The sequence below is a fragment of the Corynebacterium kozikiae genome (genome assembly GCF_024580965.1).
GTDB lineage: Bacteria > Actinomycetota > Actinomycetes > Mycobacteriales > Mycobacteriaceae > Corynebacterium > Corynebacterium kozikiae.
On record NZ_JANIKJ010000003.1, the window covers coordinates 1 to 115,343 of the forward strand.

Annotated in this window: 97 protein-coding genes, 1 tRNA gene, 3 pseudogenes and 1 other annotated feature (1 of these 102 running past the window's edge); of the genes and pseudogenes, 70 read left to right on the plus strand and 31 right to left on the minus strand. The window is 61.6% G+C overall.

What is annotated here, in order from left to right; genetic code table 11:
• Both NQ018_RS03135 and NQ018_RS03140 read right to left on the minus strand, forming a co-directional pair.
• Nucleotides 1–246 (minus strand): annotated as a pseudogene (locus tag NQ018_RS03135) (IS3 family transposase); the annotation flags it as partial.
• Nucleotides 65–196 (minus strand) — a sequence feature (AL1L pseudoknot). It overlaps the preceding pseudogene by 132 nt.
• A gap of 30 nt (nucleotides 247–276) precedes the next feature.
• Nucleotides 277–486: pseudogene (locus NQ018_RS03140) on the minus strand (transposase); the annotation flags it as partial.
• 298 nt (nucleotides 487–784) lie between these two features.
• Between NQ018_RS03140 and NQ018_RS03145 the strand changes: the two are divergent.
• The gene (locus NQ018_RS03145) at nucleotides 785–3,442 is read left to right on the plus strand and encodes a YhgE/Pip family protein (protein ID WP_257058340.1); all 2,658 of its coding nucleotides are present in this window, start codon (nucleotides 785–787) and stop codon (nucleotides 3,440–3,442) included.
• The gene (locus tag NQ018_RS03150) at nucleotides 3,442–5,766 is read left to right on the plus strand and encodes a YhgE/Pip domain-containing protein (protein WP_257058343.1); all 2,325 of its coding nucleotides are present in this window, start codon (nucleotides 3,442–3,444) and stop codon (nucleotides 5,764–5,766) included. The genes NQ018_RS03145 and NQ018_RS03150 overlap by 1 nt, the downstream gene beginning before the upstream one ends.
• Nucleotides 5,767–5,836: 70 nt before the next feature.
• On the opposite strand, the gene NQ018_RS03155 is transcribed toward NQ018_RS03150, so the two are convergent.
• The 3 genes from NQ018_RS03155 to ypfJ form a co-directional block, all read right to left on the minus strand.
• Complete coding sequence (locus NQ018_RS03155) at nucleotides 5,837–6,808, minus strand: GNAT family N-acetyltransferase (protein ID WP_306428896.1); 972 nt, start codon at nucleotides 6,806–6,808, stop codon at nucleotides 5,837–5,839.
• Between the two features lie 265 nt (nucleotides 6,809–7,073).
• Nucleotides 7,074–7,307, minus strand: coding sequence for a hypothetical protein (locus tag NQ018_RS11490; RefSeq protein ID WP_306428369.1), 234 nt, complete (start codon nucleotides 7,305–7,307; stop codon nucleotides 7,074–7,076).
• 128 nt (nucleotides 7,308–7,435) lie between these two features.
• Nucleotides 7,436–8,326, minus strand: coding sequence for a KPN_02809 family neutral zinc metallopeptidase (gene ypfJ / locus NQ018_RS03160; RefSeq protein ID WP_257038728.1), 891 nt, complete (start codon nucleotides 8,324–8,326; stop codon nucleotides 7,436–7,438).
• 371 nt (nucleotides 8,327–8,697) lie between these two features.
• On the opposite strand from ypfJ, the gene NQ018_RS03165 reads away from it, so the two are divergent.
• The 18 genes and pseudogenes from NQ018_RS03165 to nusB all read left to right on the plus strand — a co-directional run.
• Nucleotides 8,698–9,225 carry a GNAT family N-acetyltransferase gene (locus tag NQ018_RS03165; RefSeq protein ID WP_257058344.1) on the plus strand — a complete coding sequence of 176 codons (528 nt, stop codon included), beginning with the start codon at nucleotides 8,698–8,700 and terminating at the stop codon, nucleotides 9,223–9,225.
• A gap of 196 nt (nucleotides 9,226–9,421) precedes the next feature.
• Nucleotides 9,422–11,308 (plus strand): bifunctional metallophosphatase/5'-nucleotidase, encoded by a 1,887-nt coding sequence (locus NQ018_RS03170; protein ID WP_257058346.1) that lies wholly within the window; start codon nucleotides 9,422–9,424, stop codon nucleotides 11,306–11,308.
• Nucleotides 11,298–11,507, plus strand: a complete 210-nt coding sequence (locus tag NQ018_RS03175; RefSeq protein ID WP_257058349.1) for a hypothetical protein — start codon at nucleotides 11,298–11,300, stop codon at nucleotides 11,505–11,507. Before NQ018_RS03170 ends, NQ018_RS03175 begins: the two co-directional genes overlap by 11 nt.
• 292 nt (nucleotides 11,508–11,799) lie before the next feature.
• Nucleotides 11,800–13,611, plus strand: a complete 1,812-nt coding sequence (aspS, locus tag NQ018_RS03180) for an aspartate--tRNA ligase (RefSeq protein WP_257058351.1) — start codon at nucleotides 11,800–11,802, stop codon at nucleotides 13,609–13,611.
• A 354-nt stretch (nucleotides 13,612–13,965) separates the two neighbouring features.
• Nucleotides 13,966–15,306, plus strand: a complete 1,341-nt coding sequence (locus NQ018_RS03185) for a phosphotransferase (RefSeq protein WP_257058354.1) — start codon at nucleotides 13,966–13,968, stop codon at nucleotides 15,304–15,306.
• Nucleotides 15,307–15,425: 119 nt separating this feature from the next.
• Entirely contained in the window at nucleotides 15,426–16,739 is a 1,314-nt protein-coding gene (locus tag NQ018_RS03190) for a replication-associated recombination protein A (RefSeq protein ID WP_257058616.1), read from the plus strand.
• Between the two features lie 52 nt (nucleotides 16,740–16,791).
• Complete coding sequence (gene alaS, locus NQ018_RS03195; protein ID WP_257058357.1) at nucleotides 16,792–19,458, plus strand: alanine--tRNA ligase; 2,667 nt, start codon at nucleotides 16,792–16,794, stop codon at nucleotides 19,456–19,458.
• Nucleotides 19,459–19,541: 83 nt separating this feature from the next.
• Complete coding sequence (gene ruvX, locus NQ018_RS03200; RefSeq protein ID WP_257058359.1) at nucleotides 19,542–20,132, plus strand: Holliday junction resolvase RuvX; 591 nt, start codon at nucleotides 19,542–19,544, stop codon at nucleotides 20,130–20,132.
• A gap of 294 nt (nucleotides 20,133–20,426) precedes the next feature.
• On the plus strand, nucleotides 20,427–21,575 hold the full coding sequence (gene mltG, locus NQ018_RS03205) for an endolytic transglycosylase MltG (protein ID WP_257058362.1): 1,149 nt from the start codon (nucleotides 20,427–20,429) through the stop codon (nucleotides 21,573–21,575).
• Nucleotides 21,576–21,637: 62 nt separating this feature from the next.
• A complete protein-coding gene (locus NQ018_RS03210) occupies nucleotides 21,638–22,480 on the plus strand; it encodes a shikimate dehydrogenase (protein WP_257058377.1) in 843 nt (280 codons plus the stop codon).
• Between the two features lie 137 nt (nucleotides 22,481–22,617).
• Entirely contained in the window at nucleotides 22,618–23,046 is a 429-nt protein-coding gene (locus NQ018_RS03215; RefSeq protein ID WP_257058380.1) for a prepilin peptidase, read from the plus strand.
• A gap of 28 nt (nucleotides 23,047–23,074) precedes the next feature.
• A complete protein-coding gene (gene aroC / locus NQ018_RS03220) occupies nucleotides 23,075–24,304 on the plus strand; it encodes a chorismate synthase (RefSeq protein WP_257058383.1) in 1,230 nt (409 codons plus the stop codon).
• A gap of 297 nt (nucleotides 24,305–24,601) precedes the next feature.
• Nucleotides 24,602–25,168 (plus strand): shikimate kinase, encoded by a 567-nt coding sequence (locus NQ018_RS03225; RefSeq protein WP_373566888.1) that lies wholly within the window; start codon nucleotides 24,602–24,604, stop codon nucleotides 25,166–25,168.
• Nucleotides 25,169–25,228: 60 nt separating this feature from the next.
• Nucleotides 25,229–26,320 carry a 3-dehydroquinate synthase gene (gene aroB / locus NQ018_RS03230; protein ID WP_257058385.1) on the plus strand — a complete coding sequence of 364 codons (1,092 nt, stop codon included), beginning with the start codon at nucleotides 25,229–25,231 and terminating at the stop codon, nucleotides 26,318–26,320.
• Nucleotides 26,301–26,765, plus strand: coding sequence for a type II 3-dehydroquinate dehydratase (gene aroQ, locus NQ018_RS03235; RefSeq protein ID WP_257038739.1), 465 nt, complete (start codon nucleotides 26,301–26,303; stop codon nucleotides 26,763–26,765). The genes aroB and aroQ overlap by 20 nt, the downstream gene beginning before the upstream one ends.
• A gap of 253 nt (nucleotides 26,766–27,018) precedes the next feature.
• Nucleotides 27,019–28,113 carry an aminopeptidase P family protein gene (locus NQ018_RS03240; protein ID WP_257058388.1) on the plus strand — a complete coding sequence of 365 codons (1,095 nt, stop codon included), beginning with the start codon at nucleotides 27,019–27,021 and terminating at the stop codon, nucleotides 28,111–28,113.
• A gap of 169 nt (nucleotides 28,114–28,282) precedes the next feature.
• A complete protein-coding gene (gene efp, locus NQ018_RS03245; protein WP_257038741.1) occupies nucleotides 28,283–28,846 on the plus strand; it encodes an elongation factor P in 564 nt (187 codons plus the stop codon).
• Between the two features lie 149 nt (nucleotides 28,847–28,995).
• A pseudogene (gene nusB / locus NQ018_RS03250) lies at nucleotides 28,996–29,523 on the plus strand (transcription antitermination factor NusB); the annotation flags it as partial.
• Between the two features lie 273 nt (nucleotides 29,524–29,796).
• On the opposite strand, the gene NQ018_RS03255 reads toward nusB, so the two are convergent.
• Genes NQ018_RS03255 through NQ018_RS03265 form a run of 3 tightly spaced genes read right to left on the minus strand, consistent with a single transcriptional unit; the run spans nucleotide 29,797 to nucleotide 32,249 of the window.
• Complete coding sequence (locus tag NQ018_RS03255; RefSeq protein ID WP_257058390.1) at nucleotides 29,797–30,231, minus strand: hypothetical protein; 435 nt, start codon at nucleotides 30,229–30,231, stop codon at nucleotides 29,797–29,799.
• The gene (locus NQ018_RS03260; RefSeq protein WP_257058392.1) at nucleotides 30,228–30,755 is read right to left on the minus strand and encodes a YbjN domain-containing protein; all 528 of its coding nucleotides are present in this window, start codon (nucleotides 30,753–30,755) and stop codon (nucleotides 30,228–30,230) included. The genes NQ018_RS03255 and NQ018_RS03260 overlap by 4 nt, the downstream gene beginning before the upstream one ends.
• Nucleotides 30,756–30,767: 12 nt before the next feature.
• A complete protein-coding gene (locus NQ018_RS03265; RefSeq protein ID WP_257058393.1) occupies nucleotides 30,768–32,249 on the minus strand; it encodes a TIGR01777 family oxidoreductase in 1,482 nt (493 codons plus the stop codon).
• A 414-nt stretch (nucleotides 32,250–32,663) separates the two neighbouring features.
• Between NQ018_RS03265 and pyrR the strand changes: the two genes are divergently transcribed.
• From pyrR to NQ018_RS03400, 27 genes are all read left to right on the plus strand, one after another.
• Complete coding sequence (pyrR, locus tag NQ018_RS03270) at nucleotides 32,664–33,254, plus strand: bifunctional pyr operon transcriptional regulator/uracil phosphoribosyltransferase PyrR (protein ID WP_257038746.1); 591 nt, start codon at nucleotides 32,664–32,666, stop codon at nucleotides 33,252–33,254.
• Nucleotides 33,255–33,257: 3 nt separating this feature from the next.
• The gene (locus NQ018_RS03275) at nucleotides 33,258–34,199 is read left to right on the plus strand and encodes an aspartate carbamoyltransferase catalytic subunit (RefSeq protein WP_257058395.1); all 942 of its coding nucleotides are present in this window, start codon (nucleotides 33,258–33,260) and stop codon (nucleotides 34,197–34,199) included.
• 28 nt (nucleotides 34,200–34,227) lie between these two features.
• Complete coding sequence (locus NQ018_RS03280) at nucleotides 34,228–35,625, plus strand: dihydroorotase (RefSeq protein ID WP_257058397.1); 1,398 nt, start codon at nucleotides 34,228–34,230, stop codon at nucleotides 35,623–35,625.
• Between the two features lie 39 nt (nucleotides 35,626–35,664).
• Nucleotides 35,665–36,834: a glutamine-hydrolyzing carbamoyl-phosphate synthase small subunit gene (carA, locus tag NQ018_RS03285; protein WP_373566886.1), complete on the plus strand. Its 1,170-nt coding sequence runs from the start codon at nucleotides 35,665–35,667 to the stop codon at nucleotides 36,832–36,834.
• A gap of 26 nt (nucleotides 36,835–36,860) precedes the next feature.
• Nucleotides 36,861–40,214, plus strand: coding sequence for a carbamoyl-phosphate synthase large subunit (gene carB, locus NQ018_RS03290; protein WP_257058403.1), 3,354 nt, complete (start codon nucleotides 36,861–36,863; stop codon nucleotides 40,212–40,214).
• Between the two features lie 5 nt (nucleotides 40,215–40,219).
• Complete coding sequence (pyrF, locus tag NQ018_RS03295; protein WP_257058405.1) at nucleotides 40,220–41,071, plus strand: orotidine-5'-phosphate decarboxylase; 852 nt, start codon at nucleotides 40,220–40,222, stop codon at nucleotides 41,069–41,071.
• 572 nt (nucleotides 41,072–41,643) lie between these two features.
• The gene (gene mihF, locus NQ018_RS03300) at nucleotides 41,644–41,967 is read left to right on the plus strand and encodes an integration host factor, actinobacterial type (protein WP_257038752.1); all 324 of its coding nucleotides are present in this window, start codon (nucleotides 41,644–41,646) and stop codon (nucleotides 41,965–41,967) included.
• A gap of 3 nt (nucleotides 41,968–41,970) precedes the next feature.
• Nucleotides 41,971–42,549 (plus strand): guanylate kinase, encoded by a 579-nt coding sequence (gene gmk, locus NQ018_RS03305; protein ID WP_257038753.1) that lies wholly within the window; start codon nucleotides 41,971–41,973, stop codon nucleotides 42,547–42,549.
• Between the two features lie 67 nt (nucleotides 42,550–42,616).
• A complete protein-coding gene (gene rpoZ, locus NQ018_RS03310) occupies nucleotides 42,617–42,895 on the plus strand; it encodes a DNA-directed RNA polymerase subunit omega (protein ID WP_257038755.1) in 279 nt (92 codons plus the stop codon).
• Nucleotides 42,896–43,026: 131 nt separating this feature from the next.
• Nucleotides 43,027–44,283, plus strand: coding sequence for a bifunctional phosphopantothenoylcysteine decarboxylase/phosphopantothenate--cysteine ligase CoaBC (gene coaBC / locus NQ018_RS03315; RefSeq protein ID WP_257038756.1), 1,257 nt, complete (start codon nucleotides 43,027–43,029; stop codon nucleotides 44,281–44,283).
• 69 nt (nucleotides 44,284–44,352) lie between these two features.
• Complete coding sequence (gene metK / locus NQ018_RS03320; protein WP_257061370.1) at nucleotides 44,353–45,579, plus strand: methionine adenosyltransferase; 1,227 nt, start codon at nucleotides 44,353–44,355, stop codon at nucleotides 45,577–45,579.
• A 96-nt stretch (nucleotides 45,580–45,675) separates the two neighbouring features.
• Nucleotides 45,676–46,281, plus strand: a complete 606-nt coding sequence (locus NQ018_RS03325; protein ID WP_257058622.1) for a riboflavin synthase — start codon at nucleotides 45,676–45,678, stop codon at nucleotides 46,279–46,281.
• Nucleotides 46,282–46,346: 65 nt separating this feature from the next.
• Nucleotides 46,347–48,410 (plus strand): primosomal protein N', encoded by a 2,064-nt coding sequence (locus NQ018_RS03330; RefSeq protein ID WP_257058407.1) that lies wholly within the window; start codon nucleotides 46,347–46,349, stop codon nucleotides 48,408–48,410.
• A gap of 112 nt (nucleotides 48,411–48,522) precedes the next feature.
• Nucleotides 48,523–49,041, plus strand: a complete 519-nt coding sequence (gene def, locus NQ018_RS03335; protein ID WP_257058409.1) for a peptide deformylase — start codon at nucleotides 48,523–48,525, stop codon at nucleotides 49,039–49,041.
• A gap of 28 nt (nucleotides 49,042–49,069) precedes the next feature.
• A complete protein-coding gene (gene fmt / locus NQ018_RS03340) occupies nucleotides 49,070–50,002 on the plus strand; it encodes a methionyl-tRNA formyltransferase (protein ID WP_257058412.1) in 933 nt (310 codons plus the stop codon).
• Complete coding sequence (locus tag NQ018_RS03345) at nucleotides 49,999–51,540, plus strand: RsmB/NOP family class I SAM-dependent RNA methyltransferase (RefSeq protein WP_257058414.1); 1,542 nt, start codon at nucleotides 49,999–50,001, stop codon at nucleotides 51,538–51,540. Before fmt ends, NQ018_RS03345 begins: the two co-directional genes overlap by 4 nt.
• Before the next feature lie 96 nt (nucleotides 51,541–51,636).
• Nucleotides 51,637–52,296 (plus strand): ribulose-phosphate 3-epimerase, encoded by a 660-nt coding sequence (gene rpe / locus NQ018_RS03350; protein ID WP_257058417.1) that lies wholly within the window; start codon nucleotides 51,637–51,639, stop codon nucleotides 52,294–52,296.
• A gap of 154 nt (nucleotides 52,297–52,450) precedes the next feature.
• On the plus strand, nucleotides 52,451–53,026 hold the full coding sequence (locus NQ018_RS03355) for a PH domain-containing protein (RefSeq protein WP_257058419.1): 576 nt from the start codon (nucleotides 52,451–52,453) through the stop codon (nucleotides 53,024–53,026).
• Nucleotides 53,027–53,092: 66 nt separating this feature from the next.
• Nucleotides 53,093–55,144, plus strand: coding sequence for an excinuclease ABC subunit UvrC (gene uvrC, locus NQ018_RS03360; RefSeq protein ID WP_257058422.1), 2,052 nt, complete (start codon nucleotides 53,093–53,095; stop codon nucleotides 55,142–55,144).
• Nucleotides 55,145–55,217: 73 nt separating this feature from the next.
• Nucleotides 55,218–56,129, plus strand: a complete 912-nt coding sequence (rapZ, locus tag NQ018_RS03365; RefSeq protein ID WP_257058425.1) for an RNase adapter RapZ — start codon at nucleotides 55,218–55,220, stop codon at nucleotides 56,127–56,129.
• 13 nt (nucleotides 56,130–56,142) lie between these two features.
• Entirely contained in the window at nucleotides 56,143–57,141 is a 999-nt protein-coding gene (locus tag NQ018_RS03370) for a gluconeogenesis factor YvcK family protein (RefSeq protein WP_257058428.1), read from the plus strand.
• Between the two features lie 126 nt (nucleotides 57,142–57,267).
• Nucleotides 57,268–58,254: a DNA-binding protein WhiA gene (gene whiA / locus NQ018_RS03375; RefSeq protein WP_257038768.1), complete on the plus strand. Its 987-nt coding sequence runs from the start codon at nucleotides 57,268–57,270 to the stop codon at nucleotides 58,252–58,254.
• Nucleotides 58,255–58,648: 394 nt separating this feature from the next.
• Nucleotides 58,649–59,653: a type I glyceraldehyde-3-phosphate dehydrogenase gene (gap, locus tag NQ018_RS03380; protein ID WP_257038769.1), complete on the plus strand. Its 1,005-nt coding sequence runs from the start codon at nucleotides 58,649–58,651 to the stop codon at nucleotides 59,651–59,653.
• A gap of 150 nt (nucleotides 59,654–59,803) precedes the next feature.
• The gene (locus NQ018_RS03385; RefSeq protein WP_257058430.1) at nucleotides 59,804–61,018 is read left to right on the plus strand and encodes a phosphoglycerate kinase; all 1,215 of its coding nucleotides are present in this window, start codon (nucleotides 59,804–59,806) and stop codon (nucleotides 61,016–61,018) included.
• 36 nt (nucleotides 61,019–61,054) lie between these two features.
• A complete protein-coding gene (tpiA, locus tag NQ018_RS03390) occupies nucleotides 61,055–61,828 on the plus strand; it encodes a triose-phosphate isomerase (protein WP_257058434.1) in 774 nt (257 codons plus the stop codon).
• An 88-nt stretch (nucleotides 61,829–61,916) separates the two neighbouring features.
• On the plus strand, nucleotides 61,917–62,150 hold the full coding sequence (gene secG / locus NQ018_RS03395; RefSeq protein WP_257038772.1) for a preprotein translocase subunit SecG: 234 nt from the start codon (nucleotides 61,917–61,919) through the stop codon (nucleotides 62,148–62,150).
• Entirely contained in the window at nucleotides 62,111–63,280 is a 1,170-nt protein-coding gene (locus NQ018_RS03400; RefSeq protein WP_306428897.1) for an IS110 family RNA-guided transposase, read from the plus strand. Before secG ends, NQ018_RS03400 begins: the two co-directional genes overlap by 40 nt.
• A 162-nt stretch (nucleotides 63,281–63,442) precedes the next feature.
• Here the strand turns inward: NQ018_RS03400 and NQ018_RS03405 are convergent, their stop codons facing one another.
• Together NQ018_RS03405 and NQ018_RS03410 are read right to left on the minus strand one after the other, a co-directional pair.
• Nucleotides 63,443–64,294, minus strand: coding sequence for a trypsin-like serine protease (locus tag NQ018_RS03405; RefSeq protein WP_049147424.1), 852 nt, complete (start codon nucleotides 64,292–64,294; stop codon nucleotides 63,443–63,445).
• Nucleotides 64,275–65,114: an acetyltransferase domain-containing protein gene (locus NQ018_RS03410; RefSeq protein ID WP_257058435.1), complete on the minus strand. Its 840-nt coding sequence runs from the start codon at nucleotides 65,112–65,114 to the stop codon at nucleotides 64,275–64,277. Before NQ018_RS03410 ends, NQ018_RS03405 begins: the two co-directional genes overlap by 20 nt.
• Nucleotides 65,115–65,191: 77 nt before the next feature.
• Here NQ018_RS03410 and NQ018_RS03415 point away from each other — a divergent pair, with 77 nt between their 5' ends.
• Entirely contained in the window at nucleotides 65,192–65,866 is a 675-nt protein-coding gene (locus NQ018_RS03415; RefSeq protein ID WP_049147420.1) for a response regulator transcription factor, read from the plus strand.
• Nucleotides 65,863–66,894 carry a sensor histidine kinase gene (locus NQ018_RS03420; protein ID WP_046095285.1) on the plus strand — a complete coding sequence of 344 codons (1,032 nt, stop codon included), beginning with the start codon at nucleotides 65,863–65,865 and terminating at the stop codon, nucleotides 66,892–66,894. The genes NQ018_RS03415 and NQ018_RS03420 overlap by 4 nt, the downstream gene beginning before the upstream one ends.
• Here NQ018_RS03420 and aac(3)-XI read toward each other — a convergent pair.
• The 6 genes from aac(3)-XI to tkt form a co-directional block, all read right to left on the minus strand.
• Nucleotides 66,891–67,337, minus strand: coding sequence for an aminoglycoside N-acetyltransferase AAC(3)-XI (gene aac(3)-XI / locus NQ018_RS03425; protein ID WP_046095284.1), 447 nt, complete (start codon nucleotides 67,335–67,337; stop codon nucleotides 66,891–66,893). The two genes, NQ018_RS03420 and aac(3)-XI, sit on opposite strands and share 4 nt — an antisense overlap.
• A 16-nt stretch (nucleotides 67,338–67,353) precedes the next feature.
• Nucleotides 67,354–68,010: a 6-phosphogluconolactonase gene (pgl, locus tag NQ018_RS03430; RefSeq protein ID WP_257038060.1), complete on the minus strand. Its 657-nt coding sequence runs from the start codon at nucleotides 68,008–68,010 to the stop codon at nucleotides 67,354–67,356.
• Nucleotides 68,011–68,020: 10 nt separating this feature from the next.
• The gene (locus tag NQ018_RS03435; RefSeq protein WP_257052047.1) at nucleotides 68,021–68,980 is read right to left on the minus strand and encodes a glucose-6-phosphate dehydrogenase assembly protein OpcA; all 960 of its coding nucleotides are present in this window, start codon (nucleotides 68,978–68,980) and stop codon (nucleotides 68,021–68,023) included.
• A 27-nt stretch (nucleotides 68,981–69,007) separates the two neighbouring features.
• A complete protein-coding gene (gene zwf, locus NQ018_RS03440) occupies nucleotides 69,008–70,558 on the minus strand; it encodes a glucose-6-phosphate dehydrogenase (protein WP_257058437.1) in 1,551 nt (516 codons plus the stop codon).
• Between the two features lie 129 nt (nucleotides 70,559–70,687).
• Entirely contained in the window at nucleotides 70,688–71,779 is a 1,092-nt protein-coding gene (gene tal, locus NQ018_RS03445; RefSeq protein ID WP_257058440.1) for a transaldolase, read from the minus strand.
• 24 nt (nucleotides 71,780–71,803) lie between these two features.
• Entirely contained in the window at nucleotides 71,804–73,894 is a 2,091-nt protein-coding gene (gene tkt, locus NQ018_RS03450; RefSeq protein WP_257058442.1) for a transketolase, read from the minus strand.
• 299 nt (nucleotides 73,895–74,193) lie between these two features.
• On the opposite strand from tkt, the gene NQ018_RS03455 reads away from it, so the two are divergent.
• The 3 genes from NQ018_RS03455 to NQ018_RS03465 all read left to right on the plus strand — a co-directional run bounded on the left by NQ018_RS03455 (nucleotide 74,194) and on the right by NQ018_RS03465 (nucleotide 77,169).
• Nucleotides 74,194–75,117 (plus strand): heme o synthase, encoded by a 924-nt coding sequence (locus NQ018_RS03455; RefSeq protein ID WP_257052099.1) that lies wholly within the window; start codon nucleotides 74,194–74,196, stop codon nucleotides 75,115–75,117.
• Between the two features lie 2 nt (nucleotides 75,118–75,119).
• The gene (locus NQ018_RS03460) at nucleotides 75,120–76,058 is read left to right on the plus strand and encodes a hypothetical protein (RefSeq protein ID WP_257058444.1); all 939 of its coding nucleotides are present in this window, start codon (nucleotides 75,120–75,122) and stop codon (nucleotides 76,056–76,058) included.
• Between the two features lie 250 nt (nucleotides 76,059–76,308).
• On the plus strand, nucleotides 76,309–77,169 hold the full coding sequence (locus NQ018_RS03465; protein ID WP_257058447.1) for a hypothetical protein: 861 nt from the start codon (nucleotides 76,309–76,311) through the stop codon (nucleotides 77,167–77,169).
• Between the two features lie 154 nt (nucleotides 77,170–77,323).
• Here NQ018_RS03465 and NQ018_RS03470 read toward each other — a convergent pair whose 3' ends face one another.
• From NQ018_RS03470 to mptB, 4 genes are all read right to left on the minus strand, one after another.
• On the minus strand, nucleotides 77,324–78,286 hold the full coding sequence (locus NQ018_RS03470) for a COX15/CtaA family protein (RefSeq protein WP_257058449.1): 963 nt from the start codon (nucleotides 78,284–78,286) through the stop codon (nucleotides 77,324–77,326).
• A gap of 41 nt (nucleotides 78,287–78,327) precedes the next feature.
• Nucleotides 78,328–79,017, minus strand: coding sequence for an ABC transporter permease (locus NQ018_RS03475; RefSeq protein WP_257058629.1), 690 nt, complete (start codon nucleotides 79,015–79,017; stop codon nucleotides 78,328–78,330).
• A 65-nt stretch (nucleotides 79,018–79,082) separates the two neighbouring features.
• Nucleotides 79,083–79,988: an ABC transporter ATP-binding protein gene (locus NQ018_RS03480; RefSeq protein WP_257058452.1), complete on the minus strand. Its 906-nt coding sequence runs from the start codon at nucleotides 79,986–79,988 to the stop codon at nucleotides 79,083–79,085.
• Between the two features lie 36 nt (nucleotides 79,989–80,024).
• The gene (mptB, locus tag NQ018_RS03485) at nucleotides 80,025–81,728 is read right to left on the minus strand and encodes a polyprenol phosphomannose-dependent alpha 1,6 mannosyltransferase MptB (protein ID WP_257058454.1); all 1,704 of its coding nucleotides are present in this window, start codon (nucleotides 81,726–81,728) and stop codon (nucleotides 80,025–80,027) included.
• Nucleotides 81,729–81,905: 177 nt separating this feature from the next.
• Between mptB and NQ018_RS03490 the strand changes: the two genes are divergently transcribed.
• Genes NQ018_RS03490 through NQ018_RS03520 form a run of 7 tightly spaced genes read left to right on the plus strand, consistent with a single transcriptional unit; the run spans nucleotide 81,906 to nucleotide 87,899 of the window.
• A complete protein-coding gene (locus NQ018_RS03490; RefSeq protein ID WP_373566889.1) occupies nucleotides 81,906–82,541 on the plus strand; it encodes a helix-turn-helix transcriptional regulator in 636 nt (211 codons plus the stop codon).
• Nucleotides 82,534–83,952 carry a Fe-S cluster assembly protein SufB gene (gene sufB, locus NQ018_RS03495; protein WP_257058456.1) on the plus strand — a complete coding sequence of 473 codons (1,419 nt, stop codon included), beginning with the start codon at nucleotides 82,534–82,536 and terminating at the stop codon, nucleotides 83,950–83,952. Before NQ018_RS03490 ends, sufB begins: the two co-directional genes overlap by 8 nt.
• Nucleotides 83,953–85,092, plus strand: coding sequence for a Fe-S cluster assembly protein SufD (sufD, locus tag NQ018_RS03500; RefSeq protein ID WP_257058459.1), 1,140 nt, complete (start codon nucleotides 83,953–83,955; stop codon nucleotides 85,090–85,092). It begins immediately after the preceding gene.
• Nucleotides 85,093–85,103: 11 nt separating this feature from the next.
• A complete protein-coding gene (gene sufC / locus NQ018_RS03505; protein ID WP_257038072.1) occupies nucleotides 85,104–85,865 on the plus strand; it encodes a Fe-S cluster assembly ATPase SufC in 762 nt (253 codons plus the stop codon).
• Nucleotides 85,862–87,097, plus strand: coding sequence for a cysteine desulfurase (locus NQ018_RS03510; protein ID WP_257038073.1), 1,236 nt, complete (start codon nucleotides 85,862–85,864; stop codon nucleotides 87,095–87,097). Before sufC ends, NQ018_RS03510 begins: the two co-directional genes overlap by 4 nt.
• On the plus strand, nucleotides 87,094–87,540 hold the full coding sequence (gene sufU, locus NQ018_RS03515) for a Fe-S cluster assembly sulfur transfer protein SufU (protein ID WP_257038074.1): 447 nt from the start codon (nucleotides 87,094–87,096) through the stop codon (nucleotides 87,538–87,540). The genes NQ018_RS03510 and sufU overlap by 4 nt, the downstream gene beginning before the upstream one ends.
• A complete protein-coding gene (locus tag NQ018_RS03520) occupies nucleotides 87,537–87,899 on the plus strand; it encodes a metal-sulfur cluster assembly factor (RefSeq protein WP_257038075.1) in 363 nt (120 codons plus the stop codon). Before sufU ends, NQ018_RS03520 begins: the two co-directional genes overlap by 4 nt.
• Here the strand turns inward: NQ018_RS03520 and NQ018_RS03525 are convergent.
• Nucleotides 87,882–89,003 (minus strand): HNH endonuclease signature motif containing protein, encoded by a 1,122-nt coding sequence (locus tag NQ018_RS03525; protein ID WP_257058461.1) that lies wholly within the window; start codon nucleotides 89,001–89,003, stop codon nucleotides 87,882–87,884. The two genes, NQ018_RS03520 and NQ018_RS03525, sit on opposite strands and share 18 nt — an antisense overlap.
• A 140-nt stretch (nucleotides 89,004–89,143) precedes the next feature.
• Between NQ018_RS03525 and NQ018_RS03530 the strand changes: the two genes are divergently transcribed.
• Nucleotides 89,144–90,775 carry an ABC-F family ATP-binding cassette domain-containing protein gene (locus tag NQ018_RS03530; RefSeq protein WP_257052055.1) on the plus strand — a complete coding sequence of 544 codons (1,632 nt, stop codon included), beginning with the start codon at nucleotides 89,144–89,146 and terminating at the stop codon, nucleotides 90,773–90,775.
• Here the strand turns inward: NQ018_RS03530 and NQ018_RS03535 are convergent.
• The 5 genes from NQ018_RS03535 to can are packed head-to-tail and all read right to left on the minus strand — an operon-like array spanning nucleotide 90,772 to nucleotide 96,573.
• Nucleotides 90,772–92,136: a PFL family protein gene (locus NQ018_RS03535; protein WP_257058464.1), complete on the minus strand. Its 1,365-nt coding sequence runs from the start codon at nucleotides 92,134–92,136 to the stop codon at nucleotides 90,772–90,774. The two genes, NQ018_RS03530 and NQ018_RS03535, sit on opposite strands and share 4 nt — an antisense overlap.
• Nucleotides 92,136–92,405: an ACT domain-containing protein gene (locus tag NQ018_RS03540; RefSeq protein ID WP_257038079.1), complete on the minus strand. Its 270-nt coding sequence runs from the start codon at nucleotides 92,403–92,405 to the stop codon at nucleotides 92,136–92,138. Before NQ018_RS03540 ends, NQ018_RS03535 begins: the two co-directional genes overlap by 1 nt.
• 10 nt (nucleotides 92,406–92,415) lie before the next feature.
• Nucleotides 92,416–93,126: a glutamine amidotransferase gene (locus NQ018_RS03545; RefSeq protein ID WP_257038080.1), complete on the minus strand. Its 711-nt coding sequence runs from the start codon at nucleotides 93,124–93,126 to the stop codon at nucleotides 92,416–92,418.
• Between the two features lie 6 nt (nucleotides 93,127–93,132).
• Nucleotides 93,133–93,705 (minus strand): TetR/AcrR family transcriptional regulator, encoded by a 573-nt coding sequence (locus NQ018_RS03550; protein WP_257058466.1) that lies wholly within the window; start codon nucleotides 93,703–93,705, stop codon nucleotides 93,133–93,135.
• A 54-nt stretch (nucleotides 93,706–93,759) separates the two neighbouring features.
• A complete protein-coding gene (gene can / locus NQ018_RS03555) occupies nucleotides 93,760–96,573 on the minus strand; it encodes an aconitate hydratase (protein ID WP_257058468.1) in 2,814 nt (937 codons plus the stop codon).
• Between the two features lie 804 nt (nucleotides 96,574–97,377).
• Here can and NQ018_RS03560 point away from each other — a divergent pair.
• Nucleotides 97,378–99,012 carry a DIP1281 family NlpC/P60 protein gene (locus NQ018_RS03560; RefSeq protein ID WP_306428912.1) on the plus strand — a complete coding sequence of 545 codons (1,635 nt, stop codon included), beginning with the start codon at nucleotides 97,378–97,380 and terminating at the stop codon, nucleotides 99,010–99,012.
• 121 nt (nucleotides 99,013–99,133) lie between these two features.
• Entirely contained in the window at nucleotides 99,134–100,264 is a 1,131-nt protein-coding gene (locus tag NQ018_RS03565) for a ferrochelatase (RefSeq protein ID WP_257058473.1), read from the plus strand.
• On the opposite strand, the gene NQ018_RS03570 is transcribed toward NQ018_RS03565, so the two are convergent.
• Entirely contained in the window at nucleotides 100,228–100,995 is a 768-nt protein-coding gene (locus NQ018_RS03570; protein ID WP_257058475.1) for an Rv1486c family protein, read from the minus strand. The genes NQ018_RS03565 and NQ018_RS03570 overlap by 37 nt on opposite strands.
• 34 nt (nucleotides 100,996–101,029) lie before the next feature.
• Between NQ018_RS03570 and NQ018_RS03575 the strand changes: the two genes are divergently transcribed.
• The 3 genes from NQ018_RS03575 to NQ018_RS03585 are packed head-to-tail and all read left to right on the plus strand — an operon-like array spanning nucleotide 101,030 to nucleotide 103,620.
• Nucleotides 101,030–101,869 (plus strand): DUF3097 domain-containing protein, encoded by an 840-nt coding sequence (locus NQ018_RS03575; RefSeq protein WP_373566887.1) that lies wholly within the window; start codon nucleotides 101,030–101,032, stop codon nucleotides 101,867–101,869.
• Nucleotides 101,870–101,892: 23 nt separating this feature from the next.
• A complete protein-coding gene (locus NQ018_RS03580; protein ID WP_257058480.1) occupies nucleotides 101,893–102,318 on the plus strand; it encodes an NfeD family protein in 426 nt (141 codons plus the stop codon).
• Nucleotides 102,319–102,327: 9 nt separating this feature from the next.
• Entirely contained in the window at nucleotides 102,328–103,620 is a 1,293-nt protein-coding gene (locus NQ018_RS03585) for an SPFH domain-containing protein (protein WP_444861397.1), read from the plus strand.
• On the opposite strand, the gene NQ018_RS03590 is transcribed toward NQ018_RS03585, so the two are convergent.
• Nucleotides 103,617–104,219, minus strand: coding sequence for a MarR family transcriptional regulator (locus tag NQ018_RS03590; RefSeq protein ID WP_257038088.1), 603 nt, complete (start codon nucleotides 104,217–104,219; stop codon nucleotides 103,617–103,619). The genes NQ018_RS03585 and NQ018_RS03590 overlap by 4 nt on opposite strands.
• 28 nt (nucleotides 104,220–104,247) lie before the next feature.
• Nucleotides 104,248–104,943 (minus strand): TVP38/TMEM64 family protein, encoded by a 696-nt coding sequence (locus NQ018_RS03595; RefSeq protein WP_257058483.1) that lies wholly within the window; start codon nucleotides 104,941–104,943, stop codon nucleotides 104,248–104,250.
• Nucleotides 104,944–105,192: 249 nt separating this feature from the next.
• On the opposite strand from NQ018_RS03595, the gene NQ018_RS03600 reads away from it, so the two are divergent.
• The 3 genes from NQ018_RS03600 (at nucleotide 105,193) to meaB (ending at nucleotide 110,419) form a co-directional block, all read left to right on the plus strand.
• Nucleotides 105,193–107,004 carry a methylmalonyl-CoA mutase family protein gene (locus tag NQ018_RS03600; protein ID WP_257058486.1) on the plus strand — a complete coding sequence of 604 codons (1,812 nt, stop codon included), beginning with the start codon at nucleotides 105,193–105,195 and terminating at the stop codon, nucleotides 107,002–107,004.
• A gap of 6 nt (nucleotides 107,005–107,010) precedes the next feature.
• On the plus strand, nucleotides 107,011–109,209 hold the full coding sequence (scpA, locus tag NQ018_RS03605) for a methylmalonyl-CoA mutase (protein WP_257038091.1): 2,199 nt from the start codon (nucleotides 107,011–107,013) through the stop codon (nucleotides 109,207–109,209).
• 100 nt (nucleotides 109,210–109,309) lie between these two features.
• On the plus strand, nucleotides 109,310–110,419 hold the full coding sequence (gene meaB / locus NQ018_RS03610) for a methylmalonyl Co-A mutase-associated GTPase MeaB (RefSeq protein ID WP_257058488.1): 1,110 nt from the start codon (nucleotides 109,310–109,312) through the stop codon (nucleotides 110,417–110,419).
• On the opposite strand, the gene NQ018_RS03615 is transcribed toward meaB, so the two are convergent.
• Nucleotides 110,391–111,836: an SDR family NAD(P)-dependent oxidoreductase gene (locus NQ018_RS03615; RefSeq protein WP_257058489.1), complete on the minus strand. Its 1,446-nt coding sequence runs from the start codon at nucleotides 111,834–111,836 to the stop codon at nucleotides 110,391–110,393. The two genes, meaB and NQ018_RS03615, sit on opposite strands and share 29 nt — an antisense overlap.
• Nucleotides 111,837–111,918: 82 nt before the next feature.
• Nucleotides 111,919–112,004 (minus strand) — tRNA-Leu (locus NQ018_RS03620).
• A gap of 436 nt (nucleotides 112,005–112,440) precedes the next feature.
• Between NQ018_RS03620 and NQ018_RS11495 the strand changes: the two genes are divergently transcribed.
• Both NQ018_RS11495 and NQ018_RS03635 read left to right on the plus strand, forming a co-directional pair.
• Nucleotides 112,441–114,033: an ABC transporter transmembrane domain-containing protein gene (locus NQ018_RS11495; RefSeq protein ID WP_306428898.1), complete on the plus strand. Its 1,593-nt coding sequence runs from the start codon at nucleotides 112,441–112,443 to the stop codon at nucleotides 114,031–114,033.
• A protein-coding gene (locus NQ018_RS03635) for an ABC transporter ATP-binding protein (RefSeq protein ID WP_257058492.1) crosses the window boundary here: on the plus strand, nucleotides 114,030–115,343 show its 5' portion. The gene runs 510 nt beyond the window's last position; the window shows 1,314 of its 1,824 coding nt (coding positions 1–1,314); the start codon lies at nucleotides 114,030–114,032; the stop codon falls past the right edge of the window. The genes NQ018_RS11495 and NQ018_RS03635 overlap by 4 nt, the downstream gene beginning before the upstream one ends.

Genomic DNA, 115,343 nt, shown 5'->3' on the forward strand with positions numbered 1-115,343 from the left:
ACGCTTCGTCGAGTTCTGTGCTCGAGGGACCAAAGCCGCGGGACTGATGGGCGTAAAAGGTGCTCGGGGCAATCGCGATCCCGTGGGCGGTGAGTGTGTCGCAGATTGGCTCGACCCCGAAGCGGTGTCGGTAGGTGCGGATGAAGTCCACAATCACCGAAGTTTGCGGTCGAGCTCCGCCTGGGCGAAAAAAGCCGACGCCGTCTTCAAGATCTCATTGGCCCGACGCAGCTTGGCCACTTCCTTGGCCTGCTCGTCGTAAGCAGCCTGGAGCTGCTGGTAGGACAGGGAACCGGGTCCAGGTACCTGTTCTCGTTGTTCGTGCTTGCGGATCCAGTTGCGCAGCGTGGACTCCTTCACGCCGAGCAGCTCGCCGATCTCCCGGCGGGCGCCGGCTTTGGAGATGTCGCCTTCCTCGAGGCGCTCGAAGTACATGCGCACCGCGCGCTCCTGCGTGGCTGCGTCGTACTGACTGGGTCGTGCCATGCTGATCGTCCTCCTAGGGTAAAACCTAGTCTCCGACCAACCCAGGCCGCTTCAATTCGCAAACTTGCACATCAAGCCCGTAGTGGAAAAGTTTCTGGCTCTTTGGCTGCAGCGTCCCCTCCGCCGAGCGGTGACGAATTGTGGACAAAACCACAGCTAAGGCAGGTAAAACTCTTCATGCCTAGGGGAAACCCATTTTTTTGTTAGGCAAATTAACAAGGTTAAGCAACGGCTTTCAAGACCTCTACCTGTAGTTATCTTGTTGGCCTTTGTGTTAAGGCGAGGTTAGAATCGCGGGGTGAAAACTAGCTGGCGTGTCTTTGTCCGTGATGCCAAACGTATTTTGGCGGTGCCTAAGGCATTCATCATTGTCATTGGCATCCTCATCACCCCTGCGTTATACGCATGGCTGAATATCGCTGCGTTTTGGGATCCCTACAACAACACCGAAGCGATTCCGATCGCGGTGGTCAACGAAGATAAGGGGGCCACCTCCGATCTCACCGGTGAGATTAAGGTAGGGGACCAAATGGTTGATCAATTGCGGCAGAATGACCAGCTAGGGTGGGAATTCCTCTCAGCTGACGAGGCTGATGAAAAGATCCATCGGGGCGAGGTGTACGCCTCCTTTGTCATCCCCGAAGAGTTCAGCCAGCAGCTCGTGGACATCTTCAGTGGCAGCCGCGCCCAGCCGACCATCGAATACTCCGTCAATGAGAAAAAGGGTGCCATCGCGCCGAAGATTACCGACGCGGGATCCAACTCCCTTGACATTAAGATCACCTCCGCCTTCCGCGAGCAGCTCGGCAAGGCGGTGTCGGAGACCTTGCGGGATCGTGGCGTTGACTTTTCTTCGAGCATCCAAGACACGCAATCGACAACGACCCAGACATTGCAAGACTTGGAAGCCCAGCTTGGCACCACACGGGACAACGTGCAAGATATCGCCAATCAGCTCGCCGGCTCCGGCCAGACCGCAAGCGACGTCAAGGGCATGCTGGCGGCGGCCGACCCGGCGCTGGGAGATGTCGCCGCCTCCTTGACCAACATTCAGACCATCTTGGATACCGTCATCACCGACGCGCAGGTTTTTGCACAGTCCACCGGTGATGCCAGCGCGAAGGCACAAGAAGCACTGGGCGTGTCCACCGCCAATGCCCGAAGTGCGCTCACCTCCACCTCGGCGATGCTGGGCGAGGTGGGCACGCAAATCCAAGGCGGTACGGACAGATTCAGCCAGGGCATTACCGCCGCCGAGAATTCTCTGACCGCCGCCGAGGCGACGTTGGGTGCTGTTTCGCAGCCTTTGGCCGGCGATACCCTCGCGGGGGTTCGCACCCAGCTCGATCAAGCCCAGGCGGTGGTGGATCAGCTCAATCAGGTAGCCTCCACGGCCACCGAGACCTCTCGGCAATTAGACGCCCTCGGCAACGACTTCGCGACATTGATCGACCGGGTCCAAGACAGCAGCGGTGCGCTGCGATCGACTTCCAATGAGGCGGTCAATTCGCTGACTACACGGGTGACCGCCCTGTCCGCGCGCGCCGGCCTGCTGGCCGGTCAGGCAGCGCAGGCGCAAAGCTCCTTGGGGCAGATCACCGCCTTGGTCGATGGCTTGGAAGACCAGCTGCAGTCCACGCGGGACATCCTGGTGGCAAGCGACGGCAACCTGGCCGATCTCCAGGACTTCGCCCGCAATTCCGAGGCCGATGTCGCAGCGCTTGCGGCCGCGCTGCAGTCGGGTACGCTGCAGACCGTCACCGGACTCGATGCCGACAACATCGGAACCTACCTGGCTTCACCAGTGGAATTTGAAAAGCAAGCACTGTTCCCGGTTGCTTCCTATGGTTCTGCGATGTCGCCGATGTTCGTCAACCTCTCGCTGTGGATCGGCGCCTTCATCCTGATCATCATCTTCCGCGTGGAGGTGGACAAGGAAGGCTTCCGCGCGTTGGCCCTGCGGCACGCCTACTTCGGCCGCTTCCTGCTGCTCAGCGTCCTCGCGATCGCGCAGGCAATCATCGTCAGCGTAGGTACCTTGCTCATCGGCGTGCAGACCGTCAACGCCTTCGCCTTCGTTGCAACGGCAGTCGTGATTGGCCTTAGCTATTTAGCCATTATCTATGCACTCGCGGCAGCTTTCGGCCACGTAGGCCGGGCCATAGCTGTGGTGTTGGTGGTGCTGCAGATTCCCGGCGCATCCGGGCTCTACCCGATCGAGTTGATGCCGGGATTCTTCCGTGCCATTTACCCGGTCTTGCCGTTCTCCTACAGCATCAAGGCCATGCGAGAGACCGTGGGTGGCTTCTATGGCAACCAATATCTGCACTACATGGCGATCGTGTGCGCGATGGGGCTCATCGCACTGATCGTCGGCCTCATCCTGCGCCGACAATTGGGCTATTTCACGCGCCTATTCAACGACGAGCTCGCGCGCACCGAACTGGTCATCAATGAAAACGTGGAGATCCTCGGCTCCGGCTACAGGCTCAGCCACATCATTGCGCTTCTGTCTAACCGAGGCGAATTCTCCCGCGAACTGACCCGCAGGCGCGAGAAGTTCGATGCGTCTTATCCGATGCTGGTGCGCGTGCTGACCATAATCGGCCTGGCCGGGCTGTTCGTGCTGGAGATTTTGTCGCGGGCGACGTCGATTAGCAAGCCGGGTCTTTTGGCGGTGGCCACCCTGTGGGGCCTGATCATCGTCGGCGCGCTGGTGACCACGGAAAGCTTGAAGCAGTCCCTGCGGCATGCAAGTGAGCTCGAGGCACTAAGCGAGGATGATCTCGTCGCAGCGCTCAGGCAACACCGCGCCATCCATAGTGCAACCACCGACGAGCCGGACCCGGAGGCGCAGCCGGCCGAGAAGGTGCTCGCAACCGGTGCCACCGAAGCTACCGATACGAACGATAAGACCGAGACCACTGAATTCCCGGCACAGGAAGGAGGAAAATAATGAACGCGACCCGATTTATCATCCGTGATGATGCCCGCCAAATCCGCGGCAACGTCATGATGGGGATCTTTATGAGCGTGCTCGTTGCCCTCCCGCTGCTGTTTACGTGGTTTAACGTGCTGGCTAGTTGGGATCCCTTCGGCAACTCCGATCGACTCAAGATAGCGGTGGCCAACACCGACGAGGGGTACCAAACCGACGTGCTCAACCTCAAGGTCAACGTCGGCGACCAGGTTCTCTCGCAGCTTCGCGGAAACAAGAGCCTGGATTGGATCATCACCGACGAGGACACCGCGCTCGAGGGAACGCGCTCGGGCGACTACTACGCCGCCATCGTGCTTCCGGAGAACTTCAGCACCTCGATGTTTACCTTCTACGCTGGTGGCGCGGCGCCTGCGGACATCACGCTGTATACCAACGAGAAGAAGAACGCGCTATCGTCCAATATCTCCAACCAGGGTGCCCAGGGCGTGACCTCGCAGATCAACGCCGCATTCACCCAGGTACTCAGCGAGGTGGCGATGGGGCTGGCGCTGGACGTCTCCTCCTTCCTCGACGACGAAGAAACCGCAGCCACCTTGGATCGTTTGGAAGTCCGGCTGGAATCATTATCAACGCAGCTGACGTCCGCTTCCCATACGGTGAGTTCTTTCCAATCGCTGGTCAGCGCCTCGGTTCCGCTGGTGGAAAGCGCCCAGAACCTGACCGTTTCCCTGGATGATTCGCTCAACACCGATAGTGGATTGACGGGGTCATCCGATGGCTCGGATTCCGTCCTCGATGACGCAACCAGCGCGCTCGGAGATTCTCTCGACCGCACCGCGGACAGCGTCAGCGCAGTACAAAGCCGTTTGGACTCCGTGCTCAACTCGGCATCCACGGGGGCGAACTCCCAGGCGGATGCGATTGATTCCGCAGCCGCCGGCATTGATAACCAGGTTGCCGCCTTCCGTCAGACTCGCGATTCGCTCAACAATGCGATCCCGTCCCAGCTGCGGGGCACCCCTGCGGCGGTGGGTTTGCTCGCGGATCTCGACGCGGCCATCGCGCGCCAGGATTCCCTCGCGCAGCGGCTGCACACGCTGGCTTCTGACCTGCGCTCGGATCAGACCACCAACCAGCAGGCCCGCGATCAGGCCCGGCAGGCGATCGATGAAGCGACCACAGCGATTGCAAACGCCAGGGATAACTACCGCACCAACTTGCAGCCCCAGCTTGAGCAGCTGCGCAGCAACATGGCCGATGCCAGGGACAACCTAGCGGTGGTCGGCTCCTACCTGGATAACATCCGTGCCAGCTTCGCAGACACCGACCAGGGGCTGCTGCAGACGCTTACGGATGCGCAGACCAGCTTGGGTATCTCCGCGGACAACATGTCCAACGGGGCGCAGCGCTTGGATGATGCCGTCAAGGAGATGGCGGATGCCCGCGAGTCCGGAGATCTCAAGCGCATCGCGGCCGTCATCGGCACCGATCCCGAGGGGCTGGCGAAGCTCATCGCCGCCCCCATCAACGTGGAGCGCAACGAGATCTTCCCCGTTGCCAGCTTCGGCGTGGGTATGACGCCGCTGTATAGCGCCATCGCCTTGTGGGTCGGCGCGCTGTTGAGCTCTGCCTTCCTGCACACGGTGGTCTCGCGCAACGTGTACCTGCGCTATCTTGCCTCGAATCCGCCGGCCCCAGCGGAAGACGATAGCGACGGCACAGGTGTCACAGACGGCACAGACGGAGACGACAACGTCGCTCAGGGCGCCGGCGTGACTGGCGAAGACGCTGCGGATGAAGCAGGGGTGATGGAAAAGACCAAGGCCAGGGATGGTTTTACCGGCATACAGGAGTATTTCGGTCGCTTCTTCCTTTTCTGGGTCGTCGGCATGGCACAGTCCACGCTTTTGATGCTGGGCCTTATCGTCTTCGTTGAGATTCAGCCGGCGCATCCGTGGCTGCTCATGATCAGCGGGTGGATTACCTCCTCTGTATTCATGCTGATCATCTACACGCTGGTGCTCTCGCTCTCCAACGCCGGCAAGGCCGTCGCGGTGGTCTTCCTGGTGCTCCAGATATCCGCGGCTGGCGGCGCATATCCGCTGGAAGTGCTTCCGCACTGGTTCCAAAACATCAGCCCGTGGCTGCCTGCAACGTATTCCATCAACATGATGCGTGCCGCCATCGCCGGTATCTACGAGTGGGACTACCTCACCAACATGGGCATGCTCTTGTTGTTCCTGCTGCCCACCCTGCTGGTGGGTCTGGTGCTGCGTCATGCGATCGCCGCCCGTATTCACAGCATGACTGAGGATCTGGAGTCCACGAAGGTGATGTAGCAATCGCTGCAGGTTAACGTCACACGCGCCCTTGCTTGCCGACGCCGCCCGCGCCGCCGGCGGCCGGGGCCTATAGCGCGCGCTTGAATCCCACGTGGCTAGGGTGATATCCCAGCCGCTTGTAGAAGTCGAGCGCGCGCTCATGGGTCTCATCCACGCTGACCTGTGCCATCTTCGCACCACGGGCGCGCCCGTATTCGTGGGCCCATTCGATCATCGCGGAGGTAAGCCCGATCCCGCGTACCTGGGCGGCCACCCGAACCGCCTGAAGCTGCAGGCGGGTGGCGCCGCCGCGGGAAAGCTCGGGCAGGATGGACAGCTGCATGGTGCCCACCGTGGCCCCGGCGTCGTCTTTGATCACCGCCAGGAACTGGTTGGGGTCCCTGGCAAGAATCGTGAAGGCATCGTCGTAGGCCGGGTGCTCGCCCTTTTGCACGGCGTCGCTTTCCAAGCGTGCGCCATGTTCGTCGTCGGAAAGCACTTTGACGATATCGGCGACGTCGCCGCGCACCGCGCGCTGTACCCGAAACTGCCTGTCATCGACGGTGAGCAGACTACCGACGGATTCGCGGGCCCGCTGCCGGATATCGCTTACCACCTCATCGAGCCACCCGCCGACATTGCGCCGCGCCTGCGGGGTATCCGGGTAGCGGCAGCGCAGATGCAACCCCGTCTCGTCCAAAATAAACCACACCATCCCCCCATCCGGGCGGATGCTTGCGCCCACATACTGCGCCTTCAGGCCCACAGCGTCCACTCGCACGGGAAGCCGGCGCAGATCGAGCCAGGAAATCGCGAACATGCCGGGAGTTTCCGGCATGTCACCCCAGGGCTTCATGATGTCCTCCAGCGGCCAAGAACCCAAGCGTACCGCCTCCTTGACGGAGTCGGCGCAGGCGGCGGGGCGGGGATCTGTCGATTCGAGAACGGAGTTGGTGATAAACCACCCCACCGAGTTGTGCCGCTGGTGGTCATAGCGGCTATGCACGGGAAAGACTGCGCGCAGCGGGGCGTTGGCCTGTTGGCGGGTGACCTTCGTCATCGCCGCCACCACCGTCGACAACGAGGACACCCCATCGGCGCGGGCCTGCGCGGAAAAGGCGGCGGCCTCGTCAACGCCTAGAACGTCGCGGACCTCCACGCGCTCGACGTGCGGGCCCGGCTCGCCCAGCGGCAGCGGGAGGCGCGGCATGCCCCCCGCCGCTTGCGTCGATGATCTCGGCCCAGCGCCGGTGAATCTCCACCGGCGCCTGTTCGCGCTCGCGCAGGCTTTGGGTGTGCTGCGAAAACGGGGCGACCTCGGAAAGTTACGGGGTCCCGATGACGTATTCACCCAAGGCGGCAAGGAAATCGCGCAATACCACCACCATCGACCACATGTCTGTGTGCGAGTGGTCCACGCCGATGATCACGGTGGTCTCAGTGACCGTCTCAATGGCACACAGGCGGTAGGAAGGAGATGCGAAGGGAGCGCAATAATGGTCAAGGACGCGGCGGACCGCATCGTTTACGGCCTCGCCTGCATGAATATAATGCTCCACCCAGCCTCCGGGGGGGTAACGGGCTGAGGCAGGGGCTTGTGTTGGACAAGCTAAAAGCCGTGAGCAGGGAAAGGAGACTGATTGAACTCCAATTCCTCGCTCACGGCTTGCTACGTTGAGGGGGTATTTTAGCTGTCGCGATACACGCCGCGGCCAAGGGTGTCACAGGAACTCATCTGGCCGGTGCGGTAACCCGTAAGGAACGCTTCCTGGCGCTGCTCGGAGGTGCCGTGGGTGAACAGGTCGGGGCGGACTTCGCCGGTGGAGCGCTGCTGGATGTTGTCATCGCCCACCGCGCGGGCGGCCGTGATGGCGTCGTTCACCTGAGCGTCCGTAATCGGCTCCAGGAACGCATCTTCGCCTTGGTCAGCGTAGTGCGCCCACATGCCTGCGTAGCAGTCTGCTTGCAGCTCAATGAGCACGGCATTGGATTCCGCACCGGGGTCATTGTAATTGGATAGCCTCAGCGTTCCCTCGAGTTGCTGGATATGGTGGCCGAACTCATGGGCCACAATGTACTGCTGGGCAAATGGGGTGTTTTCGCCGCCGTATTGGGAGAGTTGGTCAAAGAAGCTGACGTCAAAGTACGTGGACTGGTCCGCAGGGCAGTAGAAGGGGCCGGTCTTGGAGCTTGCATAGCCACAACCAGACTGGGTGGCATTCGTGAACACCACCAATCCGGGTTCCGTGTATTCAATGCCAGCCTGTTGCGGCAGGATCTCCTGCCACATCTGGTCCACAGAAAGCGCAGTGAACTCCACGCGGCAGTCCGCCTCGGTGTTCGCTTGGTCCGAAACCTGGCAGTGATCCAAACCGCCGGAGGTTTCCACTTGTTGCTGGCCGGCTCCGGACTGGGAGCCGAGGAATTCGTCCAACTGCGCCGGGTTTCCACCCATGAGGAGGAACAGGCCAACCAGAAGAACGGTGCCGATGCCGCCACCAGCGACCATACGGCCGGTGCCACCTCCGCCGGTGCGCGCACGGGACTCTGTCTTTTGAATACCACCACGGAACGTCATGCGTCCGATTCTTTCACACCCACAGGACAAAACGGGCAAACTCACCACGAGGTGCCGCTGGTGGGTAGTACTTGGTGAGGTGTTTCTTGAAACGCGATTGGAGAAATTCCAATTAAGCGTAGCTGGCCAGGTCAAAGGGTCCTTCACGATCGATGTTGGAGGTTGAGCACGATGTGTTGAGCCGCAAGCATGTTGGTCATGATGGTTGCGGGGGAGTCAGAGTGTGGCCTCGATTTTGCAGCGGTCCACCGCGGCTGACGTGGAATTCCGGCGCCCCAATGGCAATCTTGCGATACCGCTCGACCTGCATGGATAACTGCCCGAGTACTGAAACCGCAGCGGCTATGTTCCTGTGGATACACTTACAACCCATGAGCCAGCACAACACAAATGTCCAAGGCAGTCCGACGATCCGAGTACGCCCCGCACGTAGGGAAGACACTGCCGCAATGGTGCAGTTTGTCAAAGACCTCGCCGTGTACGAGAAGGAGCCGCTGGACACCGTCCGTCTTACCGAGGCCACACTCGAGCAGCAGCTCTTTGGTGAACACCCGGCGATCTTTGCCCACATCGCCGAAGAGATCGGCGCAGATGGCAGCGCCTCCAGCGTTGGCTTTGCCCTGTGGTTTTTGAACTACTCCACCTGGGAAGGTGCGCATGGCATTTACCTTGAGGATTTGTTCGTACATCCGGAACACCGCGGCAAAGGCGCGGGGAAGGCATTGCTCAAGGAGCTGGCCGGCATCGCAGTGGAGCGCGGATACAAACGGGTGGAGTGGAGCGTATTGAAGTGGAACACCCCATCAATCGAGTTCTATCGCAGCATCGGTGCGTTCCCAATGGAGGAGTGGAACACCTACCGGCTCACCGGCGGCGCGCTTACCCAACTTGGCGGGTAGAGCCGCAATCTCCTTGGGGAGTGGATCGGCGTGAAATGAAACGCCAATTGATGCGCCATTAACAAGCGCGTGAATCTCTTGGGAACTTTCAGCAAATGCGCAGGTGTGTGGAGAAGGATGCGCTGCAGTGCGAGCGTCGGGACGCTACAACACAAGGAGTAATCCACGCATAGCTTTTCCCAAGGAGACTCCTCACATGACGTATCACCCCCGCAGGCGTAGCCTTCGCGCGATTGCGCTGGCTACCACCACTGCCACGCTGTCCCTGGGCATAATGGTGCCTACCGCGAGCGCGCAGGAGACCGCCACGTTCAGCATCAGCAACTTCACTGACCTGCACGGGCACATCGCCCAGGTAGCAAGCGGTGGAAACGTCACCGAGCCAGGGGCGGCGGTGCTTTCCTCCATGGTCAAGCACGTCAATGAAGGTCAGGAATACCTACTCACCAGCAGCGGCGATAACGTGGGTGGCTCCGCCTTCCTCTCCGCCGTGCTGGATGACGAGCCAACGCTCGCCGTGCTGAACCAGATGGGACTGCACGCTTCCGCCGTGGGCAACCACGAGTTCGACAAAGGCTACGACGATCTCACCGGGCACATCCAGCCCCTCTCCAACTTCGATTACCTTGGCGCAAACGTCACCGGAGGCACGCCCGCGCTGAAGCCCTACGTGGTCAAGGAAGTCGCTGGTGTGCGTGTGGCGCTGATCGGCTCGGTCACGGAAACCACCAAAAACAAGGTGTCCCCGGCGGGCATCGTGGGCATCGACTTCGACGACCCTATCGCGGCCACTAATGCGCTCGCTGACGAAATCACCGCCACCAACCAAGCCGACGTCGTTGTGGCGCTGTTCCATGAGGGTGTTGAGGACCCGAATGCGTTCAACGCGAACGTCGATGCTGTGTTCGCGGGCGATACCCACGAAACCGAGTCCCAGGTAATTAAGCGTGCCGACGGCTCCGCGTTCGCCGTGGCTCAGGCCTACGAATACGGCAAGGCCTTGGCAGACATGGACTTCACCTTTGACAAGCAATCTGGCAAGGTCACCGACATCACGAGCACGGTGTACGACACCGCACAGATGATGGCCGCTGTAGGCAACACCCCAGACCCGGCTGTTGCCGCAATCGTTGAGCAGGCAATGCAGGATTCCGAAGTTGCGGGCAACAGGGTAGTGGCCACCGCCGCCGCAAGTTTCTACCGAGGCGCAAACGAGGACAGCGCGACAAGCTCCGGTTCCAACCGCGGCGTGGAGTCCACCCTCTCCAACGCGCTTGCACAAGCGGCCAAGGATGCAATCACCAACAACACCTCAATCACGGCAGACCTCGGTGTGATGAACGCTGGCGGCGTGCGCGCAGACTTGCTCGAAGGAGAAGTGACCTACCAGGAGGCCTTCGCAGTACAACCATTCGGCAATGAGATCACGTACACCACGCTCACTGGCCAGGACATCATCAACGCCATCGAGCAGCAGTGGAAGGACCCATCCGCATCCCGCCCAGTACTGGCACTTGGCTGGTCCGATAACTTCACCTACACCTACAACCCACAGGCTGAAGCTGGAAAGCGTTTCATCGCGGGCACCATCGACGGCCAGCCGCTCGATCCCGCCGCCTTATACGTCGTTGCGGGTTCCACCTTCCTGCTTGAAGGCGGCGATGGCTTCCCGGCGCTGGCAAACGGTAGCAAACTGGCCAACACGGGGCTGATGGACGTAACTGCATTCACCGAATTCCTTGCAAACAATCCCACGCTCACTCCACGCGGCAGCCAGTCAGCCGTGGGCATGCAGGTGAGCGGCGATCTTGCCCCCGGCGCCGAGGTAACCTTTGACCTCAGCTCCCTGCTCTACACCGTCGGCGATAGCGCATCCACCGTGACGCTCTCTGTAGGCGAGACCATTGCCACCGCAGACATCGCCCGTGATTTCGGTCCAGCCAACTTCGGCGAGGCCGGAACCGCATCGCTGAAGCTCCCTTCCCGGCAGCGTGAAGGCCACGGACCTGGTCACCATCACCACCGACGCTGGCACCCGCTTAAGCTTCGAGCTCGGCGCACTTGGGGGCGTTATGGAAGCTGATGACGCTTCTGAAAACCCAGCGGCACAGGAGCCCTCTGAGGACCCCACACCGGTGGGAAGCTCCACAGGCTTCGGCTTCTTTGGCCTGTTCTTGCTGATCGCACTACTGTTTTCTCAGGTGTTCATTGCAGGGGATTCCGTGTTCGGTGCCTGGTTCGCGCCGATTCAAGCGCTGTTCAGGCAGCAAGGAAGCGCATAAATTCAACACAGCGCACCTATGCCGCCACAATCAGACGGGCTCACCAAAGCAAAGTGGGGCCGTCTCCGCGCATCCCAGCGGGTCGATGCGCTTTGGTGCCCGCGGTAGTGCCAGAGTGTGCAGTGTGCAATTTGGAACGCCCTGCGAGTAAGATATTTCACTTAGACTTGAGGCATTTGCCAAGTGCCCAACCTCATGGCCCAACGCCACGGCCCCGTGCGGGTGGTGGTGGGCTGCGAGTCTGCGCTGGTGCTCATCAAGAGGAAACCCACGAGGAAAGGAAGAGTTGCACGTGTTGCGTACACATTTCGCGGGCGAGCTGCGTAAAGAGACTGCAGGTCAGGAAGTTACACTTACCGGTTGGGTGTCGCGCCGGCGCGACCACGGCGGCGTGATCTTCATTGACTTGCGTGACTCATCCGGTATTGCGCAGGTGGTGTTCCGCGAGAGTGAAGTTGCACAGCGTGCTCACCACCTCCGCAGCGAATACTGCGTAAAGGTCACCGGTGTGGTGGAGCCACGCCCCGAGGGCTCCGAGAACGCCAACTTGGCATCTGGTGCCATCGAGGTCAACGTCTCCGAGCTTGAGGTTCTCAACGAGTCTGCGGCGCTCCCATTCCAGATTGACGACGCAGCGCAAGGCGGCGAAGTGGGCGAGGAAGCCCGGCTGAAGTACCGCTACCTGGACTTGCGGCGCCCACAACAGGGTTGGGCGCTGCGCCTGCGCTCTAAGGCAAACCAGGCAGCGCGCCGGGTACTGGACCGCCACGACTTCGTGGAGATCGAAACCCCAACGCTGACCCGTTCCACCCCTGAAGGTGCCCGGGATTTCCTGGTTCCAGCTCGCCTGAAGCCAGGTTCCTGGTATGCCCTCCCACAGTCCCCGCAGTTGTTCAAGCAATTGCTCATGGTGGCTGGCATGGAGCGCTACTACCAGATCGCTCGCTGCTACCGCGACGAGGATTTCCGCGCGGATCGCCAGCCGGAGTTCACTCAGCTCGATGTTGAGATGAGCTTTGTGGATCAAGATGACATCATCGCCTTGGCCGAGGAAATCCTGGTGGAGCTGTGGAAGCTCATCGGCTATGAGATCACCACTCCGATCCCACGGATGACCTATGCGGACGCGATGCGTCTCTACGGTTCCGATAAGCCAGACCTGCGTTTTGACATTCAGCTTGTGGAATGCACCGAGTTCTTCAAGGACACCACCTTCCGTGTGTTCCAAAATGAGTACGTTGGCGCCGTGGTGATGAAGGGTGGCGCTTCCCAGCCTCGCCGCCAGTTGGATGCTTGGCAGGAGTGGGCAAAGCAGCGCGGCGCGAAGGGCCTCGCGTATATCCTCGTGGGTGAGGACGGAGAGCTTTCCGGACCAGTGGCAAAGAACATCACGGAAGCTGAGCGTGAGGGTATTGCTGCGCACGTCGGCGCCGCCCCAGGAGACGCGATCTTCTTCGCCGCCGGTGAGACCAAGAGCTCACGCGCGTTGCTTGGCGCAGCACGCGGCGAAATTGCCCGCAAGCTGGACCTGATCAAGGATGGCGACTGGGCGTTCACTTGGGTTGTGGATGCACCGCTGTTCGAGCCCGCTGCCGACGCCACCGCTAGCGGTGATGTTGCACTTGGACACTCCAAGTGGACCGCTGTGCACCACGCGTTCACCTCGCCGAAGCCGGAGTGGATTGACAACTTTGATCAGAACCCTGGTGAAGCAACCGCATATGCCTATGACATCGTGTGCAACGGCAATGAGATCGGTGGCGGTTCCATCCGTATCCACCAGCGCGATGTGCAGCAACGCGTCTTTGAAGTGATGGGCATCAGCGAGGAAGAGGCGCAGGAGAAGTTCGGCTTCCTCCTGGACGCATTCGCCTTCGGCGCACCACCACACGGCGGCATTGCTTTCGGTTGGGACCGCATTGTGTCCCTGCTCGGCGGTTTTGACTCCATCCGTGACGTGATTGCGTTCCCGAAGTCCGGTGGCGGCGTGGACCCACTCACCGACGCTCCCGCCCCAATCCCTGCGCAGCAGCGTAAGGAGACCGGTGTGGATTTCAAGCCAAAGGCTGAAAAGGCAGCGAAGGCAGAGGCGGGCCAAGCCTAAGCTGGATTGCTTGCAACCGCCCCGCGCTGGCACTGGCCGTCGCGGGGCTGTTGCATGTAATGGGGCGGTGGTTCATGGGCGCGCACACCAACGGACGCCCACGGAAAGGAACCCAAGCAATCCTGCTACTTTGACGGTGCGCTTGGGCAGCGTTCAAGTATGGTGGTGTGTGGATAAGGTCGGCAGAGCGGAAGCTAGCGCTTCGAGGCTGATCATCGGGCTCCTGCAGGTAGATGCAACCTGGAGCGCGGCCTGCGCAAACGGCATGAAACGTTGCACGGGTGCTGTGCGGAGGAGCACAACGGTGTTGCCCACGCTAGTTTGGGTGGCACGGCAGAAAGGTACAACAGGATTATGGGTGGACAAGTTCCCGATCACCCCTTGGGTATGAGCGGCCTCAACGGGGTTGCTGAGCTGCGCGAGCAATTTGAAAATGACGCAGCTTCTATTGCTGAACTCACTGAGAAGGTGGTTGCCAGTGCTGAGGAGCTGCTGTCTCGACGCTACGGAGGCATGCAGAGCCTGCAGGACGTGCAGCGTCTGAACGGCTCCGGCGTGGCCTTGGTGTTGCGTGCCCGGGTTGCACCTTCACCGTTTTTGCAGCAGCGCTCCGTGATCATTAAGTACACCCCACCAACCGGGGCGGATTTTGATGAGTCTGGGCTGTTGCGGGAGATCGTTGCCTACCAGTTCACCACCTCGTTGAGCGAGGATGTGCGCCCAGGGCCAATCCTGTTGGCCCATGACATGGATGAGCACCTCCTCGTCATCACTGACTCAGGTGACGGTGACACCTTTGCGGAGCTCCTTCGCACTCACAATCCGCAGATGCGCCAAGAAATCCTGCGTAACCTCGGTGAGGCTATTGGGCGGATGCACGCGGGCACCGCAATGAAGGAGCCTCATTTTGAGATCCTGATGCACCGAATGGCTGCCAAGTACCCTGAGATCGCCAAGACCATGCACTTCCGCGAGCGCCTGCTGCGTGCGTCGATTTTGCTCGGGATGGAGCTAGTGGAGCACTCCGGCATTGCGGTGCAAGAAACCGTCCGAGACTTTGCGATGGACGCCAACCGCAGGCTTTCCTCGGGGCATCACCGGGCATTCACTCCCTTTGACCTTTCCCCAGATAACATCATTGTTTCCTCCACCACCCATTTCTTGGATTACGAGTGGGCAGGTTTCCGCGACGCCGCCTTTGACCTCGCCTGTGTGGTAGCTGGGTTTCCACAATTCCTGTTCACAGAGCCAATCAGTGATGATGAGGCAGACGTGTTCATCGAGGCGTGGACGCACCAAGTCTCCCGCCTGTGGCCCAATGTGAACAACCTGAATCGCCTGCACGCCCGCGTGCTGACGGCGCTGGTGGGGTGGTCTTTTGCCTCCATAGCGCTGATGCATTTCAGCACTGATGCGGAGGCGTTTGAAAAGCTCTACACCTTGGTGCTGCAAAATGATGCGGCTCCGCTGGATGTTTCGCAGTTGCTTACCCTGGTGGGGCACTCCACCCCGCTGCTTGCAACCAAGGAGATGCTCAACCTGCCAACGGGTGTGGATGAGGACACCATCAAACTTGCCCGAAAGGACCTTTCGGAAACCTTCGAGGCGCTGGCACGCTTTGCTGCGCGTAATAGTGATAGCCGCTTCCCAGAGGTGCAAGTATTCGCGCAGACGGTGGTTGAGCGCCTGGTCTAGGTTGCACCGGGCCAGGACAGCCAAGGACAAAAGCGAGCAAAAGTTTTCCGAGAGGATTCAGGGCAATGAGCAGCGTGGGACAGGGAGATTTGGGCCTTGGAGACGGCCTCTTTTCCTCCATGCGCCCAGTGGAAACACCTGAAGTGTTTGCTGCGGGGTCCCATTCACCGTTGGCCGCCCGAATGCGCCCGCGCAGCATTGATGAGGTGTTCGGGCAGCAGCACTTGCTGGCCCCGGGCAAGCCGCTGCACCGCCTGATCCACGGCTCCGGTGATGCCTCAGTGATCCTCTATGGGCCGCCTGGAACCGGCAAAACCACCATTGCCTCTCTGATTTCGCAGGCAACGGGGCACCGCTTCGTTGGGCTTTCCGCGCTTTCGGCCGGGGTGAAGGAAGTTCGCGCGGTGATCACCCAGGCCCGCCAGGATCTCGCCCGTGGCGTGCGCACCACTTTGTTCATTGATGAGGTCCATCGCTTTTCCAAAACGCAGCAAGACGCGTTGCTGGCTGCGGTGGAAAACCGCACGGTCCTCTTGGTTGCGGCGACCACAGAAAACCCCAGCTTTTCGGTTGTAGCGCCGTTGCTTTCCCGCTCGCTGTTGCTCAAATTGGAGCCGCTTTCTCTTGAGGACATCAAAGCACTCATTTCCAGAGCAGTGTCCGACGAACGCGGGCTGGGCGGCAGGATCACAGTCAGCCCTGAGGCGTTGGAGCAGCTTGCGGCACTCGCAAGTGGCGACGCCCGCCGGGCGCTGACCTACCTGGATGCAGCCGCGGAGGCGGTGGCAGACGGCGAGGCCCTAACTGCGGAGATTCTGGCGAGCAACATTGACAGGGCAGTGGTGCGCTACGACCGCGATGGCGATCAGCACTATGACGTCACCAGCGCCTTCATTAAATCCATTCGCGGCTCGGACGTAGACGCCGCCCTGCATTACCTGGCCCGCATGATCGAGGCAGGGGAGGACCCCAGGTTCATCGCCCGCAGGCTCGTGATCCACGCGAGCGAGGACATCGGCATGGCCGACCCCACTGCCCTCCAAACCGCCACCGCTGCCGCGCAGGCCGTGCAGTTTATCGGTATGCCAGAGGCCCGATTAGCCCTTGCGCAGGCAACCATCCACTTGGCCACCGCACCCAAATCTAACGCGGTGATCCAGGCAATTGACCTGGCAATTTCCGACGTCCGCAAGGGCCGCACGTCGCCGGTCCCAGCGCACCTTCGGGATGGGCATTACAAGGGAGCCAAGGACCTCGGCAACGCCCAGGGATACCTGTACCCCCATGATGACCCGCGGGGCGTCGTCAAGCAGCGCTACATCCCAGAGGACCTGGACGAGGCAGTGTACTACCAACCCACCCCACACGGATCCGAGCGCCCGCTCTATGATCTTGTTGGCAAGCTGCGCCGTATTGTTCGCGGCAGCAAGTAGACTAGATTGGTTGCAGTAACGCGAATGCGAGAAGGAAAGTAGGAAACCCCTAGTGCAGACCCACGAAATTCGGGAACGCTTTATCAACCACTTCACCAAGGCTGGGCACCAAGAGGTCCCCAGCGCTTCGCTGATTTTGGACGACCCCAACCTGCTGTTCGTCAACGCCGGCATGGTGCCGTTCAAGCCATACTTCCTGGGGCAGCAGAACCCTCCTTTCCCCAACGGCACCGCAACCAGCATCCAAAAGTGCGTGCGCACCCTTGATATTGAAGAGGTGGGCATCACCACCCGCCACAACACGTTCTTCCAAATGGCTGGCAACTTTTCCTTTGGCCAGTATTTCAAGGAAGGTGCGATCACCTATGCTTGGGCGCTGCTGACCAACCCCGTTGCTGAGGGCGGCTACGGGTTGGACCCCGAGCGTCTGTGGGTGACCGTCTACCTGGATGACGATGAAGCAGCGGACATCTGGCATGAGAAGGTAGGCATCCCGCGTGAGCGTATCCAGCGCTTGGGCATGGCGGATAACTACTGGTCCATGGGTGTTCCAGGTCCTTGTGGTCCGTGCTCGGAGATCTACTACGATCGCGGCCCGGAATACGGCAAAGAGGGTGGCCCGATTGCAGATGACAACCGCTACCTGGAGATTTGGAATCTCGTGTTCATGGAAAATGAGCGCGGAGAAGGCATTGGCAAGGACAACTTTGAGATCCTCGGCCCACTTCCAAAGAAGAATATTGACACCGGCCTCGGCGTGGAGCGCGTGGCCTGCATCCTCCAGGGCGTGGATAACGTCTATGAAACGGATTTGCTGGCGCCCGTGATCGCGGTTGCAGAACGTCTTTCCGGTACCAAGTACGGTGCGAAGCAGGAAGATGACATCCGCTTCCGCGTGATCGCGGACCACTGCCGTACCGGTATGATGCTGATCCTCGATGGCGTCACCCCATCCAATGAGGGCCGCGGCTACATCCTGCGCCGCCTGTTGCGCCGCATCATTCGTTCCGCACGCCTACTCGGCGCAACCGGCACCACCCTGGAAGAGTTCATGAACACCATCATGGACACGATGACCCCTTCCTACCCCGAGATCGCAGACAACCGCGAGCGCATCTTGCGCGTTTCCATCACGGAGGAAGCTGCGTTCCTGAAGACCCTGGAATCCGGCACCGAGCGCTTCGAGGAGGCGGCCGCTGCAGTGAAGTCCAAGGGTAGCTCCAGCGTATCCGGCGCTGATGCGTTTGCGCTGCACGATACCTACGGCTTCCCAATTGACCTCACCCTGGAGATGGCCGCTGAGGCTGGTCTTGAGGTGGACACCGAGGGCTTTGAGTCCCTGATGGCCGAGCAGCGCGCCCGCGCGAAGGCAGACAACCAAGCCAAGAAGCATGGACATGCCGACCTCTCCATCTATCGCGAATGGGTAGACGAGCACCCAACGGTGTTTACTGGTTTCGATGAACTCAGCAGCAGCGTCAAGGTCCTGGGCCTGATCTCCGGTGGCCAGAAGGTCTCCGAGGTTGCCGAGGGGCAAGAGGTAGAGGTGATCCTGGATGCCTCGCCGCTGTACGCAGAGTCCGGTGGCCAGTTGGGTGACCGCGGCACCATTACCCGCGGCGACGTGGTGCTGGACGTCAACGATGTGCAAAAGATTGGCAAGAAGCTGTGGGTCCACCGCGCAACCGTTACCCGCGGTGCTCTGGGCGTGGGTGAAGAGGTCACCGCACAGGTCAATGAGCAGTGGCGCCACGCGGCTCGCCAATCACACTCCGCAACGCACCTCATCCACGGTGCACTGCGCCAGGTGCTCGGGCCAACCGCTGTGCAGGCCGGTTCCATGAACCAGCCCGGCTACCTGCGCTTTGACTTCAACTACACCGAACAACTCACCCCGGAGCAGCTCAAGGATATTGAGAGCATCACCAACCTGGCCGTGGATAACGACTGGGCAGTGAACACCATTGAGACGTCCTTGGCCGAGGCAAAGGCCATGGGTGCGATGGCACTGTTCGGCGAGAACTACGGTGACGTGGTGCGCGTGGTGGAAATCGGCGGCCCGTTCTCCATCGAGCTTTGCGGTGGTACTCACGTGAGCCACTCCTCCCAGATTGGTCCCGTGTCCATCCTGGGCGAATCCTCTATTGGTTCCGGGGCGCGCCGCATCGAGGCCTACTCCGGCCTGGATTCCTTCCACTACCTCAGCAAGGAGCGCGCGCTGGCGGAGGGGATCGCGAGCAGCCTGAAAGCTAAGACTGACGACCTCCCTGAGCGAATCGCAGCACTGACGCAGAAGCTGAAGGAAACGGAAAAGCAGCTTGAGCGCATGCGTCGCCAGCAGATGGCCCAGCAGTCCGGCCAGATTGCCGCTGAGGCAGAGCTGCTTGGTGGTGTCTCCGTGGTGATCAAGCGTCTGGACGCCGGTGCCAACGTCGGTGATTTGCGCAATATCGCCAACGACGTCCGCGGCAAGCTCTCCGGCAAGCCCGCTGTGGTTGCGCTGGTTTCGGAGACCGACGGCAAGGTGCCTTTCGTGATCGCCGCCTCCAAGGAAGCGGTTGAGGCGGGGCTCAGCGCTAAGGATTTGGCTGCACAATTTGGCGGCTACATCAAGGGCCATGGCGGAGGCAAGCCAGACATGGTCCAAGGTGCTGGTAGCGAGATCGGCGGCTTCGAATCCGGTGCCCAGGCACTGCGGGCGGCTATCCAAAACGCCTAGCCAAACCGATCTGATCCGATTAGGGCCGAGCAGTCTCCATGCGTGCTGCTCGGCGCTTCGTTTCCCTTCCTTTGGAGCACACCATGGTAGAACACACACCACAGAGCCAACACGAGCAGTCCGACATACGCCCCGACACCCCGGGAGAAAACGACCCCGGAACCGGCCGGAGGCTCGCGCTCGACGTGGGTACGGTGCGCATCGGCGTTGCATATTCGGATCGCGCCGCGGTTCTTGCCAATCCATTGGAAACGGTGCAACGCACCACCAAGTTTCAAGACCCGGACGGCAGTGACATCCAGCGCATCCTCGAGCTGGTCCGGGAGCACCAGATCGTAGAAGTGGTGGTTGGGCTGCCCCGAAACCTCGACGGTTCCGGTTCCTCGAGCGTCCGCCATGCTCAAGACATCGCGCGGCGCCTAGAGCTGCAGCTTTCCCAACGCTCGCCGGCAGTACCCGTGCGCTTTGCCGACGAGCGGCTCACCACCGTCATGGCACACCAAACGATGAAGGCCACTGGCCTGAGCCAGAAGAAGGGCCGCAAGGTAGTGGACCAGATCGCGGCGGTGAACATTTTGCAGCAGTGGCTCGACGGGCGCTCGCGCACCCTCGCTCGCCTGGCTTTTGAGGCTGAACAGGCCGAACAAGCTGAACGGCTCGATAGCCCGGAATAGTACGAGCATTGCAGCGTTCCGGTGCTTTCCGTTGCTTTTCGTTGCTTTCCGGTATTTTCCGGGACTTTTGATGGCCGTGTTTCAGCGAGCACCTGGCGCAGGATTGCTGCTGATTGAAAAACCTCGGCCGTTTTCGCCCGCGCCTGCAGATCTTCTGCACGGTTTGCCTTAGGCTTATGGAAACTTCTGTTGTCTTGCGTGCCTTCTGTAGTGCGTGGAACAGCTACACCATTGTGCAGCACAGCCAACCGCTTCCTGGCATGTGCTGGGCGAACTAACAAGACAGGAACTTACATGCGCATGGAACCAACCTACGTCAAGCGCCGCCAGCGCGGACTTGCCGTATTGATTACTACACTCATTTTGGTTGTGGGAGCCGTGGTGTATATCGGTGTGAATCGCTCCAGTGGGCCTGCCGATTTTGAAGGCCAGGGCAACGGGGTAGTAAAGCTGGTGGAGATTCAAGAAGGTTCCTCCATCTCCGCCCTGGGCCCTGAGCTGGTGGAGTTGGGCGTGGTTGCCTCTGACGCCGCTTTCCAAACCGCAGCGCTTTCCAACCCGCAGGCCTCCAGCGTGACCCCAGGCTTCTACCGACTCCAGGAGGAAATGAGTGCTGAGGCAGCGGTGAGTGCACTACTCAACCCGGATAATCAGGTTTCCATGCTGGACATTCCAGGAGGTGCCACCCTCATGGACGTCACCGTTGTGGGCGGCAGCACCACGCCGGGCATCTATTCCTTGATTTCCCAGGTCTCCTGTGAAGAGACTCCTGGTGATTGCATCACTGTGGAGCAACTGCAGTCCGTTGCTGCTTCCACCGATCCGGCAGATCTTGGCGTGCCGGAGTGGGCCCGCGAGCAGGTGCTCGCACGCGGCGATGACCCGAAGCGCTTGGAAGGTCTCATTGTGCCCGGGCAGTACGTGGTGAACCCTGGTGCGGATGCCACCGAGGTGCTCACGGATCTGGTGACTCGTTCCGCTACTGCTTACACCAATACCGGTATCGTCGAACGTGCCCAAGCACTGGGCCTGAGCCCTTATGAGCTGCTCACTGCTGCCTCTTTGGTGGAGCGTGAAGCGCCGGCGGGTGACTTCAACCGAGTTGCCAGGGTGATCCTTAACCGTTTGGCGGTGCCGATGCGCCTGGAGTTTGACTCCACTGTGAACTACGGCCTGGCTGACCAAGAAGTGGCTACCACCGATGAGGACCGAGCAACCGTCACCCCGTGGAACACCTACGCCATGGACGGACTGCCAGCAACGCCAATTGCTGCTCCTTCCATCGAGGCGATCGAGGCGATTGAGAATCCGGCTGAGGGTGACTGGCTGTTCTTCGTCACAATCGACGCCCAAGGCACCACCGTGTTCACCAACACCTTTGAAGAGCACCAGGCCGCAACCCAGGATGCGCTGAACAACGGCATCTTGGATTCCAACCGCTAAGCCCACAGCCCAAAGCCCACAGCTCTCAGCCACAGCTCTGAGCCACAGAAGGAGCGCCCTCAATGCCCAAAGCTGCAGTCCTCGGTAGCCCAATTGGGCATTCCCTTTCCCCAGTGCTCCACAACGCCGGCTACCGCGCCGCTGGTCTTGAGGGCTGGAGCTTTGAAAGGGCCGAGGTCACCGAAGAAACCTTTGCCGAGTTTCTGGCTGAAGCAGGGGAGCAATACGCTGGCTTCGCAGTCACCATGCCCTGCAAGTTTGCGGCGTTCCGCGCCGCGGATACTCACAGTGAGCGGGCGCTTGCATTGGGCGTGGCCAACACCCTGGTTCGCTCGGTAGACGGCACTGAGTGGGCGGCGGACAATACCGACGTTGACGGCGTCCGCGGGGCGCTCGCGCAGCTCCTCCCCGAGGCTGAAGGCGATGCCTTGGCGGCTATTCGCGGGGCACAAGTAGCTGTGACAGGCTCCGGGGGCACAGCCCGAACCGTGGTGTGGACGCTTGCCCAACTCGGTGCTGCCAGCATTCGCGTGATCAACCGTTCGGATCGCCTGGCGGAATTGAAAGACCTCGTGGCCGGAACTGCCACGCAATTGGAGTACCAGCCGGCTGCTGATCCCCAAGGTGTCTCCCGTGCAGCCCAGGATTCTCTCTTGGTGGTGTCTACCGTTCCCTCCGCAGGTATCGCGCACATTCTTGACGAGCTCGCGCAGGCCCCAGTGTTTGACGTGATCTATGATCCCTGGCCAACCCCGCTTGTGCAGCGCGCTCAGGAACGCAACCTTCCCACGGTGGGAGGCCATATTATGCTGGCGCATCAGGCATTCACCCAATTTGAGGCGATCACCGGCACCCCGGCGCCCAAGGAAGCAATGCTCGAGGCGCTGCAGCAATCGCTGACATAAACCGCGGCGAACCGAGCCGAGCCTGCCGCAACACTGAGCGGTGGCAGCCTTCCCGCAATCCCGGCACAATTGAGTACACCGGTTGGGACGGGTTACAGAGGGGGAGGCGAACAATCGTGTGGTTCGGGGTGTGTCTTGTGCTGTTTTGGGGATGGGCCGGTGCGTTGTGCTGGTGGGATGTGCGGGAACACCGGCTGCCGAACGCCCTCACGCTGCCCGCGGCGGCTGCTGTGTTGGGCCTTGGGCTCGTCGTATATCCTGCGGCACTGTGTGGAGCTGCCCTGTGGAGTGGTTTGTACGCTTCGCAGCGGGCGCTGCCTGGGGCGAAAGGTGCGATCGGCGGTGGGGACGTGAAGTTAGCTGTCACTCTCGGTGCTGTGCTGGGGTTTTGGGGGATCTTGCCGGTGCTGGGGGCGATGGCTGTGTCGCAGGTCAGTACGTTGCTGGCGCTGGTAGCGGCGAGGCGGCAGGTGGTGGCGCACGGCCCACCCATGGTGTTGGGGACTGCGGTTGCGTTGGCTGCGGCTGTGAACTGGGGTAGTGCGGGGAGTTTCGTTTTCCTTTGACTGCGCGTGGCGTGCCATAATCGTGGGCATGCTTCGATGGACTACCGCTGGAGAATCCCACGGCCAGGCACTGGTCGCCCTCATTGAACACATGCCCGCCGGCGTCCCCGTGACCCGCGAGGACATTTCTTTTCAACTTGCTCGCCGCCGCCTTGGCTACGGCCGCGGTGCCCGAATGAAGTTTGAGCAAGACGAGCTGACCTTGCTTTCCGGCATCCGCCACGGGCTCACCCTCGGAAGCCCGATCGCCATCATGATTGGCAATACTGAGTGGCCAAAGTGGACCACCATCATGTCCGCCGACCCTATCGACCTGAGCGATGAGGAAGTGGCAGCAGCCATGACCTCCGGTCGCGGCGCCAAGCTCACTCGCCCACGGCCTGGGCACGCTGATTTTGCCGGCATGCTCAAGTATGACTTGGACGAGGTCCGCCCAATCCTTGAGCGTTCCTCCGCCAGGGAGACAGCCGCGCGCGTGGCTGCCGCGACCGTTGCGCGCAACTTCTTACGCGAAACCTTGGGCGTGGAGGTGTTCTCGCATGTGATCAGCATCGGCGCCGCCCCCGAGTACGAAGGAGAGCAGCCAACGTTCGCGGATCTGGAAGCCATTGACGCCTCCCCAGTGCGCGCATTCAACCAAGATTCTGAGCAGCAGATGATCGCTGAAATCGAAGCGGCAAAGAAGGCCGGCGACACCCTCGGTGGCGTGGTAGAGGTGATCGTTGAGGGCCTGCCGATTGGTCTTGGCTCGCATGTATCCGGTGAGGACCGCCTGGATGCCCAGCTCGCCGCCGCCCTCATGGGTATCCAGGCGATCAAGGGCGTTGAGGTTGGCGACGGCTTCAAGGAAGCCCGCCGCCGCGGAAGCGAAGCGCACGACGAGATGGTGCGCGACGAGCATGGCACTCACCGCCTGAGCAACCGCGCTGGCGGCCTGGAAGGTGGCATGACCAACGGAGAGGCCCTGCGAGTTCGCGCCGCCATGAAGCCCATCTCCACCGTTCCCCGCGCGCTCAAGACCGTAGACATGGTCACTGGCAAACCCGCCACCGGCATCCACCAGCGTTCCGACGTCTGCGCGGTGCCTGCCGCAGGCGTTGTGGCAGAGGCAATGGTGGCATTAGTGCTGGCCCGGGCGGTGCTCCAGAAGTTCGGTGGTGATTCGCTCGAGGAAACCAAGCGCAACATAGCCGCATACCAGGAGCGAATCGCACAGCGTCTGCGTTTTGAGCAGGACGCGGACGCGCAAGAGGCTTAAGCGGCTTAAGCGGCACCACTACCTAGGACGGCACTCTTGGGTAGGGTGCGTCACTTTGGCAAAAGCTAGGTTGCTGGCGCCAAAAGGACTAGATTAGATCGAAGCTGAGAAAGTGCTCAGGGTGCACGCATCGCGACGACGCCGCGAAACAGTGCCTGCACCTGTGCAACGACCCTAAGGAATCCTATGACGTTGAGTCCTTCCACCGAACGTTCGTTGGATGAAATTCCGGCCGCACCGCTGGACCTGGAGCAAGACGCCCTGGCTGCAGATGATCAGGCGCGCGCAAACGAGGTGCTGTGTGAGGCCCTCGATGAATCCTTTGAGCGCGAGGAAAAGCACACCGCACCCTCCAGCCGGACCATCGTGGTGTTGGTCGGTCCGCCGGGTGCCGGAAAGTCCACGATTGGCCGGAGGCTCGCGCGCGCACTCAACGCACCCCTGGTGGATTCCGATCATCTCATTGAGCAGGCCACGGGTAAATCCTGCGGCGAGGTGTTCACTGAACTCGGTGAGCCAGCGTTTCGCGAGCTTGAGGCCGAGCACGTGGCGTCGGCACTGCAAGAACGCGCGGTAGTGAGTCTCGGTGGCGGCGCCGTGATCACCGATTCCACCCGTGAGCTGCTGGCGGAACACCTTGTGGTGTGGGTGGATGTTTCCGCTGAGGAAGGCGCACGCCGCACCGCCGGGGAGTCCACGCGCCCTGTGCTCCACGCAGAGGACCCCGTTGCGCACTACACCCAGCTCATCAACACTCGCGCGCCGCTGTATCGGGAGGTCGCGGATTACAGGGCACGTACCGACGGCCGCAGTCCCCAGCAAGTCGTAGCGGATATCCTGGGCTTCTTGGAGTCCTCGGAATAGTGTTGGCTGTGTGCAATCGCTGCGCGCGAAACCATAACAAACAAAGTAAAGGAAGCCACTGTGAGCACGTCACCAGCATTTGCCTCCACGATTGCAGTCAAAGGCCAGGCGCCCTACGAGGTGCATATTGGCCACGGCAACATTGAGGCGATTGCCCAGTTCGCGGCATCCACCGGTGCTCAGCAGGTGGGCTTGGTGCGCCAACCAACCCTGCGTGACTACTCACAGCGGCTCACCGCCGCGTTAGAGGCGCAGGGCCTCAAGGTGACCCCGATTGAGGTGCCGGACGCGGAGTTTGGCAAAACCCTCGACGTCCTTGGGCGGTGCTGGGACGTGCTGGGCGAGCAGGCGTTTAGCCGGGGCGACCTCATCATTGGTCTCGGCGGTGGGGCTGCGACGGACCTGGCTGGCTTTGTGGCCGCCTCATGGATGCGCGGCATCAAGGTGGTGCAGGTCCCTACCACGTTGCTGGCAATGGTGGATGCTGCGGTGGGTGGGAAGACTGGCATCAACACCAAGGCAGGCAAAAACCTGGTAGGCGCGTTCCATGAGCCCGCGGCAGTGTTTATTGACCTGGACCTCCTGGCCACATTGCCACACGATGAGCTGGTTGCCGGTTCCGCTGAGATCATCAAGACCGGGTTCATTGCAGACCCGGTGATCTTGGAGCTGTTCGAGCAGGACCCAGATAAGGCTTTGGACCCTCAAGGCTTCCTGCCGGAGCTCATCTCACGTTCCGTTGCCGTGAAGGCAAACGTGGTAGGCCAGGACCTCAAAGAATCCAGCCTCCGCGAGATCCTGAACTATGGGCACACCTTCGGCCATGCCATTGAGCTGCGGGAAAACTACACCTGGCGCCACGGTAGCGCCGTGGCCGTGGGCATGATGTTTGTGGCCAACCTCGCGCACAAACGCGGCATGATCACCGAGGAACTGCTGCAACGCCACGAGAGGATTCTTGCTTCCGTTGGCCTGCCTACCCGCTACGCCGCAGGGCACTTTGAGGAACTCTACAAGGCCATGACGGTGGATAAGAAGAACCGCGGCGGCAACATCCGTTTTGTGGCGATCACCGAGGTAGGCCAGACCACCAGGATCACAGGGCCCACCACCGAGGAATTGGAGGCAGCGTATGCCGCAATCAGCAGCTAGTTCCAACATCAGTACCGTGTTGGTGCTCAACGGCCCCAACTTGAATCGCCTGGGCAAGCGGCAACCGGAAATCTACGGCGCCACCACCTTGGCCGATGTTGAAGAGGTGCTCAAAGAACATGGGCGTGGTGTTGGCGTTGAGGTGATTTGCAAGCAGTCCAACCATGAAGGCGAATTAATCGACTGGGTGCATGAGGCCGCAGACAACTCTTGGCCGGTAATTATCAACCCCGGGGGATTGACCCATACCTCGGTGGCGTTGCGCGATGCGCTGGCGGAAGTAGCGGACGGGCCAGGCTTCATTGAGGTGCACATTTCCAACGTGCACGCCAGGGAGCCTTTCCGAGCTCACAGCTACCTTTCCCCAATCGCCCGTGGCGTCATCGCGGGCCTGGGCGTGAAAGGCTACGTTCTGGCTTTAGAAGCGCTGGTGGATCCCTCCTAAAGGCCCCTTGTCGGGTGTAACCTGAACCACCGCGCCGGCAGACGTCCGACCAGGAGGGGGTAAGGCATGCCGCACTTCTCCTGCTTGCGTTCGCGGCTGCGATACACTTTCCCAAGGCGCATACGCGCCTGCAGCATCCAAAGATGTGCGCAGTTGTGTAATTGCGCGCACCGTTGGGAGCATTACTACCAGCGCCAAAGGGGCAACCCCCCGTGCGCGCGTGAAATTGACGTGATTTTGAAAGGCATTCACCATGGCGCTTTCCGATACCCGCTTTAGCAACCGCCGCCGCGCGCTGGCCGCGAAGTTGGCTAGCCAGCGCGTGGACACCATGCTGGTGACTCACCTTATCCACGTGCGTTACCTTTCTGGTTTCTCAGGCTCCAATGGTGCGGTGCTGGTGAACAAGGATCTCTCAGCAAAGATCTCCACTGATGGCCGCTACTTCACCCAAATCGCGGAGGAAGTGCCAGACATCGAGATGGTGGAGGGCCGCAATCCAGGCTTGAGCTTGCTCAAGCAGGTGGAAGGCCCACGCCGCGTAGGCTTTGAGGCGGACTTCGTTTCCGTCTCCGCCTTGGAGCAGCTCAAGGAAGCCGCGGGGGAGGAGATCGCCTTGGTCCCTATTTCCGGGGTGATTGAGGAAATCCGCCTTACAAAGGACCCACTTGAGCTGGAACGCCTGGGCTTGGTTGCAGATCTGGCGAACTCTTCCCTGGCAGAACTCATTGCGGAAGGCGGCCTTCGCGCAGGAATCAGCGAAAAGCAGGTTGCGGCAGATTTGGAATACCGGATGCGCATGAAGGGCGCCGAACGCCCGAGCTTTGACACCATCGTTGCCTCCGGACCGAACTCCGCCAAACCACACCACGGCGCCTCTGACCGCATTATCGAGCACGGCGACTTAGTCACCATCGACTTCGGCGCGCATGACCGTGGCTTCAACTCAGACACCACCCGCACCTTTGTGATCGGCGAGGCCAGCGACTTTGCCAAAGAGATCTACCAGGTGGTCCTTGAGGCCCAGCTTCAGGGTGTGGAAGCAGCGGTGCCCGGTGCGGCGCTTGCCGACGTCGACAAGGCTTGCAGGGACGTGATCACCGCGGCGGGGTACGGTGAGTACTTTGTCCACTCGACGGGGCATGGTGTGGGGCTGGATCTCCACGAGGCACCCTACGCTGCAACTACTGGCACCGGAGTGCTTGCGCCTGGCATGACCCTCACCATTGAGCCGGGCATCTATGTGCCGGGCAAAGGTGGCGTGCGCATTGAGGACACTTTGGTGATCACCGAGGGTGTGCCAAAGAACTTGACTCGCGGCCTGCCCAAGGAGCTCCAGGTGCTCTAGACCCAAAGGCATGGCTTTGCTAGAAACAACCGCGCTGCTCATGTATGCTGTGTGATGTTCTTGGGGCGTGAGTGGGCGAACAACTCGCCTTCCGCCCCATTTGCATTGCACAGTTTTTTCATAACTCAAGATCAAAAGATCTCCCCTGATCCACCGTAAGGAACCTTTCGTGGCAACTACCGCAGATTTCAAGAACGGCCTTGTGCTGAAGATCGACAACAAGCTCCAGCAGATCGTGGAGTTCCAGCACGTTAAGCCAGGCAAGGGCCCGGCCTTCGTGCGTACCAAGCTGAAGGACGTTGTTTCCGGCAAGGTGACGGACAAGACCTTCAACGCAGGCGTCAAAGTGGAAACCGCAACCGTTGACCGCCGCGACATGACCTACCTCTACAACGACGGCACCTCCTACATCGTCATGGACGAAAAGGACTACGAGCAGATCGAGCTCGCACCACACATCATCGGCGATGGCGCCCGCTTCCTGCTGGAAAACACCACCATCCAGGTTTCCTTCCACGAGGGCGAGCCACTGTTCGCTGAGCTGCCAATCTCCCTTGACCTGCGCGTTGAGCACACCGATCCGGGCCTGCAGGGCGACCGCTCCACCGGCGGCACCAAGCCAGCCACCCTGGAAACCGGCGCAGAGATCCAGGTGCCGTTGTTCATCGAGACCGGCAACGTGGTCAAGGTAGACACCCGTGACGGCTCCTACCTCTCCCGAGTAAACAACTAATGGAACCTTCTGAACACAGGCAGTCTCAATCGCAAGATCCCGACGCGGCAGGCAAGCCAGAGTCTCCGAGTATTCCAGAGGCGGTGGAAACGCCAGAGGCAGAAGTAGAGGCAGCGCGCCAGCGCAGCCAAGCTCAGCCTCGGCCGCGGGTGGGTTTCAAGCGCCACGGTTCGCGCTACCGCGCGCGGCGCCGCGCAGTGGACATCCTCTTTGAGGCAGAGGCCCGCGACATCGACCCGGTAGCAATTGTGGAAGATCGCGTCATGCTTTCCTACAATGACACCAACGGAGTTGCCCCGGTAAACCCCTACACCAAGCAGATCGTGGCAGGGGCAGCCGAGGAGTTGGACCGCATCGATGAGGTTATCGCGGCGCATCTCGCCGAGGACTGGACGCTGAGCCGAATCTCTGCGGTGGACCGCGCTGTTCTGCGCGTTGCGGTGTGGGAGTTGCTGTTCAACGAGGAAGTTCCCGTGGTCACGGCCATGGTGGAGGCAGTGGAAATCTCCAGCGAGTACTCCACGGACGACGCCCCGGCATACATCCACGCGCTGCTGGACTCAGTGGTGCAAAAGATCGACGACGCCCGCGCCGGCGTCTCATTCCTGGCCACCGAGGCAGAGGAAGAGGTTCATCAGGCTGCCGAAGTGGATGCTGAATTGGATGCCGATGCCGAGATCGAGATCGATCACGACGACGATCACGGTGACGATCACACGGACCCAGTCTCCGGCGAGGCCGAAAGTCACCTCGACAACCCGGTAGATGAACGGGAAGAGCAACCGGATGTAGTAGCGGAAACTGCGGAACCAGAAGCCACTGAGTAGGCTCACTAAGCGAGCGGGCTGACGAGCTGAAACACCAGCAGGGAAGTATTGCTGGGAAAGGCGGGATTGCAAGCGATCCCGCCTTTCGGCATATCTCAAATTCCCTGAAACTCCTAGGGCAAACTACCTTGGCAGCGTAGTCGGGGGCTGCGTGCGCCTGGCAAACTGTTTCAGGGTGTGCAGGAGGGCTTCCACGCTGCGCTTCACATGGTTGGAGAGCTGCTCTTTGGTCATACCGGCGGCAACCATGAACTCAGATTCCACCCGCAACACCACCGTGGGACCTGAGTACACCACGGATGCCCTGGTGAGTGGTGCTTCTAGGTTGAGTTCGTTGGCCACCACCATCGCCTCGGGGAAGGGAAGCTCAGGGGACCGGGTGGTTGGGTGGTCAGCGCGCACCACAATGGTTGAGGGAAACACCAAGAAATCACCCACCACGGGGCCAATACGGAAGGCAGCCCGGTGCTCGTTGATCTGCGTCAAGGTCATGTCATATTCGGCGTGTTCGGCCAGGAGGCGCTCCATTGTGACATGGAAAACTTCATTCGTGCTCATTGCTCGCCGCCTTCCTGCCGCCCAGTGGCGTCGCCGCTTTCCCACTGCACGAGCTCCGGGAATTGCTCGTCCAACCAGTTCATGCTGCGTACAAAGGAATCAATACTGGTCACTACAAATGCACCCGCTTGCATAAAACTCAATCCGGCGCGGACATCGAGCCAGCGGGAGACGGAAATCTTCAGGTTGTTGGCAACCGCCTCACTTTCTGGGGAGTCCGGGAAAAGCGAGGCCTGCTCAACGTAGGACATTTTTGGATACATCATGGTTGCGTTCCAGTCGTTGACGTGGATCATGACCGTGACGTGGTCTTCCCACGTGGGAGTGCCACGCCAATACGCATTAGCCATCAGCGTGCCTTCGTCCATCGCAAAGGTGACGGTGTGGCTTTCAAATTCCACCACGAGGACTTCCAAACCTTCGCTGGTGGTGCGCTGGTAGATGAGCATTTCTTCATCCAGCACCTCTGCAACCGTGTCGAGAGATGCGGGGATCACCTCTTTGAGGTTTCGCATGAAATCCATAGTGACTCAACCTTAATCCAGCGCTTCATCCAGCGCCTGATCGTGCCCGCTCATTGTCTCCTCGGGTTGTTCAGCCTTCGTGGGGTCGGGCAGCAGTTCCTCGCCGCCAAGTTCGTGGGCAAGCGCCTGGTTGATGGTGCTGTGGCGGAACTGGAAACCATGCATCTTCAACACCTGTGGTTGTACGCGCTGATTGGCAAAGGCGAGTTCGTCGGCGCCCTGGGCACCCAGAATGAGCTTCGGAGCGATGGAGGGGAGGGGAATAATCGACGGCCGCTTGAGCACCTTACCCAATGCTGTAGCAAAATCCGTATTGCTCACCGGATTCGGCGCCACCGCATTGATCGGCCCCGAAAGCGCGGGATCAAGCAGCGCCTGGACGTAGATGTCCGTGAGGTCATCAATGCTGATCCAAGAAAGCCATGGGCTGCGCTTCGCAAACGAACCTCCCAAGCCCACGTTGAACAGGCCTTTATACACCGGAAGGAGACCGCCCCGGCCGCTCAGCACCACGCCGGTACGGATTTGGGCTGTGCGCACACCGCCATCTGTGGCTGCCTGGGTTGCCGCCTCCCACTCTTTGACCACCTGCGCCAAAAAGCCTTCGCCGTTGCCGGAAGATTCCTGGAGGATCTCGTCGCCACGGTCGTGACCGTACCAACCGATCGCCGAGGCACTGATCATCACCTTGCATTCTTTGGTCTCCGCAGCGAGTCTTGCCAAAGCAGCGGTTGGCCCCGTGCGCGAGTCCCTGATTGCGGCCTTGTGGGCGTCGTGAAAGCGCCCAAAAATGGGCTCCCCGGCCAAGTGAATGAGTGCATCAACCCCCTGAAGAAGCTCGGGGTGAGGGGACTCAGGATTCCAGAGGCGTTGCTGGTCTTTGGGTTTGGAGCGCACGAGCTGCACCACGGTGATGCCGAGGGTCTGCAGTTGTGCGGTGAGCGCGCGTCCAACGAGCCCGCGGGAGCCGGTCATGGCCACAGTGCGAATCTTGCCGTTGTCGCCTTCGGATGCGGCATCCGTAGGGGAGTTGAGCAGCGGCTGGAGGCTGAGTATGCGCTGTATGTCGCCGAGGAGCTGGTGCTGGCGGTAGGCAAACAATGACACCAGGCTTTGGCCGGGGACGCGGGTGAACACCTCGTCGGTGATAACGGTAGCTTCCGCCGTGCCGGCATCCAGACCCGGAACTGCCCCGGTGACCGGCGCGAAGGAGTGGACATGGCGCCAGTTCGCGAGTGCTCGCACGGGAGCGGTCACGCAGACGTCGGTGAATTGGCGGCCCGGAATGTAGCCGGAGAGGTCGTGCTTCGCCTGCCAAGTCAGCCCCGCCGGCAGCGCAAAAGTGGTGGTGCCGCGCGCCAGCGACTCCGCCTGAGCAACCGGAGTCATGGGCAGAAAGCTTGGGGAGAGGCGCGCGACTGCACCCGGCCTGGTGTGCCAATCCCACACCAAGTCCAGCGGCGCGGGGATGATATGCGCTGCATGAAATGCCATGGGCCAGCCTTTCGCTACTCGGGTCAAAGCATCACTCGGAAGCAGCCCCACGAGCATGTGCACAGCCTCAAGCACGAACGACGCCACCAAGTCCGCAGCTCACAAAGTGTTCTTGGGTGTTGCGGTACGGCGCCTCCCGAAGGCGTTTGGCTCAGCGGGGGAGAGCTCGCGAGGATTCTTGCAACAGCCTACAGAAGTTTTGCGGAGAAACTTTTCCCGCCACCACATTGGGTGCGCGGAGGGGGTGTGCGCTGCTAGTCAAAATGGTTGCGAAGTTGTAATATTTGAGCCAATGGCTTCCGCTGGCTTTCACGCTTGATTCCGCGCTGATTTCCATGCTGGGAGCTGAACACACAATTGAGTCCATTGGGCATCCTTTAAGGGCCGCACAGAGAGGCGGGAAAGGAGGTCACGATGAGTTCAGTAGGAAACGAGACGGTCGAGCTGCTCAGCAGCCAAGAAGTCTCGCGCACTATCGCACGCATCGCGCACCAGATTATTGAAAAGACGGCGCTTGATTCACCCCAGGCGTCAAAGGTGATGTTGCTCGGTATTCCCTCCGGCGGCGTGCCACTCGCAGAGAGCTTGGCCACCCGGATTGAGGAGTTCACAGGGGTGACGGTTCCCGTCGGATCCCTTGATGTGACCTTGTACCGAGACGACCTGCGCTCGAACCCACACCGTGCACTCCAACCCACCCGCATCCCCACCGGCGGCATTGAGGGGGCAACAGTGGTGCTGGTGGATGACGTCCTCTATTCCGGCCGCACCATCCGCGCCGCACTTGACGCGCTGCGTGACATCGGGCGGGCGGGCGTCGTTCAGCTTGCGGTCCTGGTGGATCGCGGTCACCGCGAGCTGCCCATCCGCGCAGACTACGTTGGCAAAAATCTGCCCACCGCAGCAGGGGAAGGGGTGAAAGTGCTGCTAGAGCCTATCGACGGGCGCGACGCCGTACTGCTCACCCGCCCCAAGGCCGCGCGGCAAGAAGAAACTGGAGCCTAAAAGATGAAGCACCTGCTTTCCATCGCGGATCTTTCCCGCGATGAAATTCTTGGCCTGATGGATGAGGCCGATAGATTCCGCGAGGCCTTGTTGGACCGGGAGGTGAAGAAGCTGCCCACACTGCGCGGGCGCACCATCTTCACCCTGTTCTATGAGAACTCCACTCGTACTCGCTCCTCTTTTGAGACTGCCGGAAAGTGGATGAGCGCGGACGTGATCAACATTTCGGCGTCTTCTTCCTCGGTAAAGAAGGGCGAGTCGCTCAAAGATACCGGCCTTACCCTTTCCGCCATTGGCGCGGATGCGATCATCATGCGCCACTCTTCCTCCGGTGCGGCGCAGCAACTTGCGCAGTGGGTTGCCCCAGGCGGCAATGGCCCAAGCGTGATCAACGCGGGCGATGGCTCCCACCAACACCCCACGCAGGCACTGCTCGATGCAGTCACCATGCGCCAGCGCTTGGGGGATTTGGATGGGCGCAAAGTGGTGATCGTCGGTGATTGCCTGCACTCCCGCGTGGTGCGATCCAACGTTGACCTGCTTTCCACCTTGGGCGCAGAGGTGGTGCTCGTGGCGCCGCCAACGCTGTTGCCTACCGGCGTTGAGCACTGGCCTGTGCGCACGAATGTGGACATGGACGCTGAGATTTCCGATGCCGACGTTGTGATGATGCTGCGCGTACAGCAAGAGCGCATGCACGGCGGGTTCTTCCCTTCCCACCGCGAATACGCAACGCTCTACGGGCTTTCCAAGGACCGCGCGGCGCGGCTGCAGGAACACACGGTGATCATGCACCCAGGGCCGATGCTGCGCGGCATGGAAATCAACTACGCCGTTGCGGATCTACCTGCATCTGCCGTGTTGCAGCAGGTCAATAACGGTGTGCACGCGCGCATGGCGGTGCTGTTCACCCTCATTGCTGGTACGGAGTCCCCGGGGTTCTAGGGAACCAGGGTGTTGTAAGGAGAAAAGAATGAACGATCAAGCAGATCAACAAAAGCACACCGAGTTCCCACCCACTGGCACGCTGGCGGCTCCTGCGCAAGGCCGGTTGCTGCTCACCAACGTGCGCCCTTATGGCGAGGGGGAGCCGGTGAATGTGCTCATCGAAGAGGGCAGCATTGCGGCGATTGGCGCTGATGCTGCAGCCGGTTCCGGCGTTGAGTCTGACACAGAAGGCGTGGAAGTGATCGACGGCAAGGGGGCTGTGCTGCTCCCAGGCCTGGTGGACATGCACGTCCACCTGCGCGAGCCCGGCCGCGAGGACACCGAAACAATTGCCACTGGTTCCGCTGCTGCGGCGAAGGGTGGCTTCACCGCGGTGTTTACCATGGCAAATACCCAGCCGGTGATGGATCAACCGGTGATCGCGGAGTCGGTCTGGTTCAAGGGGCAGCAGGTGGGCCTGTGCGACGTGCACCCCGTGGGTTCCATAACCAAGGGACTTCAAGGCGAGCAGCTCACCGAGTTCGGCATGATGGCTCGCTCTGAGGCCAAGGTGCGTATGTTCTCCGACGACGGCAAATGCGTAGACAACCCGCTTCTCATGCGCCGCGCCGTGGAGTACGCCAAGGGGCTGGATGTGCTGTTGGCGCAGCACTGCGAGGACCCACGGCTCACCGAAGGCGCGGTTGCCCACGAAGGTGAAACTGCAGCCAAGCTGGGTTTGCGTGGCTGGCCCCGGGTTGCCGAAGAATCCGTGGTGGCCCGTGACGCCATTTTGGCCCGCGACTACGGCAACCGCGTCCACATCTGCCACGCCTCCACCGAAGGCACCGTTGAGCTCCTCAAATGGGCAAAGAGCCAAAATATCCCCATCACCGCGGAAGTGACCCCACACCACCTCCTGCTCACCGACGAGCGCCTGGAAACCTACGACGGCGTGAACCGCGTGAATCCGCCGTTGCGCGAAGAGCGAGACACGGTAGCGCTGCGCGAGGCGTTGTTGGAGGGCATTATCGACGTCATCGCCACCGACCACGCGCCGCATGGCTCTGAAGATAAGTGTTGCGAGTTCGAACACGCCAAGCCCGGCATGCTCGGCCTTGAAACATCCCTGCCAATCGTGGCCAAGATCTTCGTGGAATCCGGGCTGGCCGATTGGCGCTTTGTGGCCAAGGTGATGTCTGAGCGCCCCGCGGAAATCTTGAAGCTCCCAGGCCACGGCCGCCCGATTGCAGTAGGGGAGCCCGCCAACCTGGTGCTGGTGGAAACTGATTCCCCGTGGACTGCTCACGGTGAGCAGATGGCCTCCAAGGCCCAAAACACCCCGTATGAGGGGATGGAGTTTTCCACCAAGGTGGCAACCACCATCCTCCGCGGGCATGTGACCTGCCGCGATGGAGTGCCCAGCGCACCACGCAACGCATAAACCCAAGACGCTATTGCACAGATTGATCTGAAATCTTTTTTGAAAGGCAAGACCTTGCTCGCAGATTCCACAGCAACCCCAACCCCCACCAAGGCAGTGCTCGTGCTTGCCGACGGCCGCGCCTTTTACGGCCAAAGCTTTGGTGCCACCGGCACCACCTATGGTGAAGCGGTGTTCACCACAGCCATGACCGGCTACCAAGAGACCATGACGGACCCCTCCTACCACCGCCAGATCGTGGTGGCTACCGCCCCGCAGATTGGCAACACCGGCTGGAACGATGAGGACAACGAGTCCCACGGCGCAAAGATCTGGGTTGCCGGTTTGGTGATCCGTGACCTGGCAAACCGCGTATCCAACTGGCGCGCTGAGCGCACGCTGGAAGCTGAGATGATTGCCCAGGGCATCGTGGGCATCGCCGGTGTGGATACCCGCGCAATCGTGCGCCACCTGCGGAACTTCGGCTCCGTCTCAGCGGGCATCTTCTCCGGTGAACAGGCAAGCGCGCCAGTTGAAGAGTTGGTACAACTGGTCAAGCAGCAGCCGATAATGGAAGGCCTGGATCTCGCTGAGCAGGTGAGCACCCCGGAGCCCTACGTGGTGGAGGCAGAGGGGGAGCAGCGTTTCACCGTGGTGGCCTATGACATGGGCATTAAGACCAACACACCACGCAACTTTGCGCAGCGCGGCATCCGCACCGTGGTGGTTCCAGCGAACACCCCGTACGAGCAGATCACCCAATACAACCCGGACGGCGTGTTCATCTCCAACGGCCCTGGTGACCCTGCCACGGCGGACATCATGGTTGGTATCGTCGGCGATATTATCCGCGCCGGCATCCCACTGTTCGGCATCTGCTTTGGCAACCAGATTCTGGGCCGCGCGTTTGGGCTGAAGACCTACAAGCTGAAGTTCGGCCACCGAGGCATCAACGTGCCTGTGCTCAACCACGTCACCGGAAAGATCGACATCACCTCCCAAAACCACGGCTTTGCCCTGGAAGGCGAGGCAGGCAAGGTGTTCAGCACCCCGTTCGGCGACGCGCAAGTCACCCACACATGCCTGAACGACGGCACCGTGGAGGGTGTGGCCCTGTTGGATGGCTCGGCCTTCTCAGTGCAGTACCACCCCGAAGCCGCCGCCGGCCCGCACGACGCCAACCCGCTGTTCGATCAGTTCTTTGAGCTGCTCGAATCCCGTGCCAAATAACCCCCACCAGGAAAGGAAACCTATTCATGCCAAAGCGCAATGACCTCAAGCACGTCCTGGTGATCGGCTCCGGCCCGATCGTAATCGGGCAGGCCTGTGAGTTTGACTACTCCGGCACCCAGGCGTGCCGCGTACTCAAAGAGGAGGGCCTGAGAGTCACCCTCATCAACTCCAACCCGGCAACCATCATGACGGACCCAGAGTTCGCAGACCACACATATGTGGAACCAATCCAGCCGGAATACATTGAAAAGATTTTCGAGCGCGAAATCGCCCAGGGCCACCCGATTGACGCGGTGCTGGCAACCCTTGGTGGCCAAACCGCGCTCAACGCGGCAATTGCGCTGGACCGCAGGGGATCGCTGGAAAAGTACGGCGTGGAGCTCATCGGTGCAGATATCGATGCAATTGAGCGTGGCGAGGACCGCCAAAAGTTCAAGGACATCGTGGCAAAGGTCGGCGGCGAATCCGCCCGCTCGCGCGTGTGCCACAACATGGAAGAGGTCTATGAGACCGTTGAGGAACTCGGCCTGCCAGTGGTGGTGCGCCCCTCCTTCACCATGGGTGGCTTGGGCTCGGGACTTGCATACACCCGTGAGGATCTGGACCGCATTGCAGGCGGTGGCCTCGCCGCCTCGCCTGAGGCCAACGTGCTCATTGAAGAGTCCATCCTGGGCTGGAAAGAATTTGAGCTCGAGCTCATGCGTGACGGCGCAGACAACGTTGTGGTGATCTGCTCCATCGAAAACGTAGATGCCCTTGGCGTGCACACCGGTGACTCCGTGACGGTGGCACCTTCCATGACGCTCACCGACCGTGAATACCAGAAGCTGCGTTCCCTGGGTATCGCCATCATCCGCGAGGTTGGCGTGGACACCGGCGGCTGCAACATCCAGTTCGCCATCAACCCAAACGACGGGCGCATCATCACCATTGAGATGAACCCCCGCGTTTCCCGTTCCTCGGCGCTGGCGTCCAAGGCTACCGGCTTCCCAATTGCGAAGATCGCCGCCAAGCTGGCCATCGGATACACCCTTGATGAGATCACCAATGACATCACAGGCGTGACCCCCGCGGCCTTCGAGCCCACCCTGGACTACGTTGTGGTCAAGGCACCACGCTTTGCCTTTGAGAAGTTCCCCGGTGCCGACGACACCCTGACCACCACCATGAAGTCCGTGGGTGAGGCCATGAGCCTGGGCCGCAACTACATCGCAGCCCTCAACAAGGTCATGCGCTCCCTGGAGGAGAAGCAGGCCGGGTTCTGGACCACCAGCGATGAATTCTTTGCCGGCGAGCGCGCCCGTGACGTGGCTGCCGTGTTGGAGGATCTCAAGCGGCCTACCTCGGGGCGCATGTATGACGCCGAGCTCGCGCTGCGCCTGGGCGCGTCGGTAGACGAAGTCTTTGAAGCCTCCGGCATCGATCCTTGGTTCCTTGCGGAGCTGCAGGCGCTCGTCGAATTCCGCGCTGAGCTTGTGGAAGCTCCTGTGCTGGATGAGGAGCTGCTGCGCCGCGCGAAGTTCTTTGGCCTCTCGGACAAGCAGATCGCCGCGCTGCGCCCAGAGTTCGCAGGTGAGGACGGCGTGCGTCGTTTGCGCTGGTCCCTGGGTATCCGTCCGGTGTTCAAGACCGTGGATACCTGTGCGGCCGAGTTTGAGGCCACCACTCCGTATCACTACTCAGCATACGAGCTGGATCCTGCCGCTGAGTCCGAGGTGCGCGAGCAGAAGGATAAGGAAAAGATCATCATCTTGGGTTCCGGCCCGAACCGCATTGGTCAAGGCATCGAGTTTGACTACTCCTGTGTGCACGCGGCGCTTGAGCTGTCCCGCGTGGGCTATGAAACGGTGATGGTGAACTGCAACCCGGAGACTGTTTCTACGGACTACGACACCGCAGATCGCCTCTATTTTGAGCCTTTGACCTTTGAAGATGTGATGGAGGTCTACCACGCCGAGAGTCAGTCCGGCACCGTTGCGGGCGTGATTGTGCAGCTTGGCGGCCAGACTCCGCTCGGGTTGGCAGAGCGTCTGCGTGACGCCGGCGTGCCAGTGATCGGCACCAGCCCAGAGGCCATTGACCTGGCTGAGGACCGCGGCGAGTTCGGTGAAGTGCTGCGCAAGGCAGAGCTCCCAGCGCCGGCTTTCGGTACCGCAACCTCCTTCGAGGAAGCCAAGAGCGTGGCTCAGTCCATCGGCTACCCAGTGCTGGTGCGGCCTTCCTATGTGCTGGGCGGCCGCGGCATGGAAATCGTCTACGAGGAAGAGGCCCTCAAGGATTACATCAACCGTGCCACGGAAATCACCACCGACCACCCGGTGCTGGTGGACCGCTTCCTGGACTCCGCGATTGAGATCGATGTTGACGCGCTCTGTGACGGCGAGGAGGTGTACCTGGCCGGCGTGATGGAGCACATCGAGGAGGCAGGTATCCACTCCGGTGACTCCTCCTGCGCCCTGCCGCCAATGACCTTGGGCTACGAGGACATCGAGAAGGTGCGTCGTTCCACAGAGGCGCTGGCACACGGCATTGGCGTGCGCGGTCTCATGAACGTGCAGTTCGCGCTGAAGGATGACATCCTCTACGTGATCGAGGCCAACCCCCGCGCATCGCGCACCGTGCCGTTTGTGTCCAAGGCAACCGGCGTGCACCTGGCCAAGGCAGCCTCTCGCATCATGACTGGCTCCACGATTGCCGAGCTCAAGGCAGAAGGCATGATCCCTTCCGACTACGACGGAGGCTCGCTGCCATTGGACGCCCCAATCGCCGTGAAGGAGGCAGTGCTTCCGTTTAACCGCTTCCGCCGCCCAGACGGCACCATGCTGGACACCCTGCTCAGCCCGGAGATGAAGTCCACCGGTGAGGTGATGGGCTTGGCCGATAACTTCGGCGCAGCCTACGCGAAGGCCGAGGAAGGCGCGTTTGGCAAGCTGCCCACCGAAGGCACCGTGTTTGTGTCCGTGGCAAACCGGGACAAGCGCACCCTGATCTTCCCAATTCAGCGCCTGGCCTCCCTGGGCTTCCGCATTCTGGCCACTGCCGGCACCGCCGGGATGCTGCGCCGCAACGGTGTGCCTTGTGAAACGGTGTTGAAGCGCTCCGAGGCCGGCCCAGATGCGAACGATCGCTCCATCGTGGAGCTGATCCGCGATGGTGAAGTGGACCTGATTCTCAACACCCCTGCGGGTTCTTCTGGTGCGCGCCACGACGGCTACGAGATCCGTGCCGCAGCCGTGAACGTGGGCGTACCGCTGATCACCACCGTGCAGGGCGTCACCGCAGCCGTACAGGGCATTGAGGCGCTGCAGGCGGGTGAGCTCGGCGTTCTGGCGCTGCAAGAGCTTGAACACGCTCCCTCTACTGGTGCGAAGGCTTAATCCAGATGGAGCGACAGCACAGTGTTCACAGTGGATTTGGTGAGCAGCTCCTAGCCGCGGGCAAGGCCCACGGCAGGCTCTGCGTAGGGATTGACCCTCACCGCGGCCTGCTTGAGGCCTGGGGTTTGCAGGCAGATATTTCCGGCTTGCGCACCTTCTCCCAGGCGTGCGTGGAGGCTTTTGCTGGGCACGTTGCGCTGGTCAAGCCCCAGGTGGCCTTCTTCGAGGCATTCGGTTCTCAGGGGTACGAGGTGCTAGAAGAGTGCATCGCGGCCCTGCGCGAGGCCGGCACGCTGGTGCTTGCCGACGCCAAACGTGGTGACATCGGCTCCACCATGGCTGGCTATGCCCAGGCTTGGCTTGAGCCGGGTTCACCTTTGGAATGTGATGCCGTGACGGTGTCCCCGTACCTCGGGTTTGGGTCTTTGGCGCCGGCCATTGAGTTGGCCGAGGAGCATGGCAAGGGCCTGTTTGTACTCGCCGCGACCTCCAACCCAGAGGCACGTGAGCTTCAGGACCAGCGCAACCCCCAGGGTGTAAGCATTAGCCAGCAAATGGTGGATGCCGCGGCGCAGCGGAACGCCGCCCAGGTTGCTGCAGGGAGCCGGGTGGGCAACATTGGCGTAGTGGTGGGGGCGACTCTGGCGAAGCCGCCGGAGCTGTCTGCACTGCAAGGCCCCGTGCTGCTCCCCGGGGTCGGAGCGCAGGGCGCTGGCCCTGAAGATGTGGCTCGAATCACCGCAGGCGTAGAGGAGCTCTCCTTTGCCAACGTGTCGCGAGCCGTGCTTGCCGCCGGTCCCGATGTGGCGGCCTTGCGTCAGGCTGCGCTGGCGGTGGCTGAAGAGTTGGGAAACTAAGCACCCAGCGTGCTGTTGTTGAGCAGGTCCAGCGAGAGTGCCAGATCGATGTGCGCGACCTAGTGCTGCAAAACAGGGCGCTGTGAGGAGAAGGCTTAAGGTAACGCTACGGTAAAGTAGCAGGTCAGGGCCGTAGTGTGAACCGCGGGTGGGCAAGTAGCTCACCTGCGGTTTTGTGTTTCAAAAAGGCCGATTACCTACGGTTTTATACTTTGGTGTTACACTAGGGCGGCAACAACGTTACATCGCTGAGATTTCATCAGGCTTTGCCCTCAGGTTTGCCTGGTGGCGAGCTCGGAAGCTCGCGCTCCCAACACTGCATCGCTGCAGCTTTCATTATCACTGTGCAAACAGTTTGAGTGGTTGGCAAAAGCGGCTAAGGTGGTGCGAGATCTCAATGATCTCAACGATTGTGAGGTTGGCTGGATGGGAGTTGTAACTCGCCGAGGCAACACTGCGGCCGTTTAGCCGGGCTGTGCCCAAAGGTGGGATATGATCACCAAGCACCTTCAGCAATGTGCTGGAGGAATGAACAAACGTACATGTGAATTTTTTTCGAATCGGAGGAACCCGTGGCCCTTCCACAGTTGACTGACGAGCAGCGCAAGGAAGCCCTCGCAAAGGCAGCAGAGGCACGCAAGGCTCGTGCAGAGCTCAAGGAGCAGCTCAAGCGCGGCGACGTTACCCTGAAGGAGGTCCTGGACAAGGCCTCTTCTGACGAAATCATTGGCAAGACCAAGGTTTCTGCGCTTCTGGAGTCCCTGCCAAAGGTTGGCAAGGTGAAGGCTAAGGAGATCATGGACGAGCTGGAGATCGCTCAGACCCGCCGTCTGCGTGGCCTTGGTGACCGTCAGCGTCGTGCCCTGCTTGAGCGCTTCGGCTTCCTCGAGGACTAATCAGTGCAAGGCGAACAGAACAACGGCCATTTGGTAGTGCTCTCCGGTCCCGCCGGAGTGGGTAAGTCCACCGTAGTTCGTCGCCTGCGCGAAGAGGTTCCAAACCTTTACTTTTCAGTCTCCATGACCACCCGGGCCCCGCGCCCAGGTGAAGTAGAGGGGCGGGACTATTTCTTTGTAACCCCAGAGGAGTTCCAAGCCAAGATTGACCGTGGGGAGATGCTGGAATGGGCAGACATCCACGGTGGCCTCCAACGCTCCGGCACCCCAGCGGGCCCGGTGCGCCAGGCAATGGAGGAAGGGCGCCCCGTACTTCTTGAGGTGGACCTGGCAGGTGCTCGCAGCGTTGCACAGCAACAACCCGACGCCCACCTGGTCTTCCTCGCGCCCCCATCCTGGGATACCTTGGTGGAGCGCCTCACCGGGCGCGGTACGGAAACTGAAGAGGTGATTACTCGCCGCTTGGAAACCGCCAAGTACGAGTTGGATCACCAACATGAGTTTGGCCATATTGTGGTCAACCATGATGTGGATGATGCCGTAGCGGAGATCGCCTCGATTCTCCTCGGCAACATGGCCTAAGATGGTAGCTTTATACGGGCTATCGGGCCTGAAGAATGTGTGAAACAAGAAGGTGGCAGTAACTACTGTGAGCAACGTGACCGAGAACAATGATGGCGTTTTTGATACCCCAGTTGGTATCACCGCACCACCGATCGATGAGCTGCTCAAGCGCGTATCCTCCAAGTACGCCTTGGTGATTTTCGCGGCGAAGCGTGCGCGCCAGATCAACAGCTTCTACCAGCAGGCTGGTGAAGGCGTGTTTGAGTTCATCGGACCGCTGGTAACCCCAGAGTCTCAGGAGAAGCCACTTTCCATCGCATTGCGAGAGATTGAAGCCGGTTTGCTCGACCACGAAGAGGGCTAATTCAACCTTCCGAGCACCCATGACGCCCCCATAACCCAGTATGGTTATGGGGGTCCTGGCATTTCCGGTACCTCGGTTCTCCGGTCCCAAAGACGCAAAACCGCACCCATCAAACTGAAAGGTCCAGCCCTGTGCAGCAACAACGCAAAGTGGTGGTAGGCGTAGGCGGCGGAATCGCAGCTTACAAGGCGTGCCATATCATCCGCCTGTTCAAGGAGTCTGGGGACAACGTGATCGTGGTGCCCACTGAGTCTGCCCTGCGGTTCGTGGGTAAGGCTACCTTTGAGGCGCTTTCCGGCAACCCCGTGTCCACCACCGTGTTTGATGCGGTAGATGAGGTGCGCCACGTCCGGGTGGGCAAGGAGGCTGACCTTGTAGTGATCGCCCCCGCAACCGCAGACCTTATGGCGCGGGCAGCCGGCGGCCGTGCGGATGACCTCCTCTGTGCAACCCTGCTCGTTGCCACCTGCCCGGTGGTGTTTGCCCCCGCAATGCATACCGAAATGTGGGAGCATGCCGCTACCCAGGCAAATGTGGAGCGCCTGCGCAGCTTCGGCATGACCGTCCTGGAACCCGCCCATGGCAGGCTCACCGGTACGGACACCGGCCCAGGCAGGCTCGCCGAGCCGCAGCAGATCGTGGACATGGCGAATACGCTTCACGCCCTGCGGAAGCTTCCGCGCGACCTCGAGGGCCGGAAAGTGCTCATCACCGCAGGCGGCACGCAGGAACCGCTTGACCCGGTGCGCTTCCTGGGCAACCACTCCTCAGGCAGGCAGGGGTTTGCGCTCGCCGAGGTAGCCGCACACCGCGGCGCCCAGGTCACGCTCATCGCCGCGCACACCGACGCGCTGGACACTCCAGTGGGCGCCAAAGTACAGCGAGTACACACCGCTCGGGAGATGCAGCAGGCGGTTCAGGAAGAGCTTTCCCACCACGATGTTCTCATCATGGCGGCGGCGGTAGCGGATTTCCGCCCCACAACCGAGGCTGGGTCCAAGCTCAAGAAGGGCACTGACGACGCCAACCTGATGGCGCTTTCCCTTATGGAAAACCCGGACATCTTGCGCGGCGCCGTGGAGGCGGCTGCGCAGATGGATCCGCGCCCCGTGATCGTGGGGTTTGCCGCAGAAACAGGCGATGAGCAGCACAGCGCGCTGGATTTTGCGCACGCGAAGTTGGCCAAGAAGGGCTGTGATCTGCTGATGCTCAATGAGGTCTCGGAAGGCAAAGTGTTTGGCCAGGACCGCAACCGCGGCTACCTCCTGCAAAAGGATGGGGCAGTGATGGAGGTGCCTGACGGCAGTAAGTTCGAGGTGGCCTCGGCGATCCTCGATCGAACCCGGGAGCTACTGGACACCGTGAATCCAGCTACGTTGCCAAATTAGACAGCTTGGTCTATATTTGCTTGGAGATTGAACCACCAAGCAAAGGAAATGGCTGTGAGCGCAGAAGAACTGGCACACCAAGCAGGGCAGTACCGCCTGTTTACCAGCGAGTCCGTAACCGAGGGTCACCCAGACAAGATCTGCGATGCCATCTCGGACACCATCCTGGACGCTTTGCTCGCCGTGGACCCACAGGCGCGAGTTGCCGTGGAAACGGTGACCACAACGGGCATTGTGCACGTCGTTGGCGAAGTGCGTACCAAGGGCTACGTGGAGATCCCCAAGCTGGTGCGTAACAAGCTGCGTGAGATCGGTTTTGTTTCCTCAGACGTTGGCTTTGACGGCACCACCTGTGGCGTGAGTGTGTCCATTGGTGAACAGTCTGCGGAGATCGGTTCTGGCGTGGACAACTCCCATGAGGTTCGTTCCGGTGAGCAGACCGATGATCTGGACCAGGCGGGCGCGGGAGACCAGGGCCTGATGTTTGGCTACGCCACCAATGAGACGGCCAACCTCATGCCGCTGCCTATTGACCTTGCCCACGCGCTCGCCCGCCGCCTCACCCAGGTGCGCAAAGAGGGGATCGTGGACCACCTTCGCCCCGACGGCAAGACCCAGGTGACCTTGGCCTACAACAAGGAGGGCAAGCCTGTGTACCTGGATACCGTGGTGGTGTCCACCCAACATGACCCAGAGGTCACCCAAGAATGGCTGCACGCCCAAATCAAGGAGCATGTAGTGGACTGGGTGCTGGAACAGGCGGGCCTCAGCAACACCCTCGCTGCCCAGCCATACAACTTGCTGGTGAATCCTTCGGGAAGCTTCATCGTCGGCGGGCCCATGGGTGACGCCGGGCTGACCGGGCGCAAGATCATTGTGGACACCTATGGCGGTATGGCCCGCCACGGCGGTGGCGCCTTCTCCGGTAAGGACCCCTCGAAGGTGGACCGTTCCGGTGCATACGCGATGCGCTGGGTTGCCAAGAACATTGTGGCCGCGGGCCTCGCCGAGCGCGCTGAGGTGCAGGTGGCCTACGCGATTGGCCGCGCAAAGCCGGTTGGCCTGTACGTGGAGACTTTCGGCACCGCCCTTCACGGACTCAACGATGAAGCCATCCAGCAGGCTGTCTTGGAGGTGTTCGATCTTCGCCCCGCCGCTATTATTCGTGAGCTTGATCTCCTGCGCCCCATCTATGCAGGCACCGCGGCTTATGGCCACTTCGGGCGCGATGACCTGGATCTGCCCTGGGAGAACACCGATCGAGCAGAGGCGCTGCGCAAAGCCCTCGGCCTCTAGGCAGCCGGGGCGCGTCTCCTGCTCGCGCGTAGCATGGCGTCCATCGAGGCGGAAGTAATTTTCCCTCAACACCTGCCGCTGTATGGAAAGGACGTCATGTTTACCGGGATTGTGGAGGAAGTCGGCGCCATTGAGGCGATCACCCAGCTTGAAGATTCCTTGCGTTTGAGGATCACAGGCCGTGCGGTGTTGGAAGCCGTGGGTCACGGCGACTCAATTGCAGTAGACGGCGTGTGCCTCACGGTTGTGGCCTACAACGCCCACAGCTTTGAGGTGGACGTCATGCAGGAGACCTTGAACCGCTCCGCTTTGGGTAGCCGAGGCGTTGGCGCCCAAGTGAATTTGGAGCGTGCGGTGAAGGTTGGCAACCGGCTGGACGGGCACATCGTACAAGGTCACGTCGATGGTGTAGCAACGCTGCTTTCTCGCAACCCCAGCGAGCACTGGGACGTCCTGCGCCTCTCTTTGCCTGCGCAGTTGCAGCGTTATGTGGTGGAGAAGGGCTCGATTGCACTCAACGGCACCTCCCTGACCGTGAGTGGAGTCGGTGAGGGCTGGGTAGAAGTCTCCCTGATTCCCACCACTTTGGAGGTGACCACCTTCGGCAAGCTGCAGGTGGGAGAGCTTGTGAATGTGGAAGTGGACGTGCTCGCCAAGTATGTGGAGAGTATGCTGCAGGCAGGCGTGGGCCAGGTGCTTTAGGGGCTAATCGCAGGAGATTCACGCTTGGTAGCGGCGTGTCCGAGCCACGGTTTAGAATCACGCACATGACCAACACCCGCAGCATCGCAGAGCACCTTCCGGTGGCTCGTGTGCTTCCGTTGCTGCAGGTGAGTCACCTGGATCGTACCTTTGACTACCTGGTGGATGAAGCCTCCTCGGAGGCGTGCAACCCTGGCGTGCGCGTGAGGATTCGCTTCAATGGGCGCCTGGTGGACGCGATCGTGATGGAACGCCTCGCGGAAAGTGACCATCCGGGCACCCTGAGCTGGATTGACCGCGTGATCTCGGAGGATCGCGTGTATCCCCCGGTGCTGCAGAAGCTAGTGGAGTCCTTGAAGCAGCGCTACGCTGGCACCACGGCTGACCTGTTACGCGCAGCGATTCCGCCACGCCACGCCAGCGTAGAGCAGGTGGATTTTAGCCAACCCTGGGAGGAACTCGGCACCGCCCAGGAGCCTGACCTCTCCCAGTGGGCCTCGTACCAGCACGGCACGAGCTTTGTGGACGCGGTGCTGGCCAAACACACCGCGCGCGCGGTGATGCAATTCCTGCCAGGGGAGCAGTGGGCGCAGGCCTACGCGGCAATCGCGGTCAAGGTGGCGCTTGGGGGTTCTGGTGTGCTCATTGTGGTCCCTGACCAGCGGGACCTGGATCTCCTGGAAGCAGCCTTGCGCGCCCATGTGAGCGCCAAGCAAGTGACGGTCCTGCAGGCGTCCTTGGGCCCCCAAGCTCGCTACCGGCGCTACTTGAGTGTGCTGCGCGGCCAGGCCCGTATTGTGATTGGTACTCGCAACGCCGCCTTCGCCCCGGTGCACAACTTGGGGCTGGTGTGCATGAAAGATGATGGGGACGAAAACCTGGTGGAGCCCCGCGCGCCCTATCAGCACGCCCGTGAGGTGCTCACTACCCGCAGTTCCATCGAGGGATGCTCCCTGGTGATCGGCTCTTTCTCGCGCACCGCGGAGGCCCAATTGCTGGTGGAATCCGGGTGGGCGCATGATCTAGTGGGCTCCAGGGATACCATCCGCACCAGGCAACCCGCAATCCACGCGGTGGGGGAAACCGACCGCGAGCTGGAACGTGACCCCATGGCACGCCAGGCGCGCATCCCGGCCAGGGCGTTTGCCGCTGCACGCAGCGCCCTCGAGCGAGGAATGCCCGTGCTCTTCCAAGTTCCACGGAAAGGCTATGTTCCATCCCTTGCCTGCGGAGTGTGCCGTGCCCCAGCCCGCTGCCGAACCTGCGCAGGGCCGATGGGGCTGCCCGCGGCGTCGGAACCAGGCGCGAACACGGGAATCGGTGGCGCCGGCGGGGAAACTCCCGCCCTACCGACGTGCAGATGGTGCGGCCGTCCCGACGCCCACATGCGCTGCGGGCAGTGCGGCTCCGACAAGATCCGCGCGGTGGTTTTGGGCGGGCAGCGTACCGCCGAGGAGCTGGGCAGGGCGTTTCCGCAACAGAGGGTGATCGTTTCCGGTGGTCAGCGCATCGTGGATGCACTGCCGAAGGAACTCGCCCCCGGCCCTGGCCTCGTGATTGCCACCCCCGGCGGGGAACCCAAGGGAACCTATGGCGCCGTGGTGTTGCTGGACACTTGGGCGTTGCTTGGCCGCCAGGATCTTCGCGCCACCGAACTCACCCTGGCCCAGTGGGCGCATGCGGCGAGCATGGTGGAACCCGGCCGCAAAGGCGGGGAGGTGATTGTGGTGGCTGACCCTGGTCTGCCCGCCGTGCAGGCGTTGATTCGCTGGGACATGGTGGGCGCCGCTCAGCGAGAACTCGCGCAACGCAAAGAAGTACACTTCCCCCCGGCGGCGCACATGGCGGCGGTGGACGGGCCATCAGCAGCTCTTGAAGAGTTCCTGGAACTGGTGGATTTGCCCGAACACGCGGAGGTGCTCGGGCCGGTGGACCTGCCCCCAGGGGTGCGCCTGCCTGGGCAGTACAACGAGCAGGTAGCCGGCCCACCAATGCGCCTCCTTATCCGCAGTCCGCTGCGCCACCGCAATGACTTGGGCTCGGCACTGCGGGCGGCCTCGATGGCGCGGGCGATGCGCAAGCAGGACCTTCCACTGCGCATCCAAGTAGACCCCATCAAGGTGGGGTAGGATTGCAGTGTTTCTTCGCAGGTGCCGCGCTGGACGCCACACAGCACGCTCACGAGTGCATGGCTCGCCCGCGCCTGACCCAATTTTTTGTTGAAAGGAAAGCTGTTTCCATATGGCAACCCGCCCAATCCGCATGTTCGGTGATCCAGTTCTTCGTACCCGCGCGCAGGAGGTGACGGAGTTCGACGCCGCACTTGAGCACCTGATTGATGACATGCTGGAGACGATGGATGAGGCCGGCGGCGTTGGCCTTGCGGCGAACCAGGTTGGTGTGACCAAGCGGGTGTTCGTGTACGACTGCTCCCATATTGAAGAGGGGCTGCGAGGGCACATCGTCAACCCCGTGTGGGAAGCGATCGGCGAGGAAACCCAGATCGACCAGGAAGGCTGTTTGTCCATCCCAGGTGTGCAAAAAGACACCGAGCGTTTCCAGACGGTGAAGGTCAGCGGCCAGGATAAGGACGGCAACCCAGTGTCCATGGTGGCCAGCGGGTTAATGGCGCGCTGCATCCAGCATGAGACAGACCACCTTGATGGCATTTTGTTCCTTAAGCGCCTGAGTCCTGAGCTGCGCAAAGAGGCCATGGCTGAGCTGCGTAACGCCGAGTGGAACCAGGAGCCGCGCGGTTGATCCGCAGACTTTTTGGGGAGTGATGAAGATGCGCCTACTTTTTGCAGGAACACCCGAACCGGCAGTGGTTGCCCTCCAGGCCCTGCTGCGCAGTGAGCACGAGGTTGCAGCGGTGCTTACCCGCCCGGATGCGCCAAAGGGGCGCGGCCGGAAACTTGTGGAATCCCCGGTTGCGGCCCTGGCCCGTGAGCACGGGATTCCCACGCTGAAGCCTGCCACTATCAAACCCGGTACTCCGGACGGCGAGCAGTTCCGAGTGGCACTCGCAGACATCGCTCCGGACTGCATTCCAGTGGTGGCCTATGGCAACCTTGTCACCCCGGACTTGCTGGAAGCGGTGCCGCACGGCTGGGTGAACCTGCACTTTTCGCTGCTCCCTTCTTGGCGTGGCGCCGCGCCAGTGCAAGCAGCGATTCGCGCGGGTGATTCGCTCACTGGTGCCACCACCTTCCGGATCGATGAGGGCCTTGATACCGGCCCCATCTTGGCAACGCTCCAAGAAGAGATCCAGCCACTAGATACTGCAGATGACCTGCTCACCAGGCTCGCTTACAGTGGCGCTGATCTGTTGGTGCGCACCATGGATGGCCTTGCAAACGGCTCGCTCACCCCGCAGCCCCAACCGGGGGAAGGTACCTACGCACCAAAGATCCTTCCCGCCGACGCACACGTGGACTTCTCCGCACCCGCCGAGGAAATTGACCGCCTCATCCGTTCCGTCACCCCGGCGCCAGGCGCATGGGCGATGCTCGGCGAGGCCCGCGTCAAGCTCGGACCGGTACTTCTGTTGAAGGAGGACTCCCTCGAAGCAGGCGCAATGCGCATTGAAAAACAGCAGGTAGTTGTAGGAACCGGAAGCTACGACGTCCGCCTCACCACCCTGCAGCCCCAGGGCAAGAAAATGATGGATGCTGCAGCGTGGGGTCGCGGCGTTGGCCACGTTGAAGAGAGGTTTGCATGAGCGGCGGTTTTCGTTCGCGGGCACGCACGTCTGACCAGGGTCCGCAAGGCGCAAGCAACAGCGAGCGGAGGGAGCCTTCCCGACGTCGCCAAGCGCCGCAATCCCAACGCCAGGCAGCGCCCGGCAAGATCACACGCTCCCGCGGGGAGGGAAGCAGCCAGCGCCGGGGCGACTTCCAGCGCATTCCTGGGGTGGACATCCCGCGCTGCGTGGCGGTGGAGGTGCTGCTTCGAGTGGCTCAGGAAGGCGCTTACGCCAACCTCACCCTCCCAGCGCTGCTGCGCTCAGCCCGTGTGAAGGGACGCGATGCCGCCTTTGCCACGGAACTCACCTATGGCACGCTGCGCCAGCAGGGCGTGCTGGACGCGGTGATCAATGACTGCGCCTCGCGCCTTGTTGCGCAGATGGCGCCCGAGGTGGCGGCGGCTTTGCGCCTTGGTGCGTACCAACTGCTGTACACCAGGGTGGATCGCTACGCTGCGGTAGATACCTCAGTGCGGATCGTGGAAGGTTTGGGCCAGGAGCGGGCCAAAGGGTTTGTAAACGGCATCCTGCGCACGATTTCCCGCAGCTCCCGCGAGCAGTGGCTGAACAAGCTCACCCCTGCTGGTGAGGTAGCGGCGCTGGCGTTTCGCTACGCCCACCCGGAGTGGATTGCGCACAGCTTCTCCAAGGTGGTGGGCATCGGGGAGCTACAGCAGGCGCTCGAGGCTGATTCACAACGCCCAAGCGTGCACCTGGTTGCGCGGCCGGGCGAGATCACCGCAGAGGAGTTGGCGCTGATCACGGGTGGTGAGCAAGGCAAGTATTCCCCCTATGCCGTGTACCTGGAGGGTGGTTCCCCGAGTGATGTTGAGCCCGTGCGCCAGGGTTTGGCGGGCGTCCAGGATGAGGGCTCCCAAATCATCGCCCGGGCTTTGGCTACGGCACCGATCGACGGCGATGATCAAGGTAAGTGGCTTGATCTTTGTGCGGGTCCTGGTGGAAAGGCCGTGCTTTTGGGGGCACTTGCCCGAATAGAGGGCGCCACGGTGGATGCGGTGGAGGTTTCCCCGCACCGCGCTCAACTCATCCAAAAAGCAGTGGGCGATCTGCCCGTGGTGGTGCACACCGCTGACGGCCGGAACCCCGATTTTCCAGCCGCCAGCTTTGACCGCATTCTCGTGGACGCCCCCTGTAGCGGCCTCGGTGCCTTGCGCCGCAGGCCAGAGGCCCGGTGGAAGAAGCAGGAGGAGGACATCCTCCCGCTGCAAAGCCTGCAGCAGGAGCTGTTGAGCTCCGCGCTGCGTCTGGTGCGCCCCGGTGGTGTGGTGGTGTACTCCACCTGCTCGCCGGATCTGCGGGAAACGAGGGAAGTATTGAGCCATGTGTTGGCCAACCCCGAGTTCGCGGACGTACAAGAACTTCCCGCCCGTCCCCTTGCCGCCGGGATGGAGGACACTGGCGAGGAGCTGTCTGTGCAGATGTGGCCGCACCGCCACGGTACCGACGCGATGTTCTTCGCGGTGCTCAAGCGCTCCCCGAAAGGCACACAATAAATGCACTAAAGATCGGCTCGGTTGTACCCTGGTGGAAGTGCAGGTTGCTTCTTGAGGCGCTCCGGTACTCAAGTTCAAATGGTGAAGGTGGACAATATGCAACGCAAACCAATTATCGCGCCATCAATCTTGGCGGCGGACTTTAGCAAGCTCGGCACCGAGGTGGAGGCGGTGAGCAATGCGGACTGGATCCACGTGGACATCATGGATGGGCACTTCGTCCCCAACCTGTCCTTTGGCCCGGATGTGACCAAGGCGGTGCACAAGTCCACCTCTTTGCCGTTGGATGTGCACCTGATGATTGAGGCTCCGGAGAAGTGGGTGCAGCACTACATCGACGCCGGTGCGCACTGCGTGATTTTCCATGTGGAAGCCACGGATGATCCAGTGGCCCTGGCCCGCACCCTGCGCAGCGCTGGAGTGCGCGCGGGGTTCTCCGTGAAGCCCGGCACGCCTATCGAGCCCTACCTGGACATGCTGGAGGAGTTCGATGAAGTGCTGGTAATGAGCGTGGAGCCGGGCTTTGGTGGCCAGTCCTTCATGCCGGATCAGCTTGCCAAGGTGCGCACGCTGCGCACGGCGATCGATGAACGCGGCTTGGACGTCATCATTGAGATCGACGGCGGCATCTCCGCAGACACCATCGCCCAGGCCGCCGAGGCCGGTTGTGACGCCTTCGTGGCGGGTTCCGCCGTGTACGGCAAGCCAAGCCCCGCGCAGGCGGTGGATGAGCTGCGCAAGCTCGCCAGCCGCTAACACACAGCGCGGAAACCGCCGGTTGGCTGTTCGCACTCCGCCGCGTGCAGTGGCACAATGGTGCTGTTTGGGGGTGCTGTTTGGGTGCTGTTTGCCAGTGCGCCGCAGCACCCCACTCGATGTTCACCCGCAGCAGGGAAGAGGAAGCTCGACAATGGAACCCCACGCACATTCTGCCGACGAGGCGCCGACCCCCGACCAGCGCCGAGCTGGCCAGGGGAGCAAAGTTCTCAGTGACGCAGAAGTCCAGCGCTACGTTGCCGCCGACGCGGCGTTGACGACCACGCGGCCGTGGCGCCTGGAGGTGGCGTCGCGACGCATGAATACACTCGCGATTATTGCCGCAGTGGTGATCCTTGCGGTGCACATCTTCCTGGCCATTGTGGTGGCGATCGGCGACACCGGAACCACCGTGACCCTGGTGGACCAGTGGGGCTACTTCCTGGTGGGCGTGTTGTTTGCGGCACTGGCGTTTGTAGCGTTGCGCCGTCCGCGCCTGCGGGCAAATGAAGACGGAGTCCAGGTGCAGAACTTCATTGGTAGCCGCTTCTATCCGTGGAGCGTGGTTTACGGCCTGAACTTCCCAGAGGGAGCCAAGGTTGCCCGCCTGGAGCTGCCGGAGTTCGAATACGTGCCGCTGTGGGCGCTGCAGGCGGCGGACGGCGTGGACTGCCTTCGGGCCGTAGAAGCCTTCCGCACACTTGAAGCTCAGTACATGCCGGAGGACTAGCCTCAACGCAGCTTCCAACACTGCAGTTCCAAGCAGGTTTCAGCTTAAGGAAGGATTCCCGCCACTGTGGCAGATCCCACCACCTACCGCCCGGCTTCAGGGAGCATCCCTACGCAGCCGGGCGTCTACATGTTCCGTGACCCAAGCGGCACGGTGATTTACGTTGGCAAAGCCAAAAATCTGCGGGCCAGGCTCTCCAACTACTTCCAGGACCTGAGCCAACTGCACCCGCGCACCCGCCAGATGGTGACCACCGCCTCCTCCGTAGCTTGGACAGTGGTGGGTAGCGAGGTAGAGGCGCTGCAGTTGGAGTACACGTGGATCAAGAAGTACGATCCGCGCTTCAACGTGAAGTACCGCGATGATAAGTCCTATCCGGTGCTGGCGGTTACTGTGGGGGAGCGCTTTCCCAGGGCGTTTTTCTATCGCGGTGCCCAGCGCAAGGGCGTGCGATACTTCGGCCCATACTCCCACGCCTGGGCGGTGCGGGAAACAATCGATGTTCTCACCAAAGTCTTCCCCATGCGCACCTGTGCATCCGGGGTGTTCCGCCGCCATGAAGCACTGGGGCGGCCCTGCCTGATGGGGTACATCGATAAGTGCGCAGCGCCCTGCGTGGGCCGCGTGAGCGAGGCCGAGCACCGCGAAATCGTGGACGGGTTCTGCTCCTTCATGGCCGGCCATACCAATGAGGTGGTGCGCAGCCTCACCGAGCAGATGAACCAAGCTGCAGAAGAGCTGGACTTTGAGAAGGCTGCCCGGCTGCGCGATGACCTGCAGGCCGTGCAAAAAATCACTGAGCAACAGGCCATCGTGCTTGGTGACGGGACTGACGCCGACGTCTTCGCGGTGGCCGCAGACGAGTTGGAGGCAGCTATCCAGCTCTTCCACGTCCGCCAGGGCAGGGTGAAAGGCCAGCGCGGCTGGATCATCGAGCGCACCAGCGATCGCCCAGAGGACCTTGCCGAGCAGCTCCAAACCTTCCTAGTGACCTTTTACACCGACCTCGTTGACCAGGAAGCCCACACCCAGCAGCGCGAGGCAAAGGTCGCGCGGCGCGGCGTGGACAAAGAATCCCTGAAGGCGCTTGCCGCAGGCACCGGCGCTGGCAGGGGATCGGCTGCGCGATCTGGTGCTGGAACTGTGATCCCCAAGGAAGTGTTGGTGGGCATCGAGCCAACGGATGTTGCGGCGACGGCCGAGGTGCTTTCCAAGTTGCGCGGTGCCCAGGTGGATGTGCGGGTGCCGCAGCGCGGAGACAAACGCACCCTCATGGACACTGTTGCACGGAATGCTCAGGAGACGTTGAAGCAGCACAAACTGAAACGTGTGGGGGACCTCAGTGCGCGTTCCCAGGCACTCGCGGACATTCAGGAGTACCTGGAGATGGACCAGGTGCCGCTGCGCATCGAGTGCACGGATATCTCGCACATCCAGGGCACGGACGTGGTGGCCTCGCTGGTGGTCTTTGAGGATGGGTTGCCGAAAAAGCAGGACTACCGGCGCTACCACATCAAGGAAGCCGCAGGTGAAGGCCGCAGCAATGACGTTGGTTCCATTGCCGAGGTCACCCGCAGGCGCTTTGCGCGCTATCACGAGGACAAGATGGCGGTCCCGGAGGAAACCGAGTTCACTGATATCCAGACGGAAGATCAGCCCACCGGGAAACGTCGTTTTGCGTATCCTCCGCAGCTCTTCATCGTTGACGGCGGGCAGCCGCAGGTCCAGGCGGCGCAGGCAGTGCTCGATGAGCTGGAGATTTCCGACGTCACCCTGATCGGCATAGCCAAACGCTTGGAGGAGGTCTGGCTGCCCAACGACCCCTATCCCGTCATTCTGCCGCGTAACTCGCAGGCCCTGTTCCTGATTCAACAGATCCGTGACGAAGCCCACCGGGTTGCCATCCAATTCCACCGCCAGCAGCGCTCTAAGCGCATGAAGGCCTCTGAGCTGGACAATGTGAAGGGCCTGGGCCAGGTGCGCCGCAGGGAGTTGGTGCGCCACTTTGGCTCGCTGAAGCAGCTTAAGCAGGCCAGCGTGGAGGAAATTGCGGCGGTAAAGGGGTTTGGCCCGGCGCTCGCGCAAAACGTGTTTGACGCGCTGCATCCGCAAAGCTAGCGGTACAGGAGTTTCGCCGATGGCAGGCGGGAAGCGCGCGGCGCGGGCGTTTTTTGGAAGTAGAATGGCGGCCATGAGTGCGCACGCTGAGGAAGTAACCAACGGACAAGGCCAAGACAAAGCCCAGATTCCGCCGATTTTGATCACCGGGCTTTCCGGCGCCGGCCTGAGCTCTGCGGGCAGGGTGCTGGAGGATATGGGCTGGTTCGTGGCCCAGAACATCCCGGCGGTGATGGTCACGGAACTGGTGGAGATGGCCCGCACCGCAACATCACCAGTGGAGCGGATCGCCGTAGTGTCCGACGTGCGCTCCCTGGCCTTTGCCGGCAATCTTGAGCAGGTGATTTCTACGCTTGCCGCAAAGGGCAATCAGCCCCTGGTGCTGTTCATGGATGCCCGCGACGACGTACTGATCAAACGCTTTGACAACGTGCGCCGCACCCACCCGCTGCAGGGCAACGGCACCCTGCTTGTGGGGATCGAGCGGGAACGAGAAATCATGTCTACCCTGCGGGAAAACGCCGATGTGATCATTGATACCTCTGACCTTTCGGTGCACGATCTCCGCCGCGCCATCGAGTCCAACTTCTCCTCGATTGCCACCAAGGCACCGCACGTGACCATCCAGTCCTTTGGCTTCAAGCACGGCTCGCCGCGCGATACGGACATCATGCTGGACGTGCGCTTCTTGCCCAACCCCTTCTGGGTTCCGGAGCTGCGCCCCTTCCGCGGCGTGGACAAGCCAGTGAGTGATTATGTGCTCTCCCAGGAGCACACCGAGGAGTTCCTGAACAACTTCATCGCGATGTTTGACAACATGCGCTCGGGCTTTATCCATGAGGGCAAGAACTTCATTACCGTGTCCGTGGGGTGCACCGGCGGGCATCACCGCAGCGTGGCAATCGCTGAGGAGATCGGCGCGCGCCTTCGGGAACGCGGCGACCTCGACGTCACCGTCAATCACCGCGACATTTCCCGGAACTAAGGCAAGGGCGCAGATGAACCAGACAGATTGTTCCCAGCCGAATGTGGTGAGCCTTGGCGGTGGCCACGGGTTGTTCCAAACGCTGCGCGCTGTGCGGCTGCTCAAACCCGCCTCCATCAACGCGGTGGTGACCGTTGCCGATGACGGCGGCTCCTCCGGCCGCATCCGCCGCGAGCTCGGCCAAATCCCGCCGGGGGACCTGCGGATGGCTCTCGCGGCTCTCGCGCCTTTCGACGATGAGGGCGCCCTTTGGGAGCAGGCTCTCCAGCATCGTTTCAGCGGGCACGGGGCGCTTGCCGGCCACGCGGTGGGTAACCTGCTCATCGCGGGGCTGGTGGAAATCACCGGCTCCGAGCTGCAGTCCCTGGACATGGTGGCCAAACTCATGCGCACCGAGGGCAGGGTGCTGCCAGTGTGCAACGAGGCTTTGGAGATCGCCGCAGAGGTTGGCGGACTGGAAGATGACCCGCGGATCATGCGTGAAGTCCGCGGGCAGGTGGCGGTTGCCTCCACGCCGGGCACGGTGCGCCGGGTGCGCGTGTTCCCGGAAAACCCGGAGCCGTTGCCGGAGGCACTTGAGGCGATTGCCGCCGCAGACCTCATCACCTTAGGTCCGGGTTCCTGGTTCTCCAGCGTGATCCCGCACGTGTTGGTCCCCGGTATCCCACAGGCCATTAACAATTCCAACGCCTTGCGCGTGGTGGTGCTCAACCTCAATCCGGAACCGGGGGAGACCGCGGGGTTCAGCGCCGAGCGTCACCTCCATGTGCTTTCCCAGCACGCCAACGGTATTCAAGCCGATGTGGTGTTGGTGGATTCCTCCATGCTGGGCAATGAGGTCGAGCGCAAGCACCTGGAGCGCGCGGCTGCGGCGCTCGGTGCCAGGGTGTCCTGCTATGACCTGCGGGAGCTCGACGAACGCGGGCGCACCACGGACCGCCACAGCCCAGCCAAGCTGGCCGATGCGCTGCGCCGAGAGCTCGCGGGCGAAAACGGCAATGGAAATGCGTAGGGAGTAGGTTCGCGCGCGCCCAGCAGCTACAATGCAAAAGCTACAGTGCGCGGTGGTGCGCGCCGGAGCGCAGATGCACGCGCACATGTTGGTCTGCAAGTTTTGTTGCAAGGGGTTTGAAGTTCTATGCAGATGTTGTCCACCCAGGTCAAAGATGAGCTGGTGAAGGTGCAGTCCACCCGCCAGTCCTCGCGGATCGCGGAGATCGCTGCACTTATCCGCTTTGCCGGATCGATGAACATTGTGGCGGACAGCCTGGTGGTGGAAGTGGAACTGGATCACGCGCAAGCCGCGCGCCGGCTCGCAGCCGAGATCGCAGACCTGTTTGAGATTTCAGCCACGGTGCTGGACCTAGGGACCTCCACGCAGCGAAAGGTGCCCCGGCACTTGGTGCGTATCACTGAAGGGGCGGATTCCCTGGTCCGCCGTGTTGGTTTGGTGACCCGCAGCGGTCACTTGGTGCTCGGCTTGCCGCCAGCAGTGATCACCGGCACGATTACCGACGCCGAGGCCGCCTGGCGCGGCGCCTTCCTCGCAGCAGGGCACCTTTCTGACCCCGGCCGCACCGCCGGGCTTGAAGTCTCCTGCCCGAGCCAGGAAGCCTCGATGGCGTTGGTCGGCTGTGCACGTCGGCTGGGGCTGACCGCGAAGACCAAAGAGAGCAGGGCAGTGGAGAAGGTGTATCTGCGCGACGGCGAGGCAGTAGGCGCGCTGCTCTCCCGCATGGGCGCGCATGCAACGCGGCTCCAGTGGGACAAGAAGCGCAAGCGCAGCACCACCCGACCGGGCAGCAACAGGCTGGCAAATTTTGACGACGCCAACCTGCGGCGTTCAGCTAGGGCAGCAGTGGCGACCGCCGCCCGCGTGGAACGGGCCATGGCGATCCTCGGGGATGATGTGCCGGACCACCTTGCCCAAGCTGGGCAATTGCGCGTGCAGCACCGGCAGGCCTCACTGGAGGAGCTGGGCAAGCTTTCCGATCCCCAAATCACCAAAGACGCCGTTGCCGGCCGCGTGCGCAGGCTCCTGGAACTTGCGGACAAGCGTGCCGCTGCCTTGGGCATTCCGGACACCAACCATGCGGTGACCGACGAGCTCATGGACCAGATGTAGTGTCTAACACACAAAAACACGCCGTTGTGACAAGCTTCACAACGGCGTGTTTGCTGTGATAGATCGGAAACCTTCACGGTGCCCCATGTTTGCCGACGCCCATTTCCTCCCACATTCGGGGGTGTGGCCACAGGGAAAAGTGCTGTGCGAAACGGACATAAACCAAACAAAAGCCACATTTACGTACACGGCGATTTGGTGACGTCGGAAGCGCTCGGCGGCGAACATTCCCGCAACCCCTGCGCGAGTCCACTGCCGTCGCTAGACTGTGCTTTGTGAGGTTCAGGCGAGTAACCGGAACAAAAACAACGCAATCACACACCGCTTGACCGGGAAAGATTGGCCGGGAACTCGACCTCCAGATTTTCTAACACTCAACTTTGAGGAGTACTAAGTGACTATCCGCGTAGGTATCAACGGTTTTGGCCGCATCGGCCGCAACTTCTTCCGTGCAGCTCAAGAGCGTGGCTCCAACTTCGAGGTTGTTGCAGTCAACGACCTGACCGACAACAAGACCCTCGCTCACCTGCTGAAGTACGACTCCGTCCTCGGCCGCCTGGGCAAGGAAGTGACCTTCGACGACGAGTCCATCACCGTTGACGGCCAGAAGATCACCGTGTTCGCAGAGCGCGATCCAAAGGACCTCAAGTGGGGCGACCTCGGCGTGGACATCGTTGTTGAGTCCACCGGCTTCTTCACCAATGCAGAGGCAGCAAAGGCTCACATCGACGCCGGCGCCAAGAAGGTCATCATCTCTGCACCAGCAAAGAACGAGGATGCAACCTTCGTTGTGGGCGTGAACCACACCGATTACGATCCAGAGAAGCACAACATCATCTCCAACGCTTCCTGCACCACCAACTGCCTTGCACCACTGGCTAAGGCTCTGAATGACGGCCTGGGCATCGAGCGCGGCCTCATGACCACCATCCACGCATACACCGGCGACCAGCGCCTCCAGGATGCACCTCACAGCGACCTGCGCCGCGCACGCGCAGCAGCCGTGAACATCGTGCCAACCTCCACCGGCGCTGCCAAGGCTGTTGCACTGGTGCTCCCAGAGCTCAAGGGCAAGCTGGACGGCTTCGCAATGCGCGTTCCAACCATCACCGGTTCCGCAACCGACCTCACCTTCACCGCTTCCCGTGAGACCACCGTGGAAGAGGTCAACGAGATCATCAAGAAGGCTGCTGAGGGCGAGCTCAAGGGCATCCTCTCCTACACGGAGGACCCAATCGTGTCCACCGACATCGTGACCGATCCACACCCATCCATCTTCGACGCTGGCCTGACCAAGGTTATCGGCGACCAGGTGAAGGTTGTGTCCTGGTACGACAACGAGTGGGGCTACTCCAACCAGCTCGTTACCCTGACCGAGTACGTGGCAGAGCGCCTCTAATACTCCACGCCGTTCAACAGTGCCGCCACTGGCACTGACACGGCGGGGTGGGCGAGTGTAAACCCGCCTACCACCCCAACCCCTGGGGTGTGCCTACCGTGGTACACCCCAGGGGTTTTCCTTAAACACACACCAATAAAGGAGATTATTGTGTCCGTAAAGTCTTTGAAAGACCTGCTCGACGAAGGCGTTGAAGGCCGCCACGTTCTGGTCCGCTCCGATTTCAACGTGCCGCTCAACGACGCCCGTGAAATTACCGACGCTGGCCGTATCACTGCATCCCTGCCCACCATCCAGGCGCTGTCTGAGGCTGGCGCACGCGTGATCCTGATGGCCCACCTTGGCCGCCCAAAGGGCGAGGTCAACGAGAAGTACTCCCTCGCCCCAGTTGCTGAGGCACTCACCGAGGCCCTCGGCCAGTACGTCGCACTCGCCGGTGACGTTGTTGGCGAGGACGCACACGAGCGCGCCAACGGCCTCAACGACGGTGACATCCTCCTGCTGGAAAACGTCCGTTTCGACCCCCGCGAGACCTCCAAGGACGAGGCCGAGCGTGGGGAGTTCGCCGACCAGCTCGTGGCCTTGGCCGCAGAAAACGGCGCGTTTGTTTCCGACGGCTTCGGCGTGGTGCACCGCGCACAGGCCTCCGTGTACGACGTAGCCAAGCGTCTGCCACACTACGCAGGCACCCTGGTTCAGGCTGAGATCGAGGTGCTGGACAAGGTGGCCTCCAACCCAGAGCGCCCATACGCTGTGGTGCTCGGTGGTGCCAAGGTTTCCGACAAGCTCGGCGTGATCGAAGCCCTGGCTGCAAAGGCAGACAAGGTGATCATCGGCGGCGGCATGTGCTACACCTTCCTCGCTGCCCAGGGCATCAACGTGCAGGAGTCCCTGCTGCAGGAAGAGCAGATCGAAAAGTGCAAGGCGCTGCTCGAGGAGTTCGGCGACAAGCTGGTTCTGCCAGTAGACCTCACTGCTGCTTCCGGCTTTGCCGAGGACGCAGACACCCAGATCGTGGCAATCGACGCCATCCCAGAGGGCTGGATGTCCCTCGATATCGGACCGGAGTCCGTATCCGCATACGCTGAGGTACTGAAGTCCGCAAAGACTGTGTTCTGGAATGGCCCAATGGGCGTGTTCGAGTTCGCAGCCTTCTCCAAGGGCACCCGCGGCGTTGCAGAGGCAATCATCGAGGCAACTTCTGACGGCGCCTTCTCCGTGGTTGGCGGCGGCGACTCCGCTGCAGCGGTCCGCCTACTGGGCCTGCGCGAGGACGGCTTCAGCCACATTTCCACAGGTGGCGGCGCCTCCCTGGAGTTCCTGGAAGGCAAGCAACTGCCAGGCGTTGAGGTCCTGGAATCCTAAATCTCCCCGAACACCCTTTTTCTGAAAGGAAACCCCATGGCACGCAAGCCACTGATCGCTGGCAACTGGAAGATGAACCTGGACCACTTGGAGGCCGTTCGCACCGTCCAGAAGCTGGCGTTCGCCCTGCCCAAGGATGTCTATGAGTCCGTAGACGTAGCACTTACCGTTCCATTCACGGACATCCGCTCCGTGCAGACCCTGGTGGAAGGGGACAAGCTCTCCATCTCCTACGGCTCCCAGGATGTTTCCGCCCACGAGTCCGGCGCATACACCGGTGAAGTTTCTGCGCCGATGCTGGCAAAGCTCGGCTGCTCGTGGGCAGTGGTTGGCCACTCCGAGCGCCGCGAATACCACGGCGAGACCGACGCCCTGGTAGCAGCAAAGGCAAAGGCAGCCCTGGCTCAGCAGATCAGCCCAATCGTGTGCGTTGGTGAGCCACTGGAGATCCGCGAGGCAGGCACCCACGTTGAGTACGTGGTGGAGCAGACCGAAGCCTCCCTCGCAGGCCTCAGCGCAGAAGAGCTCTCCCGCACCGTGATCGCCTACGAGCCAGTGTGGGCAATCGGCACCGGCAAGGTAGCCTCCGCTGCAGACGCACAGGAAGTGTGCAAGGCAATCCGCGAGCTCATCGAAAAGCTCGCCGGCGCTGAGGTGGCCGAGGGCATCCGCATCCTCTACGGCGGCTCCGTGAAGGCCGAGACGGTCGGTGAGATCGTCGGCCAGCCCGACGTAGATGGCGGCCTCGTTGGCGGCGCTTCCCTTGACGGTGAGGCTTTTGCCAAGCTGGTTGCAAACGCCGCAGTGTAAGGGCTTACGGAAAAGCCCAAAACACTGGTGTATAGTGTGCTAGGTAATGCTGGCGCTTGCTCAGCACGCAAAGTTGTAAAGGAAATTCATGGTTCTCGCTCTCCAGACGATTCTGCTTCTGGCCTGCATCCTGCTCACCATCTTCGTGCTGCTCCACCGCGGCAAGGGTGGCGGCTTGTCCAGCCTCTTCGGTGGCGGAATGCAATCCAACCTTTCGGGTTCCACCGTGGCAGAAAAGAACCTTGACCGCATGACTGTGCTGACCGGACTCATCTGGATCGGTTGTATCATCGCGTTGCTGCTGCTCCAGGTATTCGCCTAAGCACACAAACGTTAAGGCCCGCTTGCACTCATGCAAGCGGGCCTTTCCTTTTTGAGCACTTTCTCGCCGATGACGCTTCGGTTCTTGTCATTGTCGATCAACCCAACAACATCGGCCGGTTAACCGTCGCAGTCGCCCAAGACATGGGGGCCGACGTTCGCTATCTACCGGGGCTTGCGATGCGGCAGCTCTCTCGCATCCACGTCGGCAACTCCAAGACCGATGTGCGCGACGCCTACGTCATCGCCCATGCCGGTCTTAAACTTCCGGATGCCTTGCGCAGCGTCGACCGCGTTGAGGAAGTCTTTATCCAGCTGAAAGTGCTCAACGGTATTGACGAAGATCTCGCCCGGGCCTACACACGCCTGATTAACCAGATGCGATCCGCGCTCGTGGGAACCTATCCTGCATTCGAACATGTTCTGCGCGGACAGGTGATTCATCGCAAGTGGATCCTCCACCTACTTGCGAAATACGGTGGCCCCACCAAGATTCGACGCGTCGGTAGAGCACGTCTGGCAGCCTTTGCGCGCAGTCACAGGGCGCGCAATCCTGAGCCTGTCATCGATGCCATGCTTGCTGCCATCCACGGGCAGACCGTGTCCATTGCCGGGGCAGAATACGCCGAACTTGGCGTAGCAATGTCCGCCAAAGATGCACTGGCCAAACTCGAGCATCGTAAAGAAATCGAGGCCCAGGTACTCAAGCTCATCCAGGACATTCCTCACACCGAGATTCTTTTATCCATGCCCGGCATCGGCCCGCGTAGCGCCGCGCAGATCCTCATGACCGTTGGCGATATGTCCGACTTCCCCGATGCAGCGCACCTAGCGTCCTATGCAGGCCTATCACCGCGGACGAATCAGTCGGGAACGTCCATCATGTCGAATTCGCCCAACCGGGCTGGCAACAAAAAATTAAAGAACGCCCTATGGCAATCGTCTTTTGCATCGATCAGATTCCACGAGCGTTCCCGACAATTCTATGAACGAAAACGCAAAGAAGGCAAAAGACACAACGCCGCAGTTGTCGCACTCGCACGCCGACGCCTAAACGTTCTCTTCGCCATGATGCGTAGCGGCGAGCTCTACCGAGACATCTCCACAGTCCAAGAGGTCACAGCAGCTTAGAACCAACAGCTCCCATCCAAGCCGATTGAGCAGCAAGCCCAATCGGCTCCTCGAGATGCCCGAAAACAACATTCACACGGCGAAGCAGAAGCCCTTCATACCCCCAACAACCTCACCCACGGAGTTGACAACCTATATAGGAACACCCCCTCAACACAAAGCCTAGTTGGAGCGGCGGCGCAGCAGCACCAGGAACCCAGCAACGACGAGGGCCAAAACGCCCAGGCCGATCGCGACGTTGCGCCAGGAAGCCGATGGCTCAGCCTCAGCTTCCGGAGAAGCGTCCGCGGAAGAATCCGCACCCTCACCACCGACGACGCCTCGGATCCACTCGGCCTGCTCGGCAACCGGCGCCACCGCGACGGCGGCATTAGAGGTCATTTCCTCCTCCGTCGGGTTGTCCGGGTCCTCGAAGAGTCCAGCCGACATGATGCCGGCGACCTTGCCGTCGGCGAAGATAGCGCCGCCGGAGTCGCCCGGCTGGATACGGGCGCCGTTCTTGAGGGCGACCTCGAGGGCGGTTGGGGCGTCGAAAAGGGCGAGCGGGGAATCGCCGCGGACCTCGGCCTCGGCGGAGGGCAGCTCGGTGGAGCCTCCCGAGCCGTCGGAGGACCAGCCGTAGATGTTCACAGCGCCGGCGGGGACCTCGTCTGCAACCTCGGCGAACGTATCTAGCTGCATTTCCTCTTCGGTGTGGAGCAGGGCGATGTCGCCGCGCGGGGCAACCTCGTGGCGGTCCACCTTGTAGACGCGCTGGTCGTCTCCCTGGCCGGTGCGCACCGAGCCGCCCGGCTTGGCGGCGGCCTCGACGCAGTGGCGGGCGGTGATGACCCAGTGGGGGTCGATGGCGGTGCCGGTGCAGACGCCGTCGTCGGGATCGGAGTCGTCGACACGCACGGAGACCACGGGCTTGGCTTCGTCGACGTCGCCGGCGAAGGTGGTGCTTTCCATCGCCCATGCGGGCTGGGCGACGAGGGCGCCTGCGACGGCGAGGCTAGCTGCGAGCTTTTTCACGATTGTTCTCCTTCACTACCGCGGTGATGCGGCGAATTACAGTTTCAAGCGGCCCGCGCTGAAATATCGCGAGCCATACGTAAGCGATCACGATGGCGCCGCCCACGGTCACCCAAACGTTGAGCCACTCGGCGGTGAGCACGTGGATGCAGTACAGAGTCAGCGGCATCCGGCCCAGCGGGGCGAGCCATCCGAGCCAGCGTTGCGCCAGGCAGCACAGGGCGCAGATGCTTATCGACGCCCCCACGCTGCCCACAACGTCCATGAGTCCTCCGGTGTGGCCGGTGGCGTCGAGAAGCGGTGGCAACGGTGTGGTCCAGCGCAGCGCCACATCCAGGGCGAACAGCGCCCCGCCGACCACGAGGCCGGGCCACAACGGCATGTAGCGTTTGAACTGGATGCCGGCGATCATGAGCGTGGCCCACATCATGGGCGGGTACGGCCAGGACGACGGCGCGAGCACCGCCGAGCCAAAAGTGAGGGCGCACGCGAGCCACAGCAACAGTGGTGTGTCCCAGCGTGGCGCCCAGGCGAGCAGCGCCATGCAGACCCCGATGGTGCCGAGCACCACCACGATCGACCCCGAAAATGGGGCGAGCGCGAAGTGCAGGGCGATCAGAAGGATGCCGCGCACGATGAACTCGGCGGGCTGGGCGCGCATGTACCCCATTGAGACACCGGCGATGAAGGCGAACAGTGCGGCCGGGAAGCCGAACAGCACCTGTGCAGTGATGCCCTCTTGGACGGTGAGGTGCGCGACCATCATGGCGACGAGTGCCAGCGCGCGGGCGGCGTCGATTCCTACGTTTCGGGTCTGCATGGCTGTGGAAGTTACGCAGCCAGATGTTGCGGTGACGTTAACGTGGGCGCAACACCCCCGCCGATACGATCGGGCTCATGACAATTCGGGTACTTGTGATCGACGACGAAGCCTATCTCGCCGACGCCATCGCCACCGCACTCAACAACGCAAACATGCAGGCTAGTGCCGTGTATGACGGCTTGGAGGCGCGTTCGCGTATCGACGACACCCGCCCCGACGTCGTCGTGCTCGACCGGGACCTGCCGGGGTTGCATGGTGATGAGGTGTGCAGGTGGGTCGTCGATACGCATCCCGCGACCCGGGTGATCATGCTGACCGCGTCCGGCTCCCTGGACGACAGGCTGGAAGGCTTCGGGCTCGGCGCCGACGATTATCTGCCCAAACCGTTCGAGGTGCCGGAGTTAATCGCGCGGGTTAATGCGTTGGCGAAGCGCAACGCCCCGGCGCGCGGCGAGGTGTATCGCTGCGGGGATGTGCGCCTAGACACCTTTCGGCGCGAGGTCACCCGTGGTGGCGAGACGGTGCCACTGAGCCCGAAGGAGTTCGCTGTGCTCGAGGTACTCATGGAGGCCGACGGCGGGGTGATCTCTGCCGAGGACCTGCTCGCGGAGGCGTGGGACGAAAACGCGGACCCGTTCACCAACTCCCCGCGCGTGACGGTGTCGCACCTGCGCAAGAAGCTAGGCGAACCGCGCATCGTGCACACCGTGGCCGGCGCCGGCTACTACGTGGCGGAGGAGGAACGATGAGGCTGAGTTTGCGGGCCCGCATTACGGTGATGTTCGTGGCCACGGTGCTTGGGATGGGGTTGGCTCTGATCGGGCTGGTGTATGCCTACCTGAAGCTCACCCCGGTGCCGGTAACGGCCACCTTCCCCACGGTGGAGGACGGTGTCATCATCGACGGTGCCGTGCCGATCACCAGCGAGATCCTGCGCCGCGTCCTCCTCGCCTCCCTGTCGGTACTTGCCCTGTTGACCCTGCTTGCGGGTGTGATCGGCTGGTTCGTGGCAGGCCTGGTGATCAAACCTCTTCGCGACATTGCCGACGACGCCGCCTCCGTCACCCGCGGCGACCTCTCAGCCCGCATCACCCACCATGGTCCCGACGACGAGGTCGGCGAACTCGCAGACGCGCTCAACGTCATGCTCGACGAATTGGCGGGCGCAGTGGAGCGCCAGCGCCGGTTCGCCTCCAACGCCTCCCATGAGTTGAAGACTCCGATCGCAACCATCCAGACCATGGCAGACGTGGCCCTGACCGGCGACGACGGCGGGCTGCGTCCCACGCTAACCCGCGTGCGCGAGGTCAACGCCCGCAGCGCCGACACCGTCGCCGCCCTACTCCAGCTGGCCAACGTGGACGTGCGCGACCGGCAGCGCCTCGACCTGGCAGAACTGTGCCGCGAGGTGTGCGCCGACCGCAACGTCCCCGCCGACGCCGTGCCCGTGACCGTGGACGCCTCCCCCACCCTGACCCGCCAGGCGGTGGACAACCTGGTGCGCAACGCACTCACCCACGGCAACAACCCCGCGCTCACCCTGCGCAAGGTGGGCAACTTCGCTGAGGTCACCGTGGAATCCGGCGGCGAGACCTACTCCGCGGCCGAGGTTGCAACCTGGACCGAACCATTCGCGCGCGCCGAACGCACCGCAGGTGCCGGCCACGGGCTCGGGCTGGCACTCGTCGATGCGATCGCGAACGCCCATGGCGGATCCCTGGTGCTTGCGCCGCGGGCCGGTGGTGGGCTCGTCGCAAAGCTATCGCTTCCGGCCTAAAGCTCCCGGATGTAGAGCAGCATGCGGGAGCCTTGCTCGATGTTGGTCAGGCCGTGGCGTTCGTAAAAGCGGCGCGCATCGGTGTCTACCTCGTCGACGTTGATTTGTAATTCGCCGGCGCTGTGCTTGCGGATCTCCTCGAAGACCCGCTGCAGCAGCGCCGTGCCGACCCCGCGATTGCGGTGGGCAGGTGCGACGTAGAGCTCGTCGAGCATCGCCACCGGCCCGTCGTAATACGGGCTCGGGCGCAGGGTGACGTAGGCGAAACCAATATCGCCGGCGAGGAGAACGAAGGCGTCGTCGTGTGCGATGATCTGCGCAAACCGCTCCTCAAGGCCTTCGGGAACCGGGGTATCAAACTCTGTGTTGAAATCGCGCAATAGCTTTGCGACGACCCCCGCGTCCGCTACCTCCGCGACCCTGATCTCGTTGGTTGTAGTCATATGCGCACACCCCACTCTACGCCAGGAACAGCAGCGTTTCCTCCTGGCCCTTCGCACCCGCTGCGGGCCAGTCCATGCGGTCGGCCCCGTCAATCACATGCTGGGCAGCCTCATGCTTTTCCTCGCCGGCAACCAGCAGCCACACACGCTTCGCGCGCGCAATGGCGGGGAAGGTGAGGGTCACACGCTGTGCTGGTGGTTTGGGGGAATCCTCCACAGGAACCACCAAACAATTCTCCTCGGCCGTTGCCTGTGAGTGGGGGAACAGGGAGTTAATGTGGCCCTCTCCGCCCATGCCCATAAGGTGCAGATCGAAGTGCTCAGGCAGGATTGCTTCGAGCTTTGCCGCTGCCTCATCCATGGACACTTCGCCCAAGCCGTACCCGTGAATGTTCTCCGCCGGGATGGCAATGTGGTCCAGCAGCGCCTCGCGTGCCTGGCCCTCGTTGGAATCCTCGTGGGAAACGGGTACGTTGCGCTCGTCGCCAAAGTAGAGGTGGATACCGCTCCAGTCCACATCGGCGTCCCGCAGTTTGCGCAGCAGGCCGATACCGGCCCCGCCTCCGGTGAGCACGATGTGTTTGGCGCCGTCGGCACGCGCTACCTCGAGGAAACGCTCGGCGGCTTGGTCGATCACGGCCTGAAGATCTGGCAGTCGCAATACTTCAACCATTGGGCTCTCCTTAGTGCGTGAGGTATTCCACCCGGCTCAGGCCGCGAAGTGCCCGGGCGTAGGCGATGTCTGGGTCCAGGTGCCGCAGCTCTTCGGCGAGGCAGTCGGCCTCCGTGCGCAGGCTCACCGCAACCAGGGCGGGTGCGCGATCGGGCAGGCTCACACGCAGCACCTCCGGGTCGGCTACCGTTTCAATGACCACGGTGCCCGAGGGCCGGACCAGCTCCACTTTGGAGATGGGCACATGGGCGCGGCCAGCGGAATCGTAGGAAAACTCGGTGGTGTCTGAGTTGACTCGGGTTACCGTCACACCGAGGCGGTCCGTGAGCCAGCCAGCGGCCAGGTCCACGCTTGGGGAATCGTGGTGGCCATACACCTTGGCCTCTTGCACCATCTCATGAGGGGGCTGGTCCAGCGTGGAGGCCAGGATGCCGCGTAGCGGGGTGAGCCGCGCCCAGGCGAAGTCGGAGTCACCTGGGGTGTAGTGGTTGCGCCGGTTGTAGAGCGCGTCCACCGGTGGATCGTACTGGGAATCGGTAATGCGGCGGTGTGCAATTTTGCCAAGTGGATCCTGGCCAGGGTTCACCGGCGCCGAGTAGGGCCACCAGGCCACGATTGGGGTGTCCGGGAGCAAGAGGGGAGTGACCACGTGGACCAGGTGCTTGCCCACCTCGCCGCGCAGCTTCATGAGGACAACCTCGCTGGCGCCGGCGTCGCCGCCGATGCGCACCTGGGCGTCCAGGCGGGTCTCTGCCTCAGTGTCGTCTACCACCAGCACGATCACGCGGGAGGGGTGCTCGCGGGAGGCATCGTTCGTGGCGGTGATGATGGCATCGATGTCGTCGGATGCCTGCGCGATCACGATGAGCGTGAGCACCCTGGAGGTGGTGTTTTGGTTGCCCGTATCGCGGATGCGCACCAGGGTTTTGGCGATCTGCTGGGTGTTGGTCTCTGGAAGATCAAAGATCACGGAAAGACTCCTTGCAAAAGGCGGGCGTTAGGGGCGGCGCCACGCGCGGCCAAAACGGGACAACATGCGATCAGCGGACTCCGGACCCCATGTACCGGCTGGGTACTCGTCGGGGCGGCCGTTTTCTGCCCAGAATTCCAAGATTGGATCAAGGATCTGCCAGCTCAGCTCCACCTCTTCGTTGGTGGGGAAGAGGCTGGCCTCATCCAGAAGGGCGTCCAAAATAAGGCGTTCGTATGCCTCCGGAGATTCCTCGGTGAAGGCCTCGGAGTAGGAGAAGTCCATGTTGACGTCACGTACTTCCATGGCTGAGCCTGGCACCTTGGAGCCAAACCGCATGATCATGCCCTCATCGGGCTGCACTCGAATCACCACCACGTTCTGGCCCTGTGCATGGCGGGAACCTTCAGGGAATGGCTGGTGAGGTGCGTCCTTGAACACCAGGGCGATCTCCGTGACCCTGCGGCCCAGGCGCTTGCCCGTCCGCAAGTAGAAGGGTACGCCGGCCCAGCGCCTGGAATTGATCTCTAAGGTGCAGGCGGCATACGTCTCCGTGGTGGAATCGGGATCGAAACCTTCCTCCTCACGCAGGCCTTTGGCAAACTCGGAACCCTGCCAGCCGGAGGTGTACTGTCCGCGTGCAGTGGTCTTAGCTAGGGGCTCGACCGCTCGGGTGGCCTTGAGCACTTTGATCTTTTCCGCCTGCAATTGCTCCGGGGTGAAGTCGATCGGCTCCTCCATTGCCACCAGCGCCAGCAGTTGGATCAAGTGGTTTTGGATGACGTCGCGCGCGGCACCGATGCCGTCGTAGTAGCCGGCGCGGCCGCCGAGACCAATATCCTCAGCCATGGTGATCTGCACGTGGTCCACGTAGTGGGAGTTCCACATCGGATCAAACAGTTGGTTGGCAAAGCGCAGCGCCAGAATGTTCTGCACCGTCTCCTTGCCCAGGTAGTGGTCGATGCGGAACACCGACTTCTCCTCGAACACGGAGTTAATCAGCTCATTGAGCTTGGTGGCGGTTTCCTGGTTGTGACCAAAAGGCTTCTCCACAATGACGCGGCGCCATTGCTGCGGACCCGCCTGTGCCAGGCCGGAGCGCTGGAGCTGGTGGCACACGTCGGAGAAGAAGTCCGGTGGCACGGAGAGATAGAAGGCCCAGTTGCCGGCGGAGCCGCGCTCCGAATCCAGCTCCTCAAGTTTGTTGGCCAAGTTGTCAAAGGCCTGGTCATCGTCAAAATTGCCGGTGACAAAGTGCATGCCCTCGGCGAGGCGGTGCCACACGTTTTCGCGGAACTCCGTGCGTGCCCCAGCCTCAACCGCCTTGCGAACATAATCCTGGAAGTCTGATTGGTCCCAGTCACGTCGGCCGTATCCCACCAGCGGGAAGCCTGCAGGCAGGAGGCCGCGGTTCGCCAGGTCATAAATGGCGGGCAGCAGCTTTTTGCGGGCGAGGTCACCGGTGACACCGAAGATCACCATGCCGGAAGGCCCGGCAATGCGCGGCAGGCGCTTGTCATTGGGGTCGCGCAGTGGGTTGATCCACGGCCCGTGTTGTTGTTGAAGCTGGTCAGTCACGGTTGTTTAGTCTACCTTTGTCTACCTATTTCTACCTTCAAACAGATATCTTGTCTGAAGGGAAATTCCTTTAATGAGCAAAACACACCCAAAATCACCGGCTTGGTGTGGGTGTGTTCTGCGGGCCGCCTAACTGAGGCGTTGCTCCATGGAGCTCAGGAGCTCATCCCAGGCCTGGACGAACTTGTCCACGCCCTCGCGCTCCAGGGTGGCAAACACATCTTCAAAGTCAATGCCAACGGCGCTGAGCTGCTCGAAGATTGCCAGCGACTCCTCCGCGGTGCCACTCAGGGTGTCGCCGGAAACATTGTCCGCGGCGAGTGTGGCGTCGATGGTGGGCTCCGGCATGGTGTTCACCGTGGAAGGTCCGGCCAGCTCGGTGACGTACAGAGTTGCGGGGTACTCGGGGTTCTTCACGCCTGTCGACGCCCACAGGGGGCGCTGCACATTCGCGCCGTCGGGGAGCTCGGCGGCGGCGGGGGAGTCGAAGAATTCCTGGAACACCGCGTACGCACGGCGTGCGTTGGCCACACCGGCCTTGCCGCGAAGAGCGAGGGCCTCGTCGGTACCGATCTCCTCCAGGCGCTTGTCTACCTCAGTATCCAGGCGGGAAACGAAGAAGGATGCTACGGAGTGGATCTTGGAGATGTCGAGGCCAGCTTGGGCGGCGCGGTTGATGCCCTCAATGTAGGCGTTGATGACCTCGCGGTAGCGGGCAACGGAGAAGATGAGGGTGACGTTCACGGAGATGCCCTCGGCTAGGGCGTCGGTGATGGCGGGCAGCGAACCTGGGGTTGCTGGAATTTTGATCATCACGTTCTCGCGGTCCACGCGCTCCCAGAGTTCGCGGGCCTGCGCCAGGGTGGCCTCGCGGTCCTCGGAGATGCGGGGGTCCACCTCGATGGACACGCGGCCGTCGTAGCCCTTGGAGTCCTGGTAGATGGTGGTGAACAGCTCGGCGGCTGCTTTGACGTCATCAATGCTCATTGCGTAGACGGCGTTGTCGGCGGTGGCGCCTTCTTCACGCAGGGCGGCAATCTGCTCGTCGTAGGCGTCGCCCTTGCTCATCGCGGCGGCGAAAATCGCAGGGTTCGTGGTCACGCCGACGATAGATTTGGATTCAATGATCTCCGCCAAATTACCGGAGTTCAGGCGCTCGCGGGAGAGGTCATCCAGCCAGGTCGAAGTACCTGCGGCGGCGAGGGCATCAATTGCATTCATGGGTTATTCCTTCCACATTCTGGGTTAGGCCTGCAGGGACTCGTTTGCGGCGGCGACTACTGCCTCAGCGGTGATGCCGAACTCCTCAAAGAGCTTTTCGTATGGGGCGGAGGCGCCGAAGTGCTCCAGGGATACCGCGCGGCCCCGGTCACCAAGAAGGCGGTACCACGGCATTGCGATGCCGGCCTCAACGGACACGCGAGCGGTGACTGCAGCAGGCAGCACCTCCTCGCGGTATGCGGCGTCTTGCTCCAGGAACCAGTCAAGGCAAGGCACTGACACTACGCGGGCGGCAACGCCCTGTGCCTCCAGGGTCTTCGCGGCTTCCACCGCCAACTGCACCTCGGAGCCGGTGCCCATGAGGATAACGTCAGGGGTTGGCTTGGAGCCTTCTACCAGGATGTATGCGCCGCGCACCACGCCCTCGGTGGCCTTCTCCTTGGTGCCCTCGAGCACAGGGAGGTTCTGGCGGGTCAGCGCGAGTCCCTTCGGGCCCTCTTTGGCCAGCAGGGCTGCGCGCCAGGCAGCTGCTGTCTCATTGGCATCGGCGGGGCGCAGCACGGCCACGCCAGGGATTGCGCGCAGCGCAGCAAGCTGCTCGACTGGCTGGTGGGTTGGGCCGTCCTCGCCTAGGCCAATGGAATCGTGGGTCCACACGTAATAGGCGTCTGTTTCCATCAGTGCGGCGAGACGCACGGCGGGTCGCATGTACTCGGAGAAGATTAGGAAGGTGCCGCCGTATGGGCGGGTGCCACCGTGCAAGGAGATGCCGTTGAGGATTGCGCCCATTGCGTGCTCGCGAATGCCGAAGTGCAGGTTGCGGCCACCCGGAGTGGTGGTCCAGGTCTCCGTGGTGATTTCTTCTGGGCCGAAGCTCGGGGAACCCTTGATCACGGTGTTGTTGGAGCCGGCGAGGTCGGCGGAGCCACCCCAGAGCTCAGGCAGGGTCTTGCCCAGTGCCTGCAGTGTGGCCTCGGAGGCCTTGCGGGTTGCCACGGATTCGCCCGCCTCCCAGGTGGGGAGCTCGGCGTCGAAGTCTTCAGGCAGGGTTCGGGTGCTCAGGCGCTCGAACAGTTCCTTACCCTCCGGGTTGGCCTCGGCCCACTTGTTGAAGCGCTCTTGCCATTCGGCGTGCTTCTCGGCGCCGCGCTCACGAAGCTTCCGGGTGTGCTCAATGACCTCAGGGGCAACGGCGAAGGTCTTTTCGGGATCAAAGCCGAGTACCTCCTTGGTTGCGGCAACCTCATCCTTGCCCAGTGCGGCACCGTGGACGGCACCGGAGTTCATGAGGTTTGGCGCAGGGTAGCCAATGACGGTGCGGACGCGAATAAAGGTTGGTCGGTTGACCTCCGCCTTGGCCTTGGCAACTGCCTCCTCGATTGCGGCAACGTCCTCGCCGCCCTCAATCTCAATCACCTGCCAGTCGTAGGCGCGGTAACGGGCTACTACGTCCTCGGTGAAGGCGATCTGAGTGTTGTCCTCAATGGAAATACGGTTGTCATCCCAGAACACAATCAGGTTGCCGAGCTGTTGCGTACCGGCGAGGGAGCAGGCCTCTGCGGTCACGCCTTCCTGCAGGTCGCCGTCGGAAGCGATCACGTAGATGTAGTGGTCAAAGGGGGACTGCCCGGCAGGTGCCTCGGGGTCGAGCAAGTAGCGCTCACGACGAGCCGCCATGGCCATACCCACCGCGGAAGCCAGGCCCTGGCCCAGGGGGCCTGTGGTGATTTCCACGCCCTTGGTGTGGCGGTACTCAGGGTGGCCCGGCGTGAGCGAACCCCAGGTGCGCAGCGCCTTGAGGTCCTCAAGCTCAAGGCCGAAACCACCCAGGTAGAGCTGAATGTACTGGGTGAGCGAGGAATGGCCACAGGAAAGGACAAAGCGGTCACGGCCTGCCCAGTTGGTGTCTGCTGGGTCGTGGTCCAGGACGCGCTGGTAAAGGGTGTACGCCAACGGCGCCAGACTCATCGCAGTGCCTGGGTGGCCAGATCCGCAGTTTTCCACGGCGTCTGCGGCCAGGACGCGGACGGTGTCCACCGCCTTGGTGTCTACCTCAGTCCAATCTGATGGGTAGTTTGGTGTGGTGAGAGCCTGAAGTTCGGGTGACAAAGCCACGGGGGAGTCCTTTTCTTTTCAGAATTGTTGGATAACTCCCACCACTGTAGCCGCCTTTGAAGCTTTGTTGGTTGTGATATTGCTCCGCGTGCCGATGTTGGTTTGCACCTGCGTCGGGTGGCGTCGGATCACGTGCTTTGGGGGAAAAACAATGATCTGGGGAACTTTTTCGCTTCCCTGGCCGACCTTTTCGGTGCGCCGTTTATCGCTTGTGGGCGCAGGCCGCTAGAGTTGGCTTTTTGAAGATGAATCTAATTCGGTACAAGTAGCTGAAGAAATTGGTAATGGAGGGAATCGCCTTGGAGAAAATCAAGGCCTATATCGCACTGACAAAGCCGCGGGTCATTGAACTTCTCCTCGTTGCTACCATCCCTGCGATGCTTCAGGCGCAGCGCGGCGAAAACAACATTGTGCTCATCTTGGCCACCTTGTTCGGCGGCTGGATGGGTGCCGCGGCGGCAAACACCTTTAATATGGTGGCCGATTCGGATATTGACCAGAAGATGGGCCGCACCCGTGCCCGCCCCCTGGTGCGCCACACCGTGAGCAACCGCAACGCCTCCATCTTCGCGTGGGTGCTCACCATCGCTTCCGTGCTGTGGCTCGGATTGTTGTGCAACTCCTGGCTCGCGGCTGGGTTCATCCTTTTGACCATCGCCTTCTACATCGGGGTGTACACCAAGTACCTCAAGCGCCGGACCCACATGAACATCGTGTGGGGCGGTGCAGCGGGCTGTATGCCCGTGATGGTCGGCTGGGCAGTGATCACCGACAATCTACCTGCCGCAACGCCCGCGCACTGGTGGCAGGCGATCGTGCTGTTCCTCATTATCTTCTTCTGGACCCCACCGCACACCTGGGCGCTGGCCATGAAATATAAGGAAGACTATGCCGCAGCCGGCGTGCCCATGCTTCCCGTGGTGCGCCCCGAACTTGAGGTAACCAAGCAGATCGTGTGGTACACCTGGGCCACCGTGATCACCACCTGGCTGCTTATCCCCGCCGCCGGCTGGATCTATGCGGTAATTTCTGTGGCCTCCGGCGTGTGGTTCCTCATTATGGCGATCCGCCTGCACCAGGGCGTGAAGGCCGGCGCGAAGGTGAAGCCGCTCAAGCTGTTCATCCTCTCTAACAACTACCTCTCCATCCTTTTCGTTGGTCTTTCCGTGGACGCCGTGCTGGGGCTGAAAACCATCGCCCAAATGATCGGCGTCGGGGTATAGCCATGCACGTGAAGGGGTTGGCGCCCGCCCGAACGGTTGTTGCTTCTGCTGCTGCGCTGACGGCGTTGACTGTGCTTTCCGCGTGTTCGTCCACGCAGGTTTCTGTTGAAGATGTGGCACCGCTGCCGGCGCGGACGCAGGCGAACATGGAGACGTCGGAAGCGCCCCCTGCGCAGGACGTGGACACCTCAACCATTGCCGCATCCCCTGCGGTGGAAATGGTGATCCCGCGCATCGAGCTCACTGCGGCGTTTGAGGAGGGTTCTTGCCGCACGGTGGACGGCGCGATTGACCCGGAGAGCATCACAGAGGCCTGTACCTACACCCCCGAGGATCGACCCTACGAATTGCCCGCGAGTGATGCCTCGGACATCGTGGTGATTGCGGGACATGCGGGAGCTGGGGTGGCGGCGGTGTTTGACAAGCTTTACGACGTCTCCGCCGATGCGCATTCCGTGGCGGTCAACGACCGAATGTTCCTCAAGACCGAATCCTCAGGTGATCGCTATCTGGTGTACCAGGTCACGGACCTGCACTCACCGCAGAAGGACACCCTCTCCACCGATGACGCCGTGTGGGGCACCGAGGCCACTCCTGGACGTCTGCTCACCATCAGCTGCATCCAGCCGCAGAACGTGTTTGCGGAATCGGTGCGCAACGTGGTGGTGGGCTGGCAGTTCCTAGGCTTCGCTGACGAAGCTACCGAGGGTGCCCCAGTGGCTCAAGCGAATGAGACCGCTGAGCCGGCACCGCAAACCGGCGTGGAGAGCCCTGACGGCGCGGCGCGGGAGGTAGATCGCGCGCCTTTCGCCAACTCTCAGCCGTACCCAGGCCGCCGCGCCCCTCAAGCCCCGCCTACCGACGCCGACCAGGCGCCAGCGGGGCAGACTCGGGATGCGGAGTCACTGGTGTTGGATCGTGTGACTGAAATTCAACGTTAAATGCGTGTTGCGGGGTGGGGGAATGCGCATCGTTTGCGCCTGCGCAAATGGTCTTTTCGGCGCGCGTAACTGTCAGGAGTGGCTGAAAGAACTCTTAAGGAAGACTTGAGACTTTTGTGACTAGTGTGTTTAATGGTGCGTGTGGTGCTGTTGTGACTGGCGTGACTGGCGTGACTTGACTGCTTGCCGGTACGCGGCGCCTTTGCAGCACCGAATCCACTTACTACAACTTCAAGGAGTCTTCCCCCTCATGAAGCGAATCGGTATTTCCGTACTTTCTCTGGCCCTGGCCGGCTCCCTGGCGATCGCGCCCCAGGCCGTGGCTCAGAGCTCTCTCACTTCTTCCGAAACCACCACTGCAGCAGCCTCTGGCCTGACTGAAGCTGAGCGCACCAGCCTCGAAACCGCCCTGCGCAACATCGAAGGTAACGACCCAAGCTTCACTATCGAGCTCGAAGGCGTGACCTGGAGCCTGGAGAACAACACCTACACCGCAGGCGCTGAGACCCGCACCTTCGAAGAGATGGCCGCAGCCATCAAGGCAGTCTTGGAGGCTGACGCTGCAGGCGAGGAGTCCACCGCCTCCTCCTCCGCACTCGGCTCTTCCGAGGCGGCCTTCGATGTTGCCGCAGCCAAGGCGCTCGTTGAGCGTCTGAAGTCCGGCAACCCTCCATACACTGTGGAGTGGGGCGGCCAGACCTGGTACCTCGCACAGGATGAAACCTTCTACGTACTCAACCAGGCAGACGCTGGCAAGCAGCTCGCCGAGATCGCAGATGGCGAAGCCATCAGCGTTGAAGCATTTGCCGCTCGCATCCAGGGCCAGATCTACGAGTTTGAAACCACCGGTATCAACCCACTGGCCATCGCAGCAGGCCTCGGCGTTGCCGCAGCAATCAGCTCCTCCGGTGCAGGCGGCGGTTCCTCCGCACAGGGTGAGGGCGCTGGCCAGGCTCAGGGTGGCGCAGAGGCTTCCGCTTCTGCCAACGGCGCTGTCCGTGGTGTTGCCGCTCAGACCGGCGTGAACCCAGTTGCCTCTGTGCTGCTCTCGCTGACCGTGCTCTCCGTGATCGGCGCAGCCGCCTTCGCTGCACGCCGCTTCACCGCTTAAGAGCTCACAAGCTGCACAATTACTAAACTTCTCCCCATCGGTTGGACCGCAAAAGCAGACTTCAACCGGTGGGGAGTAGGTTTTTGGATACACAGAAGAAGGGGCCCGTCCACTGCGGACTGGCCCCTTTTCTTGCGCTTATATACGGAAGCTTTTACACGGTGACCGTGCGCTTCGCGTCCCCTGCGGGGCTTCCCGTCAGCGTTGCTTGGCCGCCAACTCGCACCTTACCGATGGCCCACAGAATTGCCGTGGCAGCCACCACAAAGGAGCACAAGCCGATGTGGATAGGAACACTCCAGCGTGGAACCTGCAGGTGGTACTGGCCAATGCCCACTGCCGCCTGAACCAAAATCATTCCGATGAGCAGCCATGCCTGTTTGCGCTGGCGCTGTGGCGCTTGCTGCAAAATGAGGCCGATGAGGAGCAGCACCGTTGCAGCAAGGTAGGCGTACATGACCCATGCGTGGACATGCGCGATCCAATCGATGTCCACCTCAAGGCGGCCTTCCATACCAACGCCCTCATCACCGGAGTGCGGGCCAGCGCCGGTGACCATGGTGCCGGTCATAAGCACACCGGAGAGCAGCACCGCACCGAGCGCAGCCAGCCAACGCAGGCCCGACGAGTAGGTGTAGCGCACTTCGCCGTCGTCGGGTTCACCCACCCGCACAAACAGAATTGCCGCGAGCCACACCAAGAGCATGGACGGCAGGAAGTGGAGAGCAACGGCCCACCACTTGAGGTCTAGCCACACGGAGATGCCACCGATCACCGCCTGGATGATCACACCGACACCCTGAATCACCGAGTGGATGATGATTTCCTTGCGCCGACCAGCGCGCAGTACCGCAACGAACACCGCCACGGTGAGCGCCACCAGGACGAAGGTGAGCAGGCGGTTGCCAAACTCCACAGCCTGGTGAATCCACGGTGCGGCTCCTGGCACCGGCACCAGAGAGCCGGGGTGGCAGTTCGGCCATGTATTGCAGCCGAGTCCTGAACCGGTGACGCGCACAATGGAGCCGGTCACCGTGATACCACCCTGGGCCAGCAGGAGGCTCAGCGCGAGTTTACGTTGGGTTTGTATTGAAGGGGCTGTGGTTAGGCTAGACACGTTGGTTCATTCTACTCCGGGTCCATGGCACGTTGGCCGTGTCACGCGAATTTGAACCACTTGATTGCGGCAATTGCCGCTGCGGCCGCCCAGCCCAGCAAGATGAGGATTTCAAAGCCGGGGAACACCCCATCAAAGGCGTGCACGAGGCCCTGAGACAGCGCCACGGAAGGAATAAGCTCCAGCGCGCGGGGAACCTCCGGGGCCACGAAGATGAGGTAGGAAGCAACGCCCACCAGCGCAAACCAGATGAGGTTGGCCAGGCCAAGGACAAGCTCCGAACTCAGCGTCCCGCCCATCAACAGGCCCATTGCACCAAAAGCAACCACGCCAACCGCGAACACCCCTATGCCGAGGCCGAAGTTGCCGTTCCAGCCAAAAAGCAACGCAACAACCGTGAGCAACACCACTTGGAGGAGGCTGACCACCGCAACCCCGAGCACTTTCCCACTCACGATCACCCAACTGGGCACCCCCGAAGCACCGGTGCGCTTCAACGCCCCATAGCGCCGGTCAAAGGCAAGGGAAATGGCTTGACCGGTGAAGCCAGAGCTCATTGCAGCGATGGCCAGAAGTACCGGAAAGCTGTCCTGCAGGGGTTGTGGCGAATCGAGCAGTGGCAATGTTGCAATTGCGATGAGCATGGCCAGCGGAATCACGAAGCTCAGCAGTTGCTGTTCGCCGTGGCGCAGAAAAAGCTTGGCCTCCATTTTCGTCTGCGCGGCAAGCATCGCTGCGGCGGAAGCTGGTGTGGGTTGTGGGCGAAACGTCCCTGGTGCAAACACTGTTGTTATTCCTAACTGCGCAGCTCGTGGCCGGTGATTTCAAGGAAGACATCTTCCAAGGATTGCTGATGCGTTGACCACTGCGTGATCAAGATCCCTTCCTGCGCGCAGGCGTGCGCCACCTCCGCCAACAGGGCCGGGGTTGCTGGCTGCGTCAGGCGGTAGTGCAGCGGACGGGTTTCCACAGCGCCGAGGCGCGTGCGCATTTCTACCGGCAACGCGACCTCAGTGCTGAAGCTTGCGTTGGCAGCGTTGCTGCCACGCAGTTGCGCGGGGGAGCCGCAGGCCACCACCTTGCCGTGGTCGATAATTACCACGGAATCGGCGAGCGCCTCCGCCTCATCCATGAGGTGCGTGGTGAGTACTGCCGCCACGCCGTCGGCACGCAGTGCGCGTAACAGCTCCCACACCATGTGCCGTGACTGCGAGTCCATGCCCGCAGTGGGCTCATCCAGGAATACCAGCCGCGGCCGCCCCACCAGCGCCATCGCCAGGGAAAGCCGTTGCTGCTGGCCTCCTGAAAGTCTGCGGTAGGAGGTCTTTTCCACGTTCTGCAGCCCAAGCAGCTCCAGCAGCCATGCGGGGTCCAGGGGGTTTTCGCTATACGACGCGGCCAGGCGCAGCGCCTCACCCGCCCGAATGCCGGTGTAGGAACCCCCGCCCTGCAACATGATGCCCACCTGCGCCCGGACGGCGTCGGCTTGCGAGCTGGGATCCATCCCAAGCACGCTGATGCTGCCTTGGTCCGGGGTTTGGAAGCCTTCGCACATCTCAATGGTGGTTGTTTTGCCTGCGCCGTTGGGACCAAGCAACGCCAGCACCTCACCTTCGTTGAGGCTGAAGCTCACGTTATCCACCGCAGTTTTGGCGCCAAAGCGTTTGCTCACTCCGCGAACTTCCAGCGCAGGTCCGGGCATGTTCCTTCTTCCTCACAAGCGAATCGTTTCGGGTGTTTAGTGTAGGCGACGCCGGCTGCGAGCGTTGAAGGCCCACCACAACACTGCAAGAAGAATTGCCAAAGCCACAAAAGAACCCACGTACACCGTGAACACCGTCAGCGGTGGTAAGGAAAGCCCCCTGGGCAGCACCATGAAGGAGACCACCACCGAGTAGACAAGCACCCCAACTTGGAAGAGCAGTCTGTTTGCCCAGGCTGCAAGCGGCAGAATCGCCCAGAGCGCGTACCAGGGGTGCACTACGGGGAACAGCACCACCAGCACGAATGTTGCTACGCCGAGCCCGCCCACGGCGGCAATCCGGCCGTTCAACACTGCGAATAGCATGCGGACCGTGAACGCGAGGATAGCCGCAATGCCCACGCCGCGAGTGACGCTCAGTATCGCCTCCGTGTGATCACCTAGGCCTAAGACCATGCCCACCCAGCCGAAAATCACGCCCACCGAGGTGGTTGCGGACATCCAACTGCGAATCGTCACCGCGCCGCCCTGGCTGGTGATCCAGCCCAAGCCAATCCCGGACACCCACGTCACCAACGCGATACTCAGGCACAACACCAGGATCTGGCAGGCGATCGCCAGCGTAAGGGCCCACCACTTTGCCAAGCCGCGTGCATGCAGGCTGCGGGCCAGCACCATGCCCACAAAACCTAGCGCCATAAAGCCGGTGACCTTGACCATGCCGGCGCAAGAGATCAGTAAGCCAGAGGCGGCAATGTGTGCTGCCGCGCTGGGAAACAGCCCAGTTTCCAGCCGCCAGGCTCCGCGCAGCCCCAGCTCCAGCCCGCAAAGCATCAACCCCAGGAGTATCGCCTCGTTATGGATGCCGCCGATCAGGTGCAAGATCGTGAGCGGATTGAGTACACCGAGCCACAGCGCAGCTTGGGGGCGCACCCGGCAGCGCTTTGCCAGCGCCACAATTGCCCAGCCGGCGAGAGCCACACCAAGGATGGAGCACAATCGGTGCGCGAACACCGCCCACGCAACATTATCTGAGGTCACAATGCTGATAATTTTGGCGATCCCCAACGCCACCGGGCCATATGGGGAGGGGGAGTTCGCCCAAATGAAGGGGACGCTTCTGGCCAGTGGGTCGTCCGCACCCAAGATATCCACCGGCCCCGCCACGTAAGGGTCCAAGCCCTGGCGGGTAATCGAGCCATTGGCCAAATAGCTGTAGATATCCTGCGTAAACATTGGCGCGCTCGCCAGGATCGGCAAGCTCCACGCCAGAAATGTGCGCCGCAGCATACTCACGCTGACGACGCCGGGGTCGCGCTGCTTGGGGAACAGGAAGGCACCCGTGAACGGCGCCAGCAGTACCCAGGCAACCACAAGGCAGCCAACACCCACGAAGCAGAGCATCATCGACGCGCTCATCATGCGCACCATGAGCGCGCCACCCGGGAAACTCGTGTAGGGATTGTCCACCACCGGAAGCGCCCCGGCGCCGAGGGCCCCGAATCCGAGCAGCAACGCGCCAAGGGTGCCGAGCCAGCGGATGAATGCGAATTTTCGGAGGTCGGTGTAGCGCAGGTGAGCGCGCTGCAAAATGTCTACACCAGTTGCTGTGGCAACGAGGCCAAAGACCCGCTGGGTGGGCACCTCCACGTGCAAATTGGCCGAGCGTGAACCGGCCCGCCCCACTTGGGGGGCCTCGCTCCATAGGTGCCTTGCGGCCTCGCGCACGCGTTTTCTCACGCCGCTTATCTTACAAGGTAGGAAAGTGGCGGAATGAATAGCGACATATTAGTGTTGCTAAAAGATGTCCGCGGCCACGGATGTCTAGACCGGATTCGAGTGAAGGAGGTGAGAGCAATCGCCAAAGTACATGGGGCGGATGCTCGATCCACCGAAGGCGAAACCCGCCGCGAAATCATGCTCCTCATCCTGAAGGCGGGGCAGATTAGCGCAACGCAATTGGCGGAACAGTTGGGGCTGTCCGCCACCGGGATCAGGCGGCACTTGGATGTGCTCGTCGATGAAGGCCTCGCTGAACTGGCACCAGCCCGCCGTTCACATGGACGTGGGCGGCCCGCGAAGGCGTTCCGGCTCACCGCGAGTGGCAGAGCCCAGTTTGGCCATGAATATGACACCCTCGCGGCACTCGCCCTGGAAACCCTGCGGGAGACTGCGGGGCAGGAGGCTGTGAAATCTTTCGCACTCAAGCGTGTTGAGCGGATCCTCCAGGGAATCGCCGCACCGAGCGCGCGCGACGAGGCGTCGATACGCGAAACGGCCGCCGCCGTCGTGGAAGCCTTCAGCAATCACGGATACGCCGCCACCGTCACCCAAGCGGGCAAAGGTGTGCAAATTTGCCAGCACCATTGCCCAATTGCAGAGGTAGCGCAGGAGTTCCCCGAACTCTGTGAGGCGGAGCATCAAGTGATCGCTGAGCTGCTCGGCCACCACGTGCAACCGCTGGCCTCCATCGCTGACGGGCACAACATCTGCACCACCAACATCCCCATCACCCCGATACACACCCATAAGAAAGGAGCGGTTGATGACTAGTCCACAGACCGACGACGAGATCATCGAGTCCATCGGCCCATACAACTACGGCTGGCACGACTCCGACGTCGCAGGTGCCTCAGCGCGCCGCGGCCTGAACGAAGACGTAGTGCGAGACATCTCCGCGAAGAAGAACGAACCGGAATGGATGCTCGAACAGCGCCTCAAGGCCCTGGCAATCTTTGACAAGAAGCCACTGCCCACCTGGGGCGCCGACCTCTCCGGCATTGACTTTGACAACATCAAATACTTTGTCCGCTCCACCGAACAGCAGGCAACGAGCTGGGAAGACCTCCCAGAGGACATCAAGAACACCTACGACCGCCTGGGCATCCCAGAGGCCGAGAAGCAGCGCCTCGTTGCAGGCGTTGCCGCTCAGTACGAGTCCGAGGTGGTCTACCACCAGATCCGCGAGGACCTGGAAGCCCAGGGTGTGATCTTTGTGGACACCGACACCGCGCTCAAGGAGCACGAGGAACTGTTCCGCGAGTACTTCGGCACCGTCATCCCCGCCGGTGACAACAAGTTCTCCGCCCTCAACTCCGCGGTGTGGTCCGGCGGATCCTTCATCTACGTGCCCAAGGGCGTGCACGTGGAGATCCCGCTGCAGGCCTACTTCCGCATCAACACCGAGAACATGGGCCAGTTCGAGCGCACCCTGATCATCGTGGATGAGGACGCCTACGTCCACTACGTGGAAGGCTGCACCGCGCCAATCTACAAGTCCGACTCGTTGCACTCCGCCGTTGTGGAGATCATCGTGAAGAAGGGTGGCCGCTGCCGCTACACCACCATTCAGAACTGGTCCAACAACGTGTACAACCTGGTCACCAAGCGCACCAAGTGCGAAGAGGGCGCCACAATGGAATGGGTGGACGGCAACATCGGTTCCAAGGTGACCATGAAGTACCCAGCCGTGTGGATGACCGGCCCCCACGCAAAGGGCGAAGTGCTTTCCGTGGCCTTCGCTGGTGAAGGCCAGTTCCAGGACACCGGCGCAAAGATGACCCACATGGCGCCTTACACCTCCTCGAACATCGTGAGCAAGTCCGTGGCCCGTGGCGGTGGCCGTGCAGCCTACCGCGGCCTGGTGCGCATCAACGCAAACGCCCACCACTCCACCTCCAACGTGGAATGTGACGCGCTGTTGGTGGACAACATCTCCCGCTCCGACACCTACCCATACAACGACATCCGCAACGACCACGTCTCCCTGGGCCACGAGGCCACCGTCTCCCAGGTCTCCGAGGAGCAGTTGTTCTACCTCATGTCCCGCGGCATCGCGGAAGACGAGGCAATGGCCATGATCGTGCGCGGCTTCGTGGAGCCAATCGCCAAGGAGCTGCCAATGGAGTACGCCCTCGAGCTCAACCGCCTCATCGAACTGCAAATGGAAGGATCCGTGGGCTAAATGGTCAAAAACGCAACCGTCCACAACAACAAAGGCGACCTGTTCACCTCCTTCTCCGTCGAAGACTTTGAGGTCCCCCAAGGCCGCGACGAAGTGTGGCAATTCGTGCCGCTGCGCCGCCTGCGGGGCCTGCACGACGGCAGCTTTGGCGACGTGGCCAGCGCGGAATACGCAGTAAAGGCCGAAGCGCCCGTCACCGTAGAAACCGTAGGCATGGACGACGCCCGCGTAGGCCGCACTGGCGGGGCAGTGGACCGAGTAGGCGCACAGGCCTACTCCTCCGCAACCTCCGCCACCCTGGTGAGCGTTCCCGCCAACACCAAGGTTGAGGAACCAATCGTGGTGAGCTTTACCGGCGCCGGCGAGGGAGTCACCTTTGGCCACCTGGTTATTGAGGTAGCCACCGGCGCGGAAGCAGTAGTTGACCTGCGCTACACCGGCAGCGCCACCCACGCCGACAACGTGGAATTCGTTCTCGGAGACGCCGCCCGCCTCACGGTGATCGTGGACGCATCCTGGGACGACGACGCCGTCCACGCTTCGGGCCAATGCGCGATCCTCGGACGCGATGCCGTGCTGCGCCTCAACACCGCAGTCTTCGGCGGCGAGCTTGTGCGCCTCATTCCGCGCGTCAAGTTCACCGCCCCAGGCGGCGACGCCGAACTGCTCGGCGTCTACTTTGCCGACGCAGGGCAGTTCTTCGAGCAGCGACTGCTCGTAGACCACGCCGTGCCGAACTGCCGCTCCAATGTGCTCTACAAGGGCGCACTCCAAGGCAAGGACGCCCGCACCGCTTGGGTAGGCGACGTGCTCATCCGTGCCAACGCACAGGGCACCGACACCTACGAGGCGAACCGCAACCTCGTCCTCACCGAAGGCGCACGCGCAGACGCCGTGCCAAACCTTGAAATCGAAACCGGCGAAATCACCGGCGCAGGCCACGCTGCAACCGTGGGCCGCTTTGACGATGAACAAGAGTTCTACCTCCGCGCTCGCGGTATCCCACTCGAAGAAGCACGCCGCCTCATCGTGCGCGGGTTCTTCTCCGAGGTCATCGGCCGCATCCCAGTGGCTAGCATCCGCGAAGAACTGGAAAACCGCGTAGCAGAAGAACTCGACCGCCAACTTCACAAAGCCTAAGGAACACCCACATGAGCACTCTTGAAATCCGCAACCTCCACGCCCAAGTCATCCCCTCCGACGAAAATGCAGAGCCAAAGCCAATCCTCAAGGGCGTAAACCTCACCATCAACTCCGGTGAAACCCACGCCATCATGGGCCCCAACGGCTCCGGCAAATCCACCCTCGCCTACACCCTGGCAGGCCACCCACGCTACGAAATCACCGAAGGTGAAGTGCTGCTGGACGGGGAAAACATCCTCGAACTCGAAGTAGACGAGCGCGCACGCGCCGGCCTCTTCCTGGCCATGCAGTACCCAACCGAAATCCCAGGCGTCTCCATGGCCAACTTCCTGCGCACCGCTGCAACCGCCGTCCGCGGCGAAGCACCCAAGCTGCGCGAATGGGTCAAGGAAGTGCGCACCGCACAAGAACAACTCGTGATTGACCCAGCGTTCTCCGAGCGCTCCGTCAACGAAGGCTTTTCTGGCGGCGAAAAGAAGCGCCACGAAGTGCTGCAGCTCGACCTGCTGCGCCCCAAGTTCGCAGTAATGGACGAAACCGACTCCGGACTCGACGTGGACGCACTGCGCATCGTCTCCGAGGGCATCAACCGCTACCAGGAAGAAACCGGCGGCGGCATCCTCATGATCACCCACTACAAGCGCATCCTCAACTACGTGCAGCCTGACTACGTGCACGTGTTCGCCAATGGCAAGATCGTGACGTCCGGCGGACCAGAACTCGCCGACGAACTCGAAGCAAACGGCTACGACAAATTCCTGCAATCATGACGCTCAACACCGAGGCAATCCGTGCCGAATTCCCTATCCTGGAACGAACCGTGCGCGGCGGAGCCACCCTTGCCTACCTGGACTCCGGGGCCACGTCGCAACGCCCAACCTCGGTGTGGGAAGCAGAACGCCGCTTCGTGCTAGAGACCTTCGCCCCCGTGCACCGCGGGGCATACCAACTAGCCGAGGAAGCAACCGACGCCTACGAAGCAGCACGTGACAAAATTGCTGCGTTCGTGGGCGCCCACGGCGACGAACTCGCGTTCACCAAAAACGCCACCGAGGCGCTTAACCTTATCGCCTACACCCTCAGCAACCCAGAAGCAGGGGAGCTGCACGTGGGCGAAGGCGACACCGTTGTCATCACCGAACTTGAACACCACGCCAACCTCGTGCCATGGCAAGAGCTCTGCAAACGCACCGGTGCAACCCTCAAATGGTACGCCGCCACCCCAGACGGACGAATCGACCTAGACTCACTTGAACTCGACGACACCGTGAAAGTGGTAGCGTTCACCCACCAATCAAACGTAACTGGAGCCGTGGCGCCGGTACAGGAGCTCGTGCGGCGGGCGAGGGAAGTAGGGGCGCTCGTGGTACTAGACGCGTGCCAGTCCGTCCCGCACATGCCAGTGAACTTCCATGAGCTCGACGTAGACTTCGCGGCGTTCTCGGGGCACAAGATGTGCGGGCCGAGTGGTGTGGGGGCTGTATACGGCAAACGTGAACACCTAGCCGCGCTCCCGCCGTTCCTCACGGGCGGATCGATGATCGAAGTGGTCACCATGGAGCACACCACCTATGCCGCGCCGCCGCAGCGCTTCGAGGCTGGAACGCAGATGACTAGCCAAGTAGTAGGTTTAGGGGCGGCAGTGGAGTTCCTCTCCGAGATCGGGATGGAAAACATCGCAGCTCACGAACACGAGCTCACGGCCTATGCTCTGGAGAAACTGCAGGCGATTGAGGGGCTTCAGATCGTGGGACCAACCACCGCGGAAAACCGCGGCGGGGCAATCAGCTTTGTTGTTGATGGCATCCACCCCCACGACCTAGGGCAGGTACTCGACGACCGGGGCGTCTGCATCCGGGTCGGGCACCACTGCGCATGGCCAATTCACCGAAGCCTCGGTGTGCAGTCCACCGCACGGGCATCTTTCTACCTCTACAACACGAAGGACGAAATCGACCGACTGGCCGCAGCCATCGAGGACGCCAAGGAATTTTTCCAATGAACCTTGAATCCATGTACCAGGAAGTGATCCTGGATCACTACAAACACCCTCACCACGCAGGGCTGCGTGAAGACTTCAACTCAGAGGTTCACCACGTCAATCCTTCGTGCGGTGATGAAATCACGCTCCGGGTACTCCTTTCCGACGACGGACAAACAGTGGCCGATGTTTCCTACGAAGCTCAAGGTTGCTCCATTTCCCAAGCCTCCACCTCTGTGATGGCGGAAGAAATCGTGGGTCTAAACGTGGATGAGGCGCTGCACAAGCTTGCGGAGTTTGAAACGATGGTGACCTCCCGCGGCACCGTGGAGGGTGACCCAGAGGTCATCGGTGACGGTGTGGCCTTTGCTGGTGTGGCCAAATACCCTGCGCGCGTAAAGTGCGCTCTGCTTGGTTGGAAGGCCTTCCAAGCTGCAACTGCTGATGCATTGGAGAAAAAATGACTGAAGAAGCTGTGCCAACGAAACCCGAGCAGTCCGAAGCAGATCTGGCCCGCGCTGCAGACGTGGAGGAGTACTTGCGCGATGTGATCGATCCTGAGCTCGGAATCAATGTTGTAGACCTAGGTCTCGTTTACGACATCTGGATCGAAAACAACGATGAAGCACAGGTGAACATGACCCTGACCTCACCCGCTTGCCCACTTACGGACGTGCTGGAAGACCAGGCACAGTCCGCAGTGGTCGGCAATGGGGCAGCATCCAAGCTCACCATCAATTGGGTGTGGATGCCGCCTTGGGGGCCGCACATGATCACTGAAGACGGCCGCGAGCAGCTTCGGGCGCTAGGCTTCAGCGTGTAGTTCAGCTTCCGCTCGCCATCCTTTTTTGGTGGCGGGGTGGCTGTTGTATTCAGGTGGCGCTTTATCGTGCCTCCTGAAGGCGGGTCTTCCGCGCGCGTCGCGGAACATCCGCCCATTTTTGTCTCGGTCCCCGTCATCGTTTGCGGCATTGTGTGGTCTACACAGCAGCATCATGTTCTCAATTACTGTGGCTCCACCATTGGACCAGGCCTGAATGTGGTGGTACTGGCACTTCCATGCCGGCATGTCGCAGTCTGGGTGCGGGCAGATCATGAGCTCGGTGCGCATGACCAGGCGTTCCCCGTCGTTGGCGAAACGTCGGATTGGCAACGCCTCTGCCATGATCTCACCTTTTTCATTGGCTGCACTCACGATCACGAAACCAGTATCGGAGATCTCCACACCGTCGAGCTCATGGAGAGGCACGCCACACCCATCAGCGGTGTACACATGCCCGTCGCTGAAATAGCCCTCGCTGGGGCGCAGTGGGAGGAAGAGCAGTGGCATGTAGACCTTTTTGGTGTGCGGCTGCCCGCCTTTCAGCAGCTCCAGCATTGCCACTGCGAACGCCTGCGCATGCTCCATGCCCTCGTTCTTCATGAGCTGACGCACCCGCGGCGCGAGGTTTTGCTCGACCTGCGTGAGGTCGGCGTCCGCAAACTGCCCCATCAACCGCCGCTGCCCGGCAGCGTCTGCCTTCTTCTGCGTCTGGGCCTTCGGCAGCCGCTTCACCGGCACGCCCGTGAGATTGTGCTCTCGCACAATGGCAATTGCTTGTGCCTTCGCCTTGTCCACGCTCATCCCAGCCACAGCCTTCAGGCACTCAATCAGCACCTCATCCCGAGAGACATCCTTCGCCGTGAGCTGGTTCACCGCGGACGCCAGCACCCGCAACACCCCAAGCCCGTAGCCTTTCGCCGCCCGCTTCACCGCAGCGCCGGTGTAGAAACCGTGGATCCAAAGCAGCCGCCCCACTTCGCTGGTTTCCATACCCAGCGTCTCCGCGAGCTGCGCTCGAGGCATGCTGCGCGCAGCCCTGGCGACGTCGACAAGAAAGTCAACCCCCAGGCCTGTGTAGGCGCGCGCAACATCAAAAGTGTTCATGGCGGCTAGGTAACCAGCAAGTCAATCCCGCTGCAATGGCAAACAGCACCCAACCCGCCGCTCCTGTGGAATTCGGCCAAGTTTTCCACAGAACGCCCGCCCCGCGAAGTCACCCACTTGACAATTGGTACAATCGTCCGGTGATTGTGACCAATGATTTTGAAGTCCGCGTCGGTGCACGCACCCTCCTCAACGCACCCGGCCAGCATCTCCGTGTGCAGCCCGGAGACCGGATAGGACTCGTTGGCCGCAACGGCGCAGGCAAAACCACCACCATGCGCATACTTGCAGGGGAAACTGAACCATACGCCGGCTCGGTGACCCGCAGCGGTGAGATCGGCTACCTCCCCCAGGACTCCCGTGAGGGCAACATCGAGCAGACGGCCCGTGACCGCGTCCTCTCCGCCCGCGGCCTGGACTCCATCATCCGCAACATGGAGCGCCAGCAGGAGATCATGGAAACTACGGAGTCGGAAGCCAAGCGGGATCAGGCAATTAAGAAGTACGCCCGCCTGGAGGAGCGCTATCACGCGCTCGGTGGCTATGAGGCCAACGCAGAAGCCGCCCAGATTTGCGACAACCTGGGCCTTCCCGCCCGCATCTTAGAACAGCAGCTCAAAACCCTCTCCGGTGGCCAGCGCCGCCGCGTCGAGTTGGCGCAGATCCTTTTCGCTGCTTCCGCGGGTTCGGGGAAGTCCCAGACCACCCTCCTCCTTGACGAGCCCACGAACCACCTTGATGCGGATTCGATCACCTGGCTGCGCGGCTTCCTTTCCAAGCATGAAGGCGGCCTGATCATGATTTCCCACGACGTGGATCTCCTTGAAGCTGTCTGCAACAAGATTTGGTTCCTCGATGCTGTCCGCGCCGAGGCCGATGTGTACAACATGGGGTTCAAGAAGTATTTGGACGCCCGTGCTACGGATGAGGCTCGTCGCCGTCGTGAGCGCGCGAATGCGGAGAAGAAGGCCTCTGCGCTGCGGGATCAGGCCGCGCGCTTGGGTGCGAAGGCAACGAAGGCGGCTGCGGCGAAGCAGATGTTGGCACGCGCGGATCGCATGTTGGGTTCGCTGGATGATGTCCGGCAGGCGGATAGGGTGGCAAACATCTCCTTTCCTGAGCCGGCTGCTTGCGGCAAGACCCCTCTGAATGCGAAGGGGCTGACCAAGATGTACGGCTCCCTGGAGGTGTTCGCCGGTGTGGACCTTGCCATTGACAAGGGTTCCCGCGTGGTGGTGCTGGGTTACAACGGCGCGGGCAAGACCACGTTGCTGAAACTGTTGGCGGGTGTGGAGCGTACCGACGGCGAAGGCGGCATCGTTACAGGTCACGGGCTGAAGATCGGTTACTTTGCCCAGGAGCATGACACGATCGACCCTGAGAAGTCGGTGTGGCAGAACACCATTGAGGCTTGCCCGGAGGCGGGGGAGCAGGACCTGCGTGGCCTGCTCGGTGCGTTTATGTTCCAGGGGGAGCAGCTTGATCAGCCGGCCGGCACGCTGTCTGGTGGTGAGAAAACCCGCCTAGCCCTTGCCGCGCTCGTGAGCTCCCGAGCCAACGTCCTTCTCCTTGATGAGCCCACCAATAACCTGGACCCGGTGTCGCGCGAGCAGGTTCTTGATGCGTTGCGGACGTATTCGGGCGCGGTGGTGTTGGTGACACACGACCCAGGCGCAGTGAAGGCCCTTGAGCCTGAGCGTGTGATCGTTTTGCCGGATGGCGATGAGGATTTGTGGAGCGATGATTACATGGAGTTGGTGGAGCTGGCTTAGTTCCGGAATCCGTGTACGGGCGCAGGGATGAATCCTCCGCGGCTGATGAAGGCGGCGTTGTCTACTTGGGAGACGGGGATGACGGGGGCGTAGCCGAGTAGCCCGCCGAAGTTCACTTCGTCGCCGGGTTTGGTGCCGGGTACCGGGATGACGCGCACGGCGGTGGTTTTGTGGTTCATGACGCCGATGGCGGCTTCGTCGGCGATCATCCCGGAGATGAGGCTGGCGCTGGTGTCGCCTGGGATTGCCACCATGTCTAGTCCCACGGAGCAGATTGCGGTCATGGCCTCGAGCTTGTCGATGCTGATGTTGCCCGCGCGGACGGCGTCGATCATGCCCTTGTCCTCGGACACGGGGATGAAGGAGCCGGACAGCCCGCCCACCCGCGAGCATGCCATCATGCCGCCTTTCTTGACGGCGTCGTTGAGCAGCGCGAGTGCTGCGGTGGTGCCGTGGGTGCCCACCTGCGCAAGCCCCATGTGCTCCATGATGTGTGCGACGGAATCGCCGAGCTCCGCGGTGGGGGCTAGGGAGAGATCGACGATACCAAATGGCACGCCGAGCCGTTCGGATGCCATGGTGCCCACGAGTTGGCCGGCACGGGTGATTTTGAAGGCCGCCTTTTTGATGGCTTCGGCCACTTCGTCGAGAGTCGCGCCGTCGAGGTCGCCGAGCGCACGGTTGACCACACCTGGGCCGGAGACGCCCACGGATACCACGCAGTCTGGTTCCTCTACGCCGTGGAAGGCGCCGGCCATGAAGGGGTTGTCGCCTACGGCGTTGGCGAACACCACGAGTTTGGCGCAGGCGATGGCGCTGCGGTCGGCGGTGCGTGCGGCGGCGTCCTTGATCACTTCGCCCATGAGTGCCACGGCGTCCATGTTGATGCCGGCGCGGGAGGAACCGATGTTGACTGACGAGCATACGACGTCGGTCTCGGTGAGGGCTTCGGGGATGGATCGGATCAGGCGCTCGTCCCCGGCGGTCATGCCTTTTTCCACAATGGCGGAGTAGCCGCCGATGAAGTTCACTCCCACTTCTTTCGCCGCTCGGTCGAGTGCGTGGGCGAGTGCTACGGGGGAGCCCTCAACGGCAGAGGTGATCAGGGCGATCGGGGTGACGGAGATGCGTTTATTGACGATGGGGATGCCGAGTTCCCGCTCGATGCTTTCGCACTGCGCAACTAGGTGTTCTGCCTGTGTGGTGATTTTTTGGTAGACGGCATCGCAGGTGTCTTCCATGGTGCCTCGCACGCAGTCGAGCAGGGAGATACCCATGGTAACGGTGCGGATGTCGAGCCGGTATTGCTCGATCATTTCGATGGTGTCGAGGATATTTGACGCTGAGTGTTGGATGGTCATTAGATCACGTTCATTGCGTCGAAGATGGCCTGTGACTGGATGCGGATCACCAGTTGCTCTTGCTCGCCCACTGCGTCCATCCGCTCCTGAATGGTGGCGATGTCCACCTCTGCTTCGTCGAAGGCAACGTGCAGGATCATGGTGAAGTATTCACCCATGAGGGTTTGGGAGACGTTGTGAATATTCACGTTCATTTCGGCACAGGCGGTGGACACGGCAGCGATGATGCCGGTGTGGTCTACACCGGTCACAGTCATGATGGCAAACATGCCAGTGATGTTACTCGCAATAGGCTACGAAGTTGCGCAGCACCTGGTGTGCGCCGTCGTATGTGTATTTGTGGGTGGTTGCCACAATTGTGTCGTAGTCGGCGGGGGAGAAGTAGCCGTAGTCGTAGTAGAAGTCCATCCGGGTTTGCAGCGCGTCGGCGTCCATCTCGGCGTGGAATTGGCAGGCCCAGGTGCTGGCGTTGGCGCGCACGATTTGGATCGGGCAGGTGGGGCCGGTGGCAAGGAGTTCCACTCCGGTACCGACGCTCGCAGCGTTCTCGGTGTGCCCGGTGACCGCGAGGAATTCGGCGGGGAGGCCGGAGGTGATGGGGTCGTTGAGGCCAGCTTCGGTGAGTCGGACGACGGTGGGCCCTGAGTCTTCCGCCCATTCCCTGTTCACTGATCCTCCGGTGATGCTGGCCACGAAGGTGTTGCCGTAGCAGAGGAAGAATACTGGCAGGGGGTTGGCTAGGAGTGCTTCCAGCTCTTTGTGTACTTGGAGTTGCCAGTCGTCGTATTCAGGTGAGGTGACCAGCAGCGGGCTGCCGCCTACGATGATGCCGTCAAATCCAGCCGTGTCCCCTACGGTCTTGGTGGCGTCGTCAAGCATTCGGTGGGTCACTTGGTCAGGGGTGAGCCCGGTTGCTTTGAGGACGTCTTGGTATTCTGCGGCGGCGATGTGTTCGCCTTTGCGTGGGGAGACGAGCAGGATGTTGACCATAACGGGCTAGTGTACTGCATGCGCGCGCACGGATTGTTCCACGAGGCTGAGCACGGCGTCGAGGTCTTCGGTGGGGGCGCCTGAGGCGAGGCGGGTGATGAACCCGTCGAGCATGGTTTCCAGATATGTGTGTAGTACAGAGATGGGAACGTCGTCTCGCATCCGCCCTGATGCGGCGTTGGCTTCGAGTCGTGCGCGGACCGCCTGATCCAGTACTTGTTGGTGTGCTTGCCACCTGGCGCGGAAGGTGGAGTCGGTGCGTAGCATTTTGGTGATTTCGAGGCGTGTTGCGAGCCAGTCGTGGCGTTCGGGGTGGGCGAGCATGTCACGCATCACTGCTACTAGGCCGTTTGCGGCTACTACTTCTGCCATGCGGGTGGCGTCTTCTCGCGCGAGGGCGAGGAAGAGATTTTCCTTGTCACCGAAGTGGTGGAAGATTGCGCCGCGGGATTTCCCGATGCTTTCTTCCAACCTGCGCACGGTCGCTGATTCATAGCCGTATTCGGCGAAGCAGCGCCGTGCGCCTTCAAGGATTTCCTGGCGCCGTTGCGTGAGCTCGGTGGTGCTAACGATTGGCATTGGGGATCTCCTTGGGTGGAAAAAAAAGGGGGCACGCAGCCCCCTTTTGTGGTGTTACGCCTTGATCATCTGGCGCAGCACGTACTGCAGGATGCCGCCGTGGCGGTAGTAGTCGGCTTCACCTGGGGTGTCGATGCGCACCACAGCGTCGAATTCAACCTTCTCGCCGTTTTCCTTCGTGGCGGTGACGTGCACGGTCTTCGGGGTGCGGCCTTCGTTGAGCTCCTCGATACCGGTGATATCGAAGGTCTCGTGGCCGTCGAGGCCCAGGGACTCGTGGGATTCGCCCTCAGGGAACTGCAGTGGGATCACACCCATGCCGATGAGGTTGGAGCGGTGGATGCGCTCGAAGGACTCGGTGATCACGGCCTTCACACCGAGCAGGTTGGTGCCCTTTGCAGCCCAGTCGCGGGAGGAACCGGTGCCGTACTCCTTGCCACCCAGCACCACCAGTGGGATGCCGGCTGCCTTGTAGTTCTGGCAGGCGTCGAAGATGAAGGACTGTGGCTTGTCTTCCTTGGTGAAGTCCAAGGTGTAACCGCCGGTGACGTCCACGAGCTGGTTTGCCAGACGGATGTTGGCAAAGGTGCCGCGCATCATGACCTCGTGGTTGCCGCGGCGGGAACCCAGCGAGTTGTAGTCATTGCGCTCCACACCGTTGGCGTCCAGGTACTGGGCGGCTGGGGTGCCCGGCTTGATGGAGGACGCAGGGGAGATGTGGTCGGTGGTCACGGAGTCGCCGAGCTTCGCCAGCACGCGTGCGCCGGTGATGTCGGTGACAGGCTCTGGTTCGATGCCCATGTCATCGAAGTATGGAGCCTTGCGGATGTAGGTGGAGGCCTCGTCCCACTCGAAGGTGGAGCCGGTTGGGATCTTGATGGCCTGCCACTGCTCGTCGCCCTTGAACACGTCTGCGTAGTCGGCCTCGTAGAGCTCGCGGGAGATTGCGGAAGCAATGGTCTCTTCGATCTCTTCGGTGGATGGCCAGATGTCGCGAAGGAACACGTCGTTGCCGTCTTGGTCTTGGCCAAGTGCCTGGGTTTCAAAGTCAAAGTCCATGGTGCCGGCGATGGCGTAGGCGATGACCATGATTGGGGAGGCCAGGTAGTTCATCTTCACGTCTGGGGAGATGCGGCCTTCGAAGTTGCGGTTGCCGGAGAGGACGGCGGTTGCGGCGAGGTCGTGCTCGTTGATTGCTTCGGAGACTTCCTCTGGAAGCGGGCCGGAGTTACCAATGCAGGATGCGCAGCCAAAGCCCGAGAGGTAGAAGCCCAGGGCCTCGAGGTCCTTCCAGAGGTCGGCGCGCTGGTAGTAACCGTCCACAACCTGGGAGCCCGGTGCACAGATGGTCTTGACCCATGGCTTTGCCTTGAGGCCCTTTTCATTTGCCTTGCGGGCAATGAGGCCTGCGCCCACCATGACGGATGGGTTGGAGGTGTTGGTGCAGGAGGTGATGGAAGCGATGGCAACCATGCCGTGGTCGAGGGTGAACTCGCCGCCGTTGGGGGACTGCACGGTTACTGGCTTGGATGGGCGGCCGGTTGCGCCGGCTGCTGCGGACTCGCCGTTGCCTGCGCGGGAGGAGTTGAAGCCAGCCTCGCGCACTGGTGCTGGGTCGTTGCCTTCGCCCTCCGCACCCATCTTGATGGCTGGGATGGACTCGTCGCGGCACACCTCGTCGGTGGTGTAGGAGGTGAGGTCCTTACGGAACTGCTGCTTTGCCTCGGACTGCAGGATGCGGTCCTGTGGGCGCTTGGGGCCTGCGATGGATGGGACAACGGTGGAGAGGTCCAGTTCGAGGTACTCGGAGTACTCTGCCTCAGGTGCGTCCTGCTCCAGCCACATGCCCTGTGCCTTTGCGTAGGCTTCAACGAGCTCGATCTGCTCTTCTGGGCGGCCGGTGAGGTGGAGGTACTTGATGGTTTCTTCGTCGATCGGGAAGATCGCACAGGTGGAGCCGAACTCTGGGGACATGTTGCCGATGGTGGCGCGGTTTGCCAGTGGGATGGACTTCACACCGTTGCCGTAGAACTCCACGAACTTCTGCACCACGCCGTGCTGGCGGAGCATGTCGGTGATGGTGAGCACCACGTCGGTTGCGGTCACGCCGGCTGGGATCTCACCGGTGAGCTTGAAGCCCACAACGCGTGGGATGAGCATGGACACTGGCTGGCCGAGCATTGCAGCCTCAGCCTCGATGCCGCCCACACCCCAGCCCAGGATGCCCAGGCCGTTTTCCATGGTGGTGTGGGAGTCGGTACCAATACAGGTGTCTGGGTAGGCCAGGCCTTCGTTGTCAAAGACCACGCGAGCCAGGTACTCGATGTTCACCTGGTGGACGATGCCGGTTCCTGGAGGAACCACGCGGAAGTTGGAGAAGTTCTCCGCACCCCAGCGCAGGAACTGGTAGCGCTCTTCGTTGCGCTCGTACTCGATCTCAACGTTCTTCTCCAGTGCATCGGAAGCGCCGAAGGCCTCGATGATCACGGAGTGGTCGATCACCATTTCTGCTGGGTTGAGTGGGTTGACCTTGTTTGGGTCGCCACCCAGGGTCTTCACGGCCTCACGCATGGTAGCGAGGTCCACCACACAAGGAACGCCGGTGAAGTCCTGCATGAGCACGCGTGCAGGGGTGAACTGGATTTCCACGCTTGGCTCAGCGCTTGGGTCCCAGTTTGCGATTGCCTGGATGTGTTCGGTGGTGATGTTTGCGCCGTCTTCGGTGCGCAGGAGGTTCTCACCAAGAACCTTCAGGGAGTAAGGAAGTTTCTCCATGCCTTCCACAGCGCTGAGGGCGAAGTAGTCGTAAGACTTCCCGCCAACTTCAAGCTTCTGCTTGGCGTTAAAGGAGTTCTTGCTTTCGGTCACAGTGAGCTCCACTTCATATAGGAAATGTTGATTTTCTGCAGGTGATCGTTGCGCGCGCAGCAAAAGGCGCGTCGCCTCACGCACATCCTAACAGTACGGCTGTCCTGTTGTTGCGGATTCACCCCGTATGGGCGCGGTGTAGCTTCCGTTTGGCGTTGGCATCCACCCACAAACGGGGCTGTATCTTCCGCTGCGCAGGCGTGTTACGACGAGCCCAGCGCCGCAGCGTTCCCCAACATCGTGTGGCTGCGGGACGGAATCAAGCTACAAGGGTAGAGAGTGACTTAGATCAAGTTTGTATCATTTACTATCCTGAAGCAACGGTTGAGGGTTGGTGAGTAGTTCGGTACGGAGAAGTCAATGCGCCACGCCGGACAGTATTGAAAATGTAACTTAAATCACAGTAACGTTTTGGCAACAATATCGTCGCAGGTCAGACACGCCCCTGTGAAAATTGGGACTTATGTGACGCAGGTTTTCTAGCGGGATTGGTTGGAATTGATGCAGACAAAGTGGTGCAAGTGCTTTATGGTTCAAATGTCGGCTCACGGGTCGATCCCAGACACTTGACTTTCATTTCCTATGGGGGATGGGCTTCAGAACTGGGACTCAAAGGAAGCAAGACCTTTTCGCGCATGTGGGGAAGCACGCGCTGGAATAATCAAGTTTGCCTCCTAGACCCTGTGAGCCGTTTGAGAACTTGAGGAGTCATACATTGGCTCCAATATGAATGCTCTAGGAGACCACGTGACTCGTTTGGCTTTGACCCCAGCGGCAGCGGCGCGCCCAACCCGCCAGTTGGTGATGGCAGGCACCCGCATCGCAGCCGTCACTGTTGCTACTGCGGTTGCTTTTTCACCGCTCGCGTACGCACAGCCCGCGAGCCCAAGCGATGCAGAGATCGCAGCCGCACAGGCTGCCGTCGGTTCTTCGGAAGCGTCTGTGGCGCAACTCGCTACTTCTATTTCTGCCGCCGACGGACAAATCTCCTCGATTGAGCTCACCATCGGTAGCCTCCGCGAGGCCGTGAACAAGGCCCTAGTGGACTTGGACGTGGCACAGCAGGCTGCTGAGCAGGCCCGCCAGGAAGTGACCTCCGCGCGCGGCGATTTGGATGCCACTCAGGAGGAGATCGCTCAGGCGCAAGCTGCGCTCAATGAGATTTCTCGTTCCCAGTACCGCCGTTCCGCTTCTGGCTCAGGCGTGGGTGCGGTGTCTGGTAACGCCACCACTGAGGACGCCCTGGCTCGTCAAACCTATCTCCGTGTGAACGCTGACAAGCAGCGAGAGGTCATCGCTACTTTGGATCGCCTGCGCACCGAGCAAGCGAACAACGATTCTCGCCTCCGCGAGGCCCGCAACGTGGCAGAGCTACGCGCCGGCGAAGCAGAGCAGGCCCGCGCAACCGTACAGTCGGAGATGGACCGCTCCAACGCCGAGCTCGAGGCAAAGCTGGCAGAGCACGCAGCCCTGATTGCACAGCGCGTAGAGGCGCAGCGTGAGCTTGATGCTGCTCGCGGCCAGGTCACCGAGCTCGAGAACCAGCGCACCGAATACGAGCAGTACCTCGCTGCAGAGGAAGCCCGCAAGAAGGCTGAGGAAGAGGCTCGGAAGAAGGCTGAGGAAGCTCGCCGTGCGGCCGAGGCAGCCGCAGCGGCACAGCGTGCAGCCGAAGAAAAGGCCGCCAAGGAGGCCGCGGAGCAGGCCGCTCGTGAAGCCGAGGCCGCTGCAGCCCGGGAGGAACAGGCACGCCGAGAGTCCGTGGCAGCAGCAGAGGCACTGGTCAGTGCAACCACCACCGCACCCCAGGCGCAAACCCCTGCTGAGACCCCGGCCAGCGAGCCCACCACCGCTGAGCAGGCAGACGATGACCTCTATGTGACCCTCGAAGATACAGAGGACGCAGCGGGCGCAACCGGTACCGAATCCTCCGTGATCCCAAGTGAATCTGCTTCCGCACCGGCAACGAGCGCGGCGTCGGCAAGCGCTTCCACCCCCGCGGTGACTTCCGGGAACCGTGAGGAAAAGATTGAGGCCGTGATTTCTCGCGCGATGGCGCAAATTGGCACCCCCTACGCCTGGGGTGGTGGCGATGCGAATGGCCCAACCCGCGGAATTCGGGACGGCGGCGTTGCCGACTCCTACGGTGATTTCAACAAGGTGGGCTTTGACTGCTCCGGCCTGGTGCTCTACGCATTCGCTGGCGTTGGCATTGAACTGCCGCACTACACCGGCTACCAGTACCAGCGCGGCACCAAGATCAACCCATCCGAGATGCAGCGCGGTGACCTGATCTTCTACGGCCCCAATGCCGAGCAGCACGTGGCAATCTACCTTGGCGACGGCCAGATGCTCGAAGCGCCAAACTCCGGCTCCACTGTCCGCATCTCTCCAGTGCGCTGGTCTGGGATGAGCCCGTACGCAGTGCGCCTGATCTAAGGGCACGCCCCAAGGTCCCGCCACCCCGTACCAACCTCACCGCCATGGTGGGGCAAGGCACGGGGTGGAACTGTTTGTCCAACTTTCGTTTGAAGCGAAGGTTCTTCTATGCTGTTTCCTTATGGGTCCGCACACAACTTATGAGTACGTTCCGGCAAGCATTCCCGTTGAGGAAATCGACGCTTTATTGCTGTTGTCTTTCGGCGGCCCCGAGGGCATGGATGAGGTCCGCCCATTTCTGGAAAACGTTACCGCTGGGCGCGGTATCCCTCCGGAGCGCCTTGATGAGGTGGGTGCCCACTATTACCACTTCGGTGGCGTCAGCCCACTCAATGCGCTCAACCGGGAGATGATCGCCAACATTGAGCAGGAGTTGCGTTCTCGCGGCTTGGATATCCCCGTGTACTTTGGCAACCGCAACTGGAAGCCCTACGCGGGGGATGCGGCCCGCGAGATTGCCCAGGCCGGCCATCAGAACGTGGCAGTGTTCGCCACCTCCGCGTGGGGCGGTTACTCCGGCTGCTATCAATACGATGAGGACATCCAAAAGATGCGGGCGCTCATCGCCGAAGAAGGCCTGAGCGAGGTGCACTTTTACAAGCTCAGCCAGTTTTTCGCCCACCCAGATTTCCTGGACATGCAGGTGCGAGCCACCCGCGCGGCCTTCGCAGAACTTGGGTTTGCTGATCCGCAGCTCGCGGCGGCTTCGGCGCAAGCGCGCCTGGTGTTCACCGCTCACTCCATTCCGGTTCCCGCTGATGAGGGCTCCGGGATCGATTCCGACGGCACGCTCTACTCCAACCAGGTCGCTCAAGCCGCTGCGGGCACCGCCCAGCGACTGGGCATCACGGACTACGACGTTGTGTGGCAGTCCGCCTCTGGCAACGGCCGGATTCCGTGGCTCGAGCCGGACATCGTGGACCACGTGGAAGCGCTCCACCACCAGGGCGTAAGCGCGGTGGTTGTGGTGCCGATTGGCTTCATTTCCGATCACATGGAAGTGGTTTGGGATTTGGATAATGAGCTGGCCGACGCCGCCAAGGACCTAGGCATGCAAGTCGCCCGCGCGGCCACCGTCGGTCCGTGGCCGGAATTCGCCGCTTTGGTGGTGGATTTGGTGCAGGGGCTTTCGGCTCCTGGGGACATCCCCGTAGAGGGCCCGGTGGCTCAGCGCGGCTGCACCGTGGACGGTGCGCCCTGCGCAGTGGGGTGCTGTCAGCCGCGCAAGCGCCCCCACTCGGCGCAGCAGTAGCTCACCGCGGCCATTCGGGCCAGGCGAATCGGCCTGCCCAGGCCTAGGAGCTCTGGGTCAAAGGTGTGATCGCCTAAGCGGTCCACCACTGTTTCCACGATCGCTGCAACGCGGTCCGCGCGCGCAATGAGTTTGCCCGCCCGCGGCGGCACCTCTGGGGGCAGCCCCGCGGGGTTTTCATAAAAGTCCTGCAAAGTTCCCACCGTGAGCCGCGGATTTGCGTGGCTTGATGGCCCGTGATTCATTGATTCGATGAGTTGGGCGGCAGTGTTGGTGGCTTGGGTGAGCAGGGCGTCGGCGTCGCCGGGGCTCAAAAATGCCCGCGTTCGCAAGGGGCCGTGCATCTCCGTTTCCCACAGCGTGACCTCCGGCAGAAACTTTGGAGTGAGCAACATCGCTTCCTCCTGAGCATTCAAGATTGCTATCGCGGCTGCCTGACCTGCGTCGTGGGTGTTACCTGGCCCGGCGAGCAGCAATTCCACCCGCGGGTGGCGGGGACCCAACGCGAACCTTGACTCCGACTCCCGTCCCTGGTCCTTATCCAGCTCGGCGTGCCTTCGCACGGATGCCGCCAGCTCGGTGAGCCCCCGCCCGTCTGGGGTGGTGAAAAGCCCGCCGAGCTGCTCGAGTGCCTCACTGAGCGCGTCGAAACTTTGCTGATGATACAGCCAAGCTGCCCACCATATCGCTGCGTTTTGGGTTGGGGAGTAGACATGTGCGCGCAAATCCATGATTGCTCAAGCCTAGCCGATACCCTTGGAGCCTATGGATCCGTATAGTGGCGACATTTTGCAAGGGCACCAACGCAAGCAACCGCGGCAATTTCCGCAGGTACCGGCCAAGCCGGGCGAGGTCGTGGAAGTGCTCGCCGATGGCTATGTGGGTGCAGTGGTGGGGTTTGAGCGCACCTACGACGGCGACTTCGTGCGCCTCGAGGACCGCCGCGGGGCAACCAGGATTTTCAAGATGCGCCCCGGCGCGTTCATGATCGACGGCCAGCGCGTGACCCTCACTCGATACGTGGAGCAGCGCGACCCCCGCCAGAACCGTTCCAATTCCGGTTCGCGGCGCGTGGAAAATGTGCAGGCCAAGGTGGCGGCGCCGTCGCGGATCTGGGTGGAGGGCATTCACGACGCGGCCATTGTGGAAAAGGTTTGGGGGCACGACCTGCGCGTTGAGGGTGTGGTTGTGGAGTACCTAGAGGGTCTGGACAATTTGGAGGCGAGGCTCAAGGAGTTCGGTCCGTCGCCGCAACGGCGGGTGGGGGTGCTCGCTGATCACTTGGTGGAGGGTTCCAAGGAATCGCGCCTAACCGAGCAGGTGGGTCCAGATGTGCTGGTGACAGGGCATCCATTCATTGACATTTGGGCGGCCGTCAAGCCGGAGCGCCTGGGGCTGCGCGCGTGGCCGGAGGTTCCCTATGGTGAGGATTGGAAAACAGGCGTGTGCCGCCGCGTGGGGTGGAGTGACCCCAAGGAGGGCTGGAATCGGGTGTATTCCGCAGTGAACACCTACAAGGACTTGGACACTACGTTGGTAGGCGCCGTGGAGCGCCTGGTGGATTTTGTCACCACCCCGAGCCTTTCCAAGGCCGACCTGATGTAGCAAACGTCTGTATCCTTTAGTCCGTGGGTGCATTAATTTGGTTAGTAGTTGCCATTTTGCTCGCCGGCATTGAGATTTTCGCTGGTGAGCTGACGTTTCTGATGCTTGCTGGCGGCGCCTTGGCTGCCGCGGGCGTTGGGCTTGCGGATGTTCCCGTGTGGGTGGAGGTCGTGGTGTTTACGGCCGCCTCCATCGGGCTGTTGTTTTTTCTCAAGCCGGTGCTGCGCCGTAGATTGCAAACACAACCTCTCCAGGCCCATGACACCAAGGCGCTGGTCGGTTCTTCTGCCAGCGTGGTGGAGCAGGTCAGTGCAGCCGGGGGAATTGTGCGTCTCGACGGCACCTTTTGGTCAGCGCGCCCGCTGGATCCCAGTGAGGTGTTCGAGGACGGAACCATGGTGCAGGTTGTGCAAATTGATGGATCCACGGCAGTCGTAGTCAAAGCCTAAGAATTGAGGATCGACGTGAGTTTTGAATTGATCTTTGTCGCGGTGCTCTTATTGTTCGCACTGGTGGTGGTAGCTCGCTCGATTGTGCTGGTGCCACAGGGTGAAGCCGCGGTGATTGAACGCTTGGGAAGCTACACCCGCACCATTTCCGGCGGGATTTCTCTCCTTGTGCCCTTCGTGGACCGTGTGCGCGCCAGGGTTGATACCCGTGAACGCGTGGTGTCCTTTCCGCCGCAGGCTGTGATTACCCAGGACAACATTACGGTGGCCATTGATACCGTGGTGACCTTCCAGATCAACGAACCCGAACGCGCCATTTATGGCGTAGACAACTACATCGTGGGTGTGGAGCAGATCAGTGTGGCGACGCTTCGTGACGTCGTGGGTGGCATCACCCTGGAAGACGCCCTCGTGTCCCGTGAGATGATCAACCGCCGCCTGCGCGGCGAGCTGGACGCTGCCACCACCAAGTGGGGCCTGCGCATTTCCCGCGTGGAGCTCAAGGCAATTGATCCACCACCATCCATCCAGCAGGCCATGGAGCTGCAGATGCGTGCGGAGCGTGAGAAGCGCGCCACCATCTTGGCGGCCGAGGGTAAGCGCGAGGCGGACATCCGCACAGCTGAGGGTGAAAAGCAAGCGCAGATCCTGGAGGCTGAGGGCTCCAAGCATGCAGCCATCCTGGCTGCGGAGGCAGAACGCGAGTCCACCATTCTGCGCGCCGAGGGCCACCGTGCGGCAAAGCTGTTGGAGGCACAGGGTGAGGCGCGCTCGATCCAGAAGGTCAACGCCGCCATCAAGGCCGCTCAGGTGACCCCAGAGGTGCTGGCCTACCAGTACCTAGAGAAGTTGCCACAGCTCGCCCAGGGCTCCGCGTCCACTATGTGGATGATTCCAATGCAGTTTGGCGATTCCCTGGAGCAGTTTGCAAAGGCCCTGGCCAATAAGGGTGAAGACGGGGTGTTCCGCTACGAACCCACCCCTGCGGATCAACACTCACTGGACATCGCCTCTGAGGACGATCACGAAGCCTGGTTCAACACCAACAGCAACCCAGAAATCCAAGCCGCACTCGCCGAGGCCAACAAGGTGGCCAAGCAAACCGTGGATGAGGCAGTGGCTAACACCGCGGTGCCCAATGCTGAGGTCAATGTTGAGGCTGATGAGTCCAAAGCGCCCAAGCAGCTCGAGCAGCTCGAGCAGATGGAGCAGGACCAGGGCTTCGGCAATCCCTACGCCACTGCCACTGAGCAGCCCCGGCACCTTGCTGCTGAAACGGAGACGGGGGCGGAGACGAACTAGCGCGCCTGACTCAGCAGCGAAAGCGCAATCTGATAGCCAGCCAACTCAGCCTGCCAACCGGCAGCCTGTAGGCGCTGGCTCATCGCTTGTTTGGAGATCCCCAATTCTTCTGCGGCCTCATTCTGATTGAGTCCGGCGCGCATAAGGCTGGTCGCCTCCCGGCCTTCCGCGGTGCGCTTTGCCAGGATGTAGGCGAGCATGGTGAAGGTGCCGGAGATGTTGCTGGCGAGCTGTTGCTCGCCCTGTCCGTAACCCTGTATGGCCACCTTCACGCTTCCCGCGCGGGCATGCGCCCCGAGCTCCCGTTGGGCGAGCAGTTGTGCGGCGCTGGGGGCGTCGGACGCCGCTCCAAGTTCCGGCAGAGGCGAGCCTTCGCCGGCAACGGCTGCGATGCTTACTGCCCAGTCGCCCGCGGATAGCAGCGCCATGGTGGTGTCGGTGACAGCCGCGGCGGTGTGAATTTCCGCTGAGATGTCCTCCACGCCAAGCACCTGGAATTCGCCGACTCCCTCCAGGGTGGAGAGTGCTTTGGCTGATTGGGTCACAAACTGTGCGCGGCGGCGTTCGCGGCCACGATAACGGGCATGCAGTGCGTACATAATGCCCACAGCATAGCAAGGTCTACGCTCAGGGCTTGACTGGAATGCGGGTGTCGAGGATCAAACCCAGGACCCCCAGCGCCGCGAGGCCAAGCGTGGCAAGCACGATTTGGGTGTCGGCACCGGTGGCCAGCGAGTTACCGAGCAGTACCGTGACCACCGTGCCCGGCGCGGAGCCCACCAGCGTAGCCACAGTGAAGCCAAGAGCAGGCACGGGGCTGAGCGCTGCAACATAATTGAGGATGGAAAACGGCACCGCCGCAATCATCCGGAGTGCGGTGATGGATGCCCAGCCCCGCTTGTGTAGCCGGTGAGAGACACCGCGCACCGCCGGATGGGCAAGGCGCGGACGCATCCAGTTGCCAAGCAGGCGGCGCACGATGAGCAGTGAAATCAGCGCGGAGACGGTGGTTGCCGCAAGGGCGACGCCGACGCCGAGCGCAGGCCCAAAGAGCACACCGGAACTCAATGTGAGCACGGTGCGGGGGATGGGAAATTGAGTAATGGCCACGTAGAGGGCAAAGAAGCTGAACACAAACCAACTGCCCTGCTGCATGGACCACTGTTGGAGGGTGTGGAGGCTCGGGATGTCTGCCAGCAACGTGATCGCCACGAAGGCAGTCCCTGCGGCGCTGACCGCTAGTTTCTTCCACGTAGGCCAGGCTGCAACGGTGTTGAATCCGTCACGAAAAACCCCACGGAGAAACTCGAGAAAACTGTTCACCTTGGATAACTCTAGCGGTGATGTGGGTTTGGTTGGGGTTCATGTCTGTTTGGGGGGTGTTTGAAGAAAAATCCCGTGGCTTTGCGGCTACACTCTAAAACGTGCTGTGAGGCGCCGGTCACCCCGTGGTTGCCCTGTGCCTTTGCGCCACAATTTTGCCAACAATTCACAGTTTTGTCCGTGCTCTTCTCTGCTCATCTGTGGCGGATGTGGAGCCTGAATGAACCAAAAAGGGGAGAGGGTCCACTCGTGACTGACACACGATTTACCCAAACCGAGGAATTCGAAGCCAAGCAGCAGGCTTGGTACAAATCTGTGGCCAGCGTGTTTGCGCGCATTCAAAAGAAGGACGTTGCAGACGTTCCTCTTGATGTGTGGCGCAAGCTCGTTCGGACCACCTATGACGGCATTGAAGTCAACCCCCTCTACAACCGCGTCGATGAAGTTCGCGAGGCAGCAGCACCAGGTGAGTTCCCATTCACCCGCGCAGCAGCCGGCGCTGGCGCACAAGAGGGCGTGGGCTGGGGCGTCACCGAATCCTTCGGCGCAAACGCAACAAACGCTGAGCTGCTCGCGGCTCTGGAAAACGGCACCACTGATCTCGTCATCTACGGCGAGCCAATCCTTGCCGAGCTGCTCAAGGGTGTGCTGTTCCAGTACGCACCCGTCCGCCTGAACGCAGGTCTGGCTACCGCGAAGCAGGCTCAGGCACTCTACGAGCTTGCCGACGCGCAAGAGGGCACCCCGGTGCGTCTGGAGCTCGGCGCCTCGCCGCTGACTTCTTTGGTTGATGGCTCCCCATCTGTGGATCTTGACGCCGCTGTGGAACTGGCAAAAGAGGCTGCAAACCGGGAAAACACCCGGGCGATTCTGGTGGACGCCGTATCGCTTTCCAACCAGGGTGCAACTGATGGCGAGGAAATCGGCCTCGCAATCGCCGCGGGTGTGGATTACCTGCGCGCTCTGACAGATGCCGGCCTGAGCGTCGAGCAGGCTCTGGGCCAGCTTTCCTTCCGCTATGCGGTCAGCGATGACCAATTTGCGCAGATCTCCAAGCTGCGTGCCGCACGCACCCTGTGGGCTCGCGTTGCAGAGGTGCTGGGTGCCGCAGACCATGGCTGTGCACCACAGCATGCCCTGACCGCACCGGTGATGTTCAGCCAGCGCGATCCATGGGTGAACATGCTGCGTTCCACTGTGGCCGCCTTCGCAGGCGGTGTGGGTGGCGCTACCGATGTTGAGGTGCTCACCTTCGACTGGGCAATCTCAGGTGGCCTGCCCAACACCTCCCGCACGTTTGCGCACCGCATTGCCCGCAACACCAACCTGTTGCTCCTGGAAGAGTCCCACCTGGGCCACGTGATCGACCCAGCCGGCGGCTCCTACTACGTGGAGCAGCTCACCAACCAGCTCGCCGAGAAGGCTTGGGCGGTGTTCCAGGACATCGAGTCCAAGGGTGGCTTTGCTCAGGCCGTTAACGCGGGTGCCGTAAAGGAACTGCTGGATGCTTCCCATGAGAAGGTTCGCAATGACATCGCGCACCGCACCAAGAAGCTCACCGCAATCAACGAGTTCCCGAACCTCGCAGAGGCCGCGCTTCCTGCGGACCTCCGCGTGGAGCCAACCCATGTGCGCCGCTGGGCAGCGCAGTTCGAAGCTATGCGCAACCGTTCGGACGCTTTCCAGGAGGTCAAGGGCAACCGCCCACGGATCGCCCTGATCCCACTTGGCCCGTTGGCCAAGCACAACATCCGTACCGGCTTTGCCACCAACCTGCTGGCTTCTGGCGGCATTGAGGCTTTGAACCCAGGCCAAGTTGTGCCTGGCACCCCTGAATTTGATGAGGCAGCCAAGGCTGCGCCAATCGCAGTGATCTGCGGTACTGACGCCGAGTATGTGGCCAACGGCAAGGAGGCCTTCGAGGCCCTGCGCGCCGCAGGTGTGGAGCACATCCTCGTTGCGGGCGCACCGAACGATGAGTTCACCGCAGACGGTTACCTCAACCTGAAGATCGACGCAGCCGCAGAGCTTGAAGCGCTGCTTGAAAAGTTGGGAGCGTAAGCCACCATGAGCACCATCCCGAATTTTGCACAGACCCCAGCAACCCCAGAGCACTCCGGCGCTACCGACGCCGCCGCGCTGCGCGAGCAGGTGTGGACCACCCCTGAAGGCATCGACGTCCCCCGCGTGTTCAACCGCGAGGACCGCGACGATTCCGTAGCCGCCGAGCAGCTGGATTCCTTCCCCGGTATGCCACCGTTCATGCGTGGCCCATACCCCACGATGTACACCAACCAGCCGTGGACCATCCGCCAGTACGCTGGCTTCTCCACCGCTGCGGAGTCCAACGCCTTCTACCGTCGTAACCTCGCCGCCGGCCAAAAAGGCCTCTCCGTGGCCTTCGACCTGGCCACCCACCGTGGATACGACTCCGACAATGAGCGCGTAGTTGGTGACGTCGGTATGGCCGGCGTTGCCATCGACTCGATCCTGGACATGCGCCAGCTCTTCGAGGGCATTGACCTGGGCAACGTTTCCGTGTCCATGACCATGAACGGTGCGGTGCTGCCAATTCTGGCGCTGTACATCGTTGCCGCTGAGGAGCAGGGCGTGCCGCCGGAGCAGCTCGCCGGCACCATCCAGAACGACATCCTCAAAGAGTTCATGGTGCGTAACACCTACATTTACCCACCAAAGCCCTCCATGAGGATCATCTCCAACATCTTCGAGTACACCTCTTTGAAGATGCCTCGCTTCAACTCCATCTCCATCTCCGGCTATCACATCCAGGAAGCTGGTGCGACCGCTGACCTGGAGCTGGCATACACCCTGGCTGATGGTATTGAGTACATCCGTGCAGGTAAGGAAGTTGGCCTGGACGTAGACAAGTTCGCACCACGCCTCTCCTTCTTCTGGGGCATTTCCATGAACACCTTCATGGAGATCGCAAAGCTGCGCGCTGGCCGCCTGCTGTGGAGCGAACTGGTTGCCAAGTTCGATCCAAAGAACCCCAAGTCGCAGTCCCTGCGTACCCACTCCCAGACCTCCGGTTGGTCCCTGACCGCCCAGGACGTCTTCAACAACGTGGCCCGCACCGCCATCGAAGCAATGGGCGCAACCCAAGGCCACACTCAGTCCCTGCACACCAATGCACTGGACGAGGCACTGGCGCTGCCAACGGACTTCTCCGCTCGCATCGCCCGCAACACCCAGTTGCTGCTGCAGCAGGAATCCGGCACCACCGCCCCTGTTGATCCTTGGGCCGGCTCCTACTACATCGAGTGGCTCACCGAGCAGCTAGTTGAGCGTGCACGCAAGCACATCGAAGAGGTGGAGGCCGCGGGTGGTATGGCCCAGGCAACCATCGAGGGCATCCCCAAGCTGCGCATCGAGGAATCCGCTGCCCGTACCCAGGCACGCATTGACTCTGGCCGCCAGGCCCTGATCGGCGTGAACAAGTACGTGGTTGAGGAAGACGAGCAGATTGAAGTGCTCAAGGTGGACAACACCAAGGTGCGTGCAGAGCAGATCGCAAAGCTCGAGCAGCTCCGTGCAGAGCGCGATGAGGCAGAGGTGCAGCGCGCACTCGACGCCCTGACCGCCGCAGCCCAAAACGAGCACAAGGAGCCAGGTGACCTGGAGCAGAACCTGCTCAAGCTCTCCGTGGACGCCGCTCGCGCTAAGGCAACCGTCGGTGAGATCTCTGACGCCTTGGAGAAGGTCTTTGGCCGCCACGAGGCTGAGATCCGCACGCTGTCCGGCGTGTACAAGGAAGAAGTTGGCAAGGAGGGCACCGTGGATAACGTGGAGAAGGCCATCCGCATGGCTGACGCCTTTGAGGCTGAGGAAGGCCGCCGCCCACGCATCTTCATCGCCAAGATGGGCCAGGACGGCCACGACCGCGGCCAGAAGGTGGTTGCGTCCGCATACGCTGACCTCGGCATGGACGTAGACGTCGGACCGCTGTTCCAGACCCCAGCCGAGGCAGCTCGCGCGGCTGTGGATGCCGACGTGCACGTCGTCGGCGTGTCCTCCCTCGCCGCAGGCCACCTCACCCTGGTGCCTGCGCTCAAGGAGGAGCTGGCCAAGCTTGGCCGCGAGGACATCATGATCGTGGTTGGTGGCGTGATCCCACCGGGCGATTTCCAAGAGCTCTACGACGACGGTGCCGTGGCAATCTACCCACCAGGCACCGTGGTTGCGGAGTCGGCGATCGACATGCTGACCAAGCTGGCAGCCAACCTTGGTATTGAACTCGACGTCTAGCAGTCGCTGAGTCATACCAGCAGGTAGTCCACCTCGAACACACCGGCCCCTCATGAACATATGCGGGGCCGGTGTTGCCACATTCAAGGAGCACCCCACCATGAACGAGTTTTTGGAACACCACCTAGGATCGCTGCTCACCACCGCGGGAACCGACCTCGGTGAGGCAACCGCAGTGGCCCCGGAGGTGATCAAGCGCGCACGCAGGCGCATAGACATCGACGAGCTCTTTGAAGGAGTGCGCAGCCGCAACCGGACCCTGATGTCTCGGGCAATCACCCTGCTGGAATCCACCGCGCCGGCGCACCGTGTGCTCGCTCAAGAGCTGCTGGTCCGCCTGCTGCCGTTTTCCGGCAAAGCCTTGCGAGTTGGCATCACCGGCGTCCCAGGCGTGGGCAAGTCCACGTTCATTGAGGCGCTCGGCATGAAACTCATCAACGACGGTCACAAGGTGGCGGTGCTCGCGATCGATCCATCCTCCACCAAGACCCGTGGATCGATCCTGGGTGATAAGACCCGCATGGCAAAGCTGGCCCGCGAGGACGACGCTTTCATCCGTCCCTCACCCTCCGCGGGCACGCTCGGCGGCGTAGCCAAGGCAACCAGGGAATCCATGGTGGTCTTTGAAGCCGCAGGTTACGACGTCATCCTGGTGGAAACCGTAGGCGTGGGCCAATCCGAGGTGGCGGTGAGCCAGATGGTGGACTGCTTCACCTTCCTCGCACTCGCCGGAGCCGGCGACCAGCTCCAAGGCATCAAGAAGGGCGTGCTGGAGATGGCGGATCTCATCGCCATTAACAAAGCCGACGGCCCCAATCTGAAAAACGCCAAACGCGCTGCGCGCGAGCTGGCCGCAGCCATGCGCATGGTCCGCCAGGAGGACGCGCTCTGGCATCCACCCACCATCACCATTTCCGCGATTGAGCACCAGGGAATTGATGATTTTTGGCAGGTGGTCAAGGACCACCACGCGGTGATGCTGGAATCAGGCCGCTTTGAGCACAACCGCCGCGAACAGCAGGTGCAGTGGATGTGGTCCATGGTGCACGAAACCCTGCTCCAGCGGCTCAACACGAACCCGGACGTAATCAGCGCCTCGAAGTTGGCGGAACGCCAGCTCCGCGACGCCCAGATCACCCCAACGCTCGCGGCGCAGCAGGTGCTGGACGCCTTCGACGGCGTTACCACGGATGAGGGCGGTAATCCTTAAGGAAACAGCCATAGAGGTCCACGCCGTTTTCACCCTGCACGATTGGGTCGTACACCCTGGCGGCTCCGTCAACGAGGTCGAGCGGGGCGCGGAATCCCTCCTTGTGGAGGCGCTGCTTGGTGGTGTGCGGGCGTTCGTCCGTAATCCACCCCGTGTCCACCGCCGTCACCAGCACGCCGTGCTCCACGAGCTCCCCGGCCACTGTCCGGGTGAGCATGTTGAGCGCGGCTTTCGCCATGTTGGTGTGTGGATGCCCGGGCCCCTTATAGCCGCGGCCGAACACGCCTTCCATCGCCGAAACGTTAACCACATACTTCCTCCGGGCCTTCGCTGCGATGAGCGCCGGGCGCAGCCGGTTCAACAAAATGAACGGGGCAGTGGCATTGCAAAGTTGCACCTCGAGCATTTCAATAGGATCGACCTCGCCCACCTTGGCCACCCAGGAGTTGTGGCTCACCAGGTCAGGGATTAACCCACCCGCGTCTACGGTTTGCTCCGTGTGTGCCCCGGCCTGCAGCGCGAGCATGCTCTCGTCTACCCAGCGTTGCGCTGCGTTGGCGCTTTCGAGCTGTTGGGGGTGCAAATTGTGGGTGGGGCCGTAGCTCAGCACCTTGACCTCCGCTGCGGCGCCGGTGAGTGTGGCCTGCTCGGCGTCGATAAGCCCACTGTAGGCTCCGGGGCTGCGCCGGACTGTCTGCGCGGCGTTGTTGATCAGGATGTCTACGGGTGCTTTGGCGAAGTCTTCCGCGAACTCGGCGACGCGAGCGGGGTTACGCAGGTCAATGCCAACGACGTTCAGGCGGTGCAGCCACTCGGGGGAGTCGGCTACTGCGGCGAACCTGCGGGCGGCGTCGGCGGGGAAGCGGGTGGTGATGGTGAGGTCAGCGCCGTCGCGCAGGAGCTTCAACGCGATATACATGCCGATTTTTGCCCGTCCGCCGGTGAGGAGGGCGCGCCTGCCGCTGAGGTCCACGGAGGCCTCGCGACGCCGGCGATTGTCCGCGGCGCAATCCGGGCAGAGCTGGTGATGGAAGCTATCCACTAAGGTGTAGGGCTTCTTGCAGACGTAGCAGTTCTGCGCTTTCCGGAGCTTGCCGGCGAACCCGTGCGGCGTGGCTACCGCGCCGGCTTCGAGCGCAACCGGCTTTTGGCCCAAGGGGGAGATGAGGAGTCCGGCGGTTTCGTCATCTACTCGATTGGCGCTGGCTGTGGCGGTGCGACGGAGGATCTGTTCGTCAGCGTTGCGGCGTTCCTGTTTGGCCTCCTGGCGGCGCGCCTTCTTCCACTGTTTGTAGAGACCGGAAAGTGCCTTTCGGAGCTGCTGGGCTTCGGGGGAGTCCTGGTTGAGCTCGGCGGCTGCTTCAAGCACGCGAAGTGTGGTAGCCAGGTCTTTCTGCGTGATCCGTGTGTGGTCCATGGTGCCCTTCGGCGGCAAGGGGTGTTGGTGAACAAAAAATCTCGCAACACCCTGGTGGGTACTGCGAGACTTCGATATGTTGTGCCCGAGGGGGGACTTGAACCCCCACGTCCGTTAGTAGGACACTAGCACCTCAAGCTAGCGCGTCTGCCATTCCGCCACCCGGGCTTTGGGTGTTGTTCAGCCTTTCGGCTGGGCACTTGCATAACTATAAAGGTATGCGCGTGTAACCACAAATCGCCTTGTCAAAGGTGTGTTTGTGGGGTGCTGGTGGGTGGGATCCGCACAGCCTGGGTCCGGATTTGGGTCTTGGGTATTGGGTATTGGGTATTGGGTATTGGGGTTTTGGGTTTCGGCTTTTGGGGCCGTCTTTGGCGTTGGTCGATAGGTTAAAGTCGATAGGCCGTGTTGTTGGTCGATAGGACGGCCCATTTTTGGGAAAATCGGGTCCTATCGACTTTGGGCTATCGACCAACGCGTCCTATCGACCAACGCACCCGCGCGCAAGTTGGCCCAAAGCTCCACAGCCCCACAGCCCCACAACCATCCGCAGAGCGTCCTCCGGAATCCTTTGCACACCCTTGCTTTTGCTAATCTGCCATTCATGAATACTGCACGTCCGGCCCGCCAGTGGCGCTTGTGGCGCTGGTACGTTCCCAGCCAACCGCCCCCACAAAGCCAGGCTGCACCGCAACTGGCAGCGGAATCCCAGCCCACCGATACCTGGACGTTTGGCACACCGAAGCAGTTCGCACGCAACGTGGTGTTTCGTGAACCTGGCGCGGTTGCGCTCACGATCTCCGGCATCGTGGTCTCCGCCCTCCTAGGAGCCCTGGTGCCCAAGCTGCTGGGTTGGATCATCGACCATAACTTCACCCTCAGTTCTCCGCCAACGGTCCTTGCGATCCTCGGGGGCTTTGTACTGCTGTTTTACTTCCAAATTTGGGCTGAGGCGATGGCGGATGCATTTGGAACGCTCTCGATCCGCAGGATTATGCATGGGTTGCGGATGTGGCTGACCGGGCGTTTGCTTTCCGCTGATGAGATCACCGAGGGCCCGGGTGCTGTGGTGAACACGGTGGATGCGGACGTCGCTACCCTTGCGGAGACTCGAGAGATCTTCAATTTTCCGGTAATGATGATCGGCTACCTGCTTGGTGCCGTGGTGGTGGTTGGACCGATTTCGTGGGTTGTGGCGGTGATGTTCGTCGCTGGTGCAGCGCTGACGGCGGCGGCAAGTATTCTCACGTCTTCTCCGGTCACGGGAATTGCACAGCGGCGTCGCCAGGCCGAGGCAGATGCCGCGGGCTTCGCCACCGATTTGGCGCAGGGGTCGCGGGTGGTCAAGGGCCTTGGCGCCGTTGAGGCTTCCCAGGCACAGTTCGAGCGCAAGCTTGAGCTCGCGTTGAAGTTGGGCCTGCAGGAAAACGCCCTGGTGTCCAAATTGGGCTTTATCCGCCAGATTGTCCCGGCCTTGTGCATGGGCGTGGTGGCCGCATATTCCGGCATCAAGCTGGCCCGCGGCGAATTCACCGCCGGTGAGTTCCTCACCATCACCATGCTTGCCCCGCCCGCATTCGATGCGTTGGGCAAGAGCCTCGACCTTGCGGTGAACTGGTGGGCGCGCGGTGTGGCCTCGGCGGGCAGGATCGAAACGTTGTACGGTGCGGCGAAAAGCGGTGACGACGCCGCCAGCGCCTCAGCCGCCCACGTCGCTCTGCCGCATGAGGGCAGTGCCGGGCTTGAGGTGTGGCCGCAGGATGCGCGTTCCCAGGAACATGCCGCTGCGTTGCGCGCCCTTCCGGGCGTGCTTGCGCCCCCGCACCAGGCGCATTTGTTCGAGGCTACGCTGCGCGAAAATGTGGATCCTTTGGGCCAACACAGTGATACACAGGTGCTCGCGGCGCTGGAGGCGGCCTGTGCGCAGGACGTGGTCCGCAGGCTCGGTGGCTTCGGGCCGGACGGCGCGCTGCCCAGCACTCCGGTGGGGGAGGCCGGTCTGAATCTTTCGGGCGGCCAGCGCCAGCGCGTGGCCTTGGCCAGGGCGTTGTTGGCGCAGCCAAAGGTGTTGCTGTTGGATGATCCCACCACCGGCTTGGATGCTTTGACCTTGGACAAGGTGGTGCGCAACGTGAAGGAGTTTCGGGCCGGAAAGACCACTATTGTGCTGACGAATTCGAGGTTGTGGAAGCAATGACGTCTCCCGAAACACACCAGGACAGCCTGCTGCAGGATAGCCTCAAGCCGGCGAGTGTCCGTGAAGTTTTGCGCTACCTGGCAACCTTGGATCATCCGCTCAACCGCAAGTGGTGGTTGGGAATGAGCTTGCTCAACCTCGTGGTGTTGAGCTTCATGGTGTCCACCACCACGGTCCTCGGTTACTCAGTGGATGTGGTCACAGGCACCCCGGTGTGGCCCTTCGGTGAAGGCACTGATGCGCTCGTTGGGGTCATTGTCACGGTGTGCCTGCTTTTCTTGGCGGATGCCTTGGGCAGGGCGGCTTCGAGCTATTTCATTGGCAAAAAGCTGCGCACCTTGGCGGTGGATCTTCGGCGGAAAACCCTGCACGCGGTGTTGCAGGCTCCTATTCCCGCGATCATGGAGCTGGGTACAGGCAACGTGATCACCCGCATGACCAGGGACATTGAAGAACCACTGCGGATTTTCGGCTGGATTGGCCAGAGGATCTTCCTCACGGCGTTCCTCCTCCCGATGACCTTCATTTCCCTGGTCTTGTTGGATTGGCGCTTCGGCCTGGTAGTAGTCCTGATGATCGCCATTATGTACTTGCCCGTGCGCGCCGTGATTGTGAGGCTGCCGGAATATGCCAATTCGGTGTCTGTGGCGGAGTCGCGCCGTAACGCAACGCAATTGGATACGCTGCGCGGCCTCGGCACAATTCGCGCGTTTGGGTTCGGCACTTGGGCTGCACAGCGCTTTGAACGCGACTCCTGGGTAGCAGTCCGCGCCGAGGCAACCAAACTGCCGCTCATTCTCCGGTTGCTGCAATTCGGCCAACTCGCCTATGCCTTGTGGTTCCTGGGCGTGCTGTTCGCTGCGATCTGGCTGGTCCAGAGTGACGCGATTACCTTGGGCCAGGCGTCGGCAGCGGTGTTTTTGGTCTTCCGCGCGGAAGTGCACATCTTCAACGTGATGTTCTTTACCGGGGAAATCCAGCAGTCTTTTACCTCTCTGGGGCGCGTGGTTGCTCTGGCAACGATCAACCCTGAAAAGAACCTCCCGTACCCCGAGCCGCTCGATCGGCCGGTGGAAATCCGGATGTCAAACCTGGGCTTTGCCTACCCCCATGGCGCCAAGGTGCTCGAAGGACTGAACCTCACCCTGGCCCCAGGCAGCACCACGGCGTTGGTGGGTACCTCCGGCGCGGGAAAGTCCACCTTGGCGCAGTTGATCGCCGGCCTGCACGCCCCCACCGAGGGCAGCATCACGGTGGGCGAGCACAACATTGCCCAGGTAGACCCGGATTGGGTGGCCCAAAACATCACC

Bases quoted from the DNA above. Each gene is read 5' to 3' on its own strand.
- NQ018_RS03150 (WP_257058343.1), top strand. From the start codon at position 3,442: ATGAACGCGACCCGATTTATCATCCGTGATGATGCCCGCCAAATCCGC.
- NQ018_RS03155 (WP_306428896.1), bottom strand. From the start codon at position 6,808: ATGACGAAGGTCACCCGCCAACAGGCCAACGCCCCGCTGCGCGCAGTC.
- ypfJ (WP_257038728.1), bottom strand. From the start codon at position 8,326: ATGACGTTCCGTGGTGGTATTCAAAAGACAGAGTCCCGTGCGCGCACC.
- NQ018_RS03165 (WP_257058344.1), top strand. From the start codon at position 8,698: ATGAGCCAGCACAACACAAATGTCCAAGGCAGTCCGACGATCCGAGTA.
- NQ018_RS03170 (WP_257058346.1), top strand. From the start codon at position 9,422: ATGACGTATCACCCCCGCAGGCGTAGCCTTCGCGCGATTGCGCTGGCT.
- NQ018_RS03175 (WP_257058349.1), top strand. From the start codon at position 11,298: ATGGAAGCTGATGACGCTTCTGAAAACCCAGCGGCACAGGAGCCCTCT.
- NQ018_RS03185 (WP_257058354.1), top strand. From the start codon at position 13,966: ATGGGTGGACAAGTTCCCGATCACCCCTTGGGTATGAGCGGCCTCAAC.
- NQ018_RS03190 (WP_257058616.1), top strand. From the start codon at position 15,426: ATGCGCCCAGTGGAAACACCTGAAGTGTTTGCTGCGGGGTCCCATTCA.
- ruvX (WP_257058359.1), top strand. From the start codon at position 19,542: ATGGTAGAACACACACCACAGAGCCAACACGAGCAGTCCGACATACGC.
- mltG (WP_257058362.1), top strand. From the start codon at position 20,427: ATGCGCATGGAACCAACCTACGTCAAGCGCCGCCAGCGCGGACTTGCC.
- NQ018_RS03210 (WP_257058377.1), top strand. From the start codon at position 21,638: ATGCCCAAAGCTGCAGTCCTCGGTAGCCCAATTGGGCATTCCCTTTCC.
- aroC (WP_257058383.1), top strand. From the start codon at position 23,075: ATGCTTCGATGGACTACCGCTGGAGAATCCCACGGCCAGGCACTGGTC.
- aroQ (WP_257038739.1), top strand. From the start codon at position 26,301: ATGCCGCAATCAGCAGCTAGTTCCAACATCAGTACCGTGTTGGTGCTC.
- NQ018_RS03240 (WP_257058388.1), top strand. From the start codon at position 27,019: ATGGCGCTTTCCGATACCCGCTTTAGCAACCGCCGCCGCGCGCTGGCC.
- NQ018_RS03255 (WP_257058390.1), bottom strand. From the start codon at position 30,231: ATGAGCACGAATGAAGTTTTCCATGTCACAATGGAGCGCCTCCTGGCC.
- NQ018_RS03260 (WP_257058392.1), bottom strand. From the start codon at position 30,755: ATGGATTTCATGCGAAACCTCAAAGAGGTGATCCCCGCATCTCTCGAC.
- NQ018_RS03265 (WP_257058393.1), bottom strand. From the start codon at position 32,249: ATGGCATTTCATGCAGCGCATATCATCCCCGCGCCGCTGGACTTGGTG.
- pyrR (WP_257038746.1), top strand. From the start codon at position 32,664: ATGAGTTCAGTAGGAAACGAGACGGTCGAGCTGCTCAGCAGCCAAGAA.
- NQ018_RS03275 (WP_257058395.1), top strand. From the start codon at position 33,258: ATGAAGCACCTGCTTTCCATCGCGGATCTTTCCCGCGATGAAATTCTT.
- NQ018_RS03280 (WP_257058397.1), top strand. From the start codon at position 34,228: ATGAACGATCAAGCAGATCAACAAAAGCACACCGAGTTCCCACCCACT.
- carB (WP_257058403.1), top strand. From the start codon at position 36,861: ATGCCAAAGCGCAATGACCTCAAGCACGTCCTGGTGATCGGCTCCGGC.
- pyrF (WP_257058405.1), top strand. From the start codon at position 40,220: ATGGAGCGACAGCACAGTGTTCACAGTGGATTTGGTGAGCAGCTCCTA.
- NQ018_RS03325 (WP_257058622.1), top strand. From the start codon at position 45,676: ATGTTTACCGGGATTGTGGAGGAAGTCGGCGCCATTGAGGCGATCACC.
- NQ018_RS03330 (WP_257058407.1), top strand. From the start codon at position 46,347: ATGACCAACACCCGCAGCATCGCAGAGCACCTTCCGGTGGCTCGTGTG.
- def (WP_257058409.1), top strand. From the start codon at position 48,523: ATGGCAACCCGCCCAATCCGCATGTTCGGTGATCCAGTTCTTCGTACC.
- fmt (WP_257058412.1), top strand. From the start codon at position 49,070: ATGCGCCTACTTTTTGCAGGAACACCCGAACCGGCAGTGGTTGCCCTC.
- NQ018_RS03345 (WP_257058414.1), top strand. From the start codon at position 49,999: ATGAGCGGCGGTTTTCGTTCGCGGGCACGCACGTCTGACCAGGGTCCG.
- rpe (WP_257058417.1), top strand. From the start codon at position 51,637: ATGCAACGCAAACCAATTATCGCGCCATCAATCTTGGCGGCGGACTTT.
- NQ018_RS03355 (WP_257058419.1), top strand. From the start codon at position 52,451: ATGGAACCCCACGCACATTCTGCCGACGAGGCGCCGACCCCCGACCAG.
- rapZ (WP_257058425.1), top strand. From the start codon at position 55,218: ATGAGTGCGCACGCTGAGGAAGTAACCAACGGACAAGGCCAAGACAAA.
- NQ018_RS03370 (WP_257058428.1), top strand. From the start codon at position 56,143: ATGAACCAGACAGATTGTTCCCAGCCGAATGTGGTGAGCCTTGGCGGT.
- whiA (WP_257038768.1), top strand. From the start codon at position 57,268: ATGCAGATGTTGTCCACCCAGGTCAAAGATGAGCTGGTGAAGGTGCAG.
- tpiA (WP_257058434.1), top strand. From the start codon at position 61,055: ATGGCACGCAAGCCACTGATCGCTGGCAACTGGAAGATGAACCTGGAC.
- secG (WP_257038772.1), top strand. From the start codon at position 61,917: ATGGTTCTCGCTCTCCAGACGATTCTGCTTCTGGCCTGCATCCTGCTC.
- NQ018_RS03410 (WP_257058435.1), bottom strand. From the start codon at position 65,114: ATGCAGACCCGAAACGTAGGAATCGACGCCGCCCGCGCGCTGGCACTC.
- NQ018_RS03415 (WP_049147420.1), top strand. From the start codon at position 65,192: ATGACAATTCGGGTACTTGTGATCGACGACGAAGCCTATCTCGCCGAC.
- NQ018_RS03420 (WP_046095285.1), top strand. From the start codon at position 65,863: ATGAGGCTGAGTTTGCGGGCCCGCATTACGGTGATGTTCGTGGCCACG.
- pgl (WP_257038060.1), bottom strand. From the start codon at position 68,010: ATGGTTGAAGTATTGCGACTGCCAGATCTTCAGGCCGTGATCGACCAA.
- tal (WP_257058440.1), bottom strand. From the start codon at position 71,779: ATGAATGCAATTGATGCCCTCGCCGCCGCAGGTACTTCGACCTGGCTG.
- NQ018_RS03460 (WP_257058444.1), top strand. From the start codon at position 75,120: ATGCACGTGAAGGGGTTGGCGCCCGCCCGAACGGTTGTTGCTTCTGCT.
- NQ018_RS03465 (WP_257058447.1), top strand. From the start codon at position 76,309: ATGAAGCGAATCGGTATTTCCGTACTTTCTCTGGCCCTGGCCGGCTCC.
- NQ018_RS03475 (WP_257058629.1), bottom strand. From the start codon at position 79,017: ATGCTTGCCGCGCAGACGAAAATGGAGGCCAAGCTTTTTCTGCGCCAC.
- NQ018_RS03480 (WP_257058452.1), bottom strand. From the start codon at position 79,988: ATGCCCGGACCTGCGCTGGAAGTTCGCGGAGTGAGCAAACGCTTTGGC.
- NQ018_RS03490 (WP_373566889.1), top strand. From the start codon at position 81,906: ATGCTCCTCATCCTGAAGGCGGGGCAGATTAGCGCAACGCAATTGGCG.
- sufB (WP_257058456.1), top strand. From the start codon at position 82,534: ATGACTAGTCCACAGACCGACGACGAGATCATCGAGTCCATCGGCCCA.
- sufD (WP_257058459.1), top strand. From the start codon at position 83,953: ATGGTCAAAAACGCAACCGTCCACAACAACAAAGGCGACCTGTTCACC.
- sufC (WP_257038072.1), top strand. From the start codon at position 85,104: ATGAGCACTCTTGAAATCCGCAACCTCCACGCCCAAGTCATCCCCTCC.
- NQ018_RS03510 (WP_257038073.1), top strand. From the start codon at position 85,862: ATGACGCTCAACACCGAGGCAATCCGTGCCGAATTCCCTATCCTGGAA.
- sufU (WP_257038074.1), top strand. From the start codon at position 87,094: ATGAACCTTGAATCCATGTACCAGGAAGTGATCCTGGATCACTACAAA.
- NQ018_RS03520 (WP_257038075.1), top strand. From the start codon at position 87,537: ATGACTGAAGAAGCTGTGCCAACGAAACCCGAGCAGTCCGAAGCAGAT.
- NQ018_RS03525 (WP_257058461.1), bottom strand. From the start codon at position 89,003: ATGAACACTTTTGATGTTGCGCGCGCCTACACAGGCCTGGGGGTTGAC.
- NQ018_RS03535 (WP_257058464.1), bottom strand. From the start codon at position 92,136: ATGACCATCCAACACTCAGCGTCAAATATCCTCGACACCATCGAAATG.
- NQ018_RS03540 (WP_257038079.1), bottom strand. From the start codon at position 92,405: ATGTTTGCCATCATGACTGTGACCGGTGTAGACCACACCGGCATCATC.
- NQ018_RS03545 (WP_257038080.1), bottom strand. From the start codon at position 93,126: ATGGTCAACATCCTGCTCGTCTCCCCACGCAAAGGCGAACACATCGCC.
- NQ018_RS03550 (WP_257058466.1), bottom strand. From the start codon at position 93,705: ATGCCAATCGTTAGCACCACCGAGCTCACGCAACGGCGCCAGGAAATC.
- NQ018_RS03560 (WP_306428912.1), top strand. From the start codon at position 97,378: ATGGCAGGCACCCGCATCGCAGCCGTCACTGTTGCTACTGCGGTTGCT.
- NQ018_RS03565 (WP_257058473.1), top strand. From the start codon at position 99,134: ATGGGTCCGCACACAACTTATGAGTACGTTCCGGCAAGCATTCCCGTT.
- NQ018_RS03570 (WP_257058475.1), bottom strand. From the start codon at position 100,995: ATGGATTTGCGCGCACATGTCTACTCCCCAACCCAAAACGCAGCGATA.
- NQ018_RS03575 (WP_373566887.1), top strand. From the start codon at position 101,030: ATGGATCCGTATAGTGGCGACATTTTGCAAGGGCACCAACGCAAGCAA.
- NQ018_RS03590 (WP_257038088.1), bottom strand. From the start codon at position 104,219: ATGTACGCACTGCATGCCCGTTATCGTGGCCGCGAACGCCGCCGCGCA.
- scpA (WP_257038091.1), top strand. From the start codon at position 107,011: ATGAGCACCATCCCGAATTTTGCACAGACCCCAGCAACCCCAGAGCAC.
- meaB (WP_257058488.1), top strand. From the start codon at position 109,310: ATGAACGAGTTTTTGGAACACCACCTAGGATCGCTGCTCACCACCGCG.
- NQ018_RS03615 (WP_257058489.1), bottom strand. From the start codon at position 111,836: ATGGACCACACACGGATCACGCAGAAAGACCTGGCTACCACACTTCGC.
- NQ018_RS11495 (WP_306428898.1), top strand. From the start codon at position 112,441: ATGAATACTGCACGTCCGGCCCGCCAGTGGCGCTTGTGGCGCTGGTAC.